Below are 115,343 nucleotides of genomic sequence, written 5' to 3'. Positions count from 1 at the left end.
CTATCCAATTATAAGTGCTTTTTTTAATTCCTTTAAAAATATCGGATTTACCGGGCAAATTAGCTATGGAATTGGCAATTATCAAAGGTTGTTAATTCAAAATAGTTTTCAAGATGCCTTGCGAAATAGTAGTATTTTATTTTTTGTTAGCTCGCCATTAGCGCTTTTTATTGGTTTTATTTTAGCAATTTTATTGTCAAGATTGTCAAATAAAATTAGCCAAAAATTGTTTATTTCTGCTCTTTATTCACAATTTTTTATTTCTGCTTTTGCAATTGGTGTTTCCTTTACATTTTTATTTGGTGATAAAAATGTTTTTGCAAAATTAATAAATGCAAATTTCTCATTTGTTGGTGGAAAAAATAAAATTGAGCTTATTTGATTATATATTATTTATCAACTTTGAAGAGCAATTCCCTTTAATACTGTTTTATTTTTCTTTGCAATTAATTCAATTGAAAGTCGGTATGCAAAAAATATTAAAGTTGATAATCTAAGTATAAAAGATCGAATTTTTTACTTATATTTTAAAGAAATAGGCAATAATTTCATTGTCATTGCATACACCAATTTTATTTTTGCTACAATGTTATATCCAAGCATTATTACTGGCAAAATTAATCTTGATTTAAATAGAGGCCACACCATTGCTTCTTATATAATTGATCTCAAAGATGACATTGGTAAACAAAATGCGACTGCTTTTATTGCGCTTTTATTTTTATTCTCACTTTTTAGTACCTTTATAATTCTAAATCCAAAAATATGAATAAAAATTTATCAAAAAATAATTACAACTATTAGGAGAAAAAATGAAAAAATTAAATCTGAATAATATTTTTAGTCAACTAACTTTATTTGTAATTTTATCCTTATTTTTAGTAATTATTTTATTTCCACTTTACTATTTAGTAGTAAATGCTAGTTTACCAAATAGCCAAGCTGATAATCCTAATTTAATTTTATTACCCAATAAATATTTATTTGAAAACTTTAAAAATTCAATCAACAGTGATTTTTACAAAGGTCTAGTAACTTCAATTTTAGCTATCTTGATGACTAACTTTTTTCGTATAATTTTATACACTTTAGGTGTTTTTGGAATCTGGTTTGCAAGCAAAAAATTTAAAAAAGCATATCTTGTTATTTTTGTCATCATTTCAATGATTCCCGAAATTACCACTTATAGTAGTCTTGCAAGAATTTTAAATGCTAATTTTACAATTACTAAGGCTCCAATATTTTCTCTTATTTCTAACCAATTTTTTTCTTTTTTTAACTTTTACTATTTATATAAAAGCATTAATTTAGTCAGCATTGAAAAAATTAGATTAGCAAAAATTGATAATTTATCAGTATTTGCCACTTTTCAGTTAGTATTTTTGCCTAAACTAAAAATGTCATACTATTTAATTATTATTTTCTCTAGCATTCAAGTTTGAAATGATTTTTTATGACCGATTTATATTTTTAGCTTCAGAGATAATCAAACTATTTCAACTTGATTCCACTTTGCTGGTGGCACCGAGTTTGGTTTTCTACAAAATGTTCAAGCTGCTGGGGCACTTTTTGCAATTATTGTTCCTTTATTTGTATATATCTTATTTTCTCCTTTGATTAATAAAACTAGTGGGAAAAATTTTTCTTAATGGCAAAAATTATTAATAAAAATGCAGAATTTTTGCATGAAATAAAAAAATCCAAATTTTATGCTTATAGTTTTTACGTAGAAAATTTACAACAAATTCAACAATATTTAAAAGAAACAAATTTAGAACACATAAATGCCAGTCATCTAGTTTATGCTTATAAAATAGGCTCTAATTTACAAAAATACTTTGATGCAAAGGAGCCAAAAGGTAGTGCTGGTTTACCAATTTTTTCATTAATTAATCAACAAAATTTAGACAAAATTTTAATTATTGTTGTGCGTTATTTTGGTGGTAGTAAATTAGGTTTGGGTCCTTTGAGCAAAGCATACAAAGATGCAACAAAAAATGTTTTGGAAATAAGTTGTATAAATGAAAAAATATCTTCATTTTCTTACACTATTTTGGTAAAAAATGAAGATATTAAGCGATTAGACTCATGATTAAATGCAAATTTTTGTAGATTTAAAACTAAAAAAATTAATGATTTTTGCAATGCAATCATTGAATGTCAAGAGAATATTGAAAAACCTTATTTTGCTCTTAATTGAACAAAACTTAATTAATTCCTTTTGATTCAAAAGTAGGTCGGGCTACATCTTGATTTATTTTTTGATTTCTAGAAGGATAATAACTTAAAATTTGATCTCTTAGATTATAATCATCTGCAATAAGCGGAACACCGCCTGAGACATTGATAATTGCATTTAAGTTATCATGATATTGACTACTATGATCAATGTTTTTATTATAAAAACTATCAACAATTCCAAAGGAATTAACAAATTCTAGTTCTCCTTTGTCATTATAAATACCTCCACCGCTTGCCCCAGGGCCATTATTTGCATAAAAATATAGGCTAATATCACCAAAACCTTCGGGTGGGGTAGCGGCATAAATTCCTTTAAAATTACTTTTTAAAGGAAAACCATCAGGTCATAATAGAGCAATTAAATTTTTATAATTTGATTCTCCTTTTTTTCATAGTTTGTTTGATAATTTAACAGGCGGAAGTTTGTTCATTTTGTTTCAAAAAGTTACAAAACTAGGAAATTCTTTGTATAACTTTTCCAGGGAATCTTCAATTTTAAAAATATTTATTACATTTTTAACTTTTGAGTCATCACTTTTGTAAAAATCGATAATTTTTTGTACATCAGTAATAAATTCTTGCCATTTAAAATAAATTAAATTAACATCAAGATTATCATTTTTTAAACCTTTTGGAACTCAAAAATAGTTAGAAAAAAAATCAAAGATAAAAGATTCTTGTTTAAATACATCAATTGTAGATAGATTTGTCAAGTAATCCTTAGGTGATTCAGAAACTTTTTTATAGAAAAATAAATTGATTAAATCAAAATGATCAAGTGTGTGGATTTTTCCGCCTTCATATCACTTTAAAAATGTTTCCGCAGTTGGATTATTTCAAAAACGTGCTTGTTTACTTCTTATTGTAAAACCATCATATTCAATGGGGGCGACAACATGCTCATTTGTAATTAAAAGTGCAATGGGTTGGCTAGCATCTAAAATGCTTGCAGAACCAGATTGTAATTTAATATTTCTTTGATAAATAGATTCAAATGTTTTATCTGATAGCTCAACACTTCGAAAACCAACATAATCTAAATCAATTACTTGTTGTTGACCTTGGTCATCATATAAACTATGCCTATGATTTAAAATTTTTTCTTTAAATTGTGGTTCTTCGTCAATAATATTTGATGTATTTACCTTTAATTTATAAACATATAGCTGATTGTTTTTTTCTCCTATAAATTTATCATTATTTTCTTTTGTGATAATTCCACTATTATCTAGCTTAATCTTAAAATTTTGAAATTTAGGTGGGAATACAATATTATTTGCTGCATTTTTTTGGAAGTCTTTTATTGTAATTGGAGAAAAAGTAGGTTCAATATTTCAACTATTTAGGTTATTTTCTCTCTCGAAAATATTGCTAAAGTCTTTATGTTTATAGTGTTTTTGCAATAAATAAGAGATTTTGTTTTCATTTTTTCTAGTTAAACCAACACCTATAGAAGCTCCAACTATAGCTCCAACAACTACAGTTGGAACTGTAGTTGTAAAAAGTTTGATATATTTCATGTCTCTCTTTTATAAATTATTTTGTATTCTAAAAATTTAATCAAAAATAAATTAAAATATTTTAAAGTATATTATATAAATCAATTACCTTTAAAAGCAATTTAATATTTTAATACTACTTTGTATATAAATTGATACAACTTTTTATTACTTAATTGATTTAGCAACAAACATTTGTTTGTTTTTATATTATAATTTTATTTATATTATACTTAAGAATAGAGAATTATGAAAAAAATTCAAGATTATGTTTCAGACTATTTTATTCAAACAAAAAAAATAGTTGAAAAAAGTAAGGAAAATAAAGATAATATTGTTGTCTTGCAATTTTTTCAACGTCAAGATTTTGCTATTTTATCAGGGATTGATGAAGCAATTACACTACTTAAAAAACACTCAAAGATTAACAATTATACTATTCGATATTTACCAGAAGGTAGCCATATTAGCGCAAAAGAAGTGGTTTTAGAACTCGAAGGTAGACTTCAAGATTTTATTTTATATGAAGGTATTATTGATGGTATATTATCGCGAAGTACATCAGTTGCAACTAATGCCTACAATTGTATCCAAGCAGCCAATGGTAAAGAAATAATATTTATGGCAGATCGCAGCGATCATTATCTACTCCAAGAAATTGATGGAAAAGCAGCTCGTGTTGGTGGAATTACAAACTTTAGTAGTATTGCTCAAGCTGGTAAAAATTATGAAAATTTTGGTTCAATGCCTCATGCTTTAATTCAAAATTTTTCAGGCGATTTGATAAAGGCTTGTCATTATTATTTAAAAACTTTTAGTAATCAAAAATTAATTGCCCTAGTAGATTTTAACAACGATGTCATTAACGATTCACTCAAGGTTTTAAAAGAATTTGGTGAAAAATTAATAGGTGTTCGTGTTGATACTTCAAAAGCGATTGCTGACAAAATGTTTACAAAACCACAAAAAAATCAATTTGGAGTTAGTTTTGATTTAATTACAAAGCTACGCCAAAAATTAGATGAAAATGGCGGTAAACATGTCAAAATTATTGTCTCATCAGGTTTTGATCCTAAAAAAATTGCCGAATTTGAAGCAAAAAAAGCACCAGTTGATGCCTATGGTGTTGGACAATATATGTTGGGAATCAGATCCACTTTTAGTGCTGATGCAACTGTTCTAAATGGCAAAAAAATAGCAAAATTTGGTCGTAGTTATGCAAAAAACAAGCGCTTAATTGAGTATAAAAATGAAGACTAAATTAGTGCTAAATAATTTAGGTTATAACGATGGCTTGAAAATTTGACAAGATAAATCAATGTTTAATTATTCAGTTGATACAATACTACTTGGTAATTTTCTAACCATTAATCATAAAACCACACGGATGCTTGAAATCGGAGCTAACAATGCTGCATTATCAATTTTTGTTGCCCACCGTGATCCAAAAATTAAAATTGATGCTGTGGAAATTCAAAGAAAAGCCACCATTCTTGCCCAAGAAAATGTTAATTTAAACAAAAAAGAACAACAAATTCGCATAATTTGTCAAGACTTTAATACTTTTTGAAAACAACAAAACAAACAAGTAGCTAGAAAATATCAACTCATTTTTGCTAACCCTCCTTATTACAAACAAGACACTAAAATCATTAAAAAAGTAAGTAGTGAGCTAAAAAGAGCAATTTATGAAATTGACCTTAACCTCGAACAATTAGTATTTGGGTCTAGCAAAATTATTGAACAAAAAGGTAGGCTAGCACTAGTGTTGCCAATTGAGCGCTTTGTAGATATCATTGAGGTATTGCGCAAATATAATTTTGAGCCAAAAAAAATCCAATTTGTTGCCCCACGGATAGCTCAAGCTATCAAATTTGTACTCATTGAATCACAGTTTAATGCGCCTTGAGGAACCCACTATTTGCCCACTCTTTATTTGCATCCCAAGAACAAAAATAAACACACTTACCGCAAAGAAGTCCAAAAATTATACGTTAGCAAAAGGAAAAAAAATGTCTAAAAAAAGATTTTATGTCACAACCCCTATTTATTATGCTTCAGGCAATTTACACATCGGTCACCTCTATACAACCACTATTGCTTGAGTAATCAAAAACTATAAAAAATTACAAGGTTATGATGCAAGGCTGTTAACTGGCTCTGATGAACATGGACAAAAAATTTTTCAAAAAGCACAAGAAAATCAATTAGAGCCACAATTTTTTGTTGATCAAGTTGCCAATAAGTTCAAAAACTTATGAGAAATTTTTGAAATTGATTATGATTATTTTTCAAGAACCACTAGTGATTTTCACAAAGAATATGTAAGTAAAATATTTGATGAAATGCTTGCAAAAGGCTTTATTTTTAAAGACTTTTATAAAGGTTTGTATTCAGTTAGTGATGAAGAATTTTTAACCCCAAAACAGGCGATTAAAAAAGATGATGGATACTACCATCCAGTTAGTGGTTCAAAAATGGAATACATTGAAGAAGAATCTTTTTTCTTTGATATGAAAAAAATGCAATCATGATTACTAGATTTTTGAAAAAATCATCCCCAATTTATCAGTGAGAAAAAAATTGAAAATGAGTTAATTAAAAATTTTTTAGAAAAAGGTATTGAAAATCTTTCTGTAACAAGAACTTCTCTTGAATGGGGGATTCCTGTCAAATCACAACCTGGGCATGTAATTTATGTTTGACTTGATGCTTTATTTAATTATATAAGTGCGCTCAAACCCCTTGATAAGAATAGTGATTTTGATACTTTTTGAAATCAATCTGAGCAAATTGTCCATGTTGTAGGTAAAGAAATTACTCGCTTTCATTGCATATATTGACCAATTTTTTTACAATCGCTTAACCTAAGGTTACCTTCTAATATCATTACTCATGGTTGACTGATAACTCCTGAAGGGAAAATGTCAAAATCTAAAGGTAATGTAGTAGATCCGCTTGAGCTCATTAAAAAACATGATGTTGAGACTATTAAACTCTTTTTTGCTAGCCAAATTATTTTAGGACAAGATGGCATCTTTGATGAACATAATTTAAACTTATTTTATAATTCCACTCTTGCTAATAATTTTGGTAATCTGATTAGTCGCACTATTGCGATGATAAATAAAAACTTTGATACACCTTTAATTTATAATAAAGAACTATTAGATGAAAATGATGTTTATATTTATAAACAAATTGAGCAAACACACTATCAATTTATAGACTTATTTGATAATTTGGAAGTTGACAAAGCACTCAAATTAGCAATTTCTTTATCAAAAAATTTAAATAGTTATATAGATATTCAAAAACCTTGATTAATTAGTCAAAAAGAAAAATTATCAGTTGTTTTATTAGCACTGCTTAATGGAATTTATGCTGTCAACACAATGTTTTCAGTAGTCATGCCTAAAAATAGTAAAAAAATTCTTGCAATTCTAAAGCAAAAATCTATTAGTTTACAACAAAATTTAAATTTTTCTAAATTTGATAAAACAATTTTTGAAAAAGCAGAAATTATTTATCCAAGATTAAAACTTGATTAGTAACCAAGTCTTCATTGATAATTATGTTTGTTGTTTAAAAAATTTACTAAAGGAATCAATGTCACCAGTGAAACCGTATAAATTGGTAAACTAACTAGTGATTTGAGAATTATTGGATTTAAATAGTAAAAGAAATATTGTTCAACAATGCGATCTTGTCCGCTTCTATTAAGATAGCGATTGTAGTATCGAATAAAAGCGATAGGATGTCAAAATCAACGAAAAATAATAAAAATAAAAGATAATATCATCAAAGTTAAAAAAGCTAATTTCATTTTATAGGAATTAGTTTTTTTGTATATTATAAATAAAATTGTACCAACAACTGTGATGAAAGTTGCAACTGAGCCAATCAAAATCAATGTGGTTTTTTTGTTAAAAAAATTACCTCATGCTTTTGGAGCTTTTTTTGCTAAACTATCATCTAATTTTCAATAATAAACAAAAATGGCTATTATTGCCAAAATAAACATTATTGTTGGAATCAACAAATAAATATCTTGCGAATGTACTAATTTAATAAAAAAAGCAGCTATTAGTGCAATAAGCGGTGGGACAATTCCATACTCAGGAGTTCAAAGAAAAACATTACTAGTAGCAGCTGTTTTAACAATATCAAATAATAATGCTACAATTGGCCCTTTAAATCAACCTAGTAAAATTCCTAAGAAAATAAAAAATGGAATTTCAAAGGCTACATTTAATTTTGGCGGTAGGCTAGTTTTAATTATGTATGATAAAACTAAAAAAATTGCTAAAAAACTACCAGATATTACAATTTCAAAAATAGAAAAAGTAAAGTTTTTTTTATTTGTTAGTCTTTTCAATAAACTCACTTTAATTTCTGTTTTATTTTCCATATGTCTCAAAATTATACATTATTTTATGTTTTTATAAATTAGAAAAATAATAACTTTTTTGGCATCCATAAACTAGAAATTAATAGTTGCATATCCTTTTAGTAATTCTATCTAATAGATAGTAATTTTTTATCCTTAAATTTTTCATAAAATGCTGGTAGTGAAGGTAAAAAAACAAAAAGAATTAAAACAATAATTTTAGTTATTCTAACTTTGAGAATCAAATTAAAATTTTCAACATTTGGATCAACTCCAGTTAATAAAAAAAGATCTATTATTGGAATAAGAAAAGCTGAGCTCAAAATAATTACAATACTTATAACAGAAAAGTAAGCAAGTGGTTTAAAATATTTGATTTTTTGTGTTGTTATTAAATTAGTTTTTCTATTTTGAATACCACCATAAATTGATGCGGCAATTAAAGCAAATGTAATCAATGCTGATCAATTTCCACTAATATCTGCAAAGGCATATAAATTATTTAGACTCTCTCCATACAAACTATAGGTATTATCGCTATATCCATAAACTCCTACTAAAGTTAAAATTATGATTAGTACAGTAGAAATAATTGCTAAAAATCAACTAGCTACTATCGGTTTGTCTGTCTTTTGATTATATTTCTGATGCCACTTTTCTAAAAATTTTAGTTCTCCATTTTTAATTAACTCATCAATTGCGCGTGGCCCTCACATCGTAAAAACATTGACAATACCCAAAATACTAATTGCTATAAATAAATTAGTTGTACCTATAATTCATTGAATGACTTGTTGTGATCATTTGAGTTCATCTTTTGCTATTTGTAAAAAAGAGCTAATTGAACCATCACCGACAATTGAAGTTGCAATTGCTATTAATAAATAAATAATGGTGGTCAGGGCTATCCCTATCATAATAGCTAAAGGTGTTTTTTTAGGATTTTTCATCTCAGTTTGTAGACCTGCTACTGTAAAAAAACCTTCATAAGTAAAGAAAATAGCAGCCATAGATAATAAAATACCAACTCCAGGCAAAGTTTTTGCAAGCGATTCACCCTGTGTAATAGTATTGCTAATATTGCTAAATTGAGGTTGGCTGGCTAGTTGGTTACTAGCTCCCATTGCAAGGAAAACAAAACCTAAAATAACAGTAGAGATAATTGGGATAAATTTAAAAAACAAAATCACAGTATTGTGCTTTTGAGCTATTTTAGAATTAAGACCAACAACTAAAAAATAGTAAAAAACTACAAGTGTAACAAGAAGCACTATAATTCAATCAAAATTTAAACCTCATGAAGCTGATTCTGAGAGTTTAAAAGCTGCAATAGCATCTTGAAGCATTTGCATAAAATAAACGGGCATTACAAAATATGTAAAAGGTAAATAAGCATAAATAATAAAACTCTTGGATAATTGATAAACAAATTTAGAATTAAATATTTTATTTCAAATAATTAATGATAAATTTGACTTGCTTGATACTGATGCAATTTCTATCAAGCTAAAAGACATTGCAATTATTGAGATGCAAGCAACAATCCAACTTGCAATTGCAAGTGCTAAATTAAAACCTGAGCCTTCAAGAACAGATTTAGATTTAAAGAAAATTCCTGCACCTATCAAAGCTCCAAAAACAATGAGAAGCGCACCAAAGAAAGAAATTTTATTTTTATTTTTAGCTTTATCACTTTGAATTGTCGCCATAATTTCTCTCCTTTGTTTCTGTTTTATTTAAATAATAACACAATAAGCAATAATAAAAAGCATTTTAAGCTTTTATTTACTAGTAAATTATTTTTTTAATTAATTAAAATTTTTTCATTATCTATTAAAGGGTAGAAATATTTATCAATAAGTTCTTGTTTTGCCTGTGTTAGTAAATTAAAAGGATTTCTAATTTGAAAATAGGTAACATATTTTCTGAGATATTGATTATAGTAATTAATAATTTGTTTATAAAATAGTTGGTTATTGACCAATATAGATTCATCATTTAAGAAAACATATTTTTTACTAATACTAAAGTGAACTGCTGGATCTAGAAAATTAGCAATATCTTGATTTAAATTTTGAATATTTGTCTTAAAATCTTCTAAAATTTTGAGCTCTTGTTTGGTAATCATTTCCTCTTCTTTTTCTTCTTGGTTACTAGTTTTGTGACTATTAGATAAGTCTGGATTATCTTTGTTTGCCTTGTTTTTTTTCGCCTCTTTTGCTACTTTTTCTTTGTTTAGTTTATCAATAATTTCATTTATGACTAGTTTGCTAAAGTTTTCAACTTCTATAATTTCTAAAATAATTTTTTGAATTAATTTTTGAGTTTTACTAATTAATACAAGATGATTGTTAAAAAGATTATTAGCAAACAAAGTTTTTAAATTTGGGTTTCACTCTTGTTGTTTATCAATGAGCAATTGTTCAAAAAATAAAAAATTTTCTCTTTGACTAAAAAATAAGTCAGGATTATTTGCTTTCATGATTTCTAACTCATTTTTTGCAAAAGCTTGCTCAAATTTTTTAAGCTTGCTTACATCCAAATCAACTTGATTTTCAAAATTGTTATCTTCTGCTGGAAAATCAAATTCTGAATTTGAATTATTGATTTGCGGTCGTTCAAAACTAAAGACAAAATCAATATCTTTTAATTTTAAAAATTTATTAATTACTGAATTATTAAGACCTTCTTGATTTTTAATTTTAACTATATTGAAAAAGTTTGTTGCAACTTTCTCAAAACCTTGGTAATCTACATCGTGTTGACCAAGTTTCGATCAATCTATAGGAGTAGAACTGGCAAGATTGAGATAATTTGCAGTAAGAACTTGATTGCCAACTTGACCTTCAACTACACTTGCAAATCTTGCTTTTTGATTACTTACAATTAAAGAATTGGTTGTAGTATCTTTAGTTTCTTGTTGGTAAACATTTTCATTTCTGTGATAATCAATTTCAATACAACTAGTTAAGAATAACAAGCTTGTAGTAGTAAGCACTAAAATTTTTATTCATTTCATAATTTTCCACCCATTTTTTAATATTTGCTAAATGTTAGCTATAAATTTATTTTTTGGGAAAAAATTACTACTTTTTTAACTAAAAACTTATTTTTTTATTATTTTTAAAAGAAAAAAACAACAAATAATTGTTGTTTTTTCACTAAAGAATTAAGTTATTTTAAATATTGTTTAATAAATGCATCACGAACTTTATTTCGATTAGTAGTATTATTTAAGATTGCTTCATTATCTTTAAAGACTGCAAAACCTTTAAGAATAATACCTCCAGCTGGACGACTTTGTTCATTTCCATTTTCATCAACTGGATTATTTTTTTCACTTACATCATCACCAATTATACCAAAATCAATTCCTCGACCTATAACTGCTTGAGCTTGAGGATCGAAAGCTAGTGTAGGTTGCATAACGCTTGGTTGAGTTCCTGTAGTTCCCGAAGTTTGAGCTCCTGAAGGTTGACCTACCGAAGATTGTTGAGCCATCATAGGTTGAGGTCTCATAGGTTGATTTCTCAAGGTTGCACTAATATAATTGTTAGTATTTCGGTCATAATTAGAAGGATAAACATTGAAGGTAATTTGTCTACCATCAGTGATGACTTCTAATAGTATTGGTTGATCAAGACTACCTAAAATGCTCCCTTGGGCCTCAGAAGTGTTTTGTCGTGAAGAATATCTAATTTTGTCTTTAAACTGGTCTGTTCCTTTTTGATAATCTTCACCACTTATAGAAAAATCTTTTGCAGATGTTATTGTAGTTCGATCATTGACATCAATAATAGCTAAAACACTAGTACGATCTACTGAAGAACCTGTATTACCTGTTAATGAAAGTGTATCATCGTAATCTAAACCTAAAATAAAGGCATCAGTATTCTCTTTTAGACCGGTTACATCACCAGGAATAGATTTTACTTTTTGAATATATAAGGAAACAGTTCCACTTCTAGATCCTCTAAAATCACCTGTAGATAATAATCTATATTTTTTACCATCTTCGAGTAATTTAGTAGGGGTAAAAGCTAAATATAATACACCTTTTGATAAATTGGAAACTCTTTCAACTTCTGTATCATTTCCAGGTGCATCTTTAGTTAGCAAGTTATTATCATAAATTATAGGTGTATTAATAGCCAAACCATCTTTGGTAATTCTATTGAAGAATCTTAAATTACGTTGTAATTCTTCTTTAGATAGGTTTTTTTCTTTTGCAACAATTTCAAGAATTTTTTCCTGTAATTCTTGAGCACCATTTATTTTACTTATATTTTCACTTATACCTTTTACAGCTTTATCATTTTCATCCAAAATCTTTTTAAATTGAGCTTCATTATTTAGCTTGGATAATAATGTAAGTGCGTTAGGAAGATCACGAACACGCTTAGAACGTTGAGGGTATTTATTAATAGTTTGTAAAATAGGACCTAAGACATCTGTTGGAGTTGCTAAATAATTTGGAAGTGTCTCACTGTTAATTCTATATCTTTGATTACTATTATTTAAAGACGCAATGCTAAATGGATAAAAGAGATCACTTGGTCCAAATATTGGACGATTATATTGAAGATTAGTTTTACCATCAATGAAAATATTAGCACTATAACTTTGAGCTAAATCATAAGCTTCATTATTTTTTGCCACATTACTAATTTCAATAACACGGTTTTCAACTTTTTGGTCTTTTGTGAGCTTAAATATAATACTATAAATATTATTATTTTCATTAAAATCAAAACTAATTTCTTTTTGATATGAAGGATCTAATTTGTCAAGGCTTGCAAAAACATCTGCTAAATATTGACCAGCTGGTTTGCTAGCTTGAAAACTAGTTGCAAAAGTTTGTTCTGAAGGTACAACAACATCTTTTGCTCTAGTGTTGAAAAAACTTGTTAATTGAGTTTGAATATTAGTTTTTTCTGCACTTGTGAGTTTAAAGTAGTCAGCTAATTTACTATTTTCAAAGAGGGTTTTTATATCTTTTTGGAAAACTTGAGTAATATTGTTATCTTTAATATTAATATTTTTAGCTGGAATAGTAGAAACTAATTGATATTTTAGTTGGTTACCAAAAATATTTACTGTAAAAGGACTAAGTTCAATATTTTTAATTTGATAGTTATCAAAAGCTGTCAAGGAATCATTAGGACCTGTTTTTTCAATAATTTCAGGTAAGTCAATTTTATCAGGATGTAAAATTGTTAATGGGATAATAGGTTGTAAATTAATAGCAACTGAGATACTATTTGTTGCATCAATACTTTGATTATTATCAGAGTTAATTAATTGAAATGTTGGTTGGAAAGTGTTTAAAAAGGCTTTATTTTTGTTCTTAAATCAGAATTCAAAGGTATTAATATTGTCTTTAGTAGCACCTTGGGATTTTAAAAACTCAATATTATTTTTAGCAGCTTCTGCTAAAATTTTAGCTCTTAATTTAGCTTGGGCATCTTCTTGTGTTTCAGTTTTTTCACCTGTAGCTTGGGTTTGGACAGCACCGGTTCCGGATGAAGCGGCAGCAGTGCCTGCTGCTGGAGTTGAAGGGGTAGCAGTGCCAGTTGTAGTTGATCCGGCTGTCTGTGTTTGGTCACTTCCCTGTGCTGGCTGTGTTTGTTGTTGTTGTTGTTGTTGTTGTTGTTGTTGTTGTTGTTGTTGTTGTTGTTGTTGTTGTTGTTGTTGTTGTTGTTTGGCTTTTTCAGCTTCCTCTGCTGCTTTTTTAGCAGCTTCTTCTTCAGCTTTTCTTTCTGCTTCTAAATAATTACTAATAGTTGTATAAATTCCTTGTTTAGTACTAAAAAGACGGAATTCTAAACTATCTTTGATATCAAAATAAGATCTTGCATTTGCTTTGAGCTCAGCTTCAAATTTTTCTTGAATGCCACTAATGGAATCAAGACCTTCAACAGCAATATTATAAACTTGGCTAAGTCCTTGCGCGTTTTTAACATTAATAGCAACACTTGCACTTCCATCTTGATCATTTGCATTAATTTGGATATAAGATTTTTGTCCAGCAACTGGAGTTAAAATTAAATCAGGAGAAAGTAGGGAGGTATTTCCACTACTATCAACAACATTGAGCCCACCAAAATAGGCAATGGTATCCATTAAAATTTGAAAACTTTTAGCCTCTGATAAACTAGTTGTTGGTTGACTTTCTGCTTGACGAGTTTGGGCAGCTTCAATTTGCTCTTTAGTAATTTTAGACTCAGGAGCAATATTGATAGTCTCACCCAAACTTCCTTGTTTTAAATTAGTCTCTTTTGCCACCTGGGAAGCAAAAAGATCTTGAAATTTTACTAAAAATTGTGAAGGTAAAATAACTTGTGAATTAAATAATTGACGATTAATTTTAATAGTTGACTGATTTGAAAATTCACTAGCTAAAATATCGCTTGGAGCAGATGTGCTAAATCCACTAAGGGTGGCTTTGATAGCTTTTGATAAAACTTGTTGTCTAGTTTGTTTATCAAAAGCGTATACCAAAAGATTATTAATAGATCCTGAGCTTGCACTTGTAGCTGGTGTACTAGTTTGCGAATTAGTAGTAGCTACTTGAAAAACTAAGTTAGGATATTTTTTACTAATTTGACTAAAATCAATAACATCTGCTAATTGAAATGCATATCTTTTATCTTTTTCTAAATCAAGGGCAACTTGTGCAGAGATATTTTGTTTATCAGTTGCAACTTTTAAGTTAGCAAGATCTTGTGCTAAATCTTGATAGTCAGCTTTTTGCGAATTATCTAATAAAGTTGGTTCTCCAACTTTGAAATATGATTCATATTGACTAAGGATACGGTTTTTGCTAACACCAACTCCAACACCAATTGTTAAAGCTAAAAATGCAACTGCAGAACCAATTATTAATAATTTATTTCTATTTTTTTTTGTTTTCATATTAAGTTCCTTTTAGTTAAATTGATATTTGATTAGTTTGAAGCTGGTGTTTGAGTTGCGCCAGGGGTAGTTGTTGTAGTTGTGCTAGGAGCAGGTGCTGCAACTGGTGTTGAGCGTCTAACTCCACTATTAAGAGTAATGTTAGCTCTTCCTTGAGCTTCAGGTGCATCTTGGAAATTGATTTCAACAGTTGGTTTTAATACTACTCTAATTTCTAATAATAGTCTTGATTGATTGTTCTCTCCAGATTTTAAACGGAAAATAATGCTAGTTGTTCCTACTTTATTGTTGATAACATCAGCAGTTTCAATTTTTAAATCCTTGTCAATTGCTTGTAAATAGTTAGCTAAATCGCTTCCAATATATTGAGATAATTCTTCAAATTTTACACTGTCTTTTTGCATTACCTTAATAGCATCATATTGATCTTTATCTAGTTCATATGTTTTTAGCGAAGCTGGAACTCCAAGGATAATATTATCAAGTCTTCGAGTTTCATCACGTTTTGCTCTATTTTCTTTTGATAATAAGAAGAAATTATCAATTGTTGTTAATTGTTTATCATTTGAGCTAACATATTGCAATTCATTATTTTGATCTAAAAATCCAAATTGATATGCAAAACGAATTTTAAGTGGTTTTGTCTCATCTGCTAATTCTTCTTCAGTGTTTGCAAGTTCGAAATTAACTCGATATTGTGATCCATTTGGAGTATAAGTTGACCAACCATCATGGTAAGCTGCTTGTAAATAGAAGGCAACAAGTAGGTCTTGAAGATTTTCCATTTCAGTTAATGCAATAGTTGGACTAGTTGAATCAATGTCACCATCAGCATAATCAGCATTACGGTTTTCAGCTGTTCGAGTGTTTACATAGGTTTTAACTAATTGTTTACGCAATTTAGTGAATTGGCTATTTCTAACACTTAAAACAAAATCATTGTATGTAACTTTATCATCAAATTCTTCAGTACTATAATTGGTAAAATTATTAGCTGCTAAATTAGATTGTGCTAATTTCTGTGCTTCTTGATGAAGTTCAGTCTCACTTAATGAGAAAGGAATATATAACACTGATGATTTTGCAAAATCGTTAAATCCTAAATCGTTGTTGATACTAAATATTGCAATTGGTTTTTTAAATCTAATATTTTTAAGATCACTAAAGTTAGCTCCAGAAAAATTAGGATCATAAGCTGTAGTAAATTCTACACCAGCTTGGTGTGCTAATTCATAAAGACCACGAGCAACTGCCTCTGGACCTTGAACATATAGTGAACGATAAAATGCAGCAATTGGACCTAAAGTATCATTAGGTTCTCTTCTAGAATTAAAGACATCACTTGTAGAAATAAAGACATTTTGATTTACAAATCGAGATGATTTATTAGGATAAAATTTAGCTTTTTTAATTTCTTCAAGTGTTGGTGGAACAATTAGACCAGAAGCATTATCATTTTCAATATTGGCTAATCTAAAAGAATAAGTTTTATTAAAAATATAATTAGTGTTTAATAAATTTTCAACTTCTTTGAATTTTTTCTCTTTAACTAAAGCAATTAATTCACCACGAGTTGCACGAATAGGTCTTCCTGTGTCTTTGTAATCGTGAATTTTTTTTGGATCACTAATTTCTGTATTCTCTAGTGCTTCTAAATCAATTTTATTTTTAAAGTTTTCTAATTTGAATTTTACTACTTTGCTAGTAAGAACTTTTTGTGAGTTACCACCATAAACAGATTCTAATAAAGAAATTCGTACTGGAATTTCAATATATAATCTTTGGTTTGTTTGATTATATCTAATACGAGCTTGAGAAGGTAAAAATTGATATCTTAAACTATTTGTAATTTGACTTTCATATTTACTTAATTGACCAAAAGTATATCTGAGGCGATTTGTTAGAGCTGAAGCTATAAAAGCATTAGCATCGTTCATATCAAAGCTCTGTAATTTAGTAAAATATTCAGTAGCGTTATAATCAAATAAATCAATTTTTCCTAAATCATTTGCACCAGCTGCATCAACAAATGAAGCATCAGTTTCAGTGTCTGGTTTAGTTGAATTAGTAGTAATTGTTTGACTTGTTAAACCTTTGTGATAATAGTCAAAGTGATCAAGTGGGTTAATATCAATTTGATCAATGATTTGTCTTGGATCAGCAAAGAAGGATTTACCATCGTTGGAAATTGTAATAACATCAATATAGGATTCATCTTTTCCTTGGTAATTTTGAAGATCTTTTTTAGCTTCTTGGTTAAAACTTGTTTTTACAAAAAGACGCAAGCTTCCTTGTTGATCATTAGCCTTGCTAATTCATTGTGAATCATCACTTGGATTTTTAATAAATTCAAATTGGAATGGATCTGTATTTTCATGAATTTTGTAACCTAGTGTTTGAGCAGTAATTTTATTTTTTACTTTTGAAATATCAAAATATCTACCAATAGCACTAGCTACTTGTTGTGAAGTTTGTAGTTTATTAATACTATCTAAAAAATCTTTTTCAAGAGTTAATTTTAATGGACGAAGTGAAATTGATGTAGAAGTATCTTCTGTGCTTTCAAGTAATTTTAAATTAGAAAAATTTTGTTTTACTATGTGAGCAAAACTAGTAAGAGCACTTCTAACATTATCAATTGGATTTAAATAGGTAAAAATAGTTTCCGATTTTGCTATTTTACCATTTTCAAGTTTTTCTTCGAAATGGAATCTTAGCTCAAAACGTTGTTTTTCATCATCACTTTTTAGTTCTTCAATAACTAATCTATATTTTTGCGGTGTATTATAAACTGATTGTTGACTACCATTTGTTGTAAAAAAATCAAAAATATCATCTAAGTTGATAGATTCTTTTATTTTTCCTTGTTCGTCATAAATACGAGTTTTTAAATTGTTGTAGTCACTAGTTATTGGTGCAAAGTCAGATTTAAAAGCTACTGAGCTTACTTTTGCTAATTCGTCTTTTACACCTTGTCTTGGATCACTTCCGTTATATCCAGCTCTTGAGGCAAAACCTACTACTAAACCAAAAGTAGTAATTGCTGCAATTGAAATTGCTGAACCAATTATTAATGTTTTTTTATTTTTCATGTCGTTTTTGTAAAAACCTTCTTTAGTTTTAATTTTCATTATAATTATATGAAAATTTTATTAAAATTAAAATAAAAAATCATATAAATAGGAAAAAATCTAATTTAGATTTCCAACTTAATAATTCTAAGATAGCTAAATTAGCAAAAAATTCTTTAAATTTATACACTTTTTAAAGTGAATTAGATTGGTTTATTTTTTACCTTATCTAAATTATATAATATATTTGAATAAAATGATTAATAAAATCTCTTTTAATCATGCAATACCTATTAGCTTAAAAAGAATAAGTAGATCATTATCTCTAAACTTAATTATTTTTAGCTTAATTGCTATAAATTTATATGCTTTTAGTCTTATTTAAAAATTAGGGTTGGAAAAACTTCATAGCATCTTATCAATATTTAGTTAGTCTCAAAGTTGTTCTCTTTTGAATCCTTTTTATTAGATAATAAAGCTATAAAGTCTTCTAATTTATAGTATTTTAAAAGTTTGTCTACACATATTAGTTTAATTTTAAAAAACACCAAAATTGGTGTTTTTTAAAATGAATATTATTATTTTTATAAACTAATCAGCTTGGATAATTTTTGCAACTTCTTTGCTAATATTTTCAAAGGTAAATCCGATATGTTCTAAAATTTTTTCAGCAGGGGCCGAAAAGCCAAAATCATCGTAACCAAAGTTATATTTAGCATGTTTTTGTCAACCAAAAGTAGAAGCTAATTCAATTGAAATTGCTTTATCTGCATCTCAGATCGGCTTTGTGCTTCAATGTGATAAAGATATAAGATTTAAATCAAATTTTTGGGCAATTTGTCTTGCCAATTCAAGCTCGCTTCCAGTTGAAATAATGGCAAATTGAGATTCGGATTTACGTAGTAAGTAGGCACCTTTTTTAAATTCGAGGCCATCTGTGTTCTCTTGTGAGACAATATTTTGTCTACTTGCAACAATGACACTTGGTTTATCTGTAGAATTGAGTGCAATTTCGTATGCTGATTTCATTTCAATTTCGTCAGCTGGCCGCATTAGATGCACATTTGGAATACTTCTAATCATTGCAAGCTGCTCAATTGGTTCATGAGTTGGGCCATCTTCACCAACTAAGAGAGAGTCATGAGTAAAAATGTATGTAACTGGCAGTTTCATAAGCGCAGATAGTCTTAGAGCTGGTTTTAAATAGTCACTAAAAACAAAGAAGGTAGAAACAAAAGGTTTTAGCACAGAGTGGAGGGCAATACCGTTGGCAATGGCCGCCATTGCAAACTCACGCACACCAAACATTAAATTACGACCTTGGTAGTTTTGTGGACTAAAAATACCATCGGCACCGGCAACTTTTGTAGAAACACTTAGATCGGCTGAGCCACCAATTCAGTGCTCTAAATTTTTATTAAGATATTTAATAATCTCACCTGATGAAGCTCTAGTTGCTAAATTTTTAGCAATGTTTAAATCAATAGTAATTGGTTTGTGCGCTTTTTCTAAGTAGACAGCTAATTCCTCAGAAATGCTAAATTTAGCTTTTTTAGCAAGACTACGAGCCACTAAAGTGTTTTTATAGTGTTCAACAACTTGGGCATCTAAGTAAAAATCGTCATGATTTCAATTAATATTTGCTTTGAAAATTTCGATATCTTTGCCTAATGGCATACCATGAACATCACTGGTATTAGCGCCTGGTGTGTCTTCGCCAATGATAGTTTTTACTTCGATAAAGCTTGGTTTATCAAGGGTTTTAGCATGAGTGATAGCGGCTGAGATTAAGTCAACTTCATTTTTAACAATAAAGTAGTTAAACCCTTGTGATTCAACACGTTTTTTAAGATCTTCTTTAAAAACAAGTGAAACTGGTGAGTCTAATTGAATATCATTGCTATCATATAAAACAATAAATTTATTTAACTTGTTTTGTCCAACAAAGGAGAGTGCCTCATAAGAAATGCCTTCTTGGAGATCACCATCACCACAAAGAACATATGTATAGTGATCAATTTCTTTAAATTTAGATTGCAAATGAGCTTGTGCTGTTGCCAAACCAGCAGCAATTGCAATTCCTTGACCTAGAGGCCCAGTTGTTGATTCTACCCCAACTGTGTGACCAAATTCTGGATGCCCTGGAGTTTTAGAACCCAGTTGTCTAAAATTTAGTAAATCCTCACGAGTGAGCATTCCTAATGAATAGTAAAGTGAGTACAAAAGTGCAGATCCATGACCTGCTGAGAGCACAAAACGATCACGATTAATTCACTTTGGATCACTAGGATCATAATTCATGTGGTCTCTGAAGAGAGTATAAACTATTTTAGCAGCACTAATTACAACTCCTGGGTGACCAGAATTTGCTTTATTAACAGCGGCAACACCATTTAATTTAAGAGTGTTGATTGCTAGTGTTTCAATTGACATAATAACTCCTTTTGTGTATAAATTTATAGCTTTTTTATTGATTTTAGTAATTAATTACCGCGTGAAACATATTTACCTGTTTCGGTAGAGACAACAATTTTTTCACCTTCTTTTATAAATAAAGGTGCATCAATTTCATAACCAGTTTCGAGGGTAATTTTTTTGGTTGGATTTGATGAAGTATTTCCTTTTACAGCATCAAAAGCTTGTGTTACTAAAAGTTCAACTTTTGGGGCAAGTTCAATATCTAAAATTTCCTCACCATATTTGCGAACTTTAACTTTTGCACCATCGACCAAAAATTTAATTTCTCACTCAACTTTGGAGACTTCGATACTAATTTGTTCAAAAGTTTCATCATTCATTAAAACAATTGCATCACCGTCGTTGTAGAGGTATGACATTGAAACTTTTTCAATGTGAGCTTTTTCTACCCGTTCTCCTCCTGAGTATGTTTTGACAATAATTGCTCCTGTTTTTAGATTTTTTACTTTTGCTTTCACATTAGCTTGTCCACGACCTTGTTTTGAGTGTTGTGATTCAAGAACAACAAAAATATCCCCTTCATCTTTGAAGGTAATCCCAGGGCGAAATTCGTTAACATTTATCATAATTTCTCCTTTTTAATTGTTTTATTTTATTCTATCACAATTTTAATTTTTTTTATTCAAAAGCAAAAAATAGCTATATTTTGATAGCTATTTTTTGCTTTTATAAAGTTTGTCAAAGTTTGCAATGTTTGCAAGAATATGACTAACTTGACTAGCAATTGGATTTTGAACTTGCTTGCTATTAACATCAAAATCTGGTTTTAAAACTTTAGTTGCAACCTCTTCAATATCAGGTGTGGAATAAGGCATTGCAAAACCGTAGTAAGCGTGGCGAATCATTAAAAAATCATTTGAGCTATCACCAAAAGTAACTAAGCAACTCTCATCTAAATTAAGTGAATCTAAGACTAATTTAATGCCAAAATATTTATCAACACTTAAAGGATTGACATCAAGAAAAATTTTATTTGTGATGGTAGTTTTATAAATACCAGCAAGTTTGTCAGACCATTTTTGATAAAGTTTTTTAATTTCTGATTCCGAGTTGCGAAGGGCGATTTGGTTGATTTTTTCAGTTGCTAAAACATTTTCAATCTCTTGGAATTCAATTTTTTTATAAACATGAATATCCATGATATGTTGCTCTTTTAGTCAAGGATAGTTGTCTTCAGGAGCATACTTATACAAATTAAACAAACTACTAATTGCACATATCGATTTGCTTGCTTTACAGTCTTCAATTAGTAGTTTGATAGTTTGGACATCAAGTGAGCCTTTATCAATTGTAGTTTTTTCTTTTACATTATAAATTAGTGTCCCATTATTGGCAATGATGTAGTCAAAATAAGGATATTTTTTAATTAATTCTAATGAGCCTGGCAAACCTCGACCTGTGGCAATTGCTAAAATATGGCCTTGAGCACGAGCTAACTTTAGTGCTTCAATAATCTTGTCTTCAATTTCGTTGTAACGGTTTAAAATTGTGCCATCTAGATCAAAAGCAAAAAATAATTTCTTCATTTTTATAGCTAATTTACTCCTTTTTGGTTTTTAGTTGCGGGTATAAAATAACCTCACGAATTGATTCATTATTGGTAAACAACATCACTAAACGATCGATGCCAATTCCACAACCGCCAGCTGGTGGCAAGCCATAATAAAGTGATTCAACAAAGTCATAATCAATTTCACTAGCTTCTTCATTTCCCATGTTTTTTTCGCTAATTTGTGACTCAAAGCGTGCTAACTGATCAAAAGGATCGTTGAGTTCGTTAAACATATTGGCAAATTCTTTTTTGGCAATAAATAGTTCCGCACGTTGAGTAAAATTGTTGTTTTTTGGATCTTTTTTAGCCAAAGGAGAAATCTCAATTGGATGACCAGTGACAAATGTCGGCTGTATTAACTCTTCTTCAATATATTTTTCAAAAAGCTCGTTAATAATGTGACCTTTTGTATAAAAAGGTTCTACTTTGATGTCATGATCTTGCGCTATTTGTTTGGCTTGTTCTTCGGAAATTTGATAAAAATTATGACCTACTTTTTTGGAGACTTCTTCAACCATATTGATGCGCGCAAAAGGTTTGCTAAAATCAATTTGATATTCACCAAAGTTTAAAACTGGGTTTGAATTGTTAATTTTTTCAATTAAAAATTGAAATAAATTTTCGGTTTGTTGCATCATAGTTTCTAAATTTGCATAAGCTTGATAAAATTCAATGCTAGTAAATTCAGGATTATGTGTTGTATCTACACCTTCATTACGAAAGATTTTTCCAATCTCATAGACGCGATCAATACCACCAACTAACAATTTTTTTAAAGGTAGTTCAGTTGCAATTCTTAAATAATAATCACGGTGTAATGAATTATAATGAGTAATAAAAGGACGAGCTGAAGCCCCACCTAAAATAGGTTGGAGCACCGGAGTATCAACTTCTAAATAATTTTGATTATCAAAAAAATGACGAATATATGAAACAATTCTGCTTCTTTTAATAAAAGTATCTCTTGTTTTTGTGTTTACAATTAAGTCTAAATATCGTTTGCGATATTTTTCTTCTTGATCACTTAAGCCATAGTATTGATCAGGAAGTGGTTTGAGCGATTTTGTTAATAAAAGAAAATCTGAGACATGTAAGCTAAGTTGCTGAGTTTTAGTTTTAAACAAATAACCTTCGGCTTCAATAATGTCACCAAGGTCAAGATTTTCAAAAATAAGATGATATTTTTCACTTTGAGAAAATCGCTTATCTATGTATAACTGAATGTGCAAACCATTATTTTGAATAACTAGAAAAGGGCCACGCTGTGCTATAATTCTGCCTGCAAAAGCAGCTCTAATATTTAAATTTTCTAGATCTTCTTTAGTGTGATTAGCAAATTTGCTCTCTAGTTCATTTCAATCAGAATGAGAATATTTTGATTCACTAAAAGCTAAATTATTATTTTGTAAGTTCTCAAATTTATTTAACCTTACTTTTTCTTGATCATTTAATTTTTCCATTTTTTTCCTTTATATTATAAAAAAATAAGATAAAAATCTTATTTTTTTAATTACTAATCTCTTTTTGTTTTATTGTTCTTTAGAACTATCAATTTTAGATTCACTGTCATTTTTATCATCATCTTGATCATCAATATTATAATTTATTGCTTCTAGTGAATTTTGATTTTGGTCTTCATTTTCATAGCTTTTTTCTTGATTATTTGCAAAATCACTACCCATTAATTCTTCTAAAATATCTTTAGTATTCACTTTTTGTTTTTCTTCAATTTCAGTAGATTTTGGCAATGGTTTCAATGTTTGCTCAAGTTGTTGAATTTCTTCAAAGACAATAGTTTCTTTTTCTAATAAAGTATCTTTAATTAACTCAAGTAATAATCTATGTTCTTGAATAGTAGCAATTGCTAATTTATATGAAGATGAAATAATTTCACGAATTTCAATATCAATTTCATGCCCAACTTGTGATGAAAAAGAAGCATTTTTAAAATAATCACGACCTAAAAATGGTGATGAATTGTCTTGCTCATATTGAATTGGTCCTAAGTTAGACATTCCAAATTCTGTAACCATACGACGAGCTATCTTAGTAGCTTTTTCAATATCATTTGCTGCGCCAGTTGAAATTTCGTTTTTACCATAAATAATTTCCTCTGCTGCTCTTCCACCCATAAAAGCGGCAATTGAAGCTAACAATTCAGATTTAGTAGAATTATATTTTTCATGTTCGGGTAGCATTAAATTGTATCCACCAGTGTTTCCACGAGGAACAATAGTGATTTTTTGTACTTTTACCCCAGAACGTAGCTTAATTCCAACAACAGCATGTCCTGCTTCATGATATGCAACCATGGTACGCTCATCCTCAGTGATAACTCTATTTTTCTTAGCTGGACCACTTATTACACGGTCGATGGCTTCATCAATTTGTTTACCAGTTATTACTTGTGTTTTTTCACGAACAGATAAAAGTGTTGCCTCATTGATAACATTTTCTAATTGTGCGCCAGAGAATCCTGGTGTTCTTTTTGCGATATTTGCCAAAGTAATATTTTGAGAAATACGTTTTCCTTTAGCATGAAGTTTTAAAATTTCTTCTCTTTCTTTAATATCTGGTAATCCCACAATAATTGAGCGATCAAAACGTCCTGGACGAAGTAGCGCTGGATCTAAAACATCAGTTCTGTTGGTAGCTCCAATGAGTAAAATTCCTGAATTTTCAACCATTCCATCCATTTCCACTAGTAATTGGTTTAAGGTTTGTTCACGCTCATCGTGCCCACCGCCAATTCCTGATCCACGTGAGCGACCTATTGCATCTAACTCATCAATGAAAATAATTGCTGGAGATTCAGCACGTGCTTCTTTAAATAATTCACGCACTCTTTTTGCTCCAACTCCGACATATAATTCAACAAAGTTTGAAGCTGAAATAAAGAAAAATGGTACATTTGCTTCACCAGCAGTCGCCTTAGCTAGCAAGGTTTTTCCAGTTCCTGGAGGACCACCTAGTAAAATTCCTTTTGGAATTTTTGCACCAGCAGCTGCATATTTTTTTGGATTTTTTAAATAGTCAACAAATTCTGCAATTTCTTCTTTTACTTCAGCATTTCCAGCAACATCGGTGAATTTTTTATTTGATTTTATACGAATTGCTTGGTTTTTTCCAGGGTTAAATAACCCACCTCCAGCTTGTGAATTTTGACTAAGTCTAAAAAATAATCAAAATCCAAACAAACTGATTAACAAGAAGGGAATATAAGGTACTATAAAACTACTTAAGAAATTACCTCTTGGACGATCAAAGTTAAAAATAACTGGTAGGTTAGCGTTTACAATAGTGTTTTTACTTACACTTTGACCAGCGCCGACTAAGGAAAGTGCGTTATTAATTTTTTGATTAATAGCATTTTCAATAATTTCAGAAGTTAAAGAGGCCTTAGTTGCTAATTGAATAATTTCTCTTCAACTATTAACTTTAGGAGCGCTAGAGCCCAGTTGTGATAAAATATTTTCACTAATAACACCACCTGTCCCTGCTTGATAAAGACGAATAATAGTTGGATCTGCTACAACTTGATAGCTTTCAATTCTATTTCCAACTTGCTCAACAACTTTAATTCTAAAGTCACTTATATCAAAACCGAAAGCTCAAAAAAAGTTATCATCAGTTGCGCTTTTAGCATTGGTAATAATTCTTTGTTCTAAATCAGACAATGATTTATAACCTAATTTTGGTGATAAAAATTGCCAAAGAACATACGCTAAAATACCAATGAGAATTAAAATCAAAATAAAGGTCCCAAGAGAGGGTTTTTTCATTCTTTGTTTCATAAGCTTCCTTTCTAAATTATAGTTTATTAAATTTTACTAGATTTTAGTATTATTTTATGTTTTTTTTTAATTAAATAAACATTTTCTTTTAAAAGATAACTACCATTAGAATTTTTTGAATTTATAAAGGTAATTATGGCATTAATTTTACCCTTTGTTAAGTTAATTTCTTCAAAATTGTTATGAATTATATAATATATAATATTTGTTTGGTATTTTAGCTTTGAAAATAAGTAGGTACTATAGTCAGATTGTTTTCATTTTGCTATTTCTTTTTTAATAAAAAATCATTTGATTTTGAGAACAAAATTATACAAAATGTATTTTAAAATAAACATCTTTTTATAGATTCAGGATCACTTTTGTATATCCATTCGAATTTGATTTCTTTTGTAAATAGGTTTGAAATTACTTTGATCATCAAAGTAGGCAATATTATTTTTTTTATTATATTTGATAATTTTATTTTTATCCACTTTATAAATCAAAGGTCTTCAAATTTGCATACCAAAATTATTAATTTTGGCTTTAATACCTCAAAAATTAACAATTTTATTTTTAAGTTTTTGCATTAAAATAGTTTCTAAAAAATCATCACTATGATGAGCGATAACCAAATAGTCACAATGGTATTTTTGATAAACTTGAGAAAAAAATTTGTATCTAAGATTACGCGCTTCTGATTGGAAATTACTTTTATATTCTATATTTTTTAACTCTAAAATTTGATAAGTTATATTATTTTTTTGACAATATTTCTCAACTAGATCTTGCTCTAATATTGATTGCTTGCGCAAATTATAGTTAACATGGGCAACAATTATATCAAATTTTTTAAAGCGATCTAGCAAATACATTGAATCAGCACCGCCGCTGATGGCTAATAAAAATCTATATTTTGTTTTTTTCAACATTAAAAACCTGGATAGTACTAGAAAAGTTGTTAGTTGAATAAAACAAACAAATTTCAACAACTTTTTGAATAACTTGTTCTATTTTGTGTTGATCTTCTAAATTAAAAGGGCTAAGCACATAATCAGCTGCATGTTGTGATCTTCCAATACCAATTTTAATCCTTTTAATTTCTTTAGTAGCTAAAAGATCAATGATATTTTGCATTCCTTTTTGTCCATTTGCTCCTCCTTGAGCTCGCATTATTGCTTGTCCTATTTGCAAATCCATATCATCATAAATTACTAGCATATCACTAATTTTAATTCCTTTAGATTTGCAAAATGCTCGAAACTCAACAATTGCTTCTCCTGAAAGATTCATAAAAGTTTGTGGTTTTAAAAGAATAATTTCATAATCTTCAGCAATAGAATAATGTGTTTTTGGCAAATGTTGTTTAAATTTAGCCCCTATTTTTTCGGCTAATGCATCAATTGCTCAAAAACCAACATTATGCTTGGTTTTTTCATATTGTTTACCAGGATTACCCAATCCTACTATTAATTTCATAACTTCCTTTTTTGAATTTTAATTTTCACTTAAATAACGCTCTAAAATAATTTGTGCTGCTAATTTATCAATCACTTTTTTCCTTTTTTTGCGGCTCACATTTGCTAAAATGAGAATATCATGTGCTTGACTTGTTGATAATCGCTCATCTTGTAAAACAACTGGTATTTGAAAATTTTGCTTTAAAATTGAAGACATTTTCTCAACTAATAACGTATGTGGTGCTTTATTGCCATTCATGTAAAGTGGATATCCTAAAACAATTTTTCCGATTTCATATTGCTTTTGCAGATCTCGAATTTTCAAGACAATTTGATTTAAATCACCATTTTTATAAGTAAAATTTTCAAGAGATTGGGCAATAATTGCCAAAGGATCTGTTATAGCAAAGCCACATGTTTTAGTACCTAAATCTAGTGCTAAAATTCGCTTTTTTACATCCATATTATCTCTTTGATTTTATTAATATTAACTTCTTTTTGGTTTAGAATTCCTTGGGCAATAATTTTGTTACCCCCACCTTTGCCATCAAAAATTTTGTTAATTTTATTTAAAATATCTAAAGAGTTGTTGGTTTTTGAAGAAACAACAACTAATATTTTTTGAGCTGCCATTTCTTGTAATAAAACAAAAGTAATATTTGCGTGCTCTTCGCGTAAAGTGGCTGCCAATTGTTTGCTATTAATTTGTTTATCTGTAATAAAATCAATATAAAAATCTTGATTATTAAATGTAAAGATTTTTTCTTGATTGAAGATAAAATCTGTTGTTTTTTCTTCTTTTTTCTTGTTTTTTATGAGTTGGAGCGTATCTAATTTTGCTTGCTTAATTGCCAAATCTAAATTATTATTTAGAATTTCTAAATCATTAACGCGGTGAACTTGCATTTTATAAAAAGGATCAAATTGACGATTTTTTTGCTCAATAGCTGCCAAGCTTAGCTCTTTTTGTTCTACCTGTTGAGTCAAATAATCATAGTATTTTTCCAAAGTGGTAATAGCTCGAATTCGAAAAACACCACTACCTTTATTTTGACAAGAAATAATTTTAAATTTCTGAATTAATGAAGTATTTGCAATGTGAGTTCCGCCACAAAGATCGGTTGTTATACCTTGAAAATGAACTAAACGAACATTTTTGGGATCCATATATTCTGCTTCTTCGAGTGTCATAATTGCATTGAGTTTTTCAGCTTCTTTAATTGTTGTGTTCAAATATTTACGTGGGGTAGAGCTTTGAATATAAAAGTTTACCAAGGATTCAACTTTTGCTAATTCTTCATCAGTGGGTTTTTTGCTAACTGGAAAATCAAAAGTTAGTCTATTTTCATTGTTATCTGATCCTAATTGTTTAATTTGCAAACCAAATTGTTCTCTAAGCGCTTTAAAAAGCAAGTGAGTTGCTGAGTGATTACGTTCTAAATTTCTTCTATTAGCTTCGTCAACTATTAGTTTAACTTCTTCATTTTTGTTTAAAACACCTTTAAAAACATGGATATTATTGAAATATTTATCTTTGAATACCTTAATAATCTCAATTTTGTTATCACCTTGAATAATTAAACCTTGATCATGTTTTTGACCACCACCAGTTGCATAAAAAGGTGTTTTATCAAAAATTGCATAGCTAATTTCATCTTCTTGCGTAGTTTCTAAAAGTGATTCATTATTTGCTAAAAATAAGATTTTTGCAGTCTGCTCTAGATGTTCATAACCTACAAATTCACTCTCTTTTCCTTTAATTAGTGCCAGCGAATTGATAGCTAAATTCATTCCAAGATGTTGTTTACCTCGAGAAAGATTGGCATGTTTTTCTTTTAGTTCTTCAATTTTGTCAAAATCCAACTTTAGTCCTTTTTCTTCAAGGATTTCTTGTGTTAACTCAATGGGAAAACCATATGTTTCAAACATTTTAAATACAATTTCAATGTTAAAATTCTTGCCATTTTTTTCAAATTCGCGATTAAGAAGAATTTCACCATTTTCAATTGTTTTTTCAAAGAGCTCTTCTTCTTTTTTAATTATTTTGGCAACTTTTTTTTCATCAATGTCATAAATAAGACTACTTTTGACAACACCTACTAATTTGTATAAAAAAGCTTGCTTGATACCCAATTTTCTACCCATCCGAAATGCCCGACGAATGAGCCGTCTAATAATGTAGCCTCTGTGAGTATTTGAAGGTTCGACACCATCGTTGATTGCATTGACAACGCTTCTAATGTGATCAGCAATAACTTTAAAATAAGTGTTGATTTTTGTTTGTTTTTTGTCTTTTTTAAAATAATTATCAACATCATATTTAAAATCGGAAAGCTTTTCTACTTCTAAAATAATTGGTAAAAATAAATCGGTATCAAAATTAGTTGGGCCATTTTGCAAAATTGAGACAATACGTTCAAAACCAGCACCTGTATCGATATTTTTGGAAACCAAAGGTGTATAATTACCTTCACCATCATTATTAAATTCTGAAAAAACAATATTTCAAATTTCAATAAAGCGATCGTTTTCAATATCGTTTTTTAACAATTCAATGCCACGGCTATCAAATTTTTCTCCGCGATCATAGTAAATTTCGCTGCAAGGACCACAAGGACCTAAGCCAATATCTCAAAAATTAGTTTTTTGATTTCCAGCAATTAAATGATCATCTTGAATACCTAAATCTTGTCAATATTTTTTAGTTTCTAAATCATCGCTAAAATAAGTTATGTAAAGCTTATCAAGATCCATTTTTAGAACATATACTAAAAATTCAAAAGCAAATTCTATTGCCTCTTTTTTAAAATAATCACCAATTGAAAAATTACCTAGCATTTCAAACATTGTGTGGTGTCTAGATGTAATACCTACATTTTCAATATCATTAGTTCTAATAGCTTTTTGAGAATTAGTAATTCGTTTGCTTGGAGGTTGTTTGTGACCTGTAAAATATTCTTTAAGTGTTGCTACACCTGAATTAATTCACAAAAGTGAGGGGTCATTTTGTGGAATAAGTGATTTAGATTCAACAATTAGGTGATTTTTACTTGCAAAAAAATCAAGTCATAATTGTCGAATTTGCTTTGAACTTAAGTTTGTTTTCATATAAATCCATTCGTTTAAACTAATATATAATAAATAAATTTTAATAAAATATAAGCAAATTTTGTAAAATATTATTTATGTTTCGTTTTTTTGTGAATAAAAAAGAAGACAATTACTTTATTTTAGATAAAAAAATTGTCAAACATATATCTGTAGTTAGACAAGAAAATAAAAAGTTTATTTGTGTATTTCAAAAAGAATTCTACCTAACAAAATTTGAGTTTCCAAATAGGGCTCTAATTTTAAAAAAACTTGATTATAATCATGAAAATACAGAAAATATTGTTTTGGCAATTGCAATTTTAAAGACAAAAGCTTTCGAATTTGCAATTCAAAAAGCTACCGAATTAGGTGTTAATACAATAATACCTTTTTATAGTCAAAATGTCGAACAAAAATTAGGAAACGACATTGATAAAAAGCTTGTGCGTTGACAAGAAATAATCACCCATGCTGCTCAACAATCTTTTCGAAATGTTATTCCTGTGATTGAAAAACCTATAAAAATAAAGACTTTAATCGAAAACTATCAGCATATGAAAAATAAATTTATTGCTCATGAAAAAGAAAATAATAATTTAATGATAAATTCTTTATTTGAAAATAATACAATTTTTTTAGTAGGACCTGAAGGTGGTTTTACAGAAGAGGAAGTTGAAATTGCAGAAAATTTTGGTTTTCAAGCAATTTCATTAGGAAAAAGAATCTTAAGAGCCGAAACTGCCGCCATTTTTTTACTCTCGAGAATAAAGCAATAGTAATAAGAATATAACAAACTTTTTTTTGTTATAATTTTATTTATACATTAAATAGAAAAGAGTTTAAATTATGAAAATTATATCCGTTGGAACCAATCATGCTGGAACCTCTTTCTTAAGAACATTAAAAACTATTAGACCTGACGTCGAATTAGTCACATACGACCGTAATACTGATATTTCGTTTTTAGGATGTGGTATTGCTCTTTGAGTAGGTGATGAATTTCAAGATCCATCAGGGCTTTTTTACTCAAGTGTAAGCCAATTGGAATCTATGGGAGTTAAAACTCACTTAGAGCACGAAGTTATTGAAATTAACCGTGAAAAAAAATATGTTATTGTTAAAAATTTAAAAACAGGTGATACCTTCAAAGATACATATGACAAATTAATTTTTGCAGGTGGTACTTGACCAATTATTCCTCCATTTGAAGGAATTAATTTAGAAAACATCTTAGTTTCTAAAACATTTACACATGCTAAAGAAATCAAACAAAAAGCTATCGATCCTGAAGTTAAAAATGTTATTATCATTGGTGGTGGATATATCGGAATTGAGCTACTAGAAGCTTTCCACAAATATGGTAAAAAAACAACACTTATTGATATGCAAGATCGTATTATTCCTAACTATTTTGATTATGAATTTACTTCAAAAGTGGAATCAAAAATTCGCAAAGAAGGAATTAGCTTACAATTTAATCAAAAAGTTGAAAGATTTATTGCTGATGCAAGTGGTAAAAAAGTTGCTGCAGTTCAAACTGATAAAGGAATCTATGAAGCTGATTTAGTAATTTTAGCAATTGGTTTCAAACCAAATACCGAATTACTCGCTGATTTAGATAAAACAAGAAATGGTGCTATCAAAGTAGATAAATTCCAAAGATCACTCTCCGATCAAGATATCTACGTAATTGGTGATTCAGCTTCTATGGTTCACAATGTAACTAAGGAACATGCACATATTGCACTTGCAACTAATGCTGTAAAATCAGGAATTGTAGCAGCTTTCCACTTAGCAGGACGTGAAGATATTCCTTTTCCAGGTTATGTTGGAACAAATGCAATTTCAGTTTTTGGATTTAATTATTCATCTACAGGTTATACTGAAAAAGGTTGCGGAATGGTTGGAATTGAAAATGTTGCTTCTGAATACTTAGAAGACTGAGATCGTCCTGAATTTATGCAACATAAGTCAAAAATTTGAATTAAAATTTCCTATGATAAAACTACACTTAAACTTATTGGTGCACAAATTGGATCATATGGACACTCATTTAATCACACAGAAGCTATTTACTTTTTATCACTAGCTATCCAAAAAGGTATGACACTTCCTGAAATAGCACTTTCTGACTTCTATTTCTTACCACACTATAACAAACCATTTAATTTTATAATACAAGTAATATTAAATGCATTAGGTTTAAGTTATAACAAAAAATAATTAATATTTATCTCTTATTTGCTGAAAAAATTAAAAAACAAAAAAGCTCCTCAAAATTTGAGAAGCTTTTTTGTTTAAAAATAAACAACTTTCCAATTTTTAGACATTAATTAAGAAAATCAACTAAAGCTTTGTTTGCAAGAGTTTTTAGTTTTTGTGTTATAATATAGAAATAAATTATTGACATGCATCAAACATTTTACTAAAAAAATCTAGCTAGGATCACTATGAAAATTAAAAAAAATAAATTTGTACCATTTGTATTAGGTGTCGCTAGTTTTTCAACACCTGTTTATTTAGTAGCTTGTGGAACTCAAAATAATGCTGAAATTAGTATACAAAATATTCAATCAACATCTGCAAAAATTATTTTGAGTTATCCAGAAAAAACTGATCTTACTGCCCAAAATGTAGCAAGCAAGTTTCAAGTTAGTTTGCGTCAAAAAAGCCAAGAATCTTTTAATAAAGTAGATGCTAGATTTCGACTAACAAATAATAATGGGCAAAAAGTAGAAATTAGTCTTTCTCAATTAAATCCAGAAACTGAGTATGCAGTTAAAATTGAAGAATTAGGTAGTGAAGCACAAAAACAATTATTTTTGAAAAATAATGTTTTTACAACTACTAAAACACCTCAATTTGGAGACTTAAAAACTGAATTACCAGAAGATCCTTCAAGCCAATATGCATTTAGTTTAAAAATAGATGATGCAAGTTTAATCAACCAACAAGTTGAAGTAAAATACAAAAGTGATAGTGAACTAAACAATGAATCTGAAAGCGTTGAGTTACCAGTTAGTGCTTCTACAGATCAGCGATTACATGTTTTTATACCACTACTAAAGAGAGATACCAATTATACAATCGAAGGTTTATTTCTCAAAAAAGAGGATGGAAAAAGTACCAAATTAAGAACTGAAGGTATTTTTCCAATTCACTTTAGAACTGAAGCCGATATTGTATCATTAAAAGTAGCTCCAAAAAAAATGACTGGTCAAATTAGCTCTGACTTAAAAACAATTCGAACAGAATTTATTGTCAAATTTGCAAATGGAGTTGTTAATTTAGACAATGTGGAAAGCTATAATTTAATTTTTAAAGTCCTCAACAATACCAGTAGCGGTGGTAAATATCAAAAAGATGAAACAGGAAAAGATATTGAATATATAGCAAGTTATGAATCTCCTTCAGAAGAAGATAATAGCTATATTTTTGTTGCTAATTTACCTTGAAACCAACAAAATCCTGTTTCCATTCAACTTGTAGCATCACAAAATTTACTCAACACTAATAGCAAAAAATTTGACGCAGATATTAAAAATAGTGATAATAATTTAAAAATTAATCAATCTATTTTAGAAAAAATTATTAATATCAATTAATCTTTTACCAAACTAATTGTTGAGCTTTTTTTATAAATGGATTACATCAAATTTTTCCATTATTATCGTTTATCAACATGTCAGCCTTTTTTTGTTTGAAATAATTTAACTACTGAAGAAAATGAAGATGATGATGTTTTTTGAGATTTGGATAACTTAGAAGATAGAAATCCTAATTTCATTGATTTGCATGCTAATATTTTTCAAAAATTTAATAATGCTTTTTTAGATTTTATTAAAAATAAATATCAAAATTTAAACATTTGTATAGTTAAAGATAATGTTATTGATAAATCTATAAAACAAACACAAGAGTTTATAAAAAATGGTCATTGTGATATAATTTTATGGCCAACTTTTTTGTTTGAGGATGCAATAGCAAAACCTGATTTTTATTTTATTAAAAACAAGGAAATTGGACATTTCAAAGTTAGTACTTCTAGCAAAATCAAAGACTTTTTAAGAAGCAACTGGGATTTTTGAATTACCACATATGCACTAAGAGAACAAACAAATGATTTCAATCCAATTGAACAAGTATCAATTTTTTTAATCAAAGACGAACAATTTGCCAAAGCCAAAACAATTGATTTTGAACACCTATATAACATTTCCAAAACTAAAACTACTAAACAAATTAGCGCAAAAGAAAAAACTTTTGACAAAACTATTGTAGCTAAAATTGCCAAACAATATGGCATGACTTTTGAAGAATTTAATACTCCAAACTGCGTAGAAAAAAATTCAATATATAATTCTGTTATTAAAAATGTAATTGAAAAACAAGCTTGTTTAAAAGGTAAATCCGACAATGGGATTCCACTAATCCCTATCAAAAAGGCTTTAATAGACATTAGATTAGCAAAGGATATCAAAGAATTAGATCTGCCTAATGATTTAGATAATGGTAGTTTTGAAAAAAATAAATTCTTTAAAGAAATTGTTTTATTAAAACAACCAAAATTAGCAAATTTTAGTGGTAATTTTCTGACAACTAGCAAAATTTTGCAAGCTTTGCAAGAACCAGAAATAATAACTAACTGAGACAATCAATCATTTTGATTTAAGTTTTTGCAGCAAGAAAACAAAATTATTATTAATAAAGAAAAAAATCTTAGAGATTTTTTAGATAAAATGAATGGTGACAAAAAAATTGTTTGATTTGATTTTGAAGCTTTTTCACTGCCCTATCCTGCTATTGATTATACCTCACCTTATCAGCAACTAGTTTTTCAAGTATCTATTATTACCACCTTAAATGGTGAAATAATTGAGCAAGATTTTGATAAAACTAATTTAGTTTTTGATCCTATCAATTACAATTGAAAAAATTGCTTTCAAATAATTGATTCCATTTATAGTGAAGATGCTGATTGATATATTGTTTTTAACAAGAGTTATGAAGAATCAAAATTAAAAGAGATGCTCAAAATTATAGAAAAAACTATAAAAGCCGATTTTAATCCAGATGGACTAGAAATTAATAACAAAATTAAAGCTTATCAAGATAAAGTTAACAAAATTATATCAAAAATAATTGATTTAAAAGATCCTTTTGCAAATGCAATGGTAATTTTATCTGATCTAAAAGCTTTTTATTCAATTAAAAAAATCGAGTATTTTATTACAAAATATAACTATCAATTAAAAAGATTAATCACACCATATAAATCCTTAGCAGTTCAAAATGGACTACAAGCAATGAAATACGGCATTGATCGTTATCTAAATTTTATTGGCGATAATGAATGAATTATGAGAAAAAAAGAGCTACAAATTTATTGTCAAAATGATGTTATTGCCATGATTATGGTGTGAGATTTTCTTAATTTTATTTTAGATAATCTTGGCAAACTAAGCAATATTCAAGTTATTGAAACTAAAAATTTTAATTTATTAGCAAAATAAAAAAACCAACAATCTGGATTTGTTTTTCAAAACTTCTCAGGACATCGTCTTGATAAACAAATTTTATTTGTTGGTATTTTTAGTAATACAATTTATGGACTAGTTGGTAAAGCTAACCAATGACAAATCAACATTTTCTTCACTATTTTCTAGTTGATTGTGAGGATTTGTATTAATTTCGTAATCGTACTTTTTTTGACTTGCAATGATTCCAATGGTAATATTGTCACCTAAATTCTTTCTATGATAGACACCATGACTATATTTGATGTCTTTACGGAACTTAGATTTGACTTTCTGTAATATTTCATTGACTTCCTTGACTTGTATTTTCTCATCTGAATAAATAGCAATTATCATCTCATCACCACTATTAAATTCAAAATCACTAAAGTTATTATTTAATAATTTTTCAACTGCTTTGTTCGCACGATGATTGCCATTAGCACTTGAGCTATTAATAAATAGAAATTTACTATTAGTTAAAACACTTTTGACCAAAGAGATATCAATATTTATCACTGGATTAATGGGAACAAGAATGCTAGTAATTGTATTGATGATGCTAGCAATTTTATTAATAATTAATTGCTTAACATCTCTAACTTGAAACCCTTGATATTCTTCTGATATTCGCTGATATGATAATAATATACAAGAGCTTACAATAGATTTGATTTTGTTAATACAATCGGATGTATTATTATGAATATTTGTGCTTGCGTACTCGTTAGGAGAAAGCGCTATTGAAATAACAACTTTTTTCTCCTGGCGAGCAATTTGCGAAATGGCCAAGGCTGCCCCACTTCCTGTGGCGCCTCCCAAACCATGAATGAGAAATATAATTACTGCATTTGCGATTTGTGTTTTTATTTCTTCACTTTTTTGTAAGAAAACTTCTTCTGCTAAGTCAATGTCATAATTAAATTCATAATCTTGAGTTAAGATTGAATTACTAGGATGGAGAACTGATGTTGTTAGTTGATTAATATTATTAACAAACTTTTTAGAAAAAATAGCTGAATCATCAAATGGTAAAGCTTTTACCACATCAATTCCAAAATCACCTAATCCCATTAGCATGATTTTACCATTTTTTTCCCATGTTAGCCTCTCCTAATAATTCTTACTTAAAATTCTTAACTTAGCACTTTTAGATCTCTTATTTAACTGAATTTCTGATGTACTAGGTTTAATTGTTTTGACACTAAATTGTTGAGCTCTAGGATCAAACAAATGAGTTTTACTAGAAATTAACAATGATTTAAACTTCATTTTAACTATTCTATCTTCAAGAGAATGAAAAGTAATAATTGCTACTTGGGAGTCCTGTTTTAAATAACTTATAAACAAACTAAGGAAAGCTTCAAGAGCTCCCAATTCATCATTTACTTCAATTCGTATTGCTTGAAAAACATTTTTTACAATATTTTTCTTGCGCAATAAAGCAGCTGGACTACTACTTCTAATTAAATTAACAAGTTCAAAAGTAGTATTAATTGGGCGTGAATCAATTATTGCTTTAGTTAACGAACGAGCATTTTTAAGCTCACCATAATTTTGTAAAACTTTGGTTAACAAATCTTGATTATAATTATTAACAACATGGTGAGCATCTAATTCTTGATTTTGATTCATCCTCATATCTAAACGAGCATTTTTGGTATAAGAGAATCCCCGCTCACCTTGATCGATTTGTGGCGAAGAAACACCTAAATCCATAATAAAACCATCTACTTTATAAATTTGCCGTTTTTCTAACTCCACAGCAAAATTACGAAAATCTTCTCAAATAAAAATAACATTTTTGGATATAGCTAGTAATCTTTCTTTGCTTTCTTCGATAGCTTTTTCATCTTTATCAAAAACAATTAAAAGACCTGTTGTAAGCTTAGATAAAATAGCAGCTGCATGTCCCCCTCTACCAAGGGTTAAATCTACATAAATGCCATCTTCTCTAATATTTAAATTTTCTATTAAAGAATCAATTAGCACCGGAATATGCATTAGAGCTCTACTCCAGAATTAATCAATTCTTCTTCTAGTTCCACAATATTATCCTTGTTTTGGAATCAAGTATTAAAGGCTTCATACTTTTGTTGAGGTCAGATTTCAATTTTTTTACCAACTCCAACTAAATATAATTTTTTATCGATAGCAGCCAAATCAAGAAGATGTTTTGGAATCAAAAATCTACCTTGTTTGTCAATAGATACTTTAACACTATTACCTAAAAAATAACGCGCAAAATTACGTAAATTTTTATTTAGTGAATTAGCTTTTGTTATTTTTTCAATAATGGCATCAAATTCTGCTTGGTTTCTAATTTCAAGAAGTTGGTCTAGATTAATAGAAATATAAAATTCAGTTCCTAAATTTTCCCTAAAAGAGGGCGGAATTACAATTCTATTTTTTTCATCAAGTATTCTCAAAGAGGTTCCAAACATATCTATTTTAACCCACTATCTACCACTATTATACACCTTTTTAAATTATTGTTAGTGAAATATCTTTTTTTTTTTTTTTTTTGCAAAAAACACATTAACAACAAAATTAAAGCCAAAAATCAGTTTTGAGCAAAAAATATTAGAAAAAGCATTAACTTTTTTTGATAGCACAGGCAAAATAAAAAATTATTGACTGTTTTCAAAAAATATATTATAATAGTGAGGCAAAACAAAAGTAAAAAAGTTAAAATAAAAGAGGTAGTGGTCATGTTATTTGCAAAATTAGTAGTCTTCTAGTTTAAACTAGTTGGTTTAGTAAGTTGAAAAATATTCCAACAAAAACCAAGCAAGCGCTTTTCTTTTAGTTTTTGAAATTTTTTTCATCTCTACTTTTTACTAGTTGTTTATAATTTTTATCACTTTATTAGCTTTATAGTTGTGATGTAGTGTGTATCAGGTTGGTAGTAAATAGCACTAGCAACGGCGTCAGTATGCTCCGAAGTATTTCCTTTAGTAGAAAAGTGGCCTCAAATTCCAAGTAGAGCTAAAGGTGCATTAAGATCATTTCTTGTATATCTACCACGAAAATAATTGTTTGGGTTTGCATGCCTTGGTTAGTAGTAGCCATCCTTCGAGTACCAACAAAATAATGCTGTTAAGACCTGGATTTATACTATAAGATGCATCTTCAAATTTAATAGCAGCATTAAATGTTGAAAATGGTGTTAATAGATAGTAAAAATTTTGTGCCGTTGGATATGAAAAAGATCCACTTCTTTTTTTTAGATAGTGAAGTGGATCGTAAACTGCGAAGGTATAACCGATTAGCAAGGGAATGATAACTCGGAATTGATGGCATCTTCAATGAGAATTTGTGGTTTGATTTGGGTAGTAATTTAAAAATTAAAAAAGCCATAAATATGGCTTTTATGCAAAAACTGTTTGCTAAATTCAAACAATTTTTAGTTTGGGATTCACTTTTTTGTCAAATAGTTGGATAAAGTAAAATGTCATTTGGATAACTGCGATAGCAAGACCAATAGATTGTAGCACAATAGCTGAAACTGGAATTACACCCAATTGTAGTAGGTAGAAAATATCTCATAAGCTATTAAAAATTACAAGATCAACAATGAAAAATATTGGGATATTGAAAAGAGTTTTATTTTTAATACCCAATATGGTTTGTGGTAAAAATGCTACTCCAATAAATAAGCCTGCTAATAATGCAACAATATCAACACCATTAGATGAAATATTTTTAACACTAAAGTGGGCAATTGCGATTGCTACGATGCTTGCAAATACTAAAAATGCAGTTATTAGCGATGAAAATTTAGCTACAACACTTATTTGTCGATTGGCATTTTTATAAATACTAAATTGGCTAATAAAAATTGTAGTTGTTAGCCCACTAAATAATTGCGTAAAAATAATTTGATTACTTCTTTGCAATAAACCAAAAACTGCATAGAAAAAAATACCTAGATAATAAATTCACCAACTTAAAATTGGAACATGATTAACTTTTTTATTTCTAAATGTATCGACTACCATAGGAATTCCGACAATCGCAGTTAACACTGTGGCAAATCAACCAATTACATCAATTGCTATAGTCATAAGTAAAATCCTTTTTAAATTTGTTTTATTTTAAAAAAGATATTTTACACTAAATAATTAAAAAAACCAAAATAGTTATTCCAAAAAAAATAAAAGTCGAAATTGAATCTGTCAATGTGGCCAAAACAGGAGCAGACATAACAGCTGGATCACGATTAAATCTTTGTGCAATTAAGGGAATTGTTGCTCCAAGAATTTTGGAAAAAACTATAACTAACAACAAACTAATTGATGAAGCTAATGAAATTATCAAAATATAATCGCGAGTACTAAAAAAAGAATTGTTAGAAAGTGGATTGTTATTAAAAAGTTCACCCGAAATTAAAAAATAAATAATTAATCGTAAAAAATTAAAGACCATTAAGGTAAAGCCAATTAAAAAGCCAACTGATATTTCTTTAGTTAAAACTTTTTTAAAAAAAGATTTACCCTCAATATTGTTTAGTGAAAGTACACGCACAATGGTAGTAGCTGATTGCGAACCAGCATTACCTGCCGCTCCTGAGATAACCGGAATCATGGAAACAATCGTACTAACAAAAGCTGAGAGTCCAAGTGTCTTAAAAACTTGACCATTATCAATTACATCTGTGAACTGTTGAATAATATATTGTGATAATGTAGAACCAAACATTAAAATAATAAGTCAAAAAATTCTAGATTTAACAATTTGTAAGACACTTCTTTTAATATAGGAATCATCAATTTCTTTAGAAGAAATACCAGCTAATTTATACATATCAGATGTTGCTTCTTCTTGAACAATTTCAATGATGTCATCACTTGTTACCATTCCAATTAACTTGTTTGCAGAATTTACCACAGGAAGTACTGAAAAATCGTTTTTGGCAAAAATACTAGCAGCTACTTCTTTGTTATCACTAGTATTTAAAAAGGGTACTACAAATAATATCTGGCTAATTGGTAAATTAGGTTCGCTAAAGACAATATCTTCAAGTGTGACCGCACCGACAAGTCTTTTATGACTATCAACTACATAGTAATAATGGACTAATTCAGCAATATCTTTATATTTGCGAATTTTTTCAAGAGCTTGTTTACAAGTGCTATCATTATTAAGGTAGACAATGTCAACTGACATAAAAGAGCCAATTTGATCATCGCTGTAGCGAAGTAATAAATTAACTTTTTTTCGAGTTTCGGAGTCAATATTATGTAAGATCCTCTTAGCAACATTATCAGGAACTTCATCGATCAAACCAGCAATTTCATCAATATAGAGCTCATCTAAAAGTTGATCCATGATATGATCTGGTAAACCACTAATGATTTCTTCTTGAATTTCTAAAGAAAAGTAGCTAAAAATCTCACCTGCAGTTTCGGTATCCAACATGCGGAAAAACAATAATCGGTCAAAAGTGTTGAATTTGCTAACTTCCTCAGCAACTTCTTGTAGGGGAATTTCTTGTGTATAGTTTCTAACTTGATTGACTTGTTTGTTAATTACTAAATTGTAAAGAACATTCATAATTAACTATTTATTTCTTTTTCAAGAATATCGCCAAACATTTCTAAGTTAGTAACTTTCAAAAAATTCCCTTTGTGCGCAATGATTATCTCACCAGTTTGTTCTGAAATAACAATGGTGACCGAGTCTGATTGTTCTGCAATTCCTAAGGCAGCCCGGTGGCGCGCTCCATAACGGTCAGACAAATTGGAATCAGAGACACTAAAATATGTTGATGCATACAAAATTCGATCATCAACAATGACAACTGCTCCATCATGAAGAGGAGAATTTTTTTGAAAAATAGCAATTAAAAGCGATGCAGTAATTTTGGCATCAATAGTTACACCATCGGTGCGAAAATCATCTAATAAATCACTTTGCTGAATAGTAATAAGAGCGCCAATTTTATTTTTAGATAAAAAACGAGCGGCATAAAACAACTCATAAATAATTTTTTTTTGAGTTGTAATTCCTAAATCATTAAAACTAGCTTTTACTTTGTTTTTAAGCAAACTGCGAATATGTATATACGAAAAAAAGGCACTAAAAATAAGAATTAGAACCAATGATATTATAACTAAAACTAATGTGGCAATACTTATTTGCTCCATTTTGTTACCTCCAATACTTTTTTTCTTCCTATAATATTATATACTTTTTTTAATTTTTCAAAATTTTTTATTTTTTTTATTAAAAAAACCAAGAATTAATCTTGGTTTGAAAAATTATTTAATAATTTGAATTATTTTTAATTAAAAGAGACTGGCTCCAAAAACAAACAACATAATAACAGCGATAATAATTGCAGCAATTAATGCAAAGATAATGAAGTAGAGAATGTATGATGGTAGTCCTCAGAATGAAGATTTTTCTGTAGTAACAATAACAACTTCTTCATCATCTTTGGTCTCACTAGTAACTGCGGCAACAACTTTTGTAGCATCATCGACTACAAAGCGACTGGATCCACCACTTCCTTGTCCACCACCACCAAATCCACGTTTGGTATTAACAGCATCACCGGCGATAAGCTCGTCATAGTTTTGACTATTAGTAGTAGACTCACTTTGATAAACAACTCCAAATCTTGCAGCATCTGGTGCTAAATGAAGTAATTCTTGATGATCTCCAAAAGGACAAGATTCTAATTTGCAAGTTGGAATAATTTCATCAAGAGCAATTCCTTTTTTATAGAAAAGATCTAAACAAGCTGGACAATGTTGTGCTTCAAGTAGGTATGCTTCATATTTTTGACAAATTGGACAACTTGCAACGTGAAGACATGCAGGACATTCTAAATCCATTTGTGGCTCAAGTGGTTTGTCTTCCATCATTTCTTGAAGTTCTGGAAGCTTACTTTCTTGGTAATCAGCTGGCTCTTCATCTAAAACAGTTAAATGTGAACAATTTTGGTAATCAAAATGACTAGATTCTAACTCATCGGCATGAATGTGGCTATCAGTTGGCAAATCAAGCGGTGCAGTCTCATTAGGAATTATAATATTTTCATCTACTAAAACTTGCTCTTCTTGGCTAACTGGGTTTTCAACAATTTCTTCTTCAATCAATGGGGCCTCCTCTTTTAAACCATTGCAGTAATCACAAGGGCAAACATGTGGACTAAAATCTTCTTCGAAGTCACTCTCATCAAGTGGTTCATCAATTTTATCACCAATACAATATGCACATTGGCAAGTATAGAAAGCTTCATCAAAAGTTTGGATTTCTTCAGGTTGCTCAAAAACAATTTCTTTAACTTCTGGAGTTTCTACAACTGGCTTTTGCTCACTTTGCTCAACAACACTAGCTGCTTCAGTATAACAATCTTGACAAGCACAGTGGTATTCTAAATTAGAAAAATCATAGCTTGGAGTTTCCTGAATAGGAGCTTTTTGTTCAATTTGAGGTAGAACTAAGTTAGCAAAGATGTCTTCTGTTGAGCTATCTTGACAATGATTGCAGTTGCATTGGTATGAGTCAATGAGTTGAGTTTTTTCTTCTCCAAACCCTTAGCAGTAATTACATTGGCAACTTTGATCATTAGCTTCATCAACTTCCACTTCACAAGAATCACAAACTGCTATTGGATCAACATTGCAAACTGGTGGATTTTGGCAATTTGTGCATCCAAGCTCTTCGCTTTCAACTTCTTCAACTTTTTCAACTTCTTCAATTTCTTTTTCTTCATCGATAGAACAACTTACTTCTTCAATCATTTCACTTGCTAATTCTTGAGATTCTTCAATTTTAGGTTCTTGTTGAATTTCAATTAATTCACAAGGGCAACTTTGTTCTTCTAAAACTACTTCAAGATCACAAGTTGGACACTCAACTGGTTCGTTGTCTTCTGAATCACTCATAAACAAAATTCTACTAATTCTTTCAAATTGTTCTGTTGTTGAGAGATCTTTAACAATTGGGGTTGCTTCTTCAATTTGTTGCTTGTAAATTTGTTCAAATTCTTCTTCACTATACTGTAGTTCATCAATTTTTTTGATATGAACTTTGCTTAGCAAAAATTTGCTCGACAAATTCTTTTCTTTCTAAACTAGACATTGATGCTAAATCTTTTTTAAAAGGAAACTTGAGAACTAAAAGAAATTTTTTGTTTTGTCTAACTCAAAGGCGAGAAGCTAAATTCAAATTGTTAATCTTTACCAATAAGTCAAAAAAATTGCTATATTCTCCAATGGTTTGTTTAGCAAATCTAAGAATATACTTGCAAGTAGGTGGGTGGGCATTTTGTTCACATTTTTCTGAACTATAAAATTTTAATATTTTATTTGTTGTTATCATATTGGTACTACTCTTCATTTATATTTTCAACTTATTTTATCACATTTTATTAGTTTTTTTGTTTATTTTTCTTTATTTTTCTATTTTTTTTACTTTTTTAACACAAAATAAAAAAACTCTTTTTAAAGATAAATAATTGTTTATAATTTAAAACAAAATTATACGTAATGGAGGAATAGAAAAAAATGAATTATAAAAACAAAAAATTCATTGATGAGATTTCTTTTTTAGACAAAAAAGTTATTATGCGCGTTGATTATAATGTTCCAATTAAAGATGGTAAAATTACATCAACCAAAAGAATTGATGCCACTATTAAAACTATTAAAAAGATTATTAATGATGGTGGAAAATTAATTTTGCTTTCCCATTTGGGGAGAATCAAATCTGCAGATGATTTGCCAAAAAAATCACTCAAAATTGTAGCTCAGAAATTGCAAGAAACACTTGGACAACCTGTTATTTTTATCAATAAAACTCGTGGGCAAGAAGTAGAAGAAGCAGTTGCAAAGCTTGAAAAAGGGCAAATTTTAATGCTCGAAAACACCCGTTTTGAAGATTTAAATAATAAAGCTGAATCTAAAAATAATCCTGAGCTTGGAAAATATTGAGCCTCATTAGCTGATGTTTTTATCAACGAAGCCTTTGGTACACTACATCGTGAGCATGCATCTAATGCTGGAATTGCTCAAAATATCTCTGAATCTGCCATTGGTTATCTTGTCAAATATGAATTAGATGCCCTTGCTAAAGTGGTAGATGATCCAAAAAGACCTTTTGTCGCTATTATTGGTGGTGCTAAAATATCTGATAAAATTGGTGTTCTTTCTTCTCTATTAGAAAAAGCTGACAAAGTTCTAATCGGTGGTGGTATGTCCTATACTTTCAAAAAAGCACTAGGTTATGAAATTGGAATCTCAATTTGTGAAGAAGACAAACTTGATTTAGCACAAGGCTTGCTTGAGAAATATCGTGATAAAATAATTCTCTCAATTGATGCAGCTTGTGCACGCGAATTTGCTGATGTTGAGCCAATTTATTTTAAAGATAATCCACTAGAAATTGCAAAAGATGCCGAAGGAATGGATATTGGTCCACTTACCATAAGACTGTTTAAAAATCATCTTCAAGGAGCCAAAACTATTTTATGAAACGGTACTCTTGGAGTAGCTGAGTTTAAAAATTTTAGTATTGGGACAAATCAAATAGCAAGAATTATTGCTTCCATCCCTAATTGTTATAGTGTAATCGGTGGCGGTGATTCGGTAGCTGCTATTGAGGCACAAGGAATTCAAAAACACTTTAGTCATATTTCCACCGGTGGTGGTGCTTCAATTACTTTTATTGAAAAAGGTGATTTAATAGGGCTACAATATATCCAAGATAAAAACTAATTAAAAACCTCGCCAATGAGGTTTTTTTAATGAAAAAATTGGTTCTCAAAAAGAAAAAAGCTAAATTTTGATACCCTTAATTTAAATTTTTTGTAAAATTAAAAACTGAAAAGAAAAATTATGACTAGTAAAAAAAGAAAATTTTTATCATATATTTTGTTAATGACACCCTTGCTTGTTGTTTCTTGTCAAAGACTTGCTAGCCAACCTGAAATTAAAGATCCAATTCAAAAGTCAAGTTTTATTAGACCACTAGAAAATAGTAAAAATCAAAGACAAAGTGATATAAGTCAAAGAGAAAATCAAGTTAATAAAATTAGAAATCAAAGACAAAACAAAAGTTTAGATCAAGAAATTAAAAGTGAGCAACAAGATAGTCCTAAAAAAGAAAATATAAAATCACAAGAACAAAAAGCTAATGAGTCAACTTTACCTACAATAGCTAAAAAAGAAGAAAATAAAGAGACAAATAAAGAGACAAATAAAAATTTAAATAATGTCAAACCTCTAGATCAGGCAGACAATAACTTAGTTGATAAAAAAATAACTTCCAACTCTGAGACAAAAAGCAATGATCAAAATATTAATCAAGAAAAAATAGTAGATCAAGAAACTAGTCAAAAAGAAGAAAATTTAAATAGTAAAGAATCGCAAATTACAAACAATATTTTAGATTACTATAACAAAAGTATTGATACAACTAAATTTAATCTTAATTCAATAAATAGAAAAGTTGTAGGTTTTAATTTTGCTGGCCTAAACTCTGTTAAGAATCAAGAAATTAAAAGTGAAAATATTGGTTGAAACCAAAAATTTTCAACTTTTAAACTAGAAATAAATGATGAAAATATAAAACAGGAAAATGAGAATATCTTTTTAGGTGAGAAAAATACCAATGCATTTGTTTATAATACTCAAAAATTGCATAATATGCAAATTACAAATAATATAAGTGCTAAAAATCGGCAATTTACTTATCATAATTCAAATAATATTAAGAATTTTTATCCTCTAAATTATTTTGCTTTTAAATCTCCTAGCTATGATGATTTAGAAAATGTTGCTATTTATCAAAGAAATATCCGTTTTAGTTCAGGGACAGCTATTCTTTTAAATAGTAAAGATGGAAAAGCTGCTTTTCTTACTAATAGCCATGTTGTTCATCTTTTAAAGGGTCAAACTACTTTTTGAGAATTAATGAATAGGAAAATTCAAGTTAGAAATCAAAATTTTAGATCACGATTGGGATCACTTACTAGCTTTGCTCGTTATTATGACAATGGCAAAATCCACACTTTGGATAACTCTGCTTTAATTGAAATTTGATTACAAAAATATATTTTAGAAAATAGTACTAGACAAGTTAATAATCGCCTTGTTGCAAACTTTATCAGAGAATCCGATATTAATGAATATGCAACTAATTTATATAAAAAATATTTTAGTTTAGCAACCAATTTTGATAAAAAAGGTCAAGATGTTGAAATTTTTTACTTTGATTACCAAAATTTTATTAAAGATGTTGAAAATCTTATTGACTTTTATAGTAAAAATAAAGAGAAAATGTTTTTAGTTGGAAATAATACTCAAGGTTTAAATAGCAAGTGGCATGAACAATTTAGTATTTTTATTGACCAATTTAAAAAATTTGAAATCTTTTGAAACAAAATATCACAGTTTCCACCACTAGAAATATCAAATCGGAGTTGAGATGATCAAGATGTTGATTATTCAACAAAAGTTGGTCTCTTTTATCCAGAAAAATTAAGTGCCAAGAATTTATTTAAAGGTGTTTTTATAACAAAAGATCCAAGTGATCCAAAGAGATTGGTGCCATTTTTCTTTGCTACTAATGGTCCTGGAGCATCAGGATCTGGGATTTATAATCTTGATGGTTCTTTAGCCTTTTTAAACAGAAGTATTGTTTTAAATACAAATAAACCTGATATTATTTACTATGATCAATTTAATTTAACTTCCGATTTGTCCTCTGGTGTTGTTTTAAAAACAAACAAATATGATTTAGTTTCCGAGATTAAAAAACATTATCTCAAATAATTAATATTAAAAAAATCGCCAAATGGCGATTTAAAAATATTTTGTTGTTTTCAATTAAGTATATTTAATAATATTAACAGCAGTTGATCTTTTTAAAAATGGAATTTGTCATAGATAGTTAAGAGAAACTGTTGCAAAATCAATAACAGCTCCAGGTTTAATTTCAGCTTCATAGGTACTTTTATTAAATGATCATACTCCATTGCTTGGATCATCTAGTTTTGTATCAAAATATGGCGTAATTCCAATTCCAGCAAAGTAAAGACGCTCACCTAATTTTGGTCGCTGATCAATTGGAATAGCAGCTGATTTTAAGTTAAATGTTACTGATTTATCAGTATAGTTAAAATCGCTATCCAAATTAATTCCATCACCACTTGCTTTTGGAATAAAATAAGTGTCACCTGCTTCATTGATAAAAATTGCATAGCCAACAGTTGGCGTAATTGAACGCAGTCTTTTGTCAGAATCATAATAGAAATAAACCTTAAAATCACCGGTTTCAGAATTATAAACACTATTTTGAATCCCAAATTGTGGCTCACGTATTAGGTTAGGCGCCCCTGCTCTAGTTCTTCATTCTTGATCAGTATCAACTGGCGGATAAGTAGCAGCACGACCAATGAAAGTGTTGACTCTATGACTATTTCTAACTGGAGTATTTGGGGCAAAGGCAGCTCCTTGGTTTATCCTATCTAAAACTCCAGGAGTATTAACTCATTTTGATCAAACTGAACCAAATTGATACATAGTTTGGAAAGTATTTCAAACATCTGGAGCATCTTGAGCAAAAAGCATTGGAATATCATTAATTTTTCAGTTTGCAAAATCAAGTTGAATAATTTTGGCAGCTAAATTTTTACCTTCACTATCAGCACCTGTTAAATTAAATCAGATTTTTTTATATAAAGTTGAATCTCCATTATTTACTAGTTGACCATTGCTAATATCAACTTTGGAGACATCCATGAGGCGAATAAACAAATCAGACTCTGGTGCTAAATCTTGAAATTGAACTCCATCGCGGTATTTAAAATCAAAACGGTACTCACTACCATTACCTATAAACTCTCCATTTGTAACAAAAGCTGAAGGTCGAATATTAGCAATTTGTTTAGCCAATGTATTTCTATCACCTCTTAAAGTTTGTTCGGAAAAAACTGGTTCATAATTTTGAGCTGGAATATTACTTTTTAGTCCAATACCTTTTAGGTTAAGAAGTGATTTTTTTCACTTAAATTTAACATTATATTTGGTTTGTCTTTCTGTAGAATAATTCCCACTAGTAGAAGTAGTAAGAACTCCTCTTTGATTGATAGCCTGACCGATATTAGCAATTCGCTCTTGATTATTTCTGTAAGGACCACTTGATGAAATACCTGCTCTATATCTATCAGCAAATAGATTTTTTGCTTGATTATAATCTTGTTTAGTAACTGATATCTGATCAAAAGGATCATAAACGGTCAGCTCAATGGCATAGTCATTAGCCCCATAAATAAAGCCAGAAACTTTAGTAACCTGAGTGTATTTTTTGGCACTTAGCATCAATTCTTGATTATTGGCATTCATTTTCTCTATATTAGACCTATCAGTCGAACTTTTTGCAAAATTAGTATAATAAGGAAACTCAATACCAAATTTAAGTTGATTTTCGCCATTCCTATTGTTTTTGACGTTTCACTGACGGGCATCACCGACGATATCAACACTTAAAGTTCGCTCAGCGACATTATTAGTACCAAATTGTAGTCTTGGATTTTCAAATCGAACTCGACTATTTCTTGTTGCTTCCAACTCGCTGTCATCAAGTTTATACAAATGATATTTTATACTATTTAAATCTGCTTCATTAACAAGCGCTAGCGGATCATCAAATACAACCTTAATGGTAGCCCGATAATCTCGCTCACCACCGCCGACATTGGTGGTATCACCAATAGATACCGATTTAATCGTCGGTGCTAAAAGCTTGGTACTAAATTGTTTGAGTGTATCAGCAGAGGTTGGTGTAAGAATTGAAGAAAATTCATAAGTAGGTGGCTGGTTTACATTATGAATAGGGCTTCAGCCATCAATTTCTGCCCCTGTTACTTGATAAATATTAGAGTTTAACAAGTGGGTTGTAGTAGTATTTGCTCCAGTATAAGATTTTACCACAGGAATATCAAATTCGGCAAAAAGTTGGCGATCTTGACCAGATCCTTTTTCTTGCACGACTGCAACAGTGTCAAGAAGATGTTCATTTTTATCTTGACCACGAGTGTTTTTATATTTGAGCTTAACTTGTCTTCCTTGTAAATAGTGGTCATCAACGGGATTGAAAAATAGTTTAACTTTGGTAGAATTTTCAGTGTTGCTTTTTTCATCAAATTCGACTTTTTGAATAGTAAAGTGCTCTGCGCTTGTAAAGTGTTGCTTCACAGCGTTGAAATCAATTGGAAATTCTTTTCCATCCACAAAGATTTTTTTGACAGTGTAGCCGCTCAGCGGTATGAGACCATTAGCGGGAATCTCGACTGTCAATTGGTTGTTAGTGGTTGATCCACCAGTGGTTCCTACTGTTGTAGCTGTTCCATAGTAGACTCTATCACCGGTTTGCTCAAGCTCGATGCCCACAGTTTTGTTGTTTAGCTCAGCTGTATCACCAGTGATTTGTAGCAAGAAGGTCAGCTCTCTTGGTCGAGCAGCATTTTTGAGTGCAATAGTTTTAACATTTCCTGGTGTTCAGAAGGATTTTAGTGGCATTAACTCTTGCCCACTTGTATTATTATAAGCATTAGTAGCAAATTGCACAGTTGTGCCACTCTGACCAACAATTTCAACATTGTTAATTGTATATTGGTGTCCCGCTTTGAGTGCTGGAGCAGCATCAGCTAAGTTAAATTCAACAGAAGGTCCTTTATTATCATTGTTGACTCTAGCAATAATGCTAATGGGCGCAGCAGCAGGTTGACCACCCGTTGCATCCGGGGTGTCATCCATAAGGGTTATTTTTAAATCTTTTTGGACTAAAAAGTTGTCAATGATGCCAAAGTCGAACTTAATTTTTCCACTGACACTGTTTGGTTTATTGTTCTCTTGAGTTGTCTTTAATCCAATATGTTCAATATTGAGCACTTGCGCGCTTGCAGCTGTTGTGCTAAAAAATAATTGATCACTATTGGAAAAAGATCTACTGTAGTCAACACCACCGATGCTTGCCCGCAATACCCGATAGGTAGTCAACTTCTCTAAATTAGATAGTGAAAAACTGATAGTTTTTTGAGTAGTATTATAAGTAGCTAGCGAAGTTGCCACTACTGGATTTTGTTTTTTACCTAAAGGATCGATTTTTATAAATTCAACAAAACCACTAGTTGCTTTTGGATGACTTCCTTTGTCACTAAAGGTCACCGTTAGTGTGCCTGAGGTATCTGTATTTTGAGCTCCCATAGTTGAGGTAAACTCAGCTCTAACCAATTGTGCTTTAGTGTGGAAGTAGTATTGGTTGTCTTCTTGAATTTTATCTCTGATGCTATCAGGCTGCAAACTAGATAAATCAGCTGCTTGGCTCTGATTTTCCTCGACAAGCTTAATTTTTAAATTAGTGCTGTGGCCAGCGACAATATCGGGCACCCCTATGACTTCAACGGCGTCAATTTTATAAGTGCTCGCCGGTGCTAATTGCTTGAGATTAAAAGTGGCAATATTGTTGACCACAGTGACTGGCTTGCTCTCTAAATCGACTCTAGTAAGTGCCAAACCATCGACAGTGCTGTATTTGAGCTTAACTTGGAGAGCATTTCTTGTCAGAAAAGCATCAGGGTCGTCAAAGCGCACAGTTACACTAGCGTTGTTATCATCAGTGACATTATTATAACTAACATCAACGATTTTAGTTTGCCTTCCGGGGGTACTAAAATGGGTTTTTAATGCATCAGTTGGTGCTGGATTAGTCAATGTACCATCTACATAACGGGAGATGCCAATATTGTCATTGTTATAAGCACTATAGTCAATGTTGTACAGTGAGGCTTTTTCTAAAGAGTCAACATCATAGCTAACTTTTCAGAAATTAGTTGCTCCTTGGCCAACTTGTACAGCACCCACTTGCTCAACAGCACTTGCCTTTGCACTAGTAAAGCTTTTGGTTGTCAAGTTCGAAAGTGCAATTTCAAATTTGTCTTGTTTATTTTCTAAATTCTCATTAGATAAATAATAAACAAAGATTTTTGCACTGACTTTATCAAGGCGCTCTTGGGTTTTTACCTCATAAGCAATTGCCGAAATTGGCAAGGTGGAAAAAGTTTTATCACCCTGATTTTTAATAGCTGCAAAGCGAGTTGTAATGGCAGTGTTGTTTAATTCTACCATATTATTTCGATTTCTATCAAGAAGTTCTACATTTTTTATTTCGTAGCTAATTCCATCAATTAAGCTAGAGCCAGCATTTGTCAAATTAAGTGCGCGAGTGCCACTTGGATCTTGTGAATAAGTGTTGGTCTCTGCATCATAGTTATTAGTCCCACTAATGTTGAAATTGGTGATGTTAACTGGAGCTGCATTCCCACTTAATTTAAAGCTTGCACTGGCATCATTTTTAATCACAGATTCCGCATTTGCGCCATCGACCTCAGATGTTAAAATTGTACCATAATCTTGACCATTTAATTTTGCTTGATAACTAATTTTTACTTTTTTACCAACTAAAAATTGGCTAGCTTGATCGGCAAATTTAACCCTTGCAACAGCAGTTTTGCTGGTCGCATCATATTTGGTTTCAATAGAATCGACATCAATTACATTTGGAGTAGTATAAAAGACACGATCAATGTTTTGCACACTTTGATCAAATTCTAAGAGGTTATCACCAGTGGCAGCAGCGCCATTATTAATAACAATATGATCTAAGAAATAACGGTTGAGATCTTTAAGAGCTGAAATTGTAAAGGCAGTTTGACCTGAGTCGGCAGCGGGCATTGCAATAGATTGTTGTTGCTGTTGAATCCCTGTTTCCAAATCGGTGTAGTAAAGGGTAACAGCTCGACCAATTAAGTCAGCATTTTCAATTTTAAGTTGAAATTGAGCTGTTTGAGAAGCTAAATTCTCTTTTGTAATTTGAGTAATAAATCCTTTAGTTTTAAAGGTTTTATTACCATTTATATTATTTAATGAAATGTTTGGATTAAGAGTCTGCTTTGGATAAGTAATTTTTCCAAGACCATTTTGCTCTTCAATAAAGTCTAATCTGCTAACATCGAATTTGTTTCCAAGATCAAGCGCAGTAGAGTTTTCCTCTTTATCAATGGTGAATTCCAAACTTCCATCTTCGGCGATAACAGCTTCATAATTTTGACTAACAGCTCTTTTATTTTTTGATTTACCAACGGTGTTAACTTCATTGTTTTCAAAAGTGAGTCTTACTTTATTTTTAGGTAAAAATCAATCTTTTTGCACATCAAAATTAAAGCGAATAATTGCTTGATTTCTTTCTTTGTCAATTTGTTGGAAAGAGCTCACTGAAACACTGTTTGCAGTAGTGCGGAATTTTTTGTCATTTTCAGTTAATTTTCTTTGAAAACCAACACTTTTGCCATCAATTAGTAAATCACTAATTTGGTATTCATCAAATTTTTCAAGATCTGTCGCACTAAAAGTAAAAGTGCGATTGTCTGAGCCTAAATTCTCAGCAGTCTTATTAATATTTAATAGTTGCCCAGTTCGTTTATTTTCTAATATTAAAGTAGCAGTAGTGATATTCTTATAAGCACCTTGCGGATCGGCAACGGTGATTACCATATTATTGCTTGCATTATCACTTTGAGTTCCTTTATTAATAGCAGAAATTAATGAAGGTGTATAAAAGTCTTTTTGTTTATTAGCATTTGTGTTAATGGTAGACTCAAAATTAACAGCGATTGGATTAGCTTGAATGCCTCCAGCAGTATTTTTTGACTTAGATAACTGTAGTCCATTTGCATCGCCTTTATCAACAAGCTCGACACCAGTAATTTGATAAGTTTGTGATTGCTCAAGGCTAGCTAAATCAAAAATTGCTTTGAAATTTTTGATCTCAACTTCGCCAGAAGTTTGTTCAACTCCATTTGGTGTCCCACCTGGCGCCTTTTTATATTTTAGCTTAGCTTTAAATTTGTTGTTTAAAATTCCATCAAAACTGTTGTTAAAACTAATGGTAACTTTAGCACCATCTTGACCAGTGGCTTGTTTTGCAATATTGATAACTTCGACAGTATTTATCGGAGTAACAAAGTTTTTTTGATTCTCATCAAAGTTTTTTTGGAGATCAAGGCGGTGAATACCCACTTTTCTGTTGATAGTAATGGATTCAAAAACATATTTTTGTAATTTAACTAAATTAGTAAGATTAAATGTTGCTTCATTGTTACTAATTGTTGCTGTTGCTTGATAAATTTGGCCAGTGTCTTGATTAGTATAAACAATGGTAGCCATCTTACCATTAAATTTGATATCTTCATTGGTGGTGTTTTCATTTTGGAATCTAACTTTTATGCTAGTAGAATTTTGCATTAAGCCTTCAGTGGTAATAGATTGGACTACACCATCAGTGGAAAACTTAATGCTTTCTTGATTATTACTAATATCTTGGAAATTGGTTTCAGGACTAGTATAACCGGGAGTAGTTGGATAATGATTAACTACCTCAAAATCTGGCATTAAATTGGCTTGATTTTGATGAGTTGCCTTTAAAGTTTTGGCAGACAAGTTAACAAGGGAAATACCACTAATTTTAAAATTAGTCCCTTCATCAAGTCTTTGTAAATTAAACTTAGCTTCAAATTTACCATCAACTTTCTTAATATTTGTGGTGTTTTCGATGACGGAATTGCTTTGACCAGCATTATTTTCTTTTTGAACATTAATTGTAACACTTTTACCGTCTAGATAAAAATCTTTGAAAGTATCAAAGCTAATTTTGACATCAACTGAGTTTTTTGTAACATTTGAATAAGTAATATCGGCAACTTGGATATCTTCAACTGTGGTGTTAAATTGTTTTTGATTATTTGCAACTTCTGAAAACTGGACAGCAGGATCTTGATTGTTATAAATATCGATACTTTGAATTTCAAAGTCAGTATATTTATCTAAATTAGATAAGCTAAATGTTGCAGATTTGTTAGTAACAACTGCAGTGCTGGTAAAAATTCCATTATTACGTGTATTTTTATAAGTAAGTGTTGCAGTTTTAGTGCCATTTTGGCCATCTCTAGTAAAGTAATCTTCATCATCTTTAAAGGTGGCTTTTACTGTAATAGAGTTTTGGGCAACATTAGAATACTCAATTTTTTCAACTTCACCTTTGGTAAAAAACTCTTTTGTATTATCAGCGTCAGTAATTTTTGGACTGTAGTTAAATCCAACATCTTTTGGCGGAATAACAAGACCTTTTTGCTTTTTCTCATCGGTAGTGGTTAGAGCTTCAATTTTAGTAATTTTATACTTTTGACCAGCAATTGCTTTGCTATCAAAAACAAAATCAGCGGTGAGCTCATCATCAACGGTCGCCTCAGCGGTGAGCGATTCTGCGCTAGGATTGTTCTCAGGTGAAAGGGTCACCTTAATTTTATCACCAATTAAATAAGCATCTTTTGTTGGATCAAAAGCAATTGTTGCCCCGATGCTGCTTGTAGTCTTGCTGGTTTGTTCGACTTTTATCACCGTTGCAGTAGTTGCAACTGTTGAAAAGTCTTTAGAGCTGTCTTGAATATTTGCATTAAAAGGAATATTTTGTTGATCAATGGTCAGCGCTTCAATGTGATAGTGAGATAATTTTTCTAAACCTTTAATATCAAAGCTTACCTGGTTTTTAGTTTGATCAAAAGTTCCGTTTGCTTCTTGAACAAGACCAGTTTCTTTATTACGGAAAACTAATTTAATATTATTAGCTTTTGTTTGATAATTAGGATTTTTTAAGCTAAGGCCAATATTAATTTTAACAGATTCTTCTTTATTTTCTTCTTGGCTGATACTCTCCACACTTGGTTCGGTGTAGAAAACATCGCTTTTATTTTGAATATCATCTAAATTAAATTTAATTTTTGCAAATTCAGCTTGGTCTTCTTGTGAGGTAGTACTATTCTCACTTGCCCCTTTATAAACAAGACCAACAACTTGATATTTGCTTCCAGGATCGAGGCTGTCTAACTTCACTCGTAGACTAGAGTGCTCGACAGTCGCTTCGCCAAGCTCGAGTTCCTGACCATCATTTTTCTTGATTTTAAGAGCAAATTTTTGGCCATCTAGATAAGCATCAGTGTCGGGATTAAAGCGAATTTCGACGGTGGCACTATTTTGACTAACGGCAAAAAAGTCACTTGTTAAAACCTTTGCATTGGCAAAAGTAGTGCGGAAATGTTTGTTGAGTGCGACAATGTTGTCGCCACTAAAAAGTGGATTTAATTTACCAAAAATTAAATCACCAATGTAGTAATCAGTACGCCGATCAAGCTTGTCAAGCTCAAATTCTAAACTAAATCCGCTCGCATCTTTTTGTAATGAATTTCCATTAAAATCAATAGTTTTGGAAAAAGAGACCACCCCTGGTGCACTCCCATAAGCAAGGGCCACCTTGTCAACTTGATTTGCTCATTGCTCACTAGCGCTTAAAATGTGCAGCTTAACTTTAGCACTAGTTTCTTTGATGTCGCTAAAGCTGATCTCATCAACTCGAGCTTTTGTATAAAATTCATTTTCTTTTAGTTTAAAAGGTCCACTTGGAGTTGGATCATAGAGCAATTTTACCAAAATGTCTGGTTGGTCAACAAGCTCGAGGCCTTCAATGATATATTTTTGACCGAAGTTAAATTGCTCAATATCAACACTTATTGAGTTTCCAAGAGCAATGGCGGCCTCACTATATAATTTAGTGGGAGAGCCTTCTTGACGGTAGACAAAACGGAGTGCTTTATTATTTAAATAAGCACTTGTCTCATCAAAGCCGGCATTGATGACGACTTTATTGGCACTAACTGCGGGGATAGTTTTTAAAAATGCCGAAAGATCACTAATTCCAGAGTGGAAATTGCGCTTTTCTACTCTTGGATTATCAAGCGGCAATGATCAAGCAATTTGCCGATAATCATTGCCAATATTGTTGGCAAAAATCGAATTTTGTGGTAATTGGCTCAAATAAAGACGATCAATGGTGTAGTCTTTATCGTTAACTAGTCCAGAGACGTCGAAGCTGGCTTGGTATAAATTATCTTTGAGGTGTACCAAATTAGCTTTGAGCGCTTTGGCTGAAACTGGGTTGATTGCCAAATTGACCTCAGAGCCCAAAACGTGGTCAACAGAGGCAATTGTAACATTGATTTGTGCTTCAGTAGCACCAATTTTTGACTCAAGATCAACAATGCCATTTTGAGTATGAAATTCTTTGAGGGCATTTGGAGCAAAATTAATATTTGCACCACTAACATTGGCACTAATAATTTGATAACTGGAGCCCAAATCAATTTTATTTTTGCCATTAATTGTCAAATTATAAGTTGCTACATTGTTTTCTAAATGAGTAACAACAGAGTGAATTTCATTGGTGAGCAAATTTTTATATTTGAGCTCAACAAGACGCCCATTTAATTTGGAGAGCAGTGGTAAAGGATTAAAATTGACAACAATTTTTTTCCCAAAATTGATCTCATCTGTGCTCGAAATTGAACCAATGGTCAAATCAATGGCTTGTGTCGCAAAAGCATAGTCGTGCTCCATTTTGACATCTTGCATAATTTTTGGTGCTAACTCAACTGAGGCATTGTCGGCTTCGACTAGTTTGACACCAGCGACATAATAGGCAACATCAGATGCTAAATTGTTAAGTTGAAAATCGGCATGGCCATTTTCAACTTTGGCAGCATCGACATAAGAGGTAATGATTCCCCGCTGTTGAGCTTTATCAACAGTTTTTGCATCAACATCTTTTGGTAAATAGTAGTACTCAAGAGCAACAGTTTTGCCCTCTAATGATTTAATCTCATCAGCAAAATTGATACGCACGAGAGCACTATGTTCATTAATTTTAGAAAAATTAATGTTGTTAACAGCGGCGGGAATATTAACAAAATTGCTAACATGCTCACCAAAGCCAAAATATTTTTTTGCTCCAAAACGAGAGGCATATTCACTTTGTTGTTTGATGGCAAAATAATAACGGTTTCCCGCAGAGAGTTGCTGCATATCACTAACAAAGGTATATCCATGACGAAAATCATCATAGGTAGCAATTGCTTTCCCAATTTGCTTGCTTTGTTTGCTATCACTATAAATATAGACATCAAGAGGTTGATAGTCAAGCTTATAACTATCTTGGTCACTAAAGCTAAAATCAACTTTTAATTTATCATCGCTAATTTGCGATGATAAATCGATGACTCTGTATTGCAGCGCTGATCAATTCCTTAATAAATAAGGAATGATCAGCAGTGTTCCAAAAGAGAGGCCCATGAGGCCGACAAAAACTAGGGCAAGAGCTCTTTTTTTAGTTTTTGAGATTTTTTTCATTATTTATCTCCTTTGTTAGTATTTTTTAGTTTTTTATCATTTTATTGTTTTAACAATTGAGGTGTAATATTGGTCTGGTTGATAGTAGATGGTACGCGCAACGGCATCGGGAGGGTTGTTAGTTCGGTCTTCCCCCTTAGCAAAGCGACCTCAAAATCCTAACAGAGTTAGCGGACCATCAACATGAGGGCGGTAAGGATTGCTTCCCTGGGTAAAATTATTTAAATCAAAAGTAAAATTTGTAAAGTATTGATCATTAAGAAACTGAATTTGTTGAGATGGGCTAGCAGCAGTGTTGTTTCTAGTTCCAGCAAGAAATATTTTTCCATCTCTTGCTTTAAAAGCAGCTGTTAATTGAATATAATGATTGGGTTGTAGTCCTCTACCTCTAGTCAAAAAAACTTCACTGGCGAAAGTATTTGGTCAAGCAAACTTTGCTGTTAATTGTTTGCTTCCCCGGTTATACTCAACATCATATATTCTTGCATAAATATCACGATATTGTATTGAATTAAAATCCAATTTTAGTGAACCAGATTGATTATCGTTTAGTAGACTTCCACCACCACCACCATTTTGACCTGTTGAGTAGGCATAACCGCCCTTATCACCACCAGGAATATTGTTAAAATTAATACCAACAAATCGATCATTATTACCAACAGCAATATATCTTAATGTTGAACTACTATTGTTTTGATTTGCTCTACCATCATAACCAATTTTTAAATTAATATATTTATCAAATCTTTGTCCATCAGGACTAGTTCCTAAATATAAAGGTGATCTGTCAGTTGGAGCAAACGAAATATGTGGAAAACGAGCATTTATATAATCTCTTTTTTTTAACTGTGGCAAGGCAATATCATCTTTGTGTCTATGTGGAAAAGTAAAAATACTTCTAATTGGGTTTCTACGCACAATGGTTGAGTTTCTATTTTTTGCAGTTTCAAAAAATTTGAGTTTAGTTAAATCAAAGAAAATAAATTGTTTAGCAATACTTGAATTTTTTCTAAAGTCTCTATTATCTAGATTTCTCTGTCCACCTCTTAATTCATCTTCTACATAATAGTAGAAAGTAATAAAAGCAGTATCACGACCGTAGTGTAATGAATCAGCATTACCACCTCGGTTTAAAAAATGATTGTAGTCTTCAGCGGATCAAATACGGACAAATTGTGGTTTAGTTTGATTAAACCGTTGTACTAAATTACCACCTATTGTTGATAAATTATTTTCTCTATAACCACCTAATACTCGAAAGTCATCAACATTTCTTCTTGTATATCTCTCACTAAAGGGATTTTTTAGGTTGAATTTCCCTACGTCACGGTTAGTATTAATGATTCCAGTATCAAGTAGAATATTACCATTATTAGTAGTTACATTATTACTTAAATTTACACTATGAGGTACATCTTTAAATTCAATATTTCCAGCAAAAGTTGAATAAGGTGTTAGTAAATAACGTAGATCCGTCGCAATTGGATCTGCAAAAGGATCCACCTCTTTTAAATAGTGAAGAGGATCATAAACTGCAAAGGTATAGCCGATCAACCCAGGAATGATGACATCACTATTGACAGCATCTTCAATGAGAATTTGTGGTTTGATTTGGGCAGTAATTTTATTACCTTCAGCATTTCTATCAATAACAACGGCCTCAGATTGCTGAGTGGCTAATTTGTCATTTCCGTTGCGACCACCGTGACCAACATATTTGTAGTATTTTAGAGTATTACTTGTACTTTTATCTTGACCAATGTGGAATTCCAACTCAGCGCCCATTAATCTACGAATGTCATTGGCTTTTATTTTGAATTCAAGTTTATTACCTAAAGGATCAGGAAAATATCGTAAATCAGTAACTTGATATTTTTCTCCATTTCCAAAACTAGTTTCAGTATCATCAAAGTTAAACCCAGTTTCACTTTGAGTGAATTTTTCAGTTCTGTTAGTTCCATCACTATTACGATTTCTCTCTACTACAAAACGTTTTCGCTCTTGTGCCCGAACACGAACTTTGAAATTATTATTAGGAATAACAGTTGTATCATCAAAAGCATATTCTGCATTTTTATCAAATTGAATAGTTATCTTAGTTTCAAATGCGTAATCACCATTAAAGGTACCATCATTAAGTGGAGTACTATCTCCTACTTCAATACTGGTTACCTTTGGAAGCGGAATCTGAGTTGTAAATTTGATAGTATCTTGTTTATCTCCATTTATTGTAGGAATGGTAACAGAACTACCAGCAACACTAGCTGGGCTAACCCCGCTCAAATTAGAAAGTGTTATAAAATTCCCAGTAGTAGTATTATTAATACCAACGACTGCATAAGTTGAAGAATGATCTAAACTACTATTAGATGAATTAAGAATGAATTTTAAACGCCCGTGAGCTGCATCACCATTGATATCTTGCACTTCAGCAAGAGTAGTAGCTTTTTTGACTGTGGATGTAGGATCCGGAGTTGTACCACCACCCCTTTCATCTGTTTCACGCCCAGTGGAAATTTTGGCATAATACAATTCAAATTGGTGACCTCTAGCAATTGCGACATTAAGTTTATCAAAGATAAATTCGATTTCTGCTGAATCAACTCCTGTTGCTCGTGTTGAATAACCATTAATAATTTTATTTCCATCTAAATCAGGACGATTATCAGCTTTATCATATTCAAGAGTGCTACCTGTGGTGGTAACAAATTTGTTAGCTTCTAATATTTTATTTGTACCAAAGTCATCTGAGAAACTAATGCTTGCTGAATTAGAATTGCTTGCTTTAAAGGTGGAATCATCAACTGTGAAAGACTCAACTTCATAGCGAGTATGTTTTTGGAGTTTGTTCATGCTAGTAAAGTTAAATACTCCACTAGTAGTAGTAGTAGTAGTAGTAGTAGTAGTAGTAGTAGTAGTAGTAGTAGTAAGCATTCCGGTGACTTCGACGGGTTGGGCATTCCCGACATCTTTGTTAAGACCAACAATGCTAATTGGCTTGAGTTTTAATTTGGCCATTTTGCCATTTAAAACTTGGCCACTATCGGCAAGGGTGACCATAAGATTTGCACTATTGTCGCCGATATTAGAAGCTACTATATTAGTAATCTCTGTTTTTGTAACAAATGTTGCCCGATTTCGAGTAGCATCAGTGAAATTATTTGCATCTGTGTCAATAGTGCTATTCAAATTAACTGTAACAGTTTTACCACTAATAATGGCACTCTCGACTTGATACTTAGATCCAGCTTCTAATTGTGATAAATCAAAAGTGGCTTCGATCTCGCCAGCTCGAGCTTTATCACTCATATGTTGGCTTGCTACATCAATGTCGGCTTGTTTAGAATAAACTATCAATTGTTGTTGGTTTTGCCCCTGAGAAGCACTAGCTAATTGTTTTAATTTTAGAGCAATTTGTTGATTGTGCAAATAAGCATCATCTTGAACTGCAAATTTAACTTTTAAATTTGCAGCATTATTTGTAATGTTAGAAATTTCAATGTTATTAATTGTTGCAGTTTGGGCAATAACATTGAATTTTCTTTGGAAATTGTCTCTATCACTTAATTGACCATCAAAGGGAATTTCAACACCAGAAGTTCCAATTCCGGTATTTCTAAAATTAGCTGTTTTAAAATGAGCTGCCTGAGGTGCATCCACACTTCTATCCATCCACTCAATTGCTTCAATGCTGTACTCTGAGTCTTTGATAAGGCTGTCAAGATTGAAGGTGGCCTTTGATTCAGCTCGACTAAAAGTAGCAGTTTCCTCATGAACTTGATCATCACTATAAACAGATAAAGCACCTGTGGTTTTTAATTTATATTTTAATTTAACTTGTGCATCATCATATAACAACTGGTTAACATTGTTGAAAAAAACATCAATTGTTGCTTGTTTTTCTCTAGTTGAATTAGAAAAAATAGCAGCGACTGATACCTTGGTCTTCAAGGCTGGATTATCTTGACTTTTAAATTTGAGCTCACCTTGCCCATTTTCCTGCGCCGGATTATTAACTAGACTTAATTGCTGTGGCAAGAAAATAACATTTTCAATAAATTGTTTATTAGCTTTTCTCTGGAGAATAACTTCTTTTACTTCATAGTTTTGTCCAGCAACTAAATTAGTTAAGCTAATATCAGCTTTGATATCCATACCAGCTCCCTTTGTTACATCAACAAATTGGGAGGTCAACTGTGGTACTTTATTATCTTTCGTACCATAACGAATGGCAGCTTGATAGTTGCCAATCAAAAAAGTTTGACTAGCATCAAATTTAATTTCAAATTTACCAGCGTGGACATTGTTATCATTATTTAAGACAACAATGTCTTGCAGTGAAGCATTTTCAACTTTGGTGTTGAAAATGTCATGGTTGGTGCTGCGAGGAAACTCAGATGAGAAAGCAATTGGTATTTCGTTAGCACCACCCGGATCAGTTATCGCAAGTGATTCTAATTTATAAAAACTACCTCTTTCAAGCCTAGTAACAATAGCTTCAATAATACCATTTAATATAGTTGTGGTGTTACTAAATTCTTGCTCGACATCTAACTGATTTTTATTAGTGATATCACTAATTTTTTTATACTTAATTTTTACATTTTTATTATCATAGTCAGTTTGACCAGTATTTTCTAACTTAAAGCGCAGCAGCGCTGAATCTTGAGAAGAAATAAAATTAAGATCAGCGAGCGTTGGCGTAGTTGTTCAAGAGCGTCTGTCGATATTGGCAGCATCCCCACCGACGCTAATTTTTAAATCATTGTCAACAGATGTAGTATTTGTTTTTGATAAATCGATTAAACTGTTTTTGGAACCTTCATCTAAATCTTGTAAATCAAATTCATAATAGAAACGACCATGTGAATCACTAGTTGGATTAACAGCACTTTTAGACACCTTAAAAGCCCCACCTTTAGATGAGCGATAACGAAGATAAAGCCGCTCACTTCTATCTAACAAGAATTTGTCATCAAAGTTGAAAAATACCTTAACTTTTGCTCTCTTTTCTGATAAAATACTAGACTCTACATGAGTTACTAGTGCACTAGTAGCTAAAGTAGTAAATTCTTTGGTGATGGAGGCAACTTTAGTTGAATCATCTTGGATTGTGTAGTCTTGATCAGGTTGTGCAGACGGCTGAATCTCCATCGGGTTTTTGAGACCACCGATGAGCTCAATGCTCACAATTTCATAAGCGGTATCTTTTCTGAGCCCTTCAATATTAACTAGTGCTTTGGCATTTGGCCCCTCAGCAAAAAGCGTTGTTGTTAGACTACCTTGTTCACTTTTTAAAGTTGAAGCTAAAGTTGATCTAACTTGCCGACTACCTGATGCTCTTTTAGTACGATAGTCAATTTTTACTTGCCGACCTACAAAACTGGCAAATCGATCAGCTAATTGAAGCTCAAAGCTTCCGCTTTTATCGCCAGTACCTTGTGCTCTAGCCGCAATAATTTGTGGCTGCGTTGTAAAGCTTCTTGCTGAAATATTTAGATTTTCAGCAAATTCTACTTTGACTCTTTTAGCAGTCGAGCTAAGTGGATATTCAAAGGTAAGGCCATCAACGCTATATTTGGCAGGCTCTAAATTGGTCAAATCAAATTCGACAATTTTTTGTCCTTTGTCGTCTTTGACTTTAGCCTCACTTGAAGTGATGGTGCGCCCATCAGCAGCACTATAATTTAATCTTAGGTTAGTAAAATTGTCTAGATAAAGCTTATCAGCATCATCAAAAGTGAATTTAACTTTGGCAGTTGTGCTACTAATTTGTTGGACAACAAAATCGTTGACTTTAACACTAGTTGGCTGAACTTGGAATTTGTTTTGGTTTTTATTAGTAATGCTTTGCTCAAAAGGAATCTCTTTTGGATTATTAGGTTGAGCTTCTTCATGAACTAAAACAGTACCAGTATTTTTTTCTTTAATAGATTTTATGATATACTTTCCGTATTTAGTAAGAGAGTCTAACTTAATGCTTCCTTGCCCGTTTGTTACTTGAATTTCAACAGTTTGATCTTGAGCACCTGAATTCTCTGAAGCATCTTGAGCATAAGTGAGCACTAAGGTTTTGGCCTGCCCACCATTTTTAAAAGTATCACCTTGATCTTTTAATCTAATGGAAATAGTTTGTGCAGTTTGCTCACCAACGACAGCTGAGCTGCGAATTTCAGCAATTGAAGCTAGTGTAGCAAAAGTTCTTGTTGTGCTTGAATCAAATGTATAAGCAATTGGATAAGGACCAACGGATGTATTAGCAGCTTGCTTAAATTGCTCTGGATCTTGAGTAGTATTATCTTTGATGCCAATGATACTATACAAGCTTCCTGGAGCTAAGCTACTAATATCAGCTTCAAATTTGACATCAGTTGAATCACTATCTTCATCACCTGACATTTTTCTTAGCTCAATTTCTTGAGCTTGACTATTACCACCGATGCCACGATAAACTAATTTTAAATTATTTTCATATTTATTATTAGCTAAGAAGAAGTCTCCTTTGGACTTATCAAAACTAAAGGTGAGCTTTGCTTTATTTAATGATTTGTCACCTTGTTGCACCTCAGTAATTGTGGCACTCTCAGGGATGACGTGGAAAGAGCGGTTGACATCAGAGATGCTCTTTGCAAAATTAAATAGGTAGTCATTTCCGTTTTTAATTTGCATATCTGTTGTTAATTTAGTATTATCACTAGTTAAATCAACGGAGACACCAAGAATTTTATAGTAAGCATTTTTATCGAGATTGCTCAAGCTGATGCTAAAACTGTTTCCGGAAATGTTTGCAGTTACCGTTTGAACATTACCATTTAAAGTAATAGTTTGATCTGCTTGATTCGTTGGATTAGCGATTTCAAAATCAGTTTTCTCAGCTGTCTTTTCTTTTGGAAGCTTCTCATAGTAAACTTTGACACTTTTGCCTTCAAAAGAATTATTTTGTCCAGCGAGGGGATCTTTAATATTAAAAGTTGCAGTATAACTAGTTTCACTATTTTGTACAAATTCAATATCACTAATTTGTGGCTTGGTTGCAAAGAAGGCTTTCTGGCTAATGTTAGCTTGATAACTAATCTTAGTTAAAGGATGGAATTCTTCATTTGCAGCAGGCGCTGGTGCGGGTGCTCCTCCACTATTTTGTTGAACATTTGTAATGCTTTCAATAGTATAATAAGTAGCTGGTTCTAATTTTGGACTAGTTCCATTAAATTCTAAATTAATTTTAGCTTCACTTCCATTTGTACTAGTTACTTGCCCTGTTGCCTCGACATTGTTACCACCACTAATTGGTTTAAAGACAAATTTAAAATAACGATCTTTTAAAAACTCTTTATCCCTTTCATCAAATTGAACTTCAATTGTTGCTTTAGTATCACTTGAGTTATAACTAATAGATTTAATACTAGTTGATTCAGCAATTAATTTTAATGTGCTAGTTACACTTGTATCAGTGCTGGTTTTTAATTCAGTGAATTGGGTGGCTTGTGGATCTGGTGCTACCGCATCTGCATATTCAACTTTTTCAATTTCATATGTAGCAGCTTTATCAAGACCGGTTAGATCAATAACGGCGATTCCGTTATTGATGGTAACGGTGTCATTTGTTGTTGATGAACCTGCTGGTGTCGGAGATGTTTTTTTATAAGTAACTCTAACTTTTCGACCGTTAAGTGAGCCAGCTTTATCATTAAAGTTAATAGTAATTTTTCCACTATTTTCAGAAGCTGAAGCAGAATTTATAGAGCTAAGTGTTGGAGTTGGTACTAAGAATCTTTTATCAAAGCCAGCTTTGCTTCCTGGAGTATTATCAAAGATAAATTTGAAATCATCAGAGAGATTGATTTGCTTTTTATCTGGTGTCTGATTAAATTCTAATTTGGTCAATTGGTAACGGTTACCACTGGTAAGATCAGTTAAATCAAATTCAACTGTACCATCATTTTGAACCATTCCAGTTGCACTTTTTTCCGCTTGACTTGGTTCGCTATTATCTTTATAAGTTAATTTGAGCATTTGATTTTTTAAATATTGCTTATCTGCATCATCAAAAGTGAATTTAACTTTTGCACTATTTTTTGTAATAGAACTTTGCTCAATTTTATTAACGGTTGCAGTTTGAACATTAGTAGTAAATTTATTACTAAAACCAGGTTCTAATTTAAATCTTAAATCCCTTTTAATACCTTTAGCATCATTAAAACTAACATCACTAGCAAAATATTTTGTATTCTTTTTTAAATTTTGAAATGGAAAAATATATGTTGTCCCAACACTAGTAGCTGTTAGAGTATGTTGAATACCAATGTTTTCTTCTTCTCTAATAAGTAAAGTAACTTGGCGACCAACTGCATGCTTTCCTTCATCTTTCAATTTTAATTTAACAACTGCTTTTGTTTCATTATCTGTATTAAATTCATAACTTTGAATTAAAGCTTGAGTAATAATAAATTGATCTGTATAAGCAACTTGATTAGTAAATATTTTAATTGGCTCTTCGTTTTTTTCCAATCTTTCAAATCCAACAATTGCATAACGTGCACCTGCATGAAGATTTTGGGCATCAAACTCTACTTTAAAACCATTAGCATTATCTTGTTGAACAATTGCCTCTGCATTAACAGTATGATCAGTTTTTCCAGTTTGTTTTAAAGTAACTCGAATTTTTGATCCCTTTAAATAAGAGTCAACTTGACCAAATTTTGCAGTAAATCTCGCACTATTTTCGCCAATAAGGTCTTGACTAATGCTAGTAACTGAAGCAGTTTGAGGCACTGTGATGAAAAATTGGGTAGTTGGTTTTTTATAAAGAGCTTCTTCAAAAGCAATGGTGTTTGCTGAACTAGCATTCGCGGTGGATGAACCAGCACCTCCACCAGCTGCACCGGCACCTGTTGGTTTTACTACATCTTGAGTTTCTACCCTATCAAGACCAAATTGAACTCCTGCATTGTCTTTATATTTAGCAGCAGGTGCTTCATTAATTAAAACAGAGAGATTATAAATTTGGTATTCAGCTTTTTTCTCTAAATCTTTTAAATCAAAACGAATACGATTTCCTAATACTGGAGTTGAATCAGAATATTTATTAAAATCAGGTTGATTAGATTTTTTAGGATCCTCCGCACTCTCTGTAGAAGGTTCTTTTACACTATCATTACTATTTTTTAATTTATATGCCAATTGTGCTTTGGCACCTTTAAAATCACCACGAGCATCAGCTAAATAAAGCTCTGCTATTACACGGGCTTCATTGGAATTATTATAGACAATATCTTCAATTCCACTTTTAGTATAAAAAGAACGCTCATCAATTGAAATATCATTGTCAAATAAAACATTGACATCTTTTTTTGTAGAATCAGTATCAACTGCACTGTTAGAGACAACAGTTTTTTCAACAGTTGCAGAATTTAAATAGTATTTTGATCCAATTTTTAAATCTTTTAAATCAAAAATTGCAAAATTACCAGATAATTTAGCTTTTGAGCTAAGCAATTCATTATTACCTAAACGGTTATAAAAAATAGTAACTTCATCACTAGCAATTAATTTACGGCTAGGAGCATCAAAAATAACTTTTAGTTTAGCAGTTGTTAAATCATCTGCTATTTGTTGTACTCTAATGATGGTAAGTGGAGTGGAAACACTAAAAATTTTCTCAGCTGGAGATAAGTTTTTAGATACTGGTAAAATATCTTTTTCACCAAGTGATGATAAATAATTATTATTTAATTCAATTTTGGTAATTTGATAATCTTGACCTTTTTCTAAATTATCAATAGTTGTTTTAATAGTTGTGTTGTTGATAACATTGACATTTTCTTTTTTTAACTCAACACCTTCAACTTTGCCACCTTTTCCAATTTTTTGGTAAAAAATAGTCGCTGTAGTAAGCGGTGTGGCAGCATTTTTTAAAATAACACTAAGTAATACTGAAGTTTCGCCACTTTGTTGACTGAAAATATTAGAGACCACTGGTTTGGTCACAAATGATAAATCAGTTGCAGTTATATTATCAGCAAAAATTGATTCAACATTTAAAACATTTGAGCCATCTGGTTGATTAAGACCAACAGAGTCGATAACATAGGTGCTTCCGGCTTCTAAGTTAATTAATTTTCATTTTGCAACAATTTTATTGTTTTCTTCAACAATTTTGACAGCTTGTGATTTTAAATTGTTGCTAGAACCAACAATGCTGAAATAAAGAGTTGCTAAATTACCTAAAATATATTTGTCAGCTGGATCATATTCAGCTGTAATTTCAATACCATCTTCAGTTGCATTTTCTGCTTTAATAGTTGTTACACTAGCTGCATCAAAATTGGTGAGAAAATGTTTTTGTGATTCTTGAAAATTATTACTAAAGAAAATTGGCATTTGACTAAATGCATTATCAAAATCAAAATCTTGACTAAAGTTAACTTTGCTATCTTTAACTTTAGCTCCAGTAATGGTAAAATGAGAGAATCTTGGCAAATCTTGAATAAAGCTTGTAAAGTTATTACCAATTACCCGTCCTTCAACATTGAAAATTTTGTCTTTATTATTATCTGCGTAAAAAGAAAGATCAACAATTTTTTCATTTAATAAAAAGTTTTTATCAGAAAAAACAACATTAAATCTAGTATAACCATCACGAGTGGTCTTAGTTGAAATACTTGCAATTTCAGGAGCTGAAACAAAGCTAAAGTCACTAGCTTTAACATTAATTAAAACATTATCGTTATCACCAAAAATTCTTGATACAAAGAATTTTTGTCCACCTGGTAAGCCTTCTAATTTAATATTATTAATGTGATATTTACCAACTTCACCTGCTATGGTTAAATTATCAACTTGTCCAAAATGATTATTTTCTTGCTCGTCTTGTCAGTAATATTCAAGAATAACTTTTTTATTGGCTAAATCTGGATCACTACTTTCAAAATTTAAATTAAAACCTGAACGGTTTTGTCCGATAATATTTTGTGATAAATCACTAAGACGACCACTAGGTTGTGAAGTTAAAAAACTTGGATCAACTTTAGATGAAAATCCAATTGTTGATGGACTACCACCAAAATCATAACTAGCATCTATAATAGTATATTTAGTATCACGAGTTAATTTTTCTAAATTAAATGTTGCTACTTTAATATTATCATTAATATGACCTTGATTCTCATAAGATTGTAAAACAGCAGTTGCTGTTTTAATTTCATTAGAATTTTCTGCATGGTAACTAATTTGTAAACTAGCACCTTCTAAAGATTTTTGGGAATCAAAAATGGAAACAACTAAATTTGTTTTGTCTAAATCATTATTATAATCAATTTTATTAATTTGAGTTGTTGTTGAAAAATAATTAGCATTTTGATCAAAAACAAAACGATAACTCTTATATTGCGGTGCTACAATTTGAAGGCTATATAAAGAACCGCTAATTAATTTATCATTAAAACTACTAAATTCTTTGGTTTCTTTATCATAATTAATATTAGTTTTAGCAACGATTTTTTGATTTTCATCAAGATATAATAATTCTAAATCAGTTTTAGTTAAAATTTCATCAACTCTTTTATCTGTCCCTTTTAAACTAAATTTAAAGCCAGCACTATTAGCAGCAACATTGACTGCATTAAAATCTTTAACTAAAATATCTTGAGTTTTTAATAATTTTGCTAAATAAGGAGCTAAAACAACACTAGTAGCTGTAAGTGCACCACTAGCTGCTATTATTTTTTTAGCACGGTATTTTTTTTGAATAAGTTTGTTTTCATTTTGTTTTTTAGGCATTATTGTCTGTTCCTTTTTTTTAAAATGATAAAATACTAACTTACTTCTAAAAGTTAGTATTACTTAAATAGCTAAATATATGTCATTTGACTATAAAAATAAAGAAAAAATTATTTTTCTAAACATAATTATATAATATTTTATATAAAAGTACAAGAGAAATAATTGTTTTATAAAAATATAAAAAATATAAATATTACATTTTTTATATTGTAGTAGCATATTTATAAATCATTAGCCACTTATATAATATTATCACAAAAATTATTTTTTTGAAAAAAATATCAATTTTTTTAAACTGCTTACAATATTTATCTCAACTATTTTTCTATACAATTTAGTTAATAAGATTTTATCTAAAAAATTAAAAAAAACCTATAAATTTATAGCCTTTTTTTAATTTTTTGACTAAACTAAAAGAGTTAATTTTTTGATTTCTAAATCAGATAATTTGCGAAATTGACCTTCTGGAAGATTAGCTAATTCTAAATTGGCAAAGCCAATTCTTTTTAATTCAATAACTTGCTTTTTAGCAATTGCAAAAATTTTTTTAACATGATGATTTGAACCTTGTCAAATCGTAATTTTGTACTTCCGGGAACTAACTTTTTCAATTTTTTGTTTGGAAATTACTCCATCAAGATTTAGTGATGTTGTATTTAAAAAATCTAATTCTCAATCAGCTAAGCTATAATCTAATTTAGCTAAATAGATTCTTTCAATTTTATTTCTTGGATGCAACAATTTATTAGCTAACTCACCATCATTTGTAATAAGAAGTAGTCCTGTTGTATTATAATCAAGCCGCCCAACAGGAAATAAATGAGTTTTATTATCAAAAAAATCCATTACCGTAGGTCTATTAAATTGATCTCGAACTGTTGTAATATATCCCGCTGGCTTGTTTAAAAGATATCAAACTATTTTAACTTTTTTAGCTATTTGCTCGCCATCAATTTCAATTTTGTCTTCTCAGCTTGCCCTATCACCTAAGTTGGCTTTTTCACCATTGAGATAAACTTTACCATCTTTAATCATTTGTTCAGCTTGTCTTCGTGAACAAAGACCCACTTGCGCTATTAATTTTTGCAATCTTTGTTTGTTATCCATCTTCGAATTCCTTAATTTTTTCTCTAATTGCAACACTAAAAAGAGTTGCACATACTAATCTATTTTTATGATTTTTAGTATTAACTAGGGCATTCAAATCTTGCAAATCAAGATTAATTTCTTGATTTTCAAGCATTTTTTGATAATCGCTAAGTAATTTTTTGACATCTTGTAAATTTTTATCTAATATTTGATTAGCAATTAAATTAGCAGCTGATTTTAAAATGGTACACCCGTGGGCACAAGTTTTTACTTGAACAATTTTGCCATTTTTAATTTCAATTTCTAAAGCAATGGCATCATCACAATAATTATTGTAATAAAATTGGCCTGTCTTGCAAACGGTTTCATCATTGACTAAGTTATTAGCTGATTGCAAAATAATCGCTCTTCGTTTATTAAAATCGTTATACAAAGTTAAAAAACTCCTTTTTTCTTAAAAATAAAACTAATTGATCAATATCTTCAACAGTATTATAAAAAGCTAGTGAGGCACGAATAATATTATTGTCTTGAAAAAAATGTTGTTGTTTAGGAACACAAAAATTACCACTACGAAGATGAACGCCTTCATTTCCTAAAGCCGAGACAACATCTTGGGCACTAAAACCTTCTATTGAAAACAAAGCAATATGATCTTCTGCTTTGGAATAAACATTGACACCTGGAATGCTTAAAAGGGAAAAATAAAGATAATAACTCAGTGAGTTTAATTGCCCTTTAATATCTAGTCAATTAAGCTCATTAAAAAAATCTATTGCAGCATCTAAACCTCAAATACCAGCTAAATTTTGAGTACCAGCTTCATATTTTTTAACATCATTATAAAATTTAATTTCATCATTTTCCAAATAACGAATTGTTCCCCCACCTAGTTTACTAGGTGACAAAGTAGATAAAAGCGATTCCTGAATAGCTAAAATTCCTAACCCAGTTGGCCCATAAAATTTGTTGGCACTAAAAGCAACAACATGAGATTTTTGAAGATCCACCTTTTGAAAACTAATGGCTTGAGTTGCATCATTTACTACTATTGCCTTCATTTTTATAGACTTTTTTCAAATTTCATCTAAATCAAGATGCACTTGTAAAGTGTTATTTACTTGACTAAAAGCAACAATTTTAGTTTTAGGATTTATTTTGTCAACTAGGCTTTCACTATAAATAATTTTTGCATTTTTTTCTTTAGCAATTTCTATTCAAACGAGTAAATTAGATGAATGATTTCAAGGCGAGAGTAAAATTTCATCACCTGGCTTGATATTTTTTTTAATCATTTGTGCAAATAAATTCAATGATTCAGTAGTACCTGATGTAAAAATTACTTCTTGCGGATTTCCATTTATTAACTTAGCCACTTTTTGTCTAACTGCTGTAATTTTATTCTCGTTTTGATAGCCAATTTTTGAATTAATTGAGTGATTATTAACTGCAAAATTACTATAAAAATCAACTATTGCATCAATAACTACCTGTGGTTTTTGCACAAGAGCAGCTGAGTCTAAATATGTTATTTTTTTAAGAATCGGAAAAGCGTATTTATAATTCATAATTCCTTTGAAAATATAGTATATATTCAGTATTTTTTGATTTATTACCTTTAATTGGTGAGACAATTTGACCAATAAAGTTGAATTTATTTTGAGCAAAATTAATAATTCTATCTATTAGAAATTGATGATATTTTTCATTTACAAAACCACCTTTTTCAACATATTTTGAACTAGCTTCAAATTGTGGTTTTAAAAGCGCAACAAAATCACTTTTTGGAGCTAACAGTTTTGCTGCCACATTGATGACCTCTTTCAAACTAATGAAAGAAACATCACAAACAATTGTCTCAATTTGCTCACTAAAATTCTGAGTAGTAACATTTTTAATATTTGTTTTTTCCATTGAGCAAATTTTACTATTTTTTCTTAAATTATAATCTAGCTGATTAGTTCCAACATCTAAAGCATAAACTTTTTTGGCCTTATTTAAAAGGCAAACTTGACTAAAACCACCTGTTGATGCACCAACATCTAAGACAATTTTGTCTTTAAAATTTAGTTGAAAGGCTTCAATGGCTGCCAATAATTTATAAGCCCCACGAGATACAAATTCTTTCTTATTTTCAACTTCTATATCATCATCTTTGCCAATTTTGGTACTTGGTACAAAAATTACTTCACGGTTGACACGCACTTTGCCAACGCGAATGAGAATTTCAGCATCTTGATAACCTAATTCAATTAATTTTTGTTTAATTGTCATTTTATTTTCATTTTTTTAACAATTTAACAATAATATCGTTGAAATTGCTATCAATTTCCATTAATAAAAGTGTAAATTGATTAAAATTTGCCCTTCTATCATATTCAATTTCTTGGTTTGCATATTTGAGCTTATAATTTTTTCAACTTTTGTATAAAAATATAGATAAATTGCTGAGTATTTGCGGACTAAAGTCTTCTTTGTTACGAAAACAACTAGATATTAATTTAATTCAAGTATCTTGATTTTCAATTCCAAATATTAAATTTTTTTCAAGGACAAAAATTTCATTTACACTAAGTTGTAAGTCGAATAATTTGTTGAGATCTAAAAAAAGAAAACTGAATTTTTTACCTAAAAAATTTTTGTAAAATCTTCATTTTTCTTCATCTTTGAGCATTTTCTTAATTTTTGCTTTCTGGTTCATAAATAATTTTTTTTCTTTTTAAATATTGATAAACATTTTCAATAACAGCATTAATAAAACCATAGTCTTTGTCGCCATCAGCAGTAAATTCTTTACTAATTTCAATCATCTCATTAATAACAATGCGATGTTCTGAAAAGAATAATTCGGAAATTCCATACAATAAAATTGCCCGGTTAAGCGGTAAAATTCGCTCTCATTGTCATTGTGAATTAAGATGTGCAGCAATTAATTTTTGAAGCAAAGAGTAATTTTTGGCTATAAATTTAAACATTTTTATCTGCTCTGAGTCTAATTCTGGATGATCTTGAAATATTTGTCCAACATTAATTTGTTCTTCTAAAAGCTCGCTTTGGTACAACAAACTAATAACGGCCATCCGTTTTATACTTCTTTTAGTGGGGAAAACTCTTTTATTTTGCATATTATTTTAGTTGATCAAAAATATCTTCGCCGATTTGACATAATTCAACTCCAAAATTTCTAGCAATAATATTTCCCACAGTTGCTAGTGAATCAATTGGAGTTTTTAACTTTTTACTACTTGAGCTAAATGCTTTGGAAAAAATGGTCAAAGGTAGCGCCTCTCTTGTATGATTGGTGCCCGGATATAAAGGGTCATTGCCATGATCTGAAGTAATAATTAAGAGATCATCTTCTTTTAGCGCATTGACTAATTTTGCTAATTTAATATCAAACTGATTAAGATTTTCAGCATAACCATCAGCATTTCTGCGGTGACCATAATGTGAATCAAATTCTACTAAGTTAACAAAAATGAACTCATTTTTGCTAGATTCCATTGCTTTTTCAATTGCAACATCCATATTTTCATTGTCACTAGCCGGTGGAAATACCTCATCAATTCCTTGGCCAACAAAAATATCATTAATTTTACCAACAGCAATTGTCTTAATTCCTTTAGCTTGCAAACGATTTAGCACAGTTGGCAGAGGTGGTTTATTAGCATAGTCATGACGGTTAAAAGTGCGGATAAAATCACCATTTTTACCAACATAAGGTCGCGCAATAACACGTGCTACATTTCACTCAGGGCAAGATGAACAAATTTGTCTTGCAGCTTTGGCATAACGATAGAGATTATCAAGACCCATTTTTTCTTCATGACCACAAATTTGCAATGTTGAATCTGGAGAAGTATAGACAATAATTTTTCCTTCATTAATTTCTTGGTCACCCAATTGCTTTAAAATCTCAGTTCCACTTATTGATTTATTACCAATTATTTGTCGATTATCAAAAGCTTTAGTTAGCTCATCAAGGAGTTCTTGAGGAAAACCATTTGGAAAATTAGGATTTGCTTTTTGTGTATAAATTCCCATCATTTCTCAATGACCTGCAAGCGTATCTTTAGCATTTGATTTAGCATGAATTCTTGCCATATAAGCTAGCGGAGTTTTATTTTTTTGATGGTGACCTTCAATTTTTGCAATGTTAGTAATACCAAGTTTTTTTCAAAAAGGAATATTTAATAAACCAGTTTTTGAAGCACTAAGTAATGTATTGGCACCTTGGTCACCAAATTCTTCTTGTCGCCCATCATCACCAATTCCTAATGAGTCAGTAACAATGAGAAAAATTCTATTAAAACGATAATTTTGCATAATTTTTGCCTTTTTTTGTTAATTTTTTCCCTTTTTTAATATACATCTAAATTTTACATTAATTTTAAGAAATGAAGACATTTAAACAAAAGGATTTAAAAGATTGTGGACTTGCAGTTTTACAATCAATTTTTCACCATTTTTATCATAAAAATCTTTCAATTAATAAATTAAAAGATAAAGCCTACTATTCACATGATGGCATCAATATTGTCAATCTTGAAAGATTAGCTAAAGACTTTGGCATTCTTTTAGATTCTTATGGTGGTGATTTTCCAACACTACAAAACTTAGAATTTAATAACCGACCAATCATTATCCTAATCAAAAACAATCAATTAAGTCATTATGTTTTACTACTAAGAATAACTAAAAAATATTTTTACATCATGGATCCACTCATTGGCAAAAGAAAAATTAGTGTAACTGATATGCAAAAGTTGTTTGCAAATGTGGTCATTTTTGCAAACAAAGATAGCAATTTTCCAAAAAACTCAGTGAAAAAAAATTGATATAATATTTGATTTTTTTTAGAATCAAAGACGAATTGATACCTTTTGTTTTTGATTTTTTTAATTGCACTATCCAACTTTATTTCATCACTTTTTTTAAAAACAATTGTCGATAAAGTCTTACCAGAGCAAAATATTTCGCTGTTAGCACAAACTACAATATTTTTTCTTTGAATCATTTTATGAAGAGTTATTCAAGAAGTTTTTAAAAAAATATATACTCACAAAATTGAACTAAAAATTGAAAAAGATATCTTTGATAGATTTTTTTCCTCACTACAAAAAGGCAAAAACTACCAATTATTAAAATTGGATAACCATGATTATTTGAGAAGAATATCACTAATTCCTTCTTTTGCATCATTTAGTGCTAATTTTTATTACCATCTATTTAATGAACTAGTCTCTTTTGCAATCTCTTTTGTTATTTTGCTCTGAATCGATTGAAAAATGTTTTTACTAATTTTAATAATTAGCTTAGTTTACACACTAGTCAATTTAATCACTAAAAAAAGTATTAGCAAAAAATACCATTTTTTAATTGATGATCAACTCAAAAATATGACAGCCACTAACGATATGATTTTCTCACTTGTTGACTTAAAAAATGAAGACATTTTTCACAATTTAAAAAAACGTTTTGATGATAATTACTACAAATTTAAAAACAATGAATATAACATTTGAAAACAACAATCTTTTTTACAAACTTTTGGAAATCTTGTTTTTTCAATTTCACCAATTATCATCGTTTTTGTTTCTGCCTTTTGAATTTTTGATAGACAGGTTCAAATTGGCCAACTACTTTTATTTTTAAGTTTTTTTAATTTTTTTATTAATCCACTTTCTTCTTTTGTCGACATTGTCACCAATTTACCTATATTTTTAAAGGAAGTTGAGCTCCTCAATTTTATTTTAAATGTCGATAAAGAAAAGCATGGAAATTATCATCAAAAAATTAGTGATCTCAAATTTAACAATTTAAATATAAACTACGATGGTGGGCGACGACTCATTTATATTAAAAAATTATTAATAAATTCACATTTAAAAATTATTGGTAAAAATGGCAGTGGCAAATCAACTTTGCTCAAATTAATAAATCATGAAATCAACTTTAGTGGACAATTTCTTATTAATAATTTAGATATTAGTCATTATGATATTGCTCTTTTAAGAAAAAATATTGCCTTTATTAAAAATGATCAATATTTTCCAGCAATTTCTGTTATTTCCTTCATTTGTAATGATAAAAATGAAAAAATGGAAACCTTTTTCCAAAATATTCAAATTTTTGATCTACAAACACTATTTGAAAAATGAGAACTTGATTTAAATGCCCATTTTTATAACAATGGCGCAAATTTTTCAAGTGGTCAAAAACAAATAATTCTACTTTTAAAACTGTTAACTCAAAAATTTGACTTAATTTTGCTAGATGAAGCTTTTGAAAATATTGATGAAAACAATTTTGCAATTTTGAAAAAGGTGATAACCACTTACCAAGCAGATGCTATTTTTATTGAGATTTCCCACTCACAAAGATACCTTCAAAATCAAGGAGAAAAATTAAATATTGAAACTTTATCAAAATAAGAAAATCCATTTTTTTATTAGTTTATTATTTTTAATCATCTTAATTACTTCGATATATTTATTTTTGCAGATTAGAGTCTATAAAAGTGTTGCTATCACGATTCAAGTTGATAAAGATAACAAAATTTTTACTCTAATAAATTCAGATATTTATTATCAATTAAAAAAAGGTGATTATGCCAAATTTATCTTTAATAAAGAGGCAATTAATTTAGAAATAGTCAAAATAATTAGTCTAAAACAAGACATTTTTGAAATTGAATTCACCAAAACTCCATTTTTAAAACCACAAACACAGATTTTAGGTCAACTAATATTAAAAGATAATGATAGTTTTTTAAAACTATTCTTGAACTAATGTAATACAATAATAAAGAAATGAAAAATAAAGTCAACTTTTTAAACCAAAGTAAAAAAGCATTTTTTTATCGCAGACAATTCCAACAAATTTTAAACCTTGTTCAAGAAAGTGAAAATTTGGACTACCTACTAACATTAGATTTGACTTTTGTTGAGGCAAACTACATGCAAAAAATGTGTAAAACCTATAAAAATAAAGACTATATTGCCGATGTACTTTCTTTTCCAGACTTTTTAGTTAATAAACAAAATGGTAAAAAATTAGCTTTTATTGGGGAAATTTTAATGTGTCCAGAAACAATTTATTACCAAGCTCAAAGCTACCAACACACAAATAAAAGAGAATTTTGCTACATGTTTACTCATAGTGTTTTTCACTTATTAAACTACGATCACATTGATGAACAAGAAGCTAAAATCATGCACGAAAAAGTTGAAAAAATTATGCAAAAAATGGAGATTTATCGATAATGAACTACCTCAAACAACTGCAACAATTAGCAAAAAAAGCTTATGTTCCTTACTCAAATTTTCCTGTATCAGCAATTTTAATCGACAAAGATGACAACATCTGAGAAGGTGTAAATGTCGAAAATGCTGCTTATCCTTCAGGAATATGCGCCGAAAGAAGCGCGCTCGTTGGTGCCATCTCTCGTGGCAAAAAACCCTTTGATTTTAAAGAAATCCACATTTTATCAAATAGCGATTTTTTTATTGTCCCTTGTGGTGCTTGCTTACAAGTCTGCAGTGAACTCTTAGATAAAAAAACACCTTTTTTCCTTTATAAACAAACAGGAGAGACAAAAAAATTACTCCTAGATGAGCTTCTACCGCAAATGTTTAACAAGGATTTTTTCTAATGGCTAAAAACTGTTTTGTCTCCATTGTCGGTCTCCCAAATAGCGGAAAGTCTTCACTTTTAAACACTTTATTGGATTTTCCAGTCTCAATTGTTAGCTCAAAATCACAGACTACCCGCGACTTAATCAATGGCATCTACAACGAAGATAATTTACAAATTGTCTTTGTCGACACCCCCGGTTTTCACAAAAAAATTAACAACTTGAGCAATGTTTTAAACAAAGCAGTCATTAACTCAATCGAAGACATCGATGTTGTACTTTTTTTGCACCCAGTTAACTGAAAAATTAGCAATCAAAGCCAACAACTTGTCGAAAAAATTGCCAATGTGAAAAACAAAATTGCCGTTTTAACGAAACTAGATTTGATTGATGATCAACAAATAATTGAAACAAAAGTAGCCGAGCTTAAACAACTAGGTTTTAAGAAGGTTTTTGGTTATTCTACCGAATTTAAAGTGGCAAAACAGGATCTCTTAGAAGAAATTAAAAGCTATGCATATGAAAGTGATCTCTTTTTTGAACAAGAAGATATTACCGATCAGCCAGCACGATTTTTTGCCAAAGAGATTATCAGAAAACAACTCTTATTAAATCTAAAAGAGGAGGTACCTCATCAAAGTGCCATAGTTATTGAACGCTTTAGTGAGGCTAATCCTAAACATATCGAAATTGATGCAATTATCTACGTTGGTCGTAAGTCGCACTTACCAATTGTAGTTGGTAAAAATGGCACAATGCTTGGTAAAATTGGCACTGCTGCTCGTCTAGAATTAGAAGAATTACTACAAAGTAAAGTTGTTCTAAAAAATAAAGTAAAAATTAGTCCTAAGTGATTTGATAACAAAAAAACTATTAAAAAAATGGGTTATGAATAATTTCTACTATTTTCTAACTAAAGTAAAAAATAGTATACAAAGTTTATTTTGATTTTTAAAAAAACTATAAATACAGTTTGTATTTGTTCTTTTGTGCTAAAATTTTAAAACTTTATGCAAATTTATTATAAAATAAATATATGTAATAAATTTAATTTTTGAAAGGAGGAGTCATGATTAAAACAAGGTTTTTTAGTAAATTTAAAGATTTTACTTGATCACAAATTTTTGCTTTAATAATATTAGCAGCTGCTGATGTTTTTGTTATTGCTGCCCCTTATTATCTTAAAAATATTGTTCCTAACTTGCATACATATCTAGGAATTCGTGAAGATCAAGTAGCTTCTTTGACCGCCATCATCGGTTGAGTTACCCTGGCAACTCAACTACCTGGCGGATTTTTATCTAATAGGATTAGTTCACGTTGACTCTTATTTATTGCTGTTTTATCAACAGGAATTATCACTTTTTGATTTGGTATAACCATCAAAAACGCTCAACAATTGGGTGAAGAAAGTGCTCTAACTCAATATAAAATTATTTGAGGTCTTTGAGGGATTACATCAACTCTAATCTTTTGAACCCCACTTTGAAAATTAGTTTCTCAGCAAACTGACCAGAAAAATCAAGGTCTTGCTTATGGAATTCAAGGAAGCGCAAACGGAGTAATTGGATTTTTCTTAGTTTTTGTTATTGGATTAATTATTACTTCAATTTATTATCCAACCAACAATGTTAAAGAAATTAACTCTACACCTTTTGCTGTTTATACTTTTATTATCGGTAGTTTTTTAGTCATTACTTCATTTTTAGTTCTCTTTTTTGTTAAAGAGAAAAAAATTGAACGTTACACTAATAAAGTTAGTTTAGAATCTATTAAGAAAAACATTATTCAAATTTATGTATCACTTAAAAATTGAAGACTATGAATGCTTTCAATTTTTGTGATGGGAATGTATACTTTCCAATCAGTATTTGCCTACTATTTAGTTCAAGTCTTAAATAATGTCTTTTTAGCACCTACAATTTTAGTTACAATTCTTGGCGGAATTAGAACTTATGGAATTCGAGGTTTAATTAGTTCTTATGTTGGTTACTATGCTGACAAATTTAGAAGTTATATTCTTATTTTAGTTTTAACATCAATAGTAGGAATTTTAGTTGTTTTAACCATCTTGCTTCTTACCTTAGCAGGAATTCAGGAACCTGGAACTCCATTATTTATCTTCTTTATAGTATTAGTTACAATTTTATTCTTAATAGCAGGTTCCTTATCATGAGTAATGGTGACTCTTCGATTTACTCAAGTTGCTGAAATTGAAATTGGTAAAAATAACTATGCTAGTTCAGTTGGAATTCTTTCATTTATTGCTTTTTCACCAGATGCTTGATTCTATGAATTATCAGGATATGTTGGAAAAATATATACCATTGAAGGACAAACAAATACATCACCTTTGGGTTACCAACTAATTTTAACAATTGCATTAGCTGTTGCTTTATTTGGAACAATTTGTGGATTAATAGTCTTCTTATATAACCGAGCTGAACTTAAAAAATTAGGTAAAACAAATTATCGTTGAAGGGAATTAGATAATGCCTAAAAAGCAATTATTAATAGCACATCGAGGTTATTCAGGAATTGCACCTGAAAACACAAAACTAGCTTTTGATTTAGCATATGAATTTAATTTCGACGGAATCGAGCTAGATGTTCACTTAACCAAAGACAATAGATTGGTTGTCATTCATGATGAAGACACTAAAAGAACAGCAGGTGTTGATAAAATAATTGCAAATAGTACTTTATCTGAATTATATAATGATGATCATAGTTTACATTTTCAACTCGAGACACGCAAGCAAAGAATTTTAACACTTGAAGAATTTTTAGACCTTTACCTAGATAAGTTTGAATTAATTAATGTCGAAATTAAAACTGATCAAACTGAATATATTGGAATTGAAAGAATTATTGATGATTTATCAATCAGATATGGAAAAGACTTTTTTAGCAAAATAATTTTTTCATCTTTTAATTTTTCTACACTTGAGCGTATGTTTAAATTAAATTCTAAATATCGTCTTGGATTTCTATTTTGAACTAAAACTCAACTAACAAGTGTAAGTGAAAAGCAAATTAAACAAATTTGTAAATACCTCAATCCTTGAGTTGATTTATATGATGAAGAACCAGAAATGATTGAAGCTTTTGGTTTACCACTAAACTTATGAACTGTTAAATCAAAAGCACGTTACCTAAAATACTTAGATAACAAACATGTCTATAGTCAAATAAGTAACTATAAATATAATAAGGATATTAACTAAAATTTTAAAATCAAATAAAAAACATCTTTTTTAAAAGATGTTTTTTATTTGACATTATTATCTGTTAAGCTTTCTAAATACCAGACTCCTTGTTGTGTTATTCGACGACCTCTAATTGTTTTTTCAATATAAAATTTTTCAACTAAAAGTGGTTCTATAATATGAATAATAGTTTGTCTGGATTCTTTGAGAATCCCAACTAGTACATCTAAAGCAACCGATTTGTCTTTAAAAATATAGTGTAAAATTTTTAAATATTCAACTGATGTTTCGCTTAATCCATTTTTATAAACACCGATGCTGTCAAAAGTTTTGTTAATGATATTAATATCTATTTTTTCAATATTTTGAACCAAGGCAAAATCGCGTATTCTTTTTAGCAAATTATTTGCAATTCTTGGAGTTTTATTTGTAAAATTAACAATATAATCAATTTCACTTGCACCTAAATTAATATGTAATTTTTTAGCTGAATTATAAATAATTTGTCTCATATCCTCATTACTATATTCAGTGATTTTTGCAATAAAACCAAAACGATTTTGTAGTGGTGTTGAAATTTGAGATAGTTTAGTAGAAGCACCAATTAAAGTAAAATTTGGTAATTTCATGCGCATAATCTTGTTTTCTCCGTCTACACCAATTTGTAAATCTATAACAAATTCTTCCATTGCTGAATAAAGAAGTTCTTCAATATTTTTATTAATACCATGAATTTCATCAATAAAAATTACGCTATCTTTTGTAATATTAGCAAGCATCGCCAAAACATCAGCTTTTTTCTCTAATAAAGGACCTTGGACATACTTAATTTTTGTATTAACCATTGAAGCTATAATATTGGCAAGTGTAGTTTTCCCAGTTCCTGGTGGTCCATGAAACAAGACATGATCAAGTGTTTTCTTTCTTTTTTGACTAGATTCTATTAAAACTTTTAAAGTTTGAACAATTTTTTTCTGACCTATGAAACCTTCAAAAGAAGTTGGTCTAATTTCTAAATTCTCTTGCATTTGAAATTAACTTAATCGCTTCTTCAATTAAATGTTCAAAACTTTCAGTTGGTTCAACATTGGCAAGAGCATAATTGATTTGTCTTTTTTGAAAACCAAGAATTTTGAGCGTATCTTCTAGTTCAATAGCTGTTTTTTGTTCCAGAAGTGTTTTTTGCATCAAATGTTCATCAATAACTTCATCAGCTTGTTTTGTATTGTTCTCCTGAGTAGTTGTTTGATTTTTGGCAGACTCGATCAACTTGGTATATTTCTTTTGAAACTCAAAAATAATTTGTTTTGCATTACGATCGCTAATATATTGAATTTTGCTAAGTGATTTTCAATCTCCAGCTGCTATGTAATCAATTATTTTTTGCCAACCTATATTTAAAGCAATCATTGCTGTTTTTGGACCGATTCCTTGAATGGAAATTAAGTCTTCAAACAAAATTCTTTCTTTAAAATTGTCAAATCCATAAGTAATTTTTGAATAATCATTTTCAAACTCATAGACATAAATTTTGCGTTTTTCATCACGATTAAAGCGTTCTATATTTGGAGTATAAATTAAGTAGCCATTACCAGCTTGTTCTAAAATTAAATAATTTTTGTTTTTTGATACAATTTTTCCGATTTTATAAATTTGCATATTTTTTCCTTCATTTTGTGATATATTCCACTACAAGTTAGGAAAAAATGCTAAAAGTAGTTGCAAAGAAACAAAAAATAGCAAAAAATAGATATTTTTTTCTTTTTTATCAAAAAAGTAAGATATTATTTTTAGTCTTGATTTCCAATTTTTCAATAACATCAAATGGAAAAACTACATGAATTTTTTCCCTAATACAAAACTGAATAAGATTTTTTCTTGCTATATTTTCATTAATATTATTTAAATTAGTAGATAAATTATCTATAAAAATTAAGGGAGGTTTAGCTTTTTCGATATTATAAAAAAGCTTGGCATTTATTGGTTGATATAGACAAAGATTTAATTGTTTAAAAACTTGAGTATTAAAAGCGTTAATCTCATCAGTAATCAAAAAAAGTACTTTTTCAAGATTTATTTCTTCATTAATAAGTTTTTGTGCTATGACATTATTTATTTTATAAATATTGTCTTCATGCTTATCGGGACTGCTATTTTTAAAAAAAGCTATAATTTGTTCAATTACCTTGGTATCATTATAATCAAAATCGTAAACTTTATATCTTATTTTTTCATTCGATCAATTTCTAACTAGTTTGTGATCTCAAGTATTGATATCAATTTTATTTTTAGAGATATCCTCAATAATGCTAACATTTTCTATTTCTAAATTTTCTAAAAAAAGAAAAGGGGCAACTTTTTTATCATTGCTTGCTTTGTTTAAAAGATCAACAATAATGTTTCAAATATTACCAAAATCTGAGTCCACTTCTTTGACATCTCAGTGCAAACAATTTAAATTAAAGTTTTGATTTAAACTGTTTTTATATTTTTCTATTGTATTGAGAGCTTGATTTTTACTATCAAAAATAAAATTAATTGATAGTATATTATCTTTAAATTCAAAAGAATATGCTTTGTTATTTCATTTGATCCACATAAATTTGTCTAGTTTGCTTAACAATAATCTTACAGTTTTCAAGTCAACAAAATGAGCAAAGTAGAAAGCAAAGAGATAATTAATTTTACTTGCATCAAAATATAATTTATTGCTATGATTAGCAATTTTTAGTTTGTTTTCAAAGGTTTTTTGAATAAAAGTCTTTGATTCTTCTTTTTTTAAAATGATAGTTGAAAACTCTTCTTTAGAAAAAATAGCAACAAAATTGTTGTTTAAAAAAGGACGACTTTTAAATTTTATCTTGATAGTACTTTTAGCCCAATTTTGCAAAACTATCGCCAATTTGGCAGATGAGCTTTTCTCTAGCATATCTAAAAAAGCAGTCTCTTTGATTCACAAACCTTCAATAAAATGTTTATTTTTAATTAAAAATTTTATTGATTTAGCACTATCAAGATCAACAATTTTTAGTCTTCTTTTTTCTTTGTCATAAAATATTGGTATCATATTTTGATAACTATTTCTATCATAATTATGTATAAAAATGAAGATAAAAACAGTTGCTATTATAACTAAAAGTAAGAAAATTGCTAATAGAACTAGATAGGAAATATGATTGAAAGAAGTGTGCATAATAGTTATATTTTTTCGATAGATTTGTGCTGTTTCATGATTGTTTTGATAGCATTTTTACCATCTAAATCAAGAAACTTTATTACTAAAAAATTATCTTGAACTTCAAGAATTTGTCCCTTACCAAATTTAATATGTTTTACAAATTCACCTTGGTGGTATTCAATATTATTCGCGTTGATATAGTTTAATTTTCCTTGAATATCAAACTTAGTAAACTGCTGAATTTGCTGTGATTTAATTTTCATTTCTCTAACAAACCTAGAAGTCTCACCTAAATCACGATTATTACTATCAGGACGAAGTCTTGCTATGTTAGCATCTGAAATAAAGAGTTTATTTCGAGCTCTTGTGATTGCTACAAAAGCTAAACGGCGCTCTTCTTCATATTCTTCTTGAAAAGTGTTCTTTTTTGACCTAAGAATTTGAATAGAAGGAAATATTCCTTGCACCATTCCGACAACAAAAACATTATCAAATTCTAGACCTTTGGATGAGTGAATTGTCATTAGTTTTACAGAATTATTAGCATGAAAATCTAGCTGACTATCCAAGGAAATATCATCGATATAATCTCTTAAATTTTTACTAGGATTATGTTTTTGTCACTCATCTAACTGTATGTAGTAGGCTTCTAAAAGTTTTTCAATGTCATTTTTTTCTTTAGTATCTCTAACTTGTTCAAGATAACCAATTCCTTTTAAAAACAATTTCATTATTAAAGAAAATTGTTTGATTTTTGGGTTATTTTTGTTTTCAATTTCTAATTTTTTACCTTTAGCTCAATTAATATTGGAAAAAAGAGTAGATATTTTTTTCTGATTTTCATTGCTTAGTGGAATTTTGTCGCCAATTTTTAATTTAATATTTCCTGAGTAATAAAAAAGTAGAAAATCATGGAGATTATAGTTGTAACTTTTTGCTAAATCATTTAATTTAGTTAAGGTAGAAATTCCTATTTTTTTTGGCGGCACATTGATTATTTGTTGAAAAGAAAAATTATCACCACTTTCAATTACTTTTCAAAAATGCATAATTTCGCGAATTTCCTTGTGGTCCTGTAATGTTTTCCGACCAATTGTTCCATGAGGAATTCCTTTTTTTACAAGAGCATCCTCAATAGTGCGAATATATGAGTGATTACGATATAAAATAGCAATTTCTCTAAATTTGCTTTTTTCTTTATTAGCAATTTCTCAAATTTGATTAATTACTCAGTCAGCTTCGTCTTGAGCAGAACTACCATGATAAAATTTGACTTCTAGTTCATCTTTTCATTCTTTATGTGAGTGCAAATTCTTTTCAATTCTATTTTTATTGTTAGCTATTAATTGATTAGCAGCATCTAATATTGACTGGTTAGAGCGATAATTTAAATCTAAAACCACTGTTTTTAGTTCAGGAAAATCTTGTTCTAAGTTTAAAATAAGACCAGGCTCGGCACCTCGTCAGCTATAAATTGTTTGATCAGGATCACCAACGACAACTAGTTTGGTCTCCTTTTTGATAAAAAATTTTAAAATATCATATTGAATTGAAGAGGTATCTTGAAACTCATCGACAAGGACATATTTCATTTTTTGTTGTCATTTTTTAGCAATTTCTTGGTTATTTTCAAACAAGATTTTCACATATATTTGCAAGTCATCAAAGTCAACAACACCTAGCTCTGCAGTTTCTTGCAGATACAATTTATAAATTTCTATAAATTTACTTTTGCTAGAATTATCATCGTTGTCTTCTTGTTCAATATCTTGCAAACTAACTTGTTTATTTTTGTTTTTGCTAATAAAATCTAAACTTTTTCCATAAGATATTTCATCGGCACTGATCTCTAGTTTATCATAAATAGTCCTTAAAATATTTTTTTGATCACGATCATCAATGATGTTAAAATTACCATCATTGATGGGAATTTGACTAATCTTGGAAAGATTTTTACCTTCATATTTTAAAATCAAATTACACAATGAGTGAAAGGTGAACATGTTAACATCTTTTGCTTTTTCACCAATGAGACTTTGAAGCCTTTCCTTCATTTCTATAGCGGCTTTATTAGTAAAAGTTAGTGCTAAAATTTGATTGGGATATGCTTTTTTTTCGATAACAATATAAGCAATTTTTTTAGTTAAAACACTAGTTTTTCCAGTTCCTGCACCTGCAACAATTCGTAAATATTGGTGATCACTTAAAACAGCAATTTTTTGTTTTTCATTCAAGCTTATTAATAAACTATTACTCGATATCATTTTAATTTATATCCTCTCAATTAATTTGTGCTCAATTAGCTTTTATTACTTTTATGTTTTGATTTTCTAGTTTAGCAATTCATTTATTTTTTCAAACAATTTGCGTTTTACTGATGCGATCAGAAATATTTTTATTATTTTGATGCAAAATAGACAAAATATTGACAATAAAAATTATGCCATTAATTCTTGCTATTAAATTAATGATAGAAATCACTATTGTATCGAAAACACTTAGATTGCTCTGTTTTGCTGTTTTTAGTTCAACAATATTTTTGACAATCACATTGACTAAACCAGGATATATTAAAATTAGAGTTATTATAACTGTTAGCACTCAATTTAGTGTTGTTAAAAGTTCTCTTTTGAGCAAAGTTGTTAATTTTGCTCACCTTTTTTTATTATCAGGAAAATAAATTTCTATCCGACAAATTCATTGACCAAGACTTTTGTTTCAAAATAAAGGAATAAAAATTTTATAGACAATGGCAATGAAAATTATACTTATTCCTCAAAAATAATACTTTCAGTAAACAAGTGTTTTATCTGATGCAATAAGTAGCCATGATAATAAAATAAAGCTTGAAAAAAGAACACTGATATCAATAATCCCGCTAGCAAATCTAATTCAAAAACCAGCACTTTTTTTCATTACATTAAAATATTTTTGTTAGTTCTTGGGAATGGAATAACATCACGGATATTATCAATACCTGTAATATACATTACAAGTCTTTCAAAACCAAGACCAAAACCTGAGGATCCTGCATTACCAAATTTTCTTAAATCTAAATATCATTGGAGATCTTCCTGGCTCATATTGAGTTCTTGAATTCTCTCTAGTAATTTTTCATAACGAACTTCTCTTTGTGAACCACCAATCAATTCTCCAATACCTGGCACCAATAAGTCAAAAGCAGCAACTGATTTTCCATCATCGTTTTGGTGCATATAAAAAGCTTTTAAAGACTTTGGATAGTTAATAACTGCAACTGGTGCGTTAAAAATATTTTCGGCTAAGAAACGCTCATGCTCAGTTTTAAGGTCAGCACCAAAATAGAGATCCTGAACTTCAAATTGATCTTTGTGTTTAAGTAATAATTCAATTGCATCTTTATAATCTATCTGTTTAACAGGTGATTTATAAAATTCCAAAAGTCTTTGTCTTATTTTGATACCTAAGTATTTTTCAAGAAAATCAAATTCATCTTTGTTTTTTTCTAAAACATTTTTGATAACAAATTTGAGCATTTTGTCGCCTAGGCCAATAATATCTTGTAAATTAAAAAAAGCTACCTCTGGTTCAACCATTCAAAATTCGGCTGCATGTTTTTTAGTATTAGATTTTTCAGCACGGAAAGTAGGAGCAAAAGTATAGACTTTTCCAAAACCCAGTGCATATGATTCAGCATGCAATTGTCCTGTAACTCCCAAGGTTGTTTTTTTGTTAAAAAATCCACCTTTTTCATCATCTACTAAAAATGTTTCACCAGCTCCTTCACCATCATTAGAGGTTAAAATTGGGGCAGAAAAATTTAAAAAACCTTCATTTTCAAAAAAGGAATTAATTTCAAAAAACAGAGCAGATCTTAAGCGCATAACTGCTCTAAAAAGTTTAGTCCTGTGTCTAATATGCGGAATTTGTCTTAAAAATTCAACAGTTGTTTCCTTGTTTTGAATTGGAAACTCATTAACATCTGATAAGGATAAAATATCAATTTTATCAACAATTAATTCTCCGCTTTGTTGGCGCTCTGGTGTGTATTTAAAAACACCTGAAACCTCAATAGCACTACCAAGAGATAAATTGCTAATTTTTTCAAAATCAATTTTGTCCTTTTTAAGAACACACTGTAAATTTACAATTGAAGATCCATCATTAATTTCAACAAATTTAATGTTTAAATTTCCTCTAATGTTGGTAACTCAACCTTTAATTTTTAAGTTTTCCGAACTGTGAAGTTCAGGTTTAGAAATAATTTTTTTAATAGCCATAATTAACTCCTTTTTGATTATAAAATTATACTATAAAATACGCAAATTTCTCAAAGTTGCTTTAATACAATAATGCCAAAAAAATGAAATTAAAATCCATTTTTTATTAAATGTGTTAAAAAATAAAGATATTTTTATTTTTATAGTATAATTGTAAAGTTATTTTAATGCCTCTAGTGGGAGAAAATATTCGCTTGACCACTTAGAGATTTTATTCTATTTAATATTAATATGAAAGGATGCTCGACATGGCAAAAAAAGAAGTAGTTAGAGTTGCGAAGTTGCAATTTAACGCTGGGCAAGCAAAGCCAGGACCTGCACTAGCTGGACTTGGAATTGTAATGCCTGAATTTACTAAAAAGTTCAATGATGAAACTAAAAATCGTGGAAGTGAACCAGTTCCTGTTGAAATTACTGTCTACAAAGATAAAAGCTTTGATTTTCGTTTATTTACCTCACCAGCTTCATACAAAATTAAGCAAGCTGCTAAAATTGAAAGTGGTTCATCTAATAGTAAAACCACCAAGGTTGCAAAAATCACTTTTGAACAATTAAAAGAAATTGCTGAATACAAATTAGTAGATCTAAACACCGACAGCATTGACAAAGCTATCCTAACAATTTATGGAACAGCAAAACAAATGGGTGTTGAAGTTGAAGGTATTGATGAATTTTTAAAACAACAAGGAGATAAATAATGAAAAAAATTGGAAAAAAACTTGTTGAAGCTAGAAAATTAGTTGAAAAAGATCGTCTTTATACAATTGAAGAAGCAATGGATTTGGTTAAAAAAACTTCATATACCAAATTTGCTGGTTCAGTTGATTTAGCAATCAAATTAAACCTTGATACAAGAAAAGCTGATCAACAACTAAGAGGAAGTATTCTACTTCCACATGGGACAGGGAAAAATGTTCGTGTTTTAGTGGCAACTGATTCACAAGAAATTGCAACTAAAGCAAAAGAAGCAGGAGCTGATTTAGTTTATACACCAGGTGAATTGGAAGAAAATCTCAAAATTGATAATTTTAACTTCGATGTTATAATTGTTGAACCAAAATTGATGCCACTTCTAGGAAAATATGGTAAAAAACTTGGGCCTAAAGGTCTAATGCCTAACCCTAAAACTGGAACAGTTACTCCAACTCCTGAAAAAGCTGTTGTAGAAATTAAAAAAGGTAAAGCTAACTACCGTGCTGATAAATTTGGAATTGTTCACTCACTAATTGGTAAAACTTATATGGAAGTAAATCAACTAGTAGAAAATGCGCAAACTTTAATTCAGTTGCTCAAAAAATTAAAACCTAGCACAGTTAAAGGTGCCTACATTAAAAATCTAACCGTTTCAGCATCAATGGGACCTTCTATCAAAATTAAATTTGATAATTTCTAATTTAATTAATAAAAAAAGAAGCTAAAGCTTCTTTTTTTATTAATTAGCTATAAATTTATAGCTTTTTTATTAAAGTAGTTTGAAAATAGTTTTGTTATAAGCAACAACTTTTGCTTTAATTGCTCTTAAAACATCGGCAGCATTTAAAGTTTTTTCTGATTGCAATTGTTTTCAATCAATTTTTTCGTCGATACCAAAAATTTCTAAAACATATTTTCCTTGACCATTTGTTAATAAAGGAAAGTAAATAATACCATATCCTTGTTTGACAAAATCAAAAACACCTGCGTTTTCAAAACCAGAAATTTGCGCAATTTTTGCCGCACTTAAGGAATCAAATGAGTTACTGATTTTGATTTCGTCAGTGTCGCTGTCTCAAGAATCTTTTTGCGCTTCTATTCGTGTTTTATAGTGATTTTGGTTTTTTTCTATACCTACTTTGACTCAATTTATCAAACCAACTCCTAAGGAATTTACTTCAGCAAAACTACTAACAAGGACAACATATTCAACGACCTGTTGATTATCACAGTAGATTTCTAAATCAAAACTACGCGCACTATATAGGCCACTTGCACCTTGACGACCAAGAAAATCAATATTTAAAAGATGATAATCATTGGCTCTTGCACTAAGTGCATGCGAAGAAAAATTAATCTGATCAAATGATTTAAAAAATTCAATATCTTGACTCAAAGGCGCACTTAATTGCTGAGGAGTTAAATTTTTTTCAATAAGTTGTTGATTTTTAAACTCTGTCCGACTACGATACAAAAAACTAGTGATTCCATAATCAATGACATTATTTTTGATGAGCTCTAAAAAATCATCATAAAATAAACCATTACCATTGTGAGGTTGCCCATGAAAAATATCATCAACATCTAACGCATAGACTTCCAAACGATAATTGTGATCAGTATCAGGAGGAAAGGGTCCATAATAAACACCATTTGGATGTTCTTGGTAAAAAGCTTCTAAAAGATACATACTTGCTTTATCAGTAACACTATTTTCAAACTGAGCAATCTGGGCTTTTTGATTAAATGAATCATCTCATTTGAGCTTATTTTTTTTAATATTAGCAGCAATTCAGTGCACAAAAACAACACCCATAGCACCACTTGCTTCATAATCAATCAACGTTACACAATAAGAACGTGCACCTTTAACTTTTGATCATTTAATTGGAAAACTAACTGAATTGCGATATTTTTTTCCTAAATTACCATTACCAAATTCAGTATTTAGTACCCCACCTTGAACATCGGGAATTTTTATTTTAATCATTTTTTTACCTCAGCTTTTATTCAGGTTGATATTTAGGATTTAAATTTTTAATCTTGTCCACTGGAACACTAATTTTATTTTGTGCTTCAATTAAATTAGGGTTAGAAAAATTTTGTGCTAAATCATTTTTTAATTGCGAATTTGCTAATGAATCTACATTAAATTTGTAATTTTGAGCTTTTAAAATTTTATTTTCTTCTTTTAAAAACCCTTTAATTTCAATTCTACGTGAAACACTAAAAATTTTCTTCTCACCTGTTTGTGCTTTCTCAATTTTTTCTAAATCTTCTAAAGTTTTAGAATAAAGACCACCGGTGGAAAAATTACCCCTTTTATTATCAGGATCATTTACATCTTGCGGTGGGCGAATGTTTTCAAAATTATCATAATTTTGTCCATTTTCTTCATCTATAACTCAAAATAATTTATAAATTACATTTTTTAAGCTGTTAGTTTTCTCATCAGCAAAAGTTTGCTCATCTTGAATAAAAAAAGCACGTGGTTGAACTTTAAAAGTTGTTTTCTGATTAACAAATTGAGGCTTATACTCTTCATTTTGAGCACTTTCATTTTGAGATTTTTGACCAGCTAGACGTTCAAAAGGAGCAGGAATATTTAATTTAGATTCATCAGGTGAAAGAATTTTTTTTGTTGTAATTTGTTTATATTGATTTAATTTTTGAATCAAATCATATTTAGTTTGAAAATCATCATCAACTAGGGGGGGCAAAAACGCACTTCCAGGGTATTGTTGCTTAAAATCATTACTTATTTTTTCTAAGGGCTCAAAATTTCAATTAAATCACAATGTTGACTCTAAAGGAGAATGTACTTGAAAATATTGGTTAAATAAATTGCTAATTCCTAGAGCACTAACTGGAACTTCTTCAACATTTTTATCAGCAAGCCGATCATACTCAGCTCTTGCATAAACATGAACTAATCTATCGATAATATTTTCAGGACTTAAATCAGGAAATTCTTTTGCAAAGAAGCCAAATCCATATTTAAAAAATCAAGTTAATTTTTCTTCGCCATTATTTTTAGTTTGATATTCTCTTCATTTTTCAAGGAATTTGCTTGCACTTAAGGTCGAAATACCTTCATAATTTCCTTCATCAGTGAGAAACTTTTGAAAAATATCTGATTTGATTATTTCATCACCGAGACGGTTAAAATTTTCAGGTGAAAGTTGTGATTTATCTTCTTGAGTTTCAAGAATTTTGATAATATTTTCTCTTACAAAAGCTCTATTTTCTGGTGTATTTAAGAAATTAATAAATAATTTATTATAAAAATAAGGCGAATAATCTTGCTTTTCAAAAGGCAAAGGAACTTCTAAGATTTTTTGTAAAATTTGCTTCTCATTGCTAACAGGATTTAGTTCTGATCCAGATACTGTTGCAACACCACAACTGATTGCAAGTGCAGGAATCATAGATAGCGAAGATAATAAAATCATTTTATTTTTTAACTTCATGTTTTTTAACCTCCTTAAAACCAAAACTTCGCCAAAGAAAACTAATATTTTTTTGTTTTTGTTGCCTTTGTTGCTGTTCTAGTAATTTATGATAATATTTTTTACTAAAAAAAGGTATTATACCATCATATATTAATTGTAGGCCTTTTTTATCTAAAATAATTTCACAATTGTCGATAGGAAAAAAAGATAAAGTTGATTTATCACTAAGTTTTTTGATCTGTTGTGCATCAAGGCGAAAATTAATTTCTCTTAATTTTAAAGCTAGATTAAATTTTACAAAGTTGTTATCACCATTGAAATTAAAAATAACTTCTTTGGAAACTCAATTATTACGCAAAATCATTTCTTCAAGAGTATCAGTTTTTTTAATAACAAAAGCTGTTAGGCGAAAGGAAAAATAATTACGAACTGATGGCACTAGCCAAAAACCATTATTGTGGTGATTGATGCGTATCTTACTAATTTTAGTAATATAACTAATTAAATCATTCATTATCAAAAAAATAAGCAATCCCGTCATCATTATTAGTCTGAGTTGTAAAATTTGCCGCACTTTTTATCTCAGGTTTTGCTTGACCCATAGCGACACTATATTTTGCAACAGCAAACATTGGCAAATCATTGCTTGCATCACCAAAAACAATTGTTTTTTCTAAATCAAGTCCATATTCTTGAGCTAAAAATTCCAATCCTTTACCTTTATTAGAACCTTGAGTCATAATGTCAATGACTTTGTCTTGTGATTTGACAAAATAAATATCTTCTTCAGCTTCTAATAGTTTGGTAGCTTTTGCTACATTTTCAGCTTTGCTATCTGCTTGAATTAATAGAAATTTAACAACAACATCGTCTTGAATATATTTTTTTTCAAAATCTTGAAAATCATAAAAATCAATGTCAAATTTATATTGATCTTCTTCAATTTTAGCATTTTCTCTTTTGAGATATTCAAACCAGTTGATATGATTTTTTAAATTACCAATAGCAATCATTTTTTTAGTTGTATAAATTAAAAAAACAATTTCATTTTTAATCAAAATGTCTATAATTTTATAGACAGTTGCTTTTTCAAAAGCTAATGAATAAATAGTTTTGTGATTTTTTCAATCATAAACAAGTGAGCCATTACACGAAATAATTGGCAAATCTGGGGCAATTAATTTTGTATATTTTACAACAAAATATCAAGGTCGACCTGTGCAAAAAATGAGTTTTTTTCCTTCTTTTTGCAACCTTTTCAATACTTTAATACTTGATGGTAAAATTTCTTTTTGCGAATTTAGTAAGGTACCATCTAAATCAAAAACTAAATTATTAATTTTAGTTGATAAATTATTTTTTTTGTCCATAATAAGCGTTTTTCCCATGCTTACGGTTATAATGTTTATTTTGCAAGAAAATATTTGCTTGCTTTTGCAAAGGGTTAATTAATTTAGTATAAAGTGCCATTTTTGCAACTTCTTCAAGTGTGAGTGCCAAATTAACAGCATCAGTTGCACTTTTTGCTGATCAGCAAAAAGGCCCGCGTTCTTTGACAAGTGTTGCCGGAGTTGCTATAAAATCGATGTTATTTTTTTGAAAATGTTCAATAATTACTAGTCCTGTGTTGTGCTCATAATCACCATTGATTTCTTGCTCACTTAATTCGCGGGCACAAGGCACTGCACCATAAAAATTGTCTGCATGGGTAGTACCTAAAGCTGGAATATCACTACCCGCTTGTGCTCAAGCAACTGCAAAAGGTGAATGAGTGTGCACAATCGCTTGAATTCTTGAATCTTGTTTGTACAAAAGTGTATGCGTTGGTGTATCACTAGAAGGATTGAGACTACCACCGATGACATTATTATCCAAATCAACTGCGACCATATCTGTTGGTTGCATAGCTTGATAAGAAACTCCACTTGGCTTAATTACCATATATTTGCGATCTTTGCTAATTGCAGAGACATTTCCTCAAGTATGAATAGCTAATTTATAATTGTAGAGTAGCATATTGGCATCATAGACATGTTGTTGGAGTTGCTTGAGCTCAACAGGATCGATTAAAAAAGCTTTATTTTTCTTCATTATATGCCTCAACTAATTTATCTAGAAAAAATTTACGTGCTTTGACAAGATTATCAATTTGGATTTGTCTATTTTCTTCACGAGCTAATTCTTGTTTAAAATCGGCATCTTTGTATCACATTTCAATTAAAAATGGTGCACTAATTTTTTCTTTGACAATTGCTTTTAAACTTCTTAGAAAATCAACATCACCTTGACCAAAGTCTACATTTTTAAAGGTATTTGGCAAGGTATCTTTAAAATGAAAGCCAACAATTTTATCTTTAGCAAGCCGAATTTCATTTTCGATATCATCAGCAAAACGATTGAGATTACCCAAATCTGGATAAATCAAGACTCCACCACCGATTTTATTTATTAAATATAAACATCTGCTGATGGTGCCAGCAAACTTAGTATCCATAGTTTCAAAAGCAATTTGAATAGAATATTTTTGAGCTAGCTTGGCAGCCTGTTTCATAGTTTGAATGAAATAGTCTTCAGATTTTAAATGCTCTTGTTCATAATAAATGTCATAAGCTGCTAACTGAATTGTACGAATTCCTAGTTGTTTGGCCAAAATCATTGCCTTTTCTAAAATACTTAAAGCCTTTTTGCGCACTTGGGGATTCTGAGATCCAAAAGGATACTTACGATGCAAAGATAAGCACATTGAATTAAAATAAAAGTCTTTTTCAATCAAAGCAAGACGAATTTTTTTAATTTCTTGTGCACTTCATTTGAGACGGGCAGCAAATTCTTCTGATTCATCAATGCTTAATTCTAGAAAATCAAAGCCGGCAGACTTAGCAATTGCAATTTTTTCAATGAGGTCAAACTTTTTATCAATAGCTTTTTCGTAAATGCCTAAAAAGTGTTTATTTTCAATACTTTTTAAACTCATCTTTGAATTCCTTTGCTGCTAATTCTGGGTCTTTGGCATCACGAATTGATCTTCCAGCTATAAAAATATAGATAGGAATGTCTTTAAATAGTTTAATATCAGCAACTTCGACTCCACCAGTCACAGTCACTTTAAATCCTTTTTGAGCTAATTTTGCAACAATGTCAATATCTTTTTGTGATCATTTTACTCCACTTGCTTGCGCGTCGCGAGCTCTATGTCAAACAACTTGGGTTGCCCCAGCATCATATCAATCATCCACTTGTTCTCAAGTAAAATTAGATGTCATTTCTACTTGAATTTCTTTGCAACGTTTAGTTTTATAGCTACTAGCAAGCTCGACTAAATCTTTAATAGTTGGAACTTCACAGGCACAAATAGCAGTAGTAAAATCGGCACCTTCATCAAAAAACATTTTGCCAAAAATTTTGCCAGCATCTGCAATTTTTCCATCGGCAACGATGATTTTATCAGGAAAAGCTTTTTTTAACTCTGTAATTGCTTTTTTGCCCTCAGAAGCTAATAAAATAGTACCAACTTCGATTACATCAATATATTTTTGTGCTTTTTTTGCACTTTTAATTGCCTCTTCAATAGTTAAATTATCAAGTGCAATTTGTAGTAATGGTAATGCCATATTTTCACTCCTTTGATAAAAAAATTATTTAATTTTTATTATACTATAAAAAATTATTTTATAAGAAGCAAATGCAAAAAGTTGTTCATTTTTGTACAAAAAAATATGCAACAAATTTAAATTGCATATTTTTTTATTAATTATTTTTCAACTACTAAGACTCTTTAATCATATATTTATCATCAATAGTTTTAATTACTTTAGACTCAGATTCTAATTGGCTGAGCACAGTAATTACTTTATTAATATGATTATTATGAACTGATGAGCTAAAAATACGATTAGCTAAACTTCTAGTTAGATCAATAGCACTAATACCTACCTTACTAAAACTGAGCACTGTTAAAAGAAAATGCTTGATTTCTTCGTCATAAATGTCCATAATTGATCTTTTGTTAGCCAAAGAATCACTTTCACGGAATTGAAAATTACAGTTATTTGGAACTACAAAATTATCAATAATTTTGGCATGCGACTCTATTAGTTTGTAAGCAGATTCTTTGATAAAATTAGTCACCCGAGACTCATAAAATCAGCTTTTGAGAAAACCACAAAATTCACCAAAAGGAATTGCACCGGTTTTATCTAAGACTTTGGCTATAATTGCTTTTTGTTCTTCGATATTGCCTTGTTTAAAATCGGCAAAAAATTCCTCTTTCAATTTTGAAAGATCAGGATATAAAGGGAAAATGTTGGTAACTTCTTTGCTCTCAAGTGTAAAATTATCTACTTTGCTCGCATTAGTTATGCTCTCTTGGGTAGCACTAGTTTGTCGCGATTCAATTTGAACTCTAAGAGATTCTAATTTATCCAAAATCATATCAACTTGTTTGGATTGATTTTTAAATCAATCAATTGATCAAATTCGTTGCACATTTCAACCTCTTTGTTCAAGAATTTGTTGTCTTAGGCGATCACGATCACGAGATGTTTTTGAATTTTTATAACTAGTTCCATCGCACTCAATTGCTAATAAAAATTTGTTTGGATCTTGAGGATCAACAATTGCTAAATCGATAGCAAAATCGGAGTTACCCACTTTTGGTTTAACAATTAGACCTTGATTTTGCAATTTATTATAAATATCTTGCTGAAGTGATGATTCAAATTCATGATTTTCTATAACATTATTATTGATATTTTGTCTTGAAAATTCAGCATTTTTCATGAATTTTTCCAACAATTTAATACCTTTTTTCTCACTTTGTGCTCAATCAACTTCATGAGTTTTAAAATTAGAGACAACCATTAATCCTTTTTTCGCACGAGTAATACCAACATTGAGTCGTTTGTAACCAGAATCTGATCTATTAATTGCTCCAAAATTGAGATTAACATTACCAGCGCTTGTTCGTTTTGCGCTGATAATAAAAATAATATAATCTCTTTCATCACCTTGAACTGTTTCAATATTTTTAACAAAGAAAGGCTCTCTTAATTCTTCACTAAAAAAGTGTTTTAATTGCGGGTTATTATATTTAAATTGTTCAATTTCATTTTCCACTTTTACAACCATTGGATAGTTAAAAACAACAATACCAACTGAGTAATTTTGATGATTTGATTCTAAAAAATCTTTTAAAATCTCAAGTGCTTGTGCAATTGCATCATCTTCACTTGGGAACTCTTGGGTACCACTTTGTGCATAAAAAAAGTTTAATGCCTCGTATTGTTGGGGTAGTCTTGAGTTTGGAAAAGTTATTAAATCCTTATAAACAAATTTGTTAGATGTCTCAATTAAATCTTCAAATTCAGAACGGTAGTGTCACTTGAGTTTAATAGATTCTAAATTACCATCAGCCAAGCTTAAAAGTGAGTCATAACCCGCTGATAAATTGTCAATTTCATCATTAGCTTCGCTATATTCTTCATCGAGTGAGACAGTTTGGAAGAAATTTGAAGGTGGCATTTGCTCTTTATCACCAACAATGATAACTTGTTTAGCTCGAAATAGTGAACTAATTGCAGTTTCTGGACGAATCTGAGAAGCCTCATCAAAAATAACTACATCAAATTTAAAGTCAATATCTTTAAACAGTTGACTAACCATCAAAGGTGATAAAAGTAGACAAGGCTTGACATTTAAAATAAATTCTAGTGATTCTTCAAAAATTTTCTTAAATGGAAGTCTTATTTGTTTTTTGGCTACTTCTTTTTTAAGAATATTATATGGTCGATTGCTATCTTTAAAAACAAGACTTTTATTAATTAATTCATCAAGCGACATAATAATTTTATCTTTTGACAAATTGAAAAGTTGTTTATCTTTTTCTTTAAAAAGTTCTAAATTATTGTTCATAAACACAGAATCTTTATTATTAAAATGACTATCAATGACATTTTCTAACAATCTTTTATAAAAGTATTTTAGAAAAATATTTTTCATATCATGTCTAATATTGTGATGAAAAATTTGTTCAAGAAATGGTTGCAGCCCTAAATCAATTAGCTGTTGTTTATAGAAATTAAAACTAAGATAATCATCAAGTGATTCCTTATTATCTAAAAGTGAAGAAAGCTTATCAACAAAGGATTTGTGTGAAATATTTAAAAAGTTGAAAGCATTTTTATCAAAATGATTCATAAGATAATCAAGTTGTGATTTAAAAGCAGAAAAAATTTGAGTAATTAATTTTTTTTGACTTTTAATTGCAAGCAATTTAAAGAGGGTATTGTCAATTTTTGACTCTTCTAAAATTTCCAAACTTCTTTTGAATTTGTCCAAACTTTTACTAATTAATTTAGCATCACTTATGTCAATTTTGAAAGCAAAATTGGAATAAATAGTGTTGATTTCCTGAGTTAAAGTTTCTACTTTTGCTAATTTTGAAAACTCAAATTGTAAATCTAGTTTGTTTAATTCTTGTTGACTTATGATGTTTTCTTTTACTAATTTTTTCAATTGTCGCCACATTGAAAAAATATTTTTAAAAGGATTAGAAATTGTTTTTATAAGATATTCATAACTATTTTTAGCACCTAAAGTGTTTAAAAACGTATATGATTTTCAAGTTTTAAGAAGCTCTTGAATCAAAACTTCTCGTTGTTGTCATAAAGCTAAAATATGTGCAATATCGTTAGATGTTTGTTCTAAAAAACTATAATTTATTTGAAGTTGACTATCAAAATCAAAGTAAGTATGGAAATTAATTAATCAATCAATATTGATAGCAGAGATTGTAAATTTGTCTTCAATTAATTTCTCATCTGTTTGCAAATTAAGTGAGATAACTTGTTTTTTAATATTATTACTTTCATAAATCAAGTAATAAATGCTATCAAAAAGTTTGCTTTTTTGTTCAAAATTAATTTTGGTATCCAACATCCCATACCATTTGTGATTGTAAAAATCAAAGCGAATATTTCGGTATCTATCATAAAATGCATCAATAGAATTTAAAATATTATCAAAGGTTTTATAGTCGATATTGAGAATATTAGGTAGGAAAAAATTAAGATCAATACTATCAGAGACGCTAAGATATTTAGTAATATAATCAAAAATCGTATCAGATTCAGGCCCTGTTTTTGACAATAATACCTCACCGTATTCATCTAAAGTTTTGCGACTTTTTTCATAATTTTCAGTAAAAATTTTTATTTTATCATGATTTAATTCTAGTGAACGTGAATTTTCAGCAGAATTAACTATTTCAGTCAAAATATCTTTTTTATTTAAATTGGAATCATGAATTGGAATAGCATATTTATGTATGCCAATTTTTTTTAAGTTATTATAAACAACTTGAAGAGCAGCATTTTTTTCAGCAACAAATAAAATTTTTTTACCTCTTGCCATGATTTCGGTAATCATGTTGGTAATTGTTTGTGACTTTCCTGTTCCTGGAGGTCCTTGAAGGACAAAACTCTTGCCTGCTATTGCATTTTGAATGGCAATTTCTTGTGAATGGTCAGCATCTAAAACTTTAAATTGTTGTTCAACATTCATATTATCATTAATATTTTCATAATTAACGGTAGTAATATTGGTATCTAAAGCTTCAGCATTACCTACTATTTTTTGAAAAAAATTACTATCTATAATGCTTTCAATATTTTCTTCAATGTCTTTATAAATGTGGATTTTACTAAAGTCATATGTTGTCAAGTAAATATCATCAATAATTTCTCAACGTTTGTCATCAGCTTGTTTTAAAATAGATTGACAGTATTCTTTATAACTATTTAACAAGTCAGCTCTTGTGCTATTATAGTCTAAATCAATATTGTATTCCATCTTCAATTTTTGCACTAATGATTCATTGACTTCGAAGGTATTTTCTTTTTTAATAACAAGTGATCATTGATTTTTTTGCACTTGCAAATCAACAGGTAAAAAAAGCAAAGGTGCATAATAAAAAAGGTCAGAATTACTATTTTCGTATCATTTTAGAATACCAAATGAAAGATACAAAATGGAAATTGAATAAGAATCTTTGTAAGATTTATTTGTTTTGTGGATGCTATTAATGATTTCACCAAATAAATTACTTTTGTTAGTTCTTCCATATTCAGTGTATATTTTCTTAGTTTTTAAAGCATTAAATTTTAAAACATCATCCATTGTATAGGTGTGAAAATTTTTAGGCAAGATAAAACGAGTGCGAATTTCTTTTTCACTTTCTTCATTTCAGTCGATGTTTTTATTAGATATTTTTAATTTAGAGCTAGCCTCTTCAAATACCATCTCGTAATTTTCAAAACTATAAATTTCTTTGAGATTATCAGCGGCAATTTCTTTAATTAAATCATCTAATGTTGGGTAAATAATTTTTAAATTGCTAGGAATTTTGCTAGAGCTAGTAATTTTGAAATTAATAGCTTTATTTTTAAGTGTAAGATCTAATAATTTGATCTTTCAATTATTGATATTTTTTACAAGAATTTGTTTATTTTTAGATGTATCTATCATATTTTCTGTCCTTTTTTATTATCTTGCATTACCAATTTTTCAAATAATTTTAAACCAAAAATTATTTGAAAAATTAGCAACTATAAATTATTCTACATTTTTGTAGCTAATAAAATGTATTGCTGTGCAATTTCATCTCAACTTTGATAGCAACTATAAGCTTTTTTGCCAACTGCATTTAACAAGTGGCTATCATCTATGATTTCAAGAATTTTGTCTGATGCTGCTTGAGTACTATCTTTTATAATAAAAGCACTTTCATTATTAACAAATCGCTCGGAAGCACCTGTGTTCTCAATGACAACTGATGGGATATTAAAAGCGGCAGCTTCGTTAACTACTAATCCATCAGTATCGAAAAATGAAGGGAAAAAATGAATATTTGTCACACTAAATAATTCAAATAATTCTTCTTTTTTAAGACTACCTGGAAAAAACACATGTGAATTTAAACCTAAGCGGCTAGCTTGACGTTTGATCACTTTTAAATATGATCCACCACCTGCAAATATGAAGACAAAATTAGGATAAACATTTTTTAGTTTTGCCAAACTTCTAAGTGCAAAATTAGTATTTTTAACTTTTGAAGCTCTTGCAACCATCGATATTATTTTTTTACCACGAAAATGTGGGAATTTATTATAAAAATACTCTTGTAATTTTTCTTTTTCTGATTGGCTAATCTTATGAAAATTTACTCCATTGCGGACAATAACAAAATTATTGCTAGTCTTTACACCGTATTTATTAAAAGATTTCAGTGGAGTTGATGAGACCTGACTAACAATGTCTGTTTTTGCAAAAATCTTGCTCAAAATTTTATTATAAATTTTTAATACTAGTCGTGATTTTGTATAAATTAATAGATTTGTTATCAAATCTGTGTGTAAGGTTAAAATGTGTCTAACTTTAATAATTTTAGCAATTTTGATTGTTTTTAAGACAAATGTTAACAAAACAATTGAATGACAATGAATTAAATCAACTTTTATATCTTGACAATATTTAAGAAATCGCTTTGTGTATAAAAAGCTTGCTAATTTGACAAATCTTTTCTCAATTTGAATATCACCATCTTTGTCAACAAATTCGTAATGTTTAAGTGTTAAACCTTTAGATACAAAAACACTAACTTTGTGACCCAATCTTATCATTGCCTTTGCTAGATTGACAATGGCTATTTCAGTTCCACCTATTTTTGGTAAAAAATGCTCAGTAAAAATTGCTATATGCATTAGACAAAACAACTCCTTATTTATAAATAAAGCAAAACAAGCATATAAAAATATCTAAAATTATGTAAGTAATATTTTAGCAAAGTTTAGATATTTTTAGAACTATTTTTTTAATTATTAAATTAAAAAACACGAATAGTTATAAAAATATTCGTGTTTTTCGCAAAAATAAATATTATAATGCTAGTGCTTTGTCTATTTGTTCAACTAGTATTTCTTTTGGTGTATAATCAAATCTTTTGAAAAGAATTTCACCATCTTTCATAACAATGTGTGTTGGGACAAATAAGACTTCAAATCTTGTTCCTTTTTTTCTAAATAATTCAGCTTCTTCTGCATCAACTTGAATTAATTTGATTTTCTCATTGTCAGCATAGTGTTCTGTAATTTGGTCATTAACAAATTTTTGCATTTTGCAATCGCCACATCAGTCTACTGAAAATTCAAGATAAACTACACCAGTTTCAATTTCTTTTTGCGCATCTATTCATTTAAGTTTTTTCATATTGCAAATAATTACCCATGTGTATTTTGAACTACAAGAACCACCATTGGCTCTTTGTCATAAAGTCGAAAAATTTTCCGCTTGATTGACTTTTGAATTTTTTCTTGAAGTTCACGAATTATTTTATCACTTATTTTAGTTAAACTCGCAAAGTTATCAACAATAATATCATCAATTATTTGATTTATCTCTTCTTTGTTTTCTCTTGATAGTATCCCATATTCAGTAATTGTTGGTTTTGAAAGGATTTTTTTAGAACTATAATCATAAAGCATTGAAATTATGAGAACACCATCACGTGATAGGAGTTCGCGCTCGCGTAAAACTTCAAAGGAAATATCGCCAACGCCAAAACCATCGACAAAGACTTCGCTTTCACATTTAATAACTTTTTTTTGCGAAAATAAGTTACCATCTATAAAATTTACGGCTCTGCGGTTTTGTAATATTACAATATTTGATTTTTTAATTTTAGCCTTGTGTGCTATATTACCAGCGACTACCAAATAACGATATAAACCTTGAATTGGAATAAAATACTTAGGCTCTAACTTAGCAATTAATTCAGCCAGATCATCTCTTGAAGGCCTTGCAACTCGAAAGTCAGACTCGCTTATATCAACTAAATTTGAAGTTACCTTAGCAATTTCATCTAACACTTTAGCATGGGTTTGCTCAATGCCGTTTATAGGTGGCGCTAACATTATAACATGATCGCTTTTTTTAAATCTTAAAAAAACGTCTTCTTTTTCTAAAATACGGATAAATCTTTGGTAAATACGCTCTGGAGTCGAAGTAATTAATATCACACTGTTTTGTTCTTTATTGGCTTGTTTAAAGTCAAAAAAGATAGGTTTTGCTAGGAATTTTGTCTGAGTTTTATCATTGAGTTTGACAATCATGTCATAAAGTTGGTCATATTTTCTACCATATGCAGTAATTTTACGATTAAATTTTGTAGCTAAATCAATAATTTCCTGAATTGAGAGCATTTCCTCGTCATATACTCCCACAATAATTCGGCTTTTATTGCTAGCATTTAAAAATGTTTTTTCTAAAAAACTTTTGGTAAAAATTTTATCAATGGTCTTTCCTGGAAAATTAGCACGCCCGGAATCGGCAATGAGTGCTAAAATACCTTTGGGATGACTAATATATTTTTTAATTAAATCTAAATTAGTATTACCATAAATGCCTAAATTACCAATGATAAAATTAGTTAAAAATAAAATAACACCATCTTCAGTTTCAAAATTAAAACCATAAATTCCTGGCATTGATCCAGCAACTGGAATTGCTTTTACTTTGATTTGTGGACTAATTTCAATAGGTTTTGCAATATTTTTAATCTCAAAATCGTTTGTATTAATACCATATTTGCTCATTCGATCAAGAATGAGTGCTTTGGTAAATGAAGAACAATAAATTGGTAATTTTTTGACTTTCATAACAAGCCAAGGTAATGCTGAAAATGATTCATTTTTTGAGTCAGTAATGAAGACACCTTTGACTTTATGAGCATTTTTTTCAATGTAGCTAAAATCAGGGATAATAGTGTCGATTCCTATACCACTATTTAATGGGATTTTAACTCCTGAATTAATTACAAAAATATTATTATCAATTTCTAAAACATAGCAATTTTTTCCATTTTCATCTTGACCACCAAGGGCAAAAAAACTAATTTTGGCCATTTTTTCCTTTCTCTTGAAGCATTTTTTGTTCAATTTTCAACATTTTTTGTTTCGCTTTTTTTAACGAATCAAAAACAGATGCACGAGTTGTAGCTAAAATTTTGGCAATCTCTGATAGACTTAGATTTTCTTTATAATAAAGGTGAAATATTTGCTTCTGGTTTTGTGTTAACAAAAAACTAAATTTATTATAAAGATTATCAAATTTATCTTTATCTTCAATTTTATTGTTCATATTTTCTACTCAAGTCTTTAGTCATTCCGTAAATAAAACTATCTAAGTCAAAAGGCTGCAAATCATCTATTTTTTCACCAAGACCTACCAATTTAACATCAATATCTAATTGATCTTTAATTGAAAATACAATACCACCTTTGCTTGTGCCATCCATTTTGGTAAGAACAATTCCACTAATTTGTGTTACATCAGAAAAATGTTTAGCTTGTGAAACTCCATTTTGTCCAGTAGTTGCATCAATAACTAGAAGTGATTCATGAGGTGCTCCTGGAATTTTTTCTGAAATTATTTTGTTGATTTTTTTGAGCTCATTCATTAAATTGATTTTATTTTGAAGTCTTCCAGCAGTATCAATGATAACAACATCAAATTTTTCATCTATACCTTTTTGAACTCCGCGATAAACAACAGATCCTGGATCTTGTTCATTTTCATAGGGTTTTAGGATATCTGCACCTACTCTATTTGCCCATATTTCTAATTGTTCGACAGCGGCAGCTCGGAAAGTATCAGCGGCAACAATAAGAGTTTTTTTACCTTCTTGAATCAGTTTGTGAGCAATTTTGGAAATCGAGGTAGTCTTACCAGAACCATTGACACCAACAACTAAAATAACATTGATCTGATCATCTTTGATGTTTAAATTTGTATTTATCAAAGAGCGATTAGCATAAATTGTGTACATTTTATCAACAATTAGCTCGGGAATTAATTCACTATTAGTTAGGTTTTGATTTCTCACTTCTCTTTTTAATTCAGAAATTATAATTTGGACAAAATCTGGTGAGATATCAGACATAATTAATATTTCTTCTAATTCTTCAAAATATTCCTCATCAACTTTGTTAAATCTTTTATTTAATTCGATCATTTGTTTAGAAAAAGAAAGGCTAGATTTTGTTAACCCTGCTACATATTTGTCAACATTATCGTTTTTTATCTTGCTATCTTTTTCTTCTTTTTTGCCAAATATTTTTTCTTTTATTTTTTTAAAAAATGACATTTTAAAATTCCCGCCTTTATTTACAAAATATTATTATAATTTATTAATTCGATTTTTAGACAAATTTTTATTTATTTTTAAAGTTATTATTGTATAATTTATAAAGCATTTTTTTAAATAAGCAGCAAAATAATATTTAATAAATATTTTAAATTTGTCTAGATTTACGAGTAATTTAGAGCTGTAAAATGAAAGTATTAGATTTAAAATTATATTGAAGAATTATTTATTTTCTCTTTTTTAATTAAATTGCAAATTTAAAAAAGGAGAATTATAATGTCACGTTATACAGGACCAGTATTTAAAAAGTCACGTCGTCTTGGTTTTTCAATCTTAGAATCAGGTAAAGAATTTGTCAAGGGTAAACAAAGAAAATACGCTCCAGGACAACATGGGCCAACTCGTAGATATAAATTATCTGACTACGGAATCCACTTACAAGAAAAACAAAAAGTTCGTTTTATGTATGGAGTTAGTGAAAAACAATTTCGTAATACTTTTAACAAGGCTATTAAAAAACCTGGTATTGCCGGAACCAATTTTCTTCAAGCACTAGAATCACGTTTTGATAATGTAGTTTACCGTTCTGGATTTGCAGAAACAAGAAAACAAGCTAGACAATTGGTAAATCATGGCCACTTTCTCCTAAATGGTAAAAAAGTTAACATTCCTTCAATTCAATTAAAACCTGGTGATAGTTTCGAATTAACTTCTAAAAAAGAAGGAAAAATTAGAAAAAATGTTCAAATACTAAGCGCTCTTGAGAAAAAAACTATCGCATCTTGAGTTGAAGTTGATGTTAAAAACTTTAAAGCAAAATTAATTAGATTACCAGAGAGAAGTGAATTAAACCAAGAAATAAAAGAATCACTAATTGTTGAGTTCTATAGTAAATAATAGGTTATAATAAAAGAGGAAAATAAAAAATCCTCTTTTATTTTTTATCACTAAAACAAAGGAAAAACACATGAAAAAGAAAAATTTAGAACACCTAGACGAGCTTCAGTACCGAGTTACTCAAGAGAACTACACTGAAAAACCATTTGCCAATAAATATAATGACAATTACAAAGATGGCATCTATGTTGACATCGTTGATAATACACCACTTTTTCTATCTACAACTAAATATAATTCCGGTTCTGGGTGACCAGCTTTTACAGCCCCAATCAACAAAGATATGATTGTCGAAGTTCCAGATTTTCAAGTACCTGGAAGACCAAGAGTAGAAGTGCGCTCTAAAAATGCTGATTCACATTTAGGACATGTTTTCAAAGATGGACCAAAAGAATTTGGAGGTCTTAGATATTGTATTAATTCTGCTGCCCTCAAATTTATTCCAAAAGAAGATTTAGAAAAAGAAGGTTTTGGCGAATTTCTTAAATACTTTTCATAATTAAAAATGAGGTTTAATAAGCCTCATTTTTAATTATGAAACAATAAAAAAACGTTTTTTTAGTTATCTTTTTTATCAATAAGCATCTTTAGAGACAAAAACTGCTAACTTAATTGGAATGAAGAAATCTTATATTTGATTAACAATGCTTTTTACTGTGGTAGCGACAATATTTGGGATAGTGACTTGAGAAATTAATCGACAAAGAAAATCAAATAACTTAATTGTAAACAATAACAAACAATTTTATAACAAAAGTGACAATTCTAATAAATTAAGAAATAATTTTTCTCTAACTAGTAATAAAGTTAAATCTGGCAATAAAAATAGAAAAACTTCAGATTATACTACCCAAAACAAAGAAAATCAAGGTTGAAAAATTGCTGAAAAAAGAATTAATCAAAGTATTAGAAATGATGATATTTTAGCAAAAATGATTACCAAACAAGACGAGATCCCAGATGTTAAAAAGATTAAAAAATTTTTGCCTACAAAAGATAAAAAACCTATAGAAACAAAGACAAAAGCAACTAATAATAAAAAAGCAACACTAAAAAAATCATCCTCTTTAAAAGTCAAAACGAAAGCTAATTCGGATAAACCAACTATTGATATTAATATTTTAGCACAAGATGTAAAACAATGAATTTCAGGTGCCAAGGGAAAGATAACAAAAGACCAATTAGTCTCTAATATTAGTAGCAAATATGCAATTAGCAAAAAATTAAGTTTAGAAAAATTAAATTTACTAACTAGTGATAAATACAAAATAATTGAGTATAATAAAAGTAAAAAAATATGACAAATCTTAAATTAATAAAATTTGTCATATTTTTTATAAATTAATTTAGACTTTATTTAATTTGTCAATATCAATAATGTAATCAAATTGCTTTGCAATTTGTTCATCTAAATTATGTGAAATTAAAATAAGAGTGATATTTTTTTGCAATAATCAAGTAATAATATTTGCTGTGTTTGCTTGGTCAACATTGGATAAGCCTTCATCGATGACAACAAATGGTTTATTTTCAACAATATGTGAAGCAAAATTAATTCTTTGTTTTTCGCCAGTAGAAAAGTCGTTGTCTTCTAGGTGGCTAACTTCAGAGACAGAATCTTTATATTTTTGTAAACCAGAAATCATGATTAATTCATCAATGGTTTTTCTGTCAACATTTTTGAAAAATGCAATGTTATCATAAATATTTCCTTCAATTAATAAAGGTTTACCATCAACATAGCTGATTTTTTTGATAATATCTAATTGTAAAATATCTTTAGCATTGGTATTATTAAATTTAATTTCACCTTCATAATCACGTTCAAAGCCCATTAAAATTTTCATCAAAGTTGATTTTCCACTACCATTTTCTCCACGTAGTAAATATTTTTTACCTTGAATAAAATTTAAATTAATGTTGTCAAAGATTTTTTTGTCTTGATATTGAAAGCTTAAATTACTAATAGTTATTTGTTGTAATTCTTCATCAAAAGCGCTTTCTTTTTGTTCTATTTTTAAAGGGGCAACTTTTAATTGTTTTTTTAATGATAAAAAGTATAAAACTGATGAAATAGTCTCTGAATATCGAGATAAAAATAAATTAGAAGCGGTATTAATAGATATTAAAATAGCAGTAGCTGATATATTTTGTTTTAAAACGATACTCAAAATGACAATAAAGACATTACTAATAAATGTAAATAAGATAGTTAGTCCAAAATTTATGCCAGAGCTAAAACCTAACCAAAAATTATATTTTCTACTATAAATACTAGCTTTTTTAACTTCAGTATTCAATATTTTTGGTAGTAAATTAATTTTGTTAAAAAATAATAGTCCTTCAAATTTAGACAAAATGGAAGTAGTCTTATCGTTTAAATTTTCATATGATTTTAACTGATTGGCTACTTTAGATTCAATTTTTTTCTTGAAAACAGTTGGGAATAAAGTCCAAATAAGTGTTAGAACTAAAACAACTGCTCCAATGATTGGTTGAATGTAAAAAATGGTAAACATCATTGTAAACAAAGGTAAAATTGATGAAATAATATCTAGAAAAAATATAAAATATTCCTGACCTTTATTAAAAGTTTCGTTGTATATTTTTGAAAATGTACTTCCTGAATCTTTTTGAGCAAAAGTTTTATACATATCTTTTTGATTATCAAACATATTCAATCGTTTGTGTAACAAGCCAAGTGCTTTTGTTTGACCAAAAATAAAATTAAAAAATGATGCATAAAATGTGCCTAATAATGCTTCAAATAAGATAAAGAAAATTTGAACAACTACTCAAATAATAGTCTCTTTAATCTTGTTTGCTAAAATTGCTTCATACAATAATTTTGGTGCAAAAAAACCAAAATAGGTAAATGCTAATGTTACTATAACAAAAAAAGCATTAATTAAATATAATTTTGTAATTTTTTTCATAGTTAACCTCTAATTGCAATTACCTCATCAAATTTTTCGCGTAAATCAGCACTAATGTGGTGACTAACAAACAAAATAGTTAAATCAGGATCACCAAGTAAGTTATCAATGGTAAGCTCAGCATGATCTTTTTGAATATTATCAAGTGCTTCATCAACAACTCAAAATTTGATATTACTATACTTAAGTCGTGCTAGTACAATTTTTTGTTTTTGTCCCTCTGACAACTTGTTAACATTTATATTGTCTTCCAATTTTAATCAATCAATTTTGAGAGTATCTAAAATTTTGTTTAGTTTTTGAAGATCAACTTGTGTATCAAAAAGTGTAATATTATCTTGTAAACTAGCATCAAAAATAATATTTTGATTATCAATAAAACCAATTTGCTGACGCAAGGACGATGAGCTTACTTGATTTATCTCCAGTTCATCATTTATTAAAATATTTCCTTGATAATCAGGATAGACACCCAAAATTGTTTTCAAAAGCGTTGATTTTCCTGTTCCACTTGGGCCATCAATTAAATATTTTTTACCTGGTAAAATATCAAAATTAATTCCTGAAAAAACCGTTTTGTCTTCAAAAACAAAGGATAAATTACTAATAGAAATTTTTTCAATAGCTTTATTTAGCTCACGATTAACTGTTGTGGTCGGTACTTTTGAGATAATATTGCTAAGATATTGTCCACGAATTGAAAGCATAAAAGTTTGAACTATTATATCTCCAAATGAGCCTGAAAAATCAAGAGAATACAACATTAATGATAAAAAAATAGATACATCATAATAATTATAAAAAGTTAGTAATGTAACTTCTAACAATAAAATACCTGTAAACATTGTGGTTACAAAAGTTGCTATTAAACTAATAGATGAAGATTTTTTGAGAATTTTGGTTCGCTTAGATGTAAATTTAGAAAAACCGTGTTCAATTAAATTCTTAAAACTAAATATTTGATTGTGAAGAAAAAATGTTTTAAATGTTTGAATATGTTTGTTGCTATATTGACTCAATTCTTGGTGGATATTAGAAAATTGATCAGACAATTTTTGACCATATTGGTTTAAAAAGAATTGAAAAAATATTCCTATGATACTAAAAATAAATGCTGATAAAATTAAGATTCAACTTCATTGTGGTGAAAGCAAAATCATAAAAATAATGTTAGTTATGATTGCTATCAAAGAATTAAAAACTGTAGTGAAACTATCAATCATATTAAGAGCTTCAACCATATCATAATTGATAAGTGAAAGCATTGAATTAGACTTAAATTTTATATCTACATACGAACTATTTTGGATTTTTTCGATAATTTTGAAGCTTAATTGATTCCGAATAGTCTCTTTAATTCTACTTGAAAGTAGAGGCCTTATTAAACGTAATGATAGGGCAACAAAAACCGAAATTACCCAAAACAAAATAGAAGTGGTTAAACCAAAAGTGGGTTGAGGATAATTATTAAGATGTTGAACAATAAAGGTATAACTATAAATGTTAAAAGACAAAGAAATCTTTTCCATAAATATTAAGCTAAAATAAATAAAGAAATTGAGTTTTGCCATTTTAATTAGTACAAATATTTTCATCTTAATCCTTTCTACAATAAATTTTTAAAATAAATTAGAAATTTTATCAATTTTTGCAACAACTTGTTCATCAAATGTTAAATATTTTGTTGCAAATAATTGATTTTTACTTAAGTTTTTTAGTATTTTAGCAATAATGTAATCATCTTTTTGTAATTGCTCATGTTGTCTGACAAAAAAATTATTTTCTCTATCTCAAATGTTAACTAAAAAGGTAGTTCATTTCAAAATATTATGTGAGTATTTTTGGAAATTATATTTTCATTTAAAATATAAAATAAAACCTGAAATTCCAAAAAATATATCAATTTTTTGAGATGTATATGGTAATACAGTTTTTTCAATTAAATTAATTTTATCTTGATATTTCGCTTTATCTACTATTGACATTGCAAACGCTAATCCAAGCGATCCGCCTCATAAATAAGGAATTAAAAAATCTTTGTATTTTATATAATATTGATTATTAATTTCAGTTATCCTTTTATTCCAAATATATTCAATTATTCTATGAGCTAATAAAAAATCCTTTTGATATCCAGCTCATATGGCTCAAAAAATTAAATTTTCAGATTTAAATTTTCCAAGTTTTTCAAATTTTAATGATTGATATTGTTTCTTGATTTTTTCCAAATTTTTACTATCAATTTTATCTTTAACAAGTAGCTTATAAATAAATTGCTTCATTTCATTTTTATATTCTTTTTTATTAGCTAACTTTCTATTGTTAGTAAAAAATGATCAAATCTTATCTATTTCCGTTTTTAAGGTAGTCTTGCTAAAAGATGGTTTTACTTCAAGTAATGCAAATTTTTGAGACAAAAATTGGTTAAAAATAGCTAGTAATTTATCAACTATTTGTAAATTTAATTGATAAAACAAAATAAAGTTATAAACTTTTAAAAACATCCATTTTATATTCTTTGGTTTTGACATATTTTGCATTTGACCAATTCAAAATTCACAAAAAATAGTTGCCATTTTTAGAATATCTAATGCAAAATGATTATCAACAGTATGAAGTGGAAACTTAAAATTAAATAGGGTTGTTGAATAAATGAGTGTTTCAAATTTTGATCCAATAATATAGGAAGTTTCTAAATCTATAAAGCTACACAGATCATCATTGCAAATAAAATTTTTAACCGATACATCATTTAAAATAATATTATATTTATGAAAATTGGAGATGCAAACAAATATATTTTCTAATAGCAACATATATTTATTGGCCACATTGTCTAAATTATCAATATTTTTAAAAATATCATTAGCAGAAAAAAGATGTCCAAGATCTCGCCCTTTGACATAGGATTTAAACAAATAAAACTGATTATTATCAACAAAATAGTCAATTAATTGGTTAGAATTTTTTATTTGTTTTTCTTTTATATGTTGCAAAATAGCAACTTCATTTTTCCTAAATCAAATTACAGATTTTCTACTTCCAAACAAACCATAAATAGGGGATGTTTTAACAATAATATAATTATTTTCGACTTTATCAAAACCCAAAAAAACTGATGAAGTAGATGTGTAATGTACTATATACAATAATGAAAAACGATTATTAACTTCTTGATCTTTAAATAAAATAACACTTTTGTTATTCGGGAAAGGCTCTTTGATAAAATTGGGTAGACTATAATAAAGAGCATTTCTATCTTTATAAATTGCTTTGTTATTGTTATCTCTAATATATTTATAATTTTTTAAATTTGTACCATATCTATAGTATATATTATTTGAATCTAAATATCTTCGATCTGAATAAATGGGTAGACCTTTAAATCCTTTAGTATTTTCATACAAAAATTGAATGTGTTTTTTTAGTTGATCTTCATTTTCAAGATATATAGTTATAAATTTAGCAAAAGAAAAAATGTGTGTAAGTTTCGAATTAATTTTTGATAATTCTTTTTTATCTTTTAAAAATTTAAAACTAATTTTATGATTAATTAAGTAAGGCACAACAATATTTAGGATACGATGGTAATCTTTATTAAGTGCAGATATATGAATTTTTCAACCTTGATTTGGTATAGTGCTAGTATTAGAGTGTACAAACACAAAGATATCAGTTTTTGAAATTGATATTTTTGTGTTTGTACTAAGCATCTCTCTATAAATCATAGTTTCACCTAAAAATATTTGGCATTATAAAGCAGGTATTGATTTAACTATGCAAACATAAGTAGTAATAGTCATTTTTTTTCTAGCTAGTTCAATAGAATTATTTTCTAATTCAAAATCATTAAAATCTAATTCTTTTAAAAGATTTAATGAATCTAATTCAATTGACAAATTTTTATCATCTAAATTAGATGCTAAATTTAGGTCTAAATATTTCTATTTTATCTCCTTCCTTATTAATTAGTTTTTACAAAAATTTAAAGATTTTTAGATTATGCTTAGTACTTAGACATAATTTTATAATATTTTTTATGTTTTTAAATTAAAAAATATAAACATTTGTAAATTAGTCTTTTTTTCTTTTTTTAACATTTTCTTTTTTAGTCTTTTTGCCTGAGCTAATGACACAAATATAAGTAAAGCTGGATTTAGAGCTTGTATCTGAGATATCAATGTGTTTAACACGTTTTGATGTTTTAATTTTCCTCTCAATAGTTTCATCAACTCAGTCCATTAAACGATCAAAAAAGTCTTTATCACTCATATTTTCACCTTTCATCATTATTAAATAATGTAAAAAAATTTACTGCATTTTATTTTCAATATTAAGAAATAAACAACAAAATAAACAATTAGAGAAATAACCCAAAAAATAAACAAAAATTTAACAAATTAATTATTTATACCTGGTCTATCTTTTTTATTTTTTATTTTTTTAAAATCTTAACGACATAATAACCTCCTCTATCTTTTTAATTATTTTTTAAAAAATTTTTTTGCTAAAAAACCTATAAAAATAAAGGAAAAATAATTTTTTAGCAGCACACAAGAATTAGCCCTTTGTTTTTTAATGTTATAATAAATTATAATTTTAAAAAAGATAAATTTAACAAGGAGGAAAATGAAAAGAAAATTAAAACTAATTTCAGCTATTTTAGGTGGGACAATAGCGCTTGGATTAGGTTTATTTTTTGGTATTCAAAAATCAA

At 29.3% G+C, this 115,343-nt stretch carries 82 protein-coding genes (2 of these 82 cut by a window edge); 25 read left to right on the top strand and 57 right to left on the bottom strand.

The features are described 5' to 3' along the window. The 3 genes in view from MCJ_RS01540 to MCJ_RS01530 are tightly spaced (each overlapping or abutting the next) and all read left to right on the top strand, a layout consistent with a single transcriptional unit that may run on beyond the window. Positions 1 to 835, top strand: partial view of a carbohydrate ABC transporter permease gene (locus MCJ_RS01540; RefSeq protein WP_050731567.1) — the 3' portion only. 92 nt of this gene lie to the left of the window's left edge; the window shows 835 of its 927 coding nt (coding positions 93-927); the start codon falls outside the window, past its left edge; its stop codon occupies positions 833 to 835. After that, a complete protein-coding gene (locus MCJ_RS01535; RefSeq protein ID WP_012751532.1) occupies positions 813 to 1,649 on the top strand; it encodes an ABC transporter permease family protein in 837 nt (278 codons plus the stop codon). Before MCJ_RS01540 ends, MCJ_RS01535 begins: the two co-directional genes overlap by 23 nt. After that, positions 1,649 to 2,215 carry an IMPACT family protein gene (locus MCJ_RS01530; protein WP_012751531.1) on the top strand — a complete coding sequence of 189 codons (567 nt, stop codon included), beginning with the start codon at positions 1,649 to 1,651 and terminating at the stop codon, positions 2,213 to 2,215. Before MCJ_RS01535 ends, MCJ_RS01530 begins: the two co-directional genes overlap by 1 nt. Here the strand turns inward: MCJ_RS01530 and MCJ_RS01525 are convergent. Further along, the gene (locus tag MCJ_RS01525; RefSeq protein WP_012751530.1) at positions 2,208 to 3,761 is read right to left on the bottom strand and encodes an Mhp366/Mhp367 family surface (lipo)protein; all 1,554 of its coding nucleotides are present in this window, start codon (positions 3,759 to 3,761) and stop codon (positions 2,208 to 2,210) included. The two genes, MCJ_RS01530 and MCJ_RS01525, sit on opposite strands and share 8 nt — an antisense overlap. A 228-nt stretch (positions 3,762 to 3,989) precedes the next feature. Between MCJ_RS01525 and MCJ_RS01520 the strand changes: the two genes are divergently transcribed. From MCJ_RS01520 to metG, 3 genes are read left to right on the top strand one after another with little or no spacing between them, the layout of a single operon-like run. Then, a complete protein-coding gene (locus tag MCJ_RS01520; protein WP_012751529.1) occupies positions 3,990 to 5,000 on the top strand; it encodes a nicotinate phosphoribosyltransferase in 1,011 nt (336 codons plus the stop codon). Then, positions 4,990 to 5,760 carry a tRNA1(Val) (adenine(37)-N6)-methyltransferase gene (locus MCJ_RS01515; RefSeq protein ID WP_041594508.1) on the top strand — a complete coding sequence of 257 codons (771 nt, stop codon included), beginning with the start codon at positions 4,990 to 4,992 and terminating at the stop codon, positions 5,758 to 5,760. The genes MCJ_RS01520 and MCJ_RS01515 overlap by 11 nt, the downstream gene beginning before the upstream one ends. Next, entirely contained in the window at positions 5,753 to 7,291 is a 1,539-nt protein-coding gene (gene metG, locus MCJ_RS01510) for a methionine--tRNA ligase (protein ID WP_012751527.1), read from the top strand. Before MCJ_RS01515 ends, metG begins: the two co-directional genes overlap by 8 nt. Here the strand turns inward: metG and MCJ_RS01505 are convergent. From MCJ_RS01505 to alaS, 14 genes are all read right to left on the bottom strand, one after another. Then, positions 7,288 to 8,151, bottom strand: coding sequence for a hypothetical protein (locus MCJ_RS01505; RefSeq protein WP_012751526.1), 864 nt, complete (start codon positions 8,149 to 8,151; stop codon positions 7,288 to 7,290). The genes metG and MCJ_RS01505 overlap by 4 nt on opposite strands. Before the next feature lie 107 nt (positions 8,152 to 8,258). After that, complete coding sequence (locus MCJ_RS01500) at positions 8,259 to 9,839, bottom strand: APC family permease (RefSeq protein WP_012751525.1); 1,581 nt, start codon at positions 9,837 to 9,839, stop codon at positions 8,259 to 8,261. 95 nt (positions 9,840 to 9,934) lie between these two features. Beyond that, on the bottom strand, positions 9,935 to 11,149 hold the full coding sequence (locus MCJ_RS01495) for a hypothetical protein (RefSeq protein WP_012751524.1): 1,215 nt from the start codon (positions 11,147 to 11,149) through the stop codon (positions 9,935 to 9,937). Between the two features lie 155 nt (positions 11,150 to 11,304). Beyond that, entirely contained in the window at positions 11,305 to 15,045 is a 3,741-nt protein-coding gene (locus tag MCJ_RS01490; protein WP_012751523.1) for a P110/LppT family adhesin N-terminal domain, read from the bottom strand. A 32-nt stretch (positions 15,046 to 15,077) separates the two neighbouring features. Then, positions 15,078 to 18,137 carry a P97 family adhesin gene (locus MCJ_RS01485; RefSeq protein ID WP_156768882.1) on the bottom strand — a complete coding sequence of 1,020 codons (3,060 nt, stop codon included), beginning with the start codon at positions 18,135 to 18,137 and terminating at the stop codon, positions 15,078 to 15,080. 570 nt (positions 18,138 to 18,707) lie between these two features. Then, positions 18,708 to 20,549 carry a transketolase gene (locus MCJ_RS01480; RefSeq protein WP_012751519.1) on the bottom strand — a complete coding sequence of 614 codons (1,842 nt, stop codon included), beginning with the start codon at positions 20,547 to 20,549 and terminating at the stop codon, positions 18,708 to 18,710. A gap of 50 nt (positions 20,550 to 20,599) precedes the next feature. Beyond that, on the bottom strand, positions 20,600 to 21,160 hold the full coding sequence (efp, locus tag MCJ_RS01475) for an elongation factor P (protein WP_012751518.1): 561 nt from the start codon (positions 21,158 to 21,160) through the stop codon (positions 20,600 to 20,602). Between the two features lie 87 nt (positions 21,161 to 21,247). After that, a complete protein-coding gene (locus tag MCJ_RS01470) occupies positions 21,248 to 22,120 on the bottom strand; it encodes an HAD-IIB family hydrolase (protein ID WP_012751517.1) in 873 nt (290 codons plus the stop codon). A gap of 13 nt (positions 22,121 to 22,133) precedes the next feature. Then, positions 22,134 to 23,606 (bottom strand): lysine--tRNA ligase, encoded by a 1,473-nt coding sequence (lysS, locus tag MCJ_RS01465; RefSeq protein ID WP_012751516.1) that lies wholly within the window; start codon positions 23,604 to 23,606, stop codon positions 22,134 to 22,136. 69 nt (positions 23,607 to 23,675) lie between these two features. Beyond that, positions 23,676 to 25,940: an ATP-dependent zinc metalloprotease FtsH gene (gene ftsH / locus MCJ_RS01460; RefSeq protein ID WP_012751515.1), complete on the bottom strand. Its 2,265-nt coding sequence runs from the start codon at positions 25,938 to 25,940 to the stop codon at positions 23,676 to 23,678. A gap of 26 nt (positions 25,941 to 25,966) precedes the next feature. Next, positions 25,967 to 26,854 (bottom strand): tRNA lysidine(34) synthetase TilS, encoded by an 888-nt coding sequence (tilS, locus tag MCJ_RS01455; RefSeq protein WP_012751514.1) that lies wholly within the window; start codon positions 26,852 to 26,854, stop codon positions 25,967 to 25,969. Continuing rightward, a complete protein-coding gene (pth, locus tag MCJ_RS01450; protein WP_012751513.1) occupies positions 26,832 to 27,401 on the bottom strand; it encodes an aminoacyl-tRNA hydrolase in 570 nt (189 codons plus the stop codon). The genes tilS and pth overlap by 23 nt, the downstream gene beginning before the upstream one ends. A gap of 18 nt (positions 27,402 to 27,419) precedes the next feature. Further along, positions 27,420 to 27,845: a Holliday junction resolvase RuvX gene (gene ruvX / locus MCJ_RS01445; protein WP_012751512.1), complete on the bottom strand. Its 426-nt coding sequence runs from the start codon at positions 27,843 to 27,845 to the stop codon at positions 27,420 to 27,422. Continuing rightward, a complete protein-coding gene (alaS, locus tag MCJ_RS01440) occupies positions 27,836 to 30,490 on the bottom strand; it encodes an alanine--tRNA ligase (RefSeq protein WP_012751511.1) in 2,655 nt (884 codons plus the stop codon). Before alaS ends, ruvX begins: the two co-directional genes overlap by 10 nt. A 77-nt stretch (positions 30,491 to 30,567) precedes the next feature. Here alaS and MCJ_RS01435 point away from each other — a divergent pair, with 77 nt between their 5' ends. The 4 genes from MCJ_RS01435 (at position 30,568) to MCJ_RS01420 (ending at position 35,985) form a co-directional block, all read left to right on the top strand. Further along, positions 30,568 to 31,248: a 16S rRNA (uracil(1498)-N(3))-methyltransferase gene (locus MCJ_RS01435; protein WP_012751510.1), complete on the top strand. Its 681-nt coding sequence runs from the start codon at positions 30,568 to 30,570 to the stop codon at positions 31,246 to 31,248. A 70-nt stretch (positions 31,249 to 31,318) separates the two neighbouring features. Continuing rightward, positions 31,319 to 32,695 (top strand): FAD-dependent oxidoreductase, encoded by a 1,377-nt coding sequence (locus MCJ_RS01430; RefSeq protein WP_012751509.1) that lies wholly within the window; start codon positions 31,319 to 31,321, stop codon positions 32,693 to 32,695. A gap of 227 nt (positions 32,696 to 32,922) precedes the next feature. Next, positions 32,923 to 34,077, top strand: a complete 1,155-nt coding sequence (locus MCJ_RS01425) for a hypothetical protein (RefSeq protein ID WP_012751508.1) — start codon at positions 32,923 to 32,925, stop codon at positions 34,075 to 34,077. 36 nt (positions 34,078 to 34,113) lie between these two features. Then, positions 34,114 to 35,985, top strand: a complete 1,872-nt coding sequence (locus MCJ_RS01420) for a DUF2779 domain-containing protein (RefSeq protein ID WP_012751507.1) — start codon at positions 34,114 to 34,116, stop codon at positions 35,983 to 35,985. Between the two features lie 99 nt (positions 35,986 to 36,084). Here the strand turns inward: MCJ_RS01420 and MCJ_RS01415 are convergent, their stop codons facing one another. The 9 genes from MCJ_RS01415 to MCJ_RS01375 all read right to left on the bottom strand — a co-directional run bounded on the left by MCJ_RS01415 (position 36,085) and on the right by MCJ_RS01375 (position 44,322). Further along, positions 36,085 to 37,062 carry an FtsZ/tubulin family protein gene (locus tag MCJ_RS01415; protein WP_012751506.1) on the bottom strand — a complete coding sequence of 326 codons (978 nt, stop codon included), beginning with the start codon at positions 37,060 to 37,062 and terminating at the stop codon, positions 36,085 to 36,087. A 39-nt stretch (positions 37,063 to 37,101) separates the two neighbouring features. Beyond that, entirely contained in the window at positions 37,102 to 37,992 is an 891-nt protein-coding gene (rsmH, locus tag MCJ_RS01410; RefSeq protein WP_012751505.1) for a 16S rRNA (cytosine(1402)-N(4))-methyltransferase RsmH, read from the bottom strand. Beyond that, positions 37,992 to 38,432 carry a division/cell wall cluster transcriptional repressor MraZ gene (locus MCJ_RS01405; protein WP_012751504.1) on the bottom strand — a complete coding sequence of 147 codons (441 nt, stop codon included), beginning with the start codon at positions 38,430 to 38,432 and terminating at the stop codon, positions 37,992 to 37,994. The genes rsmH and MCJ_RS01405 overlap by 1 nt, the downstream gene beginning before the upstream one ends. Before the next feature lie 945 nt (positions 38,433 to 39,377). Next, positions 39,378 to 40,055 carry a PQ-loop domain-containing transporter gene (locus MCJ_RS01400; protein WP_012751503.1) on the bottom strand — a complete coding sequence of 226 codons (678 nt, stop codon included), beginning with the start codon at positions 40,053 to 40,055 and terminating at the stop codon, positions 39,378 to 39,380. Positions 40,056 to 40,104: 49 nt separating this feature from the next. After that, entirely contained in the window at positions 40,105 to 41,544 is a 1,440-nt protein-coding gene (mgtE, locus tag MCJ_RS01395; protein WP_012751502.1) for a magnesium transporter, read from the bottom strand. Positions 41,545 to 41,546: 2 nt separating this feature from the next. Next, positions 41,547 to 42,137 carry a diadenylate cyclase gene (locus MCJ_RS01390; protein WP_041594506.1) on the bottom strand — a complete coding sequence of 197 codons (591 nt, stop codon included), beginning with the start codon at positions 42,135 to 42,137 and terminating at the stop codon, positions 41,547 to 41,549. Positions 42,138 to 42,278: 141 nt separating this feature from the next. Beyond that, entirely contained in the window at positions 42,279 to 43,094 is an 816-nt protein-coding gene (locus MCJ_RS01385) for a hypothetical protein (RefSeq protein WP_012751500.1), read from the bottom strand. Between the two features lie 441 nt (positions 43,095 to 43,535). Further along, on the bottom strand, positions 43,536 to 44,042 hold the full coding sequence (locus MCJ_RS01380) for a hypothetical protein (RefSeq protein ID WP_012751499.1): 507 nt from the start codon (positions 44,040 to 44,042) through the stop codon (positions 43,536 to 43,538). Beyond that, positions 43,996 to 44,322, bottom strand: coding sequence for a hypothetical protein (locus MCJ_RS01375; RefSeq protein WP_041594505.1), 327 nt, complete (start codon positions 44,320 to 44,322; stop codon positions 43,996 to 43,998). Before MCJ_RS01375 ends, MCJ_RS01380 begins: the two co-directional genes overlap by 47 nt. Before the next feature lie 185 nt (positions 44,323 to 44,507). On the opposite strand from MCJ_RS01375, the gene MCJ_RS01370 reads away from it, so the two are divergent. Further along, entirely contained in the window at positions 44,508 to 45,716 is a 1,209-nt protein-coding gene (locus MCJ_RS01370) for a phosphoglycerate kinase (protein WP_012751498.1), read from the top strand. Between the two features lie 120 nt (positions 45,717 to 45,836). After that, complete coding sequence (locus MCJ_RS01365; RefSeq protein ID WP_012751497.1) at positions 45,837 to 47,774, top strand: Mhp366/Mhp367 family surface (lipo)protein; 1,938 nt, start codon at positions 45,837 to 45,839, stop codon at positions 47,772 to 47,774. Between the two features lie 54 nt (positions 47,775 to 47,828). On the opposite strand, the gene MCJ_RS01360 is transcribed toward MCJ_RS01365, so the two are convergent. The 9 genes from MCJ_RS01360 to MCJ_RS01320 form a co-directional block, all read right to left on the bottom strand. Continuing rightward, positions 47,829 to 58,295 carry a hypothetical protein gene (locus MCJ_RS01360; RefSeq protein ID WP_012751496.1) on the bottom strand — a complete coding sequence of 3,489 codons (10,467 nt, stop codon included), beginning with the start codon at positions 58,293 to 58,295 and terminating at the stop codon, positions 47,829 to 47,831. A 33-nt stretch (positions 58,296 to 58,328) separates the two neighbouring features. Further along, positions 58,329 to 70,076, bottom strand: coding sequence for a DUF1410 domain-containing protein (locus tag MCJ_RS01355; RefSeq protein WP_012751495.1), 11,748 nt, complete (start codon positions 70,074 to 70,076; stop codon positions 58,329 to 58,331). A 408-nt stretch (positions 70,077 to 70,484) separates the two neighbouring features. Then, positions 70,485 to 71,186, bottom strand: coding sequence for a pseudouridine synthase (locus MCJ_RS01350; protein ID WP_012751494.1), 702 nt, complete (start codon positions 71,184 to 71,186; stop codon positions 70,485 to 70,487). Further along, a complete protein-coding gene (locus MCJ_RS01345; protein WP_041594504.1) occupies positions 71,179 to 71,601 on the bottom strand; it encodes an iron-sulfur cluster assembly scaffold protein in 423 nt (140 codons plus the stop codon). Before MCJ_RS01345 ends, MCJ_RS01350 begins: the two co-directional genes overlap by 8 nt. Continuing rightward, complete coding sequence (locus tag MCJ_RS01340) at positions 71,594 to 72,736, bottom strand: aminotransferase class V-fold PLP-dependent enzyme (RefSeq protein WP_012751492.1); 1,143 nt, start codon at positions 72,734 to 72,736, stop codon at positions 71,594 to 71,596. Before MCJ_RS01340 ends, MCJ_RS01345 begins: the two co-directional genes overlap by 8 nt. Next, positions 72,726 to 73,442 (bottom strand): TlyA family RNA methyltransferase, encoded by a 717-nt coding sequence (locus MCJ_RS01335; protein ID WP_012751491.1) that lies wholly within the window; start codon positions 73,440 to 73,442, stop codon positions 72,726 to 72,728. The genes MCJ_RS01340 and MCJ_RS01335 overlap by 11 nt, the downstream gene beginning before the upstream one ends. Before the next feature lies 1 nt (position 73,443). After that, positions 73,444 to 73,869 carry a hypothetical protein gene (locus MCJ_RS01330; protein ID WP_012751490.1) on the bottom strand — a complete coding sequence of 142 codons (426 nt, stop codon included), beginning with the start codon at positions 73,867 to 73,869 and terminating at the stop codon, positions 73,444 to 73,446. Then, complete coding sequence (locus tag MCJ_RS01325; RefSeq protein ID WP_012751489.1) at positions 73,847 to 74,248, bottom strand: transcription antitermination factor NusB; 402 nt, start codon at positions 74,246 to 74,248, stop codon at positions 73,847 to 73,849. Before MCJ_RS01325 ends, MCJ_RS01330 begins: the two co-directional genes overlap by 23 nt. Positions 74,249 to 74,294: 46 nt before the next feature. After that, positions 74,295 to 75,494 carry a phosphopentomutase gene (locus tag MCJ_RS01320; protein ID WP_012751488.1) on the bottom strand — a complete coding sequence of 400 codons (1,200 nt, stop codon included), beginning with the start codon at positions 75,492 to 75,494 and terminating at the stop codon, positions 74,295 to 74,297. A gap of 71 nt (positions 75,495 to 75,565) precedes the next feature. On the opposite strand from MCJ_RS01320, the gene MCJ_RS01315 reads away from it, so the two are divergent. From MCJ_RS01315 to MCJ_RS01285, 7 genes are all read left to right on the top strand, one after another. Then, the gene (locus MCJ_RS01315; RefSeq protein ID WP_012751487.1) at positions 75,566 to 77,602 is read left to right on the top strand and encodes an Mbov_0121 family peptidase domain-containing ABC transporter; all 2,037 of its coding nucleotides are present in this window, start codon (positions 75,566 to 75,568) and stop codon (positions 77,600 to 77,602) included. Continuing rightward, complete coding sequence (locus MCJ_RS01310) at positions 77,583 to 77,960, top strand: MAG1140 family protein (RefSeq protein WP_231833526.1); 378 nt, start codon at positions 77,583 to 77,585, stop codon at positions 77,958 to 77,960. The genes MCJ_RS01315 and MCJ_RS01310 overlap by 20 nt, the downstream gene beginning before the upstream one ends. A gap of 20 nt (positions 77,961 to 77,980) precedes the next feature. Further along, the gene (ybeY, locus tag MCJ_RS01305; protein WP_012751485.1) at positions 77,981 to 78,433 is read left to right on the top strand and encodes an rRNA maturation RNase YbeY; all 453 of its coding nucleotides are present in this window, start codon (positions 77,981 to 77,983) and stop codon (positions 78,431 to 78,433) included. Continuing rightward, positions 78,433 to 78,822, top strand: a complete 390-nt coding sequence (gene cdd, locus MCJ_RS01300) for a cytidine deaminase (RefSeq protein WP_012751484.1) — start codon at positions 78,433 to 78,435, stop codon at positions 78,820 to 78,822. The genes ybeY and cdd overlap by 1 nt, the downstream gene beginning before the upstream one ends. Next, complete coding sequence (era, locus tag MCJ_RS01295) at positions 78,822 to 79,700, top strand: GTPase Era (RefSeq protein ID WP_012751483.1); 879 nt, start codon at positions 78,822 to 78,824, stop codon at positions 79,698 to 79,700. The genes cdd and era overlap by 1 nt, the downstream gene beginning before the upstream one ends. Before the next feature lie 173 nt (positions 79,701 to 79,873). Then, on the top strand, positions 79,874 to 81,304 hold the full coding sequence (locus MCJ_RS01290; RefSeq protein ID WP_012751482.1) for an MFS transporter: 1,431 nt from the start codon (positions 79,874 to 79,876) through the stop codon (positions 81,302 to 81,304). Then, complete coding sequence (locus MCJ_RS01285) at positions 81,297 to 82,031, top strand: glycerophosphodiester phosphodiesterase family protein (RefSeq protein WP_012751481.1); 735 nt, start codon at positions 81,297 to 81,299, stop codon at positions 82,029 to 82,031. Before MCJ_RS01290 ends, MCJ_RS01285 begins: the two co-directional genes overlap by 8 nt. A 44-nt stretch (positions 82,032 to 82,075) precedes the next feature. Here MCJ_RS01285 and ruvB read toward each other — a convergent pair whose 3' ends face one another. The 6 genes from ruvB to asnS all read right to left on the bottom strand — a co-directional run bounded on the left by ruvB (position 82,076) and on the right by asnS (position 89,450). Beyond that, positions 82,076 to 83,041, bottom strand: a complete 966-nt coding sequence (gene ruvB / locus MCJ_RS01280) for a Holliday junction branch migration DNA helicase RuvB (RefSeq protein WP_012751480.1) — start codon at positions 83,039 to 83,041, stop codon at positions 82,076 to 82,078. Continuing rightward, positions 83,019 to 83,672 carry a Holliday junction branch migration protein RuvA gene (gene ruvA / locus MCJ_RS01275; RefSeq protein ID WP_012751479.1) on the bottom strand — a complete coding sequence of 218 codons (654 nt, stop codon included), beginning with the start codon at positions 83,670 to 83,672 and terminating at the stop codon, positions 83,019 to 83,021. Before ruvA ends, ruvB begins: the two co-directional genes overlap by 23 nt. A 106-nt stretch (positions 83,673 to 83,778) precedes the next feature. Next, positions 83,779 to 85,080, bottom strand: coding sequence for a hypothetical protein (locus MCJ_RS01270; protein ID WP_012751478.1), 1,302 nt, complete (start codon positions 85,078 to 85,080; stop codon positions 83,779 to 83,781). A 131-nt stretch (positions 85,081 to 85,211) separates the two neighbouring features. After that, positions 85,212 to 87,455, bottom strand: a complete 2,244-nt coding sequence (locus MCJ_RS01265; RefSeq protein WP_041594501.1) for an ATP-dependent helicase — start codon at positions 87,453 to 87,455, stop codon at positions 85,212 to 85,214. Position 87,456: 1 nt separating this feature from the next. After that, positions 87,457 to 88,107, bottom strand: coding sequence for an RDD family protein (locus tag MCJ_RS01260; RefSeq protein WP_012751476.1), 651 nt, complete (start codon positions 88,105 to 88,107; stop codon positions 87,457 to 87,459). Continuing rightward, positions 88,107 to 89,450, bottom strand: coding sequence for an asparagine--tRNA ligase (gene asnS, locus MCJ_RS01255; RefSeq protein WP_012751475.1), 1,344 nt, complete (start codon positions 89,448 to 89,450; stop codon positions 88,107 to 88,109). The genes MCJ_RS01260 and asnS overlap by 1 nt, the downstream gene beginning before the upstream one ends. 248 nt (positions 89,451 to 89,698) lie before the next feature. Here asnS and rplK point away from each other — a divergent pair, with 248 nt between their 5' ends. Next, the gene (gene rplK, locus MCJ_RS01250; RefSeq protein ID WP_012751474.1) at positions 89,699 to 90,148 is read left to right on the top strand and encodes a 50S ribosomal protein L11; all 450 of its coding nucleotides are present in this window, start codon (positions 89,699 to 89,701) and stop codon (positions 90,146 to 90,148) included. Further along, positions 90,145 to 90,843, top strand: coding sequence for a 50S ribosomal protein L1 (rplA, locus tag MCJ_RS01245; protein ID WP_276211267.1), 699 nt, complete (start codon positions 90,145 to 90,147; stop codon positions 90,841 to 90,843). Before rplK ends, rplA begins: the two co-directional genes overlap by 4 nt. Positions 90,844 to 90,912: 69 nt before the next feature. On the opposite strand, the gene MCJ_RS01240 is transcribed toward rplA, so the two are convergent. The 13 genes from MCJ_RS01240 to ftsY form a co-directional block, all read right to left on the bottom strand. Beyond that, a complete protein-coding gene (locus tag MCJ_RS01240) occupies positions 90,913 to 92,133 on the bottom strand; it encodes a YbhB/YbcL family Raf kinase inhibitor-like protein (RefSeq protein ID WP_012751472.1) in 1,221 nt (406 codons plus the stop codon). Positions 92,134 to 92,149: 16 nt separating this feature from the next. Then, positions 92,150 to 93,613: a hypothetical protein gene (locus MCJ_RS01235; protein ID WP_041594500.1), complete on the bottom strand. Its 1,464-nt coding sequence runs from the start codon at positions 93,611 to 93,613 to the stop codon at positions 92,150 to 92,152. Then, a complete protein-coding gene (locus MCJ_RS01230) occupies positions 93,597 to 94,109 on the bottom strand; it encodes an MPN499 family protein (RefSeq protein WP_041594499.1) in 513 nt (170 codons plus the stop codon). Before MCJ_RS01230 ends, MCJ_RS01235 begins: the two co-directional genes overlap by 17 nt. After that, positions 94,093 to 94,965 carry a Cof-type HAD-IIB family hydrolase gene (locus tag MCJ_RS01225; RefSeq protein ID WP_012751469.1) on the bottom strand — a complete coding sequence of 291 codons (873 nt, stop codon included), beginning with the start codon at positions 94,963 to 94,965 and terminating at the stop codon, positions 94,093 to 94,095. Before MCJ_RS01225 ends, MCJ_RS01230 begins: the two co-directional genes overlap by 17 nt. After that, positions 94,949 to 95,686: an L-ribulose-5-phosphate 4-epimerase gene (locus tag MCJ_RS01220; RefSeq protein WP_012751468.1), complete on the bottom strand. Its 738-nt coding sequence runs from the start codon at positions 95,684 to 95,686 to the stop codon at positions 94,949 to 94,951. Before MCJ_RS01220 ends, MCJ_RS01225 begins: the two co-directional genes overlap by 17 nt. Then, positions 95,673 to 96,569: an L-ribulose-5-phosphate 3-epimerase gene (locus MCJ_RS01215; protein ID WP_012751467.1), complete on the bottom strand. Its 897-nt coding sequence runs from the start codon at positions 96,567 to 96,569 to the stop codon at positions 95,673 to 95,675. The genes MCJ_RS01220 and MCJ_RS01215 overlap by 14 nt, the downstream gene beginning before the upstream one ends. Further along, a complete protein-coding gene (locus MCJ_RS01210; protein ID WP_012751466.1) occupies positions 96,544 to 97,206 on the bottom strand; it encodes a 3-keto-L-gulonate-6-phosphate decarboxylase UlaD in 663 nt (220 codons plus the stop codon). Before MCJ_RS01210 ends, MCJ_RS01215 begins: the two co-directional genes overlap by 26 nt. Positions 97,207 to 97,360: 154 nt before the next feature. Next, positions 97,361 to 102,118 (bottom strand): DUF4011 domain-containing protein, encoded by a 4,758-nt coding sequence (locus MCJ_RS01205; RefSeq protein WP_012751465.1) that lies wholly within the window; start codon positions 102,116 to 102,118, stop codon positions 97,361 to 97,363. Positions 102,119 to 102,210: 92 nt separating this feature from the next. Continuing rightward, a complete protein-coding gene (locus tag MCJ_RS01200) occupies positions 102,211 to 103,353 on the bottom strand; it encodes a glycosyltransferase family 4 protein (protein ID WP_012751464.1) in 1,143 nt (380 codons plus the stop codon). Positions 103,354 to 103,528: 175 nt separating this feature from the next. Next, positions 103,529 to 103,858 carry a thioredoxin family protein gene (locus MCJ_RS01195; RefSeq protein ID WP_012751463.1) on the bottom strand — a complete coding sequence of 110 codons (330 nt, stop codon included), beginning with the start codon at positions 103,856 to 103,858 and terminating at the stop codon, positions 103,529 to 103,531. An 11-nt stretch (positions 103,859 to 103,869) separates the two neighbouring features. Beyond that, a complete protein-coding gene (locus MCJ_RS01190) occupies positions 103,870 to 105,552 on the bottom strand; it encodes a ribonuclease J (RefSeq protein ID WP_012751462.1) in 1,683 nt (560 codons plus the stop codon). Then, the gene (locus MCJ_RS01185; protein ID WP_012751461.1) at positions 105,539 to 105,787 is read right to left on the bottom strand and encodes a sigma factor-like helix-turn-helix DNA-binding protein; all 249 of its coding nucleotides are present in this window, start codon (positions 105,785 to 105,787) and stop codon (positions 105,539 to 105,541) included. Before MCJ_RS01185 ends, MCJ_RS01190 begins: the two co-directional genes overlap by 14 nt. Further along, positions 105,777 to 106,793 (bottom strand): signal recognition particle-docking protein FtsY, encoded by a 1,017-nt coding sequence (gene ftsY, locus MCJ_RS01180; RefSeq protein ID WP_012751460.1) that lies wholly within the window; start codon positions 106,791 to 106,793, stop codon positions 105,777 to 105,779. Before ftsY ends, MCJ_RS01185 begins: the two co-directional genes overlap by 11 nt. Positions 106,794 to 107,069: 276 nt before the next feature. Between ftsY and rpsD the strand changes: the two genes are divergently transcribed. The 3 genes from rpsD (at position 107,070) to MCJ_RS01165 (ending at position 109,006) form a co-directional block, all read left to right on the top strand. After that, the gene (gene rpsD, locus MCJ_RS01175) at positions 107,070 to 107,690 is read left to right on the top strand and encodes a 30S ribosomal protein S4 (RefSeq protein WP_012751459.1); all 621 of its coding nucleotides are present in this window, start codon (positions 107,070 to 107,072) and stop codon (positions 107,688 to 107,690) included. 70 nt (positions 107,691 to 107,760) lie between these two features. Then, the gene (gene msrB / locus MCJ_RS01170) at positions 107,761 to 108,189 is read left to right on the top strand and encodes a peptide-methionine (R)-S-oxide reductase MsrB (RefSeq protein WP_012751458.1); all 429 of its coding nucleotides are present in this window, start codon (positions 107,761 to 107,763) and stop codon (positions 108,187 to 108,189) included. Positions 108,190 to 108,307: 118 nt separating this feature from the next. Continuing rightward, positions 108,308 to 109,006, top strand: coding sequence for a hypothetical protein (locus MCJ_RS01165; protein ID WP_129621935.1), 699 nt, complete (start codon positions 108,308 to 108,310; stop codon positions 109,004 to 109,006). A gap of 30 nt (positions 109,007 to 109,036) precedes the next feature. Here MCJ_RS01165 and MCJ_RS01160 read toward each other — a convergent pair whose 3' ends face one another. The 5 genes from MCJ_RS01160 to MCJ_RS01145 all read right to left on the bottom strand — a co-directional run bounded on the left by MCJ_RS01160 (position 109,037) and on the right by MCJ_RS01145 (position 114,898). After that, the gene (locus MCJ_RS01160) at positions 109,037 to 110,626 is read right to left on the bottom strand and encodes an ATP-binding cassette domain-containing protein (RefSeq protein ID WP_012751456.1); all 1,590 of its coding nucleotides are present in this window, start codon (positions 110,624 to 110,626) and stop codon (positions 109,037 to 109,039) included. A 2-nt stretch (positions 110,627 to 110,628) separates the two neighbouring features. Continuing rightward, positions 110,629 to 112,221, bottom strand: a complete 1,593-nt coding sequence (locus MCJ_RS01155; protein ID WP_041594497.1) for an ATP-binding cassette domain-containing protein — start codon at positions 112,219 to 112,221, stop codon at positions 110,629 to 110,631. A gap of 24 nt (positions 112,222 to 112,245) precedes the next feature. Continuing rightward, a complete protein-coding gene (locus MCJ_RS01150; RefSeq protein WP_012751454.1) occupies positions 112,246 to 114,354 on the bottom strand; it encodes a class III lanthionine synthetase LanKC N-terminal domain-containing protein in 2,109 nt (702 codons plus the stop codon). A gap of 24 nt (positions 114,355 to 114,378) precedes the next feature. Further along, entirely contained in the window at positions 114,379 to 114,525 is a 147-nt protein-coding gene (locus MCJ_RS03680; protein WP_012751453.1) for a hypothetical protein, read from the bottom strand. 175 nt (positions 114,526 to 114,700) lie between these two features. After that, positions 114,701 to 114,898: a hypothetical protein gene (locus MCJ_RS01145; protein WP_041594496.1), complete on the bottom strand. Its 198-nt coding sequence runs from the start codon at positions 114,896 to 114,898 to the stop codon at positions 114,701 to 114,703. Between the two features lie 357 nt (positions 114,899 to 115,255). On the opposite strand from MCJ_RS01145, the gene MCJ_RS01140 reads away from it, so the two are divergent. Continuing rightward, positions 115,256 to 115,343, top strand: partial view of a hypothetical protein gene (locus MCJ_RS01140; protein ID WP_012751451.1) — the start only. It continues 866 nt past the right edge of the window; the window shows 88 of its 954 coding nt (coding positions 1-88); the start codon lies at positions 115,256 to 115,258; its stop codon lies off the right edge, out of view.

The organism is Mesomycoplasma conjunctivae, from assembly GCF_000026765.1.
In the GTDB taxonomy this organism is placed as follows: Bacteria; Bacillota_I; Bacilli_A; order Mycoplasmatales; family Metamycoplasmataceae; genus Mesomycoplasma; species Mesomycoplasma conjunctivae.
This window is presented reverse-complemented; position numbering and strand designations above follow the sequence as displayed.